The 115,343-nt window shown below is 38.1% G+C and carries 111 protein-coding genes and 1 pseudogene (2 of these 112 cut by a window edge); 80 read left to right on the top strand and 32 right to left on the bottom strand.

What is annotated here, in order from left to right:
* Window positions 1-92: the beginning of a hypothetical protein gene (locus tag QA612_RS07960; protein WP_278283259.1), read on the bottom strand. It extends 166 nt beyond the left edge of the window; 92 of the gene's 258 nt are visible here — the first part of the coding sequence; it begins with the start codon at window positions 90-92; its stop codon lies off the left edge, out of view.
* A gap of 748 nt (window positions 93-840) precedes the next feature.
* Between QA612_RS07960 and QA612_RS07955 the strand changes: the two genes are divergently transcribed.
* From QA612_RS07955 to QA612_RS07925, 7 genes are all read left to right on the top strand, one after another.
* Window positions 841-966 carry a hypothetical protein gene (locus tag QA612_RS07955; RefSeq protein WP_278283258.1) on the top strand — a complete coding sequence of 42 codons (126 nt, stop codon included), beginning with the start codon at window positions 841-843 and terminating at the stop codon, window positions 964-966.
* Between the two features lie 427 nt (window positions 967-1,393).
* On the top strand, window positions 1,394-1,750 hold the full coding sequence (locus QA612_RS07950; RefSeq protein ID WP_278283257.1) for a hypothetical protein: 357 nt from the start codon (window positions 1,394-1,396) through the stop codon (window positions 1,748-1,750).
* 248 nt (window positions 1,751-1,998) lie between these two features.
* Complete coding sequence (locus QA612_RS07945; RefSeq protein ID WP_278283256.1) at window positions 1,999-2,346, top strand: hypothetical protein; 348 nt, start codon at window positions 1,999-2,001, stop codon at window positions 2,344-2,346.
* 96 nt (window positions 2,347-2,442) lie between these two features.
* Window positions 2,443-2,799: a hypothetical protein gene (locus QA612_RS07940; RefSeq protein WP_278283255.1), complete on the top strand. Its 357-nt coding sequence runs from the start codon at window positions 2,443-2,445 to the stop codon at window positions 2,797-2,799.
* Between the two features lie 382 nt (window positions 2,800-3,181).
* On the top strand, window positions 3,182-3,424 hold the full coding sequence (locus tag QA612_RS07935; protein WP_278283254.1) for a hypothetical protein: 243 nt from the start codon (window positions 3,182-3,184) through the stop codon (window positions 3,422-3,424).
* 650 nt (window positions 3,425-4,074) lie between these two features.
* Window positions 4,075-4,938 carry a hypothetical protein gene (locus QA612_RS07930; protein WP_278283253.1) on the top strand — a complete coding sequence of 288 codons (864 nt, stop codon included), beginning with the start codon at window positions 4,075-4,077 and terminating at the stop codon, window positions 4,936-4,938.
* Window positions 4,939-5,479: 541 nt separating this feature from the next.
* Window positions 5,480-5,815, top strand: a complete 336-nt coding sequence (locus QA612_RS07925; protein WP_278283252.1) for a hypothetical protein — start codon at window positions 5,480-5,482, stop codon at window positions 5,813-5,815.
* Between the two features lie 304 nt (window positions 5,816-6,119).
* Here QA612_RS07925 and QA612_RS07920 read toward each other — a convergent pair whose 3' ends face one another.
* From QA612_RS07920 to QA612_RS07910, 3 genes are all read right to left on the bottom strand, one after another.
* Window positions 6,120-7,508, bottom strand: coding sequence for a YjiH family protein (locus QA612_RS07920; protein WP_481804421.1), 1,389 nt, complete (start codon window positions 7,506-7,508; stop codon window positions 6,120-6,122).
* A 236-nt stretch (window positions 7,509-7,744) separates the two neighbouring features.
* Window positions 7,745-9,103 carry an alanine/glycine:cation symporter family protein gene (locus QA612_RS07915; protein ID WP_278283251.1) on the bottom strand — a complete coding sequence of 453 codons (1,359 nt, stop codon included), beginning with the start codon at window positions 9,101-9,103 and terminating at the stop codon, window positions 7,745-7,747.
* Window positions 9,104-9,339: 236 nt separating this feature from the next.
* Window positions 9,340-10,572, bottom strand: coding sequence for an aminopeptidase (locus QA612_RS07910; RefSeq protein WP_278283250.1), 1,233 nt, complete (start codon window positions 10,570-10,572; stop codon window positions 9,340-9,342).
* A 600-nt stretch (window positions 10,573-11,172) separates the two neighbouring features.
* Here QA612_RS07910 and QA612_RS07905 point away from each other — a divergent pair.
* Both QA612_RS07905 and QA612_RS07900 read left to right on the top strand, forming a co-directional pair.
* Entirely contained in the window at window positions 11,173-13,014 is a 1,842-nt protein-coding gene (locus tag QA612_RS07905; RefSeq protein WP_278283249.1) for an LTA synthase family protein, read from the top strand.
* A gap of 280 nt (window positions 13,015-13,294) precedes the next feature.
* On the top strand, window positions 13,295-13,813 hold the full coding sequence (locus QA612_RS07900; RefSeq protein ID WP_278283248.1) for a hypothetical protein: 519 nt from the start codon (window positions 13,295-13,297) through the stop codon (window positions 13,811-13,813).
* 425 nt (window positions 13,814-14,238) lie between these two features.
* On the opposite strand, the gene bshB2 is transcribed toward QA612_RS07900, so the two are convergent.
* The 3 genes from bshB2 to QA612_RS07885 all read right to left on the bottom strand — a co-directional run bounded on the left by bshB2 (window position 14,239) and on the right by QA612_RS07885 (window position 16,310).
* Window positions 14,239-14,913: a bacillithiol biosynthesis deacetylase BshB2 gene (gene bshB2, locus QA612_RS07895; RefSeq protein WP_278283247.1), complete on the bottom strand. Its 675-nt coding sequence runs from the start codon at window positions 14,911-14,913 to the stop codon at window positions 14,239-14,241.
* 69 nt (window positions 14,914-14,982) lie between these two features.
* Window positions 14,983-15,333: a YojF family protein gene (locus tag QA612_RS07890; protein WP_278283246.1), complete on the bottom strand. Its 351-nt coding sequence runs from the start codon at window positions 15,331-15,333 to the stop codon at window positions 14,983-14,985.
* 35 nt (window positions 15,334-15,368) lie between these two features.
* Window positions 15,369-16,310 (bottom strand): ATP-grasp domain-containing protein, encoded by a 942-nt coding sequence (locus tag QA612_RS07885; protein ID WP_278283245.1) that lies wholly within the window; start codon window positions 16,308-16,310, stop codon window positions 15,369-15,371.
* 289 nt (window positions 16,311-16,599) lie between these two features.
* On the opposite strand from QA612_RS07885, the gene QA612_RS07880 reads away from it, so the two are divergent.
* Window positions 16,600-18,606 carry a methyl-accepting chemotaxis protein gene (locus QA612_RS07880; RefSeq protein ID WP_278283244.1) on the top strand — a complete coding sequence of 669 codons (2,007 nt, stop codon included), beginning with the start codon at window positions 16,600-16,602 and terminating at the stop codon, window positions 18,604-18,606.
* A gap of 127 nt (window positions 18,607-18,733) precedes the next feature.
* Here QA612_RS07880 and QA612_RS07875 read toward each other — a convergent pair whose 3' ends face one another.
* A complete protein-coding gene (locus tag QA612_RS07875) occupies window positions 18,734-19,111 on the bottom strand; it encodes a response regulator (RefSeq protein WP_278283243.1) in 378 nt (125 codons plus the stop codon).
* A 367-nt stretch (window positions 19,112-19,478) separates the two neighbouring features.
* On the opposite strand from QA612_RS07875, the gene QA612_RS07870 reads away from it, so the two are divergent.
* The 10 genes from QA612_RS07870 (at window position 19,479) to QA612_RS07825 (ending at window position 27,968) form a co-directional block, all read left to right on the top strand.
* A complete protein-coding gene (locus tag QA612_RS07870; RefSeq protein WP_278283242.1) occupies window positions 19,479-20,174 on the top strand; it encodes a DNA alkylation repair protein in 696 nt (231 codons plus the stop codon).
* Window positions 20,171-20,860: a uracil-DNA glycosylase gene (locus tag QA612_RS07865; protein WP_481804420.1), complete on the top strand. Its 690-nt coding sequence runs from the start codon at window positions 20,171-20,173 to the stop codon at window positions 20,858-20,860. Before QA612_RS07870 ends, QA612_RS07865 begins: the two co-directional genes overlap by 4 nt.
* A 51-nt stretch (window positions 20,861-20,911) precedes the next feature.
* Complete coding sequence (locus QA612_RS07860; protein WP_278283241.1) at window positions 20,912-21,790, top strand: NAD(P)-dependent oxidoreductase; 879 nt, start codon at window positions 20,912-20,914, stop codon at window positions 21,788-21,790.
* 94 nt (window positions 21,791-21,884) lie between these two features.
* Window positions 21,885-22,490: a hypothetical protein gene (locus QA612_RS07855; RefSeq protein ID WP_278283240.1), complete on the top strand. Its 606-nt coding sequence runs from the start codon at window positions 21,885-21,887 to the stop codon at window positions 22,488-22,490.
* A gap of 48 nt (window positions 22,491-22,538) precedes the next feature.
* On the top strand, window positions 22,539-22,706 hold the full coding sequence (locus QA612_RS07850) for an ATP-binding protein (protein WP_278283239.1): 168 nt from the start codon (window positions 22,539-22,541) through the stop codon (window positions 22,704-22,706).
* Window positions 22,707-22,802: 96 nt separating this feature from the next.
* Window positions 22,803-23,507 carry an NAD(P)H-binding protein gene (locus QA612_RS07845; RefSeq protein WP_278283238.1) on the top strand — a complete coding sequence of 235 codons (705 nt, stop codon included), beginning with the start codon at window positions 22,803-22,805 and terminating at the stop codon, window positions 23,505-23,507.
* Window positions 23,494-25,266: a M3 family oligoendopeptidase gene (locus QA612_RS07840; RefSeq protein ID WP_278283237.1), complete on the top strand. Its 1,773-nt coding sequence runs from the start codon at window positions 23,494-23,496 to the stop codon at window positions 25,264-25,266. The genes QA612_RS07845 and QA612_RS07840 overlap by 14 nt, the downstream gene beginning before the upstream one ends.
* A gap of 315 nt (window positions 25,267-25,581) precedes the next feature.
* Entirely contained in the window at window positions 25,582-25,899 is a 318-nt protein-coding gene (locus QA612_RS07835) for a YwdI family protein (protein WP_278283236.1), read from the top strand.
* Window positions 25,900-26,177: 278 nt separating this feature from the next.
* The gene (locus QA612_RS07830; protein WP_278283235.1) at window positions 26,178-27,452 is read left to right on the top strand and encodes an ammonium transporter; all 1,275 of its coding nucleotides are present in this window, start codon (window positions 26,178-26,180) and stop codon (window positions 27,450-27,452) included.
* 147 nt (window positions 27,453-27,599) lie between these two features.
* Window positions 27,600-27,968 (top strand): MerR family transcriptional regulator, encoded by a 369-nt coding sequence (locus tag QA612_RS07825; protein WP_278283234.1) that lies wholly within the window; start codon window positions 27,600-27,602, stop codon window positions 27,966-27,968.
* A 36-nt stretch (window positions 27,969-28,004) separates the two neighbouring features.
* Here QA612_RS07825 and QA612_RS07820 read toward each other — a convergent pair whose 3' ends face one another.
* Entirely contained in the window at window positions 28,005-28,625 is a 621-nt protein-coding gene (locus QA612_RS07820) for a GNAT family N-acetyltransferase (protein WP_278283233.1), read from the bottom strand.
* Between the two features lie 287 nt (window positions 28,626-28,912).
* On the opposite strand from QA612_RS07820, the gene QA612_RS07815 reads away from it, so the two are divergent.
* Both QA612_RS07815 and QA612_RS07810 read left to right on the top strand, forming a co-directional pair.
* The gene (locus QA612_RS07815) at window positions 28,913-29,227 is read left to right on the top strand and encodes a hypothetical protein (RefSeq protein ID WP_278283232.1); all 315 of its coding nucleotides are present in this window, start codon (window positions 28,913-28,915) and stop codon (window positions 29,225-29,227) included.
* A 377-nt stretch (window positions 29,228-29,604) separates the two neighbouring features.
* Window positions 29,605-29,976 (top strand): DUF423 domain-containing protein, encoded by a 372-nt coding sequence (locus tag QA612_RS07810; RefSeq protein WP_278283231.1) that lies wholly within the window; start codon window positions 29,605-29,607, stop codon window positions 29,974-29,976.
* Between the two features lie 232 nt (window positions 29,977-30,208).
* Here QA612_RS07810 and gerQ read toward each other — a convergent pair whose 3' ends face one another.
* From gerQ to QA612_RS07785, 5 genes are all read right to left on the bottom strand, one after another.
* The gene (gerQ, locus tag QA612_RS07805; protein WP_278283230.1) at window positions 30,209-30,664 is read right to left on the bottom strand and encodes a spore coat protein GerQ; all 456 of its coding nucleotides are present in this window, start codon (window positions 30,662-30,664) and stop codon (window positions 30,209-30,211) included.
* Between the two features lie 80 nt (window positions 30,665-30,744).
* Window positions 30,745-31,176, bottom strand: coding sequence for a cell wall hydrolase (locus QA612_RS07800; protein ID WP_278283229.1), 432 nt, complete (start codon window positions 31,174-31,176; stop codon window positions 30,745-30,747).
* A 278-nt stretch (window positions 31,177-31,454) separates the two neighbouring features.
* Window positions 31,455-32,198, bottom strand: coding sequence for a hydrogen peroxide-dependent heme synthase (hemQ, locus tag QA612_RS07795; RefSeq protein ID WP_278283228.1), 744 nt, complete (start codon window positions 32,196-32,198; stop codon window positions 31,455-31,457).
* Between the two features lie 769 nt (window positions 32,199-32,967).
* Window positions 32,968-33,714 (bottom strand): enoyl-CoA hydratase/isomerase family protein, encoded by a 747-nt coding sequence (locus QA612_RS07790; protein WP_278283227.1) that lies wholly within the window; start codon window positions 33,712-33,714, stop codon window positions 32,968-32,970.
* A gap of 14 nt (window positions 33,715-33,728) precedes the next feature.
* On the bottom strand, window positions 33,729-35,663 hold the full coding sequence (locus tag QA612_RS07785; RefSeq protein ID WP_278283226.1) for an oxidoreductase: 1,935 nt from the start codon (window positions 35,661-35,663) through the stop codon (window positions 33,729-33,731).
* A gap of 371 nt (window positions 35,664-36,034) precedes the next feature.
* Between QA612_RS07785 and pta the strand changes: the two genes are divergently transcribed.
* Complete coding sequence (gene pta / locus QA612_RS07780) at window positions 36,035-37,012, top strand: phosphate acetyltransferase (protein ID WP_278283225.1); 978 nt, start codon at window positions 36,035-36,037, stop codon at window positions 37,010-37,012.
* A 61-nt stretch (window positions 37,013-37,073) separates the two neighbouring features.
* Here pta and QA612_RS07775 read toward each other — a convergent pair whose 3' ends face one another.
* Entirely contained in the window at window positions 37,074-38,348 is a 1,275-nt protein-coding gene (locus QA612_RS07775; protein WP_278283224.1) for an SseB family protein, read from the bottom strand.
* Between the two features lie 265 nt (window positions 38,349-38,613).
* Window positions 38,614-39,981 carry a type I glutamate--ammonia ligase gene (gene glnA / locus QA612_RS07770; protein ID WP_278283223.1) on the bottom strand — a complete coding sequence of 456 codons (1,368 nt, stop codon included), beginning with the start codon at window positions 39,979-39,981 and terminating at the stop codon, window positions 38,614-38,616.
* Window positions 39,982-40,434: 453 nt separating this feature from the next.
* On the opposite strand from glnA, the gene QA612_RS07765 reads away from it, so the two are divergent.
* The 8 genes from QA612_RS07765 to QA612_RS07730 all read left to right on the top strand — a co-directional run bounded on the left by QA612_RS07765 (window position 40,435) and on the right by QA612_RS07730 (window position 44,985).
* Window positions 40,435-40,947: an RNA polymerase sigma factor gene (locus tag QA612_RS07765; RefSeq protein ID WP_278283222.1), complete on the top strand. Its 513-nt coding sequence runs from the start codon at window positions 40,435-40,437 to the stop codon at window positions 40,945-40,947.
* Window positions 40,940-41,479: an RDD family protein gene (locus QA612_RS07760; RefSeq protein WP_278283221.1), complete on the top strand. Its 540-nt coding sequence runs from the start codon at window positions 40,940-40,942 to the stop codon at window positions 41,477-41,479. The genes QA612_RS07765 and QA612_RS07760 overlap by 8 nt, the downstream gene beginning before the upstream one ends.
* Before the next feature lie 136 nt (window positions 41,480-41,615).
* Entirely contained in the window at window positions 41,616-42,032 is a 417-nt protein-coding gene (locus tag QA612_RS07755) for an SRPBCC family protein (protein WP_278283220.1), read from the top strand.
* Window positions 42,033-42,304: 272 nt separating this feature from the next.
* Window positions 42,305-42,613, top strand: a complete 309-nt coding sequence (locus QA612_RS07750; RefSeq protein ID WP_278283219.1) for a DUF4190 domain-containing protein — start codon at window positions 42,305-42,307, stop codon at window positions 42,611-42,613.
* Window positions 42,614-43,096: 483 nt separating this feature from the next.
* On the top strand, window positions 43,097-43,279 hold the full coding sequence (locus tag QA612_RS07745; protein ID WP_013490502.1) for a hypothetical protein: 183 nt from the start codon (window positions 43,097-43,099) through the stop codon (window positions 43,277-43,279).
* A complete protein-coding gene (locus QA612_RS07740) occupies window positions 43,267-43,557 on the top strand; it encodes a type II toxin-antitoxin system RelE/ParE family toxin (protein ID WP_278283218.1) in 291 nt (96 codons plus the stop codon). The genes QA612_RS07745 and QA612_RS07740 overlap by 13 nt, the downstream gene beginning before the upstream one ends.
* Before the next feature lie 527 nt (window positions 43,558-44,084).
* Complete coding sequence (locus QA612_RS07735; protein ID WP_278283217.1) at window positions 44,085-44,255, top strand: hypothetical protein; 171 nt, start codon at window positions 44,085-44,087, stop codon at window positions 44,253-44,255.
* Window positions 44,256-44,466: 211 nt separating this feature from the next.
* Window positions 44,467-44,985 (top strand): hypothetical protein, encoded by a 519-nt coding sequence (locus tag QA612_RS07730; protein ID WP_278283216.1) that lies wholly within the window; start codon window positions 44,467-44,469, stop codon window positions 44,983-44,985.
* 215 nt (window positions 44,986-45,200) lie between these two features.
* Here the strand turns inward: QA612_RS07730 and QA612_RS07725 are convergent, their stop codons facing one another.
* Window positions 45,201-46,037, bottom strand: a complete 837-nt coding sequence (locus tag QA612_RS07725; RefSeq protein ID WP_278283215.1) for a lipoate--protein ligase family protein — start codon at window positions 46,035-46,037, stop codon at window positions 45,201-45,203.
* Between the two features lie 250 nt (window positions 46,038-46,287).
* Between QA612_RS07725 and QA612_RS07720 the strand changes: the two genes are divergently transcribed.
* The 3 genes from QA612_RS07720 to QA612_RS07710 all read left to right on the top strand — a co-directional run bounded on the left by QA612_RS07720 (window position 46,288) and on the right by QA612_RS07710 (window position 48,628).
* Window positions 46,288-46,509: a YuzB family protein gene (locus QA612_RS07720; protein ID WP_278283214.1), complete on the top strand. Its 222-nt coding sequence runs from the start codon at window positions 46,288-46,290 to the stop codon at window positions 46,507-46,509.
* 301 nt (window positions 46,510-46,810) lie between these two features.
* Window positions 46,811-48,115 carry an HD domain-containing protein gene (locus QA612_RS07715; protein WP_278283213.1) on the top strand — a complete coding sequence of 435 codons (1,305 nt, stop codon included), beginning with the start codon at window positions 46,811-46,813 and terminating at the stop codon, window positions 48,113-48,115.
* Window positions 48,116-48,118: 3 nt separating this feature from the next.
* Window positions 48,119-48,628 carry a YwgA family protein gene (locus tag QA612_RS07710; protein WP_278283212.1) on the top strand — a complete coding sequence of 170 codons (510 nt, stop codon included), beginning with the start codon at window positions 48,119-48,121 and terminating at the stop codon, window positions 48,626-48,628.
* A 129-nt stretch (window positions 48,629-48,757) separates the two neighbouring features.
* Here QA612_RS07710 and QA612_RS07705 read toward each other — a convergent pair whose 3' ends face one another.
* Window positions 48,758-48,943 carry a 2-hydroxymuconate tautomerase gene (locus QA612_RS07705; RefSeq protein ID WP_278283211.1) on the bottom strand — a complete coding sequence of 62 codons (186 nt, stop codon included), beginning with the start codon at window positions 48,941-48,943 and terminating at the stop codon, window positions 48,758-48,760.
* 204 nt (window positions 48,944-49,147) lie between these two features.
* Between QA612_RS07705 and QA612_RS07700 the strand changes: the two genes are divergently transcribed.
* Together QA612_RS07700 and QA612_RS22485 are read left to right on the top strand one after the other, a co-directional pair.
* The gene (locus QA612_RS07700; protein WP_278283210.1) at window positions 49,148-49,675 is read left to right on the top strand and encodes a YwhD family protein; all 528 of its coding nucleotides are present in this window, start codon (window positions 49,148-49,150) and stop codon (window positions 49,673-49,675) included.
* 561 nt (window positions 49,676-50,236) lie between these two features.
* Window positions 50,237-50,716, top strand: coding sequence for a CBO0543 family protein (locus tag QA612_RS22485; protein WP_347568862.1), 480 nt, complete (start codon window positions 50,237-50,239; stop codon window positions 50,714-50,716).
* A gap of 85 nt (window positions 50,717-50,801) precedes the next feature.
* On the opposite strand, the gene QA612_RS07695 is transcribed toward QA612_RS22485, so the two are convergent.
* On the bottom strand, window positions 50,802-52,892 hold the full coding sequence (locus QA612_RS07695; protein ID WP_278283209.1) for a transglycosylase domain-containing protein: 2,091 nt from the start codon (window positions 52,890-52,892) through the stop codon (window positions 50,802-50,804).
* A 249-nt stretch (window positions 52,893-53,141) separates the two neighbouring features.
* On the opposite strand from QA612_RS07695, the gene speE reads away from it, so the two are divergent.
* The 5 genes from speE to QA612_RS07670 all read left to right on the top strand — a co-directional run bounded on the left by speE (window position 53,142) and on the right by QA612_RS07670 (window position 58,345).
* A complete protein-coding gene (speE, locus tag QA612_RS07690; protein WP_278283208.1) occupies window positions 53,142-53,972 on the top strand; it encodes a spermidine synthase in 831 nt (276 codons plus the stop codon).
* A 24-nt stretch (window positions 53,973-53,996) separates the two neighbouring features.
* Complete coding sequence (locus QA612_RS07685) at window positions 53,997-54,584, top strand: hypothetical protein (protein WP_278283207.1); 588 nt, start codon at window positions 53,997-53,999, stop codon at window positions 54,582-54,584.
* Window positions 54,585-55,296: 712 nt separating this feature from the next.
* Entirely contained in the window at window positions 55,297-55,743 is a 447-nt protein-coding gene (locus QA612_RS07680; RefSeq protein WP_278283206.1) for a YwiB family protein, read from the top strand.
* Entirely contained in the window at window positions 55,744-57,414 is a 1,671-nt protein-coding gene (gene argS, locus QA612_RS07675; protein ID WP_278283205.1) for an arginine--tRNA ligase, read from the top strand.
* 133 nt (window positions 57,415-57,547) lie between these two features.
* Complete coding sequence (locus QA612_RS07670; protein WP_278283204.1) at window positions 57,548-58,345, top strand: alpha/beta fold hydrolase; 798 nt, start codon at window positions 57,548-57,550, stop codon at window positions 58,343-58,345.
* Window positions 58,346-58,459: 114 nt separating this feature from the next.
* Here the strand turns inward: QA612_RS07670 and QA612_RS07665 are convergent, their stop codons facing one another.
* Both QA612_RS07665 and QA612_RS07660 read right to left on the bottom strand, forming a co-directional pair.
* A complete protein-coding gene (locus tag QA612_RS07665) occupies window positions 58,460-60,400 on the bottom strand; it encodes a heavy metal translocating P-type ATPase (protein ID WP_278283203.1) in 1,941 nt (646 codons plus the stop codon).
* Window positions 60,401-60,756: 356 nt separating this feature from the next.
* Complete coding sequence (locus QA612_RS07660; protein WP_278283202.1) at window positions 60,757-61,044, bottom strand: hypothetical protein; 288 nt, start codon at window positions 61,042-61,044, stop codon at window positions 60,757-60,759.
* A 454-nt stretch (window positions 61,045-61,498) separates the two neighbouring features.
* Here QA612_RS07660 and QA612_RS07655 point away from each other — a divergent pair, with 454 nt between their 5' ends.
* The 3 genes and pseudogenes from QA612_RS07655 (at window position 61,499) to QA612_RS07645 (ending at window position 63,022) form a co-directional block, all read left to right on the top strand.
* Entirely contained in the window at window positions 61,499-62,332 is an 834-nt protein-coding gene (locus QA612_RS07655; protein WP_278283201.1) for a nitrilase-related carbon-nitrogen hydrolase, read from the top strand.
* 178 nt (window positions 62,333-62,510) lie between these two features.
* Window positions 62,511-62,756: pseudogene (locus QA612_RS07650) on the top strand (peptide ABC transporter ATP-binding protein); the annotation flags it as partial.
* Between the two features lie 44 nt (window positions 62,757-62,800).
* A complete protein-coding gene (locus QA612_RS07645; RefSeq protein ID WP_278283200.1) occupies window positions 62,801-63,022 on the top strand; it encodes a hypothetical protein in 222 nt (73 codons plus the stop codon).
* Between the two features lie 273 nt (window positions 63,023-63,295).
* Here QA612_RS07645 and cls read toward each other — a convergent pair whose 3' ends face one another.
* Complete coding sequence (cls, locus tag QA612_RS07640) at window positions 63,296-64,498, bottom strand: cardiolipin synthase (protein ID WP_278283199.1); 1,203 nt, start codon at window positions 64,496-64,498, stop codon at window positions 63,296-63,298.
* Between the two features lie 380 nt (window positions 64,499-64,878).
* Between cls and QA612_RS07635 the strand changes: the two genes are divergently transcribed.
* The 6 genes from QA612_RS07635 (at window position 64,879) to QA612_RS07610 (ending at window position 71,590) form a co-directional block, all read left to right on the top strand.
* Window positions 64,879-66,966 (top strand): (Fe-S)-binding protein, encoded by a 2,088-nt coding sequence (locus tag QA612_RS07635; RefSeq protein WP_278283198.1) that lies wholly within the window; start codon window positions 64,879-64,881, stop codon window positions 66,964-66,966.
* A 789-nt stretch (window positions 66,967-67,755) separates the two neighbouring features.
* Window positions 67,756-68,934: an acetyl-CoA C-acetyltransferase gene (locus tag QA612_RS07630; RefSeq protein ID WP_278283197.1), complete on the top strand. Its 1,179-nt coding sequence runs from the start codon at window positions 67,756-67,758 to the stop codon at window positions 68,932-68,934.
* Between the two features lie 91 nt (window positions 68,935-69,025).
* The gene (locus QA612_RS07625) at window positions 69,026-69,880 is read left to right on the top strand and encodes a 3-hydroxybutyryl-CoA dehydrogenase (protein ID WP_278283196.1); all 855 of its coding nucleotides are present in this window, start codon (window positions 69,026-69,028) and stop codon (window positions 69,878-69,880) included.
* A 115-nt stretch (window positions 69,881-69,995) separates the two neighbouring features.
* Window positions 69,996-70,142 (top strand): hypothetical protein, encoded by a 147-nt coding sequence (locus QA612_RS07620; RefSeq protein WP_278283195.1) that lies wholly within the window; start codon window positions 69,996-69,998, stop codon window positions 70,140-70,142.
* 9 nt (window positions 70,143-70,151) lie between these two features.
* A complete protein-coding gene (locus QA612_RS07615; protein ID WP_278283194.1) occupies window positions 70,152-70,433 on the top strand; it encodes a hypothetical protein in 282 nt (93 codons plus the stop codon).
* Window positions 70,418-71,590, top strand: a complete 1,173-nt coding sequence (locus tag QA612_RS07610; protein WP_278283193.1) for an acyl-CoA dehydrogenase — start codon at window positions 70,418-70,420, stop codon at window positions 71,588-71,590. The genes QA612_RS07615 and QA612_RS07610 overlap by 16 nt, the downstream gene beginning before the upstream one ends.
* 114 nt (window positions 71,591-71,704) lie before the next feature.
* Here the strand turns inward: QA612_RS07610 and QA612_RS07605 are convergent, their stop codons facing one another.
* On the bottom strand, window positions 71,705-72,319 hold the full coding sequence (locus QA612_RS07605; protein WP_278283192.1) for a hypothetical protein: 615 nt from the start codon (window positions 72,317-72,319) through the stop codon (window positions 71,705-71,707).
* 155 nt (window positions 72,320-72,474) lie between these two features.
* Between QA612_RS07605 and QA612_RS07600 the strand changes: the two genes are divergently transcribed.
* From QA612_RS07600 to QA612_RS07570, 7 genes are all read left to right on the top strand, one after another.
* Window positions 72,475-73,623 carry an acyl-CoA dehydrogenase gene (locus QA612_RS07600; protein WP_278283191.1) on the top strand — a complete coding sequence of 383 codons (1,149 nt, stop codon included), beginning with the start codon at window positions 72,475-72,477 and terminating at the stop codon, window positions 73,621-73,623.
* A 101-nt stretch (window positions 73,624-73,724) separates the two neighbouring features.
* Complete coding sequence (meaB, locus tag QA612_RS07595) at window positions 73,725-74,732, top strand: methylmalonyl Co-A mutase-associated GTPase MeaB (RefSeq protein ID WP_278283190.1); 1,008 nt, start codon at window positions 73,725-73,727, stop codon at window positions 74,730-74,732.
* Between the two features lies 1 nt (window position 74,733).
* On the top strand, window positions 74,734-75,402 hold the full coding sequence (locus tag QA612_RS07590) for a TetR/AcrR family transcriptional regulator (RefSeq protein WP_278283189.1): 669 nt from the start codon (window positions 74,734-74,736) through the stop codon (window positions 75,400-75,402).
* Window positions 75,389-78,658, top strand: a complete 3,270-nt coding sequence (gene icmF / locus QA612_RS07585) for a fused isobutyryl-CoA mutase/GTPase IcmF (RefSeq protein WP_278283188.1) — start codon at window positions 75,389-75,391, stop codon at window positions 78,656-78,658. Before QA612_RS07590 ends, icmF begins: the two co-directional genes overlap by 14 nt.
* Before the next feature lie 1,170 nt (window positions 78,659-79,828).
* Window positions 79,829-80,350: a DNA-directed RNA polymerase subunit delta gene (gene rpoE, locus QA612_RS07580; RefSeq protein WP_278283187.1), complete on the top strand. Its 522-nt coding sequence runs from the start codon at window positions 79,829-79,831 to the stop codon at window positions 80,348-80,350.
* A gap of 344 nt (window positions 80,351-80,694) precedes the next feature.
* Entirely contained in the window at window positions 80,695-82,299 is a 1,605-nt protein-coding gene (locus QA612_RS07575) for a CTP synthase (RefSeq protein ID WP_278283186.1), read from the top strand.
* Window positions 82,300-82,591: 292 nt separating this feature from the next.
* A complete protein-coding gene (locus tag QA612_RS07570; RefSeq protein WP_278283185.1) occupies window positions 82,592-83,377 on the top strand; it encodes an alpha/beta fold hydrolase in 786 nt (261 codons plus the stop codon).
* 271 nt (window positions 83,378-83,648) lie between these two features.
* Here QA612_RS07570 and QA612_RS07565 read toward each other — a convergent pair whose 3' ends face one another.
* Window positions 83,649-84,212, bottom strand: a complete 564-nt coding sequence (locus QA612_RS07565) for a DUF2529 family protein (protein ID WP_278283184.1) — start codon at window positions 84,210-84,212, stop codon at window positions 83,649-83,651.
* Window positions 84,213-84,475: 263 nt separating this feature from the next.
* On the opposite strand from QA612_RS07565, the gene QA612_RS07560 reads away from it, so the two are divergent.
* The 10 genes from QA612_RS07560 (at window position 84,476) to QA612_RS07515 (ending at window position 95,938) form a co-directional block, all read left to right on the top strand.
* Window positions 84,476-84,988 (top strand): RNA polymerase sigma factor, encoded by a 513-nt coding sequence (locus tag QA612_RS07560; protein ID WP_278283183.1) that lies wholly within the window; start codon window positions 84,476-84,478, stop codon window positions 84,986-84,988.
* Window positions 84,972-86,432, top strand: a complete 1,461-nt coding sequence (locus QA612_RS07555) for a DUF4367 domain-containing protein (RefSeq protein WP_278283182.1) — start codon at window positions 84,972-84,974, stop codon at window positions 86,430-86,432. Before QA612_RS07560 ends, QA612_RS07555 begins: the two co-directional genes overlap by 17 nt.
* Before the next feature lie 343 nt (window positions 86,433-86,775).
* Window positions 86,776-87,144 carry a response regulator gene (locus tag QA612_RS07550; protein ID WP_278283181.1) on the top strand — a complete coding sequence of 123 codons (369 nt, stop codon included), beginning with the start codon at window positions 86,776-86,778 and terminating at the stop codon, window positions 87,142-87,144.
* Between the two features lie 276 nt (window positions 87,145-87,420).
* Window positions 87,421-88,284, top strand: coding sequence for a class II fructose-1,6-bisphosphate aldolase (gene fba / locus QA612_RS07545; RefSeq protein WP_278283180.1), 864 nt, complete (start codon window positions 87,421-87,423; stop codon window positions 88,282-88,284).
* Window positions 88,285-89,022: 738 nt separating this feature from the next.
* Entirely contained in the window at window positions 89,023-89,673 is a 651-nt protein-coding gene (fsa, locus tag QA612_RS07540) for a fructose-6-phosphate aldolase (RefSeq protein WP_278283179.1), read from the top strand.
* A gap of 687 nt (window positions 89,674-90,360) precedes the next feature.
* A complete protein-coding gene (locus QA612_RS07535; protein ID WP_278283178.1) occupies window positions 90,361-91,647 on the top strand; it encodes a UDP-N-acetylglucosamine 1-carboxyvinyltransferase in 1,287 nt (428 codons plus the stop codon).
* A gap of 51 nt (window positions 91,648-91,698) precedes the next feature.
* Window positions 91,699-92,664, top strand: coding sequence for a class II fructose-bisphosphatase (gene glpX, locus QA612_RS07530; RefSeq protein WP_278283177.1), 966 nt, complete (start codon window positions 91,699-91,701; stop codon window positions 92,662-92,664).
* A gap of 683 nt (window positions 92,665-93,347) precedes the next feature.
* Window positions 93,348-94,622, top strand: a complete 1,275-nt coding sequence (gene rho, locus QA612_RS07525; RefSeq protein ID WP_278283176.1) for a transcription termination factor Rho — start codon at window positions 93,348-93,350, stop codon at window positions 94,620-94,622.
* Between the two features lie 728 nt (window positions 94,623-95,350).
* Window positions 95,351-95,599, top strand: coding sequence for a type B 50S ribosomal protein L31 (locus QA612_RS07520; protein WP_278283175.1), 249 nt, complete (start codon window positions 95,351-95,353; stop codon window positions 95,597-95,599).
* Window positions 95,600-95,722: 123 nt separating this feature from the next.
* A complete protein-coding gene (locus QA612_RS07515) occupies window positions 95,723-95,938 on the top strand; it encodes a hypothetical protein (RefSeq protein WP_278283174.1) in 216 nt (71 codons plus the stop codon).
* A gap of 96 nt (window positions 95,939-96,034) precedes the next feature.
* Here the strand turns inward: QA612_RS07515 and QA612_RS07510 are convergent, their stop codons facing one another.
* Both QA612_RS07510 and QA612_RS07505 read right to left on the bottom strand, forming a co-directional pair.
* Window positions 96,035-96,433 (bottom strand): hypothetical protein, encoded by a 399-nt coding sequence (locus QA612_RS07510; protein ID WP_278283173.1) that lies wholly within the window; start codon window positions 96,431-96,433, stop codon window positions 96,035-96,037.
* Window positions 96,434-96,498: 65 nt separating this feature from the next.
* Complete coding sequence (locus tag QA612_RS07505; RefSeq protein ID WP_278283172.1) at window positions 96,499-96,978, bottom strand: nuclease-related domain-containing protein; 480 nt, start codon at window positions 96,976-96,978, stop codon at window positions 96,499-96,501.
* Between the two features lie 649 nt (window positions 96,979-97,627).
* On the opposite strand from QA612_RS07505, the gene QA612_RS07500 reads away from it, so the two are divergent.
* Together QA612_RS07500 and QA612_RS07495 are read left to right on the top strand one after the other, a co-directional pair.
* Window positions 97,628-98,254 (top strand): thymidine kinase, encoded by a 627-nt coding sequence (locus QA612_RS07500; RefSeq protein WP_278283171.1) that lies wholly within the window; start codon window positions 97,628-97,630, stop codon window positions 98,252-98,254.
* A gap of 343 nt (window positions 98,255-98,597) precedes the next feature.
* Window positions 98,598-99,110, top strand: a complete 513-nt coding sequence (locus QA612_RS07495) for a hypothetical protein (RefSeq protein WP_278283170.1) — start codon at window positions 98,598-98,600, stop codon at window positions 99,108-99,110.
* Window positions 99,111-99,201: 91 nt separating this feature from the next.
* Here the strand turns inward: QA612_RS07495 and QA612_RS07490 are convergent, their stop codons facing one another.
* Window positions 99,202-100,530, bottom strand: coding sequence for an FAD-dependent oxidoreductase (locus tag QA612_RS07490; RefSeq protein WP_278283169.1), 1,329 nt, complete (start codon window positions 100,528-100,530; stop codon window positions 99,202-99,204).
* Window positions 100,531-100,826: 296 nt separating this feature from the next.
* On the opposite strand from QA612_RS07490, the gene prfA reads away from it, so the two are divergent.
* Window positions 100,827-101,897 (top strand): peptide chain release factor 1, encoded by a 1,071-nt coding sequence (gene prfA, locus QA612_RS07485; protein WP_278283168.1) that lies wholly within the window; start codon window positions 100,827-100,829, stop codon window positions 101,895-101,897.
* Between the two features lie 50 nt (window positions 101,898-101,947).
* Entirely contained in the window at window positions 101,948-102,841 is an 894-nt protein-coding gene (gene prmC, locus QA612_RS07480; RefSeq protein ID WP_278283167.1) for a peptide chain release factor N(5)-glutamine methyltransferase, read from the top strand.
* A 242-nt stretch (window positions 102,842-103,083) separates the two neighbouring features.
* Here the strand turns inward: prmC and QA612_RS07475 are convergent, their stop codons facing one another.
* Window positions 103,084-103,626, bottom strand: coding sequence for a hypothetical protein (locus QA612_RS07475; RefSeq protein ID WP_278283166.1), 543 nt, complete (start codon window positions 103,624-103,626; stop codon window positions 103,084-103,086).
* Between the two features lie 649 nt (window positions 103,627-104,275).
* On the opposite strand from QA612_RS07475, the gene spoIIR reads away from it, so the two are divergent.
* The 3 genes from spoIIR (at window position 104,276) to QA612_RS07460 (ending at window position 107,156) form a co-directional block, all read left to right on the top strand.
* Complete coding sequence (gene spoIIR / locus QA612_RS07470) at window positions 104,276-104,974, top strand: stage II sporulation protein R (protein ID WP_278283165.1); 699 nt, start codon at window positions 104,276-104,278, stop codon at window positions 104,972-104,974.
* Between the two features lie 182 nt (window positions 104,975-105,156).
* Entirely contained in the window at window positions 105,157-105,594 is a 438-nt protein-coding gene (locus QA612_RS07465) for a GNAT family N-acetyltransferase (protein WP_278283164.1), read from the top strand.
* 503 nt (window positions 105,595-106,097) lie between these two features.
* On the top strand, window positions 106,098-107,156 hold the full coding sequence (locus QA612_RS07460; RefSeq protein ID WP_278283163.1) for an L-threonylcarbamoyladenylate synthase: 1,059 nt from the start codon (window positions 106,098-106,100) through the stop codon (window positions 107,154-107,156).
* Between the two features lie 48 nt (window positions 107,157-107,204).
* Here QA612_RS07460 and QA612_RS07455 read toward each other — a convergent pair whose 3' ends face one another.
* Window positions 107,205-107,771, bottom strand: a complete 567-nt coding sequence (locus tag QA612_RS07455) for a hypothetical protein (RefSeq protein WP_278283162.1) — start codon at window positions 107,769-107,771, stop codon at window positions 107,205-107,207.
* Window positions 107,772-107,906: 135 nt separating this feature from the next.
* Complete coding sequence (locus QA612_RS07450) at window positions 107,907-108,323, bottom strand: hypothetical protein (protein WP_278283161.1); 417 nt, start codon at window positions 108,321-108,323, stop codon at window positions 107,907-107,909.
* Between the two features lie 502 nt (window positions 108,324-108,825).
* On the opposite strand from QA612_RS07450, the gene QA612_RS07445 reads away from it, so the two are divergent.
* The 6 genes from QA612_RS07445 to QA612_RS07420 all read left to right on the top strand — a co-directional run bounded on the left by QA612_RS07445 (window position 108,826) and on the right by QA612_RS07420 (window position 114,518).
* Entirely contained in the window at window positions 108,826-109,374 is a 549-nt protein-coding gene (locus QA612_RS07445) for a manganese efflux pump MntP (RefSeq protein ID WP_347568861.1), read from the top strand.
* A gap of 349 nt (window positions 109,375-109,723) precedes the next feature.
* Complete coding sequence (locus QA612_RS07440) at window positions 109,724-110,383, top strand: low molecular weight protein arginine phosphatase (protein WP_278283160.1); 660 nt, start codon at window positions 109,724-109,726, stop codon at window positions 110,381-110,383.
* A gap of 35 nt (window positions 110,384-110,418) precedes the next feature.
* Window positions 110,419-111,717, top strand: coding sequence for a methyl-accepting chemotaxis protein (locus QA612_RS07435; protein ID WP_278283158.1), 1,299 nt, complete (start codon window positions 110,419-110,421; stop codon window positions 111,715-111,717).
* A 273-nt stretch (window positions 111,718-111,990) separates the two neighbouring features.
* Entirely contained in the window at window positions 111,991-112,443 is a 453-nt protein-coding gene (rpiB, locus tag QA612_RS07430; RefSeq protein WP_278283157.1) for a ribose 5-phosphate isomerase B, read from the top strand.
* Between the two features lie 152 nt (window positions 112,444-112,595).
* A complete protein-coding gene (locus QA612_RS07425; RefSeq protein ID WP_278283324.1) occupies window positions 112,596-113,150 on the top strand; it encodes a TIGR01440 family protein in 555 nt (184 codons plus the stop codon).
* A gap of 165 nt (window positions 113,151-113,315) precedes the next feature.
* Window positions 113,316-114,518 carry a serine hydroxymethyltransferase gene (locus tag QA612_RS07420; protein ID WP_481804425.1) on the top strand — a complete coding sequence of 401 codons (1,203 nt, stop codon included), beginning with the start codon at window positions 113,316-113,318 and terminating at the stop codon, window positions 114,516-114,518.
* A gap of 106 nt (window positions 114,519-114,624) precedes the next feature.
* Here QA612_RS07420 and QA612_RS07415 read toward each other — a convergent pair whose 3' ends face one another.
* A complete protein-coding gene (locus QA612_RS07415; RefSeq protein ID WP_278283155.1) occupies window positions 114,625-115,149 on the bottom strand; it encodes a hypothetical protein in 525 nt (174 codons plus the stop codon).
* Window positions 115,106-115,343, bottom strand: partial view of a hypothetical protein gene (locus QA612_RS07410; RefSeq protein WP_278283154.1) — the 3' portion only. Its footprint extends 44 nt past the window's final position; the window shows 238 of its 282 coding nt (coding positions 45-282); its start codon lies beyond the right edge, outside the window; it ends in the stop codon at window positions 115,106-115,108. The genes QA612_RS07415 and QA612_RS07410 overlap by 44 nt, the downstream gene beginning before the upstream one ends.

The following is a 115,343-nucleotide window of genomic DNA, read 5'->3' as shown; positions in this document are numbered from 1 at the left end:
GGAATAGCTAATAAAATGAAGGTAATTACCCATTTACCTACGGACATGTGTTCAGAGCTTGCACTACTTCCACCAACATCAACGGCCTCCATACTGTTCACCCCCAGTTTACGTTTCTTCAATTGCTACAACACAATTAAGAAATAAAGTAAAATTAATTGCAGCTAATCTAACTTATTTTTCTTTCCTCCATTATATACATTATAAAAGGGTAAATTTTATAACCCAAAAGTATAATTTTTCACCGAATGGAATGTATAGAACCAAAAATACTTAGACGGACAACTAACACAACAAGTTAAAACCCGAATTCATGATCGAATTCTTATGCAAGTGTTGTTCTGATCTAATGAACAGAGTTTATCAATCATAACCACCAGTAGCTTCAGGGAGTGATCGGTACTCCTCTTTTGTAAAAATAATTTCTAATATGATAAATTCCATTGTGTCTTCCCATCTATTGAGAGCTCTTGTCAAGCAAGATGTACCCCACTTGCATATGAATCAATATATTCAACAATTCCTCTAACATGTTCTTTATTTACCCAGCTAGTACCATTCCAGAATTAAAATAAATAGGTATTTTTTATTGTTTTGGAATGTTATTTCATATAAAAATTAGAAGGTTGATTAGCTAATAAACTCACGTATTGAGTGATCTGACTCTAAACAAATTTTGAATTTTTGGGAACAATTTCTTATCCTTAAACGTCATAAAGACAAACAACTTATAAATCTACAAGATTTGTTGAATTATAACGACATTCTAGTATCTATTAGAGGAAGGTGTGATTATACTTTTTTGCTATAGAAAAATGTGTTGGAAAAGGGGAGAGAAGGATGAAATGGAAGATGAGTTTTATCATTTTGTCATTGTTTTTTATAACAGGATGTACAACTGGCGAGTCAGATGATCCAGAAATCATCATTTATGGGGAAGTAGTAGAAACTTTTACCTACGAATGAGAATCTATTACTATTGAAGGTGATTTTAAAGATACACACATTGATGGCAGCTTATTAGTTGTTGGAGTATCTGATGCTGAAATATTTAATAAGGATGGAGAAATTATTGAACTAGAAGATTTACATGTAGGAAACCAGGTAGAAGTATTGTTACCCAATACGGACCTAAATGATTCGGATCCACAAGGCACAAGAGGGGATAGAGTAAGAATAATTGATTAGATGTCTTAGTTATGGGGACAAGTTGAGTTGAGTTTTTCCTCATGTACTACATCATTCAACTCCTTGTATTTTATTATTAAGAAGTTCTAGTGATCATTAAGCTTCCTATATAATTGTAGAATTGAATAAATGGGGGTGAAAATTTGTTATACAAGGTAACCTCAAGAGTTACTCTGTGATTTCTTGTTTTAGGGAGGGAAATAATATGAACAAAATAATATTTTTATTACTATCATTATTGTTAATCACAGCTTGTGGCTCAAATGTAATTCAGCAAAATGAAGAAGGTACAATTTTAACTGGAAAAGTTGTAGACACTTTCAATTATGAGTATGAAAGTATGACCATTGAAGGTAAATATAGAGATATAGGAGTTTCTGGTGGTAAAGTGAATGTTGGTATTCGTCTTGCTAAATTAATAAATAAAGATGAAGAAACGATAGAATTTCAAGATATTAGTGAAGGTGATAGGGTAGAAGTATTGTTAATCAATACAGATATGGATGATACAGATCCTCCAACATTAAGTAATAGTGCTAGAAGAGTAAAAATTATGGATTAACCATTGAGGGACATTTCCCATCTCTACGTACCTACAAAGTCATCACACGAAAATTCTGTAAGTGAGGCTTCTTTTCCGTCTACTTTACTATAGCCTTATGCAACTAGATCCGTGTGCAATTTAATACGCAATGCCACCTATCTCTTTTCCTATAATGTGTACATTGAATTCACTTACACCTTGTCTCAAACATGGTATTGATAGAATAGTATATTAGCCATTAATTAGATTAAAAGGGGGAAAGAAGGATGAAATGGAAGATGAGTTTTATCATTTTGTTATTGTTTTTTATAACAGGGTGTACAACTAGCGAGTCAGATGATCCAGAAATCATTATTTATGGGGAAGTTGTAGAAACTTTTCCCTACGAACAAGAAGCTATTACTATCGAAGGTGATTTTGAAAATACACACATTGATGGCAGCTTATTATTTGTTGGAGTATCTGATGCTGAAATAATTAATAAGGATGGAGAAATCATTGAACTGGAAGATTTACATGTAGGATACCAGGTAGAAGTATTGTTACCCAATACGGACCTAAATGATTCGGATCCACAAAGCACAAGGGGTGATAGAGTAAGAATAATAGATTGAGGCTGTTAAGTATTAGATAAGATAATAGAGCTACATGATGGGGATTTTTAGTATAATGCTTAATCATTTAGTTGATTCAAAAGAGGTGTGTTAATTATGAAAATGAAAATTATTTTACTCTTATTAACATCATCTATTTTTATTGTTGGTTGTGCTGCAAATGAAATGATAGAAAATAGCGAAGGAGGTTATACAATATATGGAGAAGTAACAGATACTTTCACTTATGAACAAGAATATCTAACTATTGAAGGTGATTTTACACATATAGGTGTTAATAATCATATACTGATTCTTTCAGTATATAATGCTGAAATGGTCAATGAGAGTGGAGAAACGATTAAACTTGACGATGTAAATGTAGGTAATAGAGTAGAGGCTTTTACACAAGTAATCAATCTAGATGAAGCAGGATCTATACTAGTAGTTGAAAGAGTAATAATAATGGATTAACCTCATAATAGCGATGAAATAGAAAACACGACTTACGAGTATAACCTTTGTAAGTCGTGTTTTTTTGATTAACTTTGACCTTGGTCCTGAGTCCCTCTTGTCCCATAAATTATATAGCACCAAACGATTAAATCCTATATCTATGATATAATTAATGTTGATAGACTTAGGTTATGTTAAAGGATAGTGTTGAATTATTAAAGTTTTGATTTTTGCGGATGATGCGAGACTCCCTTTGGGGAAAGCAAAAGCTGAAGATCCCCTCTGAAGTGTACGTTGCTTTCGAGGTAGCTGAAGTATTTCCCAAGGTAAGTGAGCATCGAGGAGCAAAAATTAACAATGAAGAAATATACGTACTAGATTTAAAATAAGAGGTGATTAAATGGATAATGAACAGTTGCTTAAAATCATCCTAGAAAGATTTGATAATGTTGATCTTCAGTTTAAAGAAGTGTTAAATAGGCTTGATCGAATAGAGAAAAGTCAACAGGAAGATGTTAAAGGCACTCTTAATTTAATATCTAAGAAAGTTGACGGTATTATATATGATGTTGAATTTTTAAGCGCAAAAACAGGAAAGCATGATACAAAAATAAATAGCCTTGAAAAAAGAATCCAGTCTTAACAAATAAATAAGACTGGATTCTTAAATCCTCTTTCTTGATTTAAAAAGACTTATGTTTTATAAAATAGGTATTTATAATAAGGTTTTGATATCCTATTCATCTAATAGATTGGTAATCTATCCTCGGTCAATTTCCTCATCCATCAATTTAAAATCATTGACATCATAGTTTGATGATGAATCGGTCATTTCGTTTTATTAAAAACCGGATAGAAGTATTGTTACCCAATACTGACCTAGTGGAGAAACGATAAGACTTGAACGACTAATAATAATGGATTAACCTTATATTAACAATGAAGTAGAAAACACGACTTACGAATATTAACCTTCGCAAGTCGTGTTTTATTATGATTAACTTTGACCGTGGGACAGGTCTTGTCCCTTCTTACCTTATTGAGTGATCTGACTCTAAACAAATTTTGAATTTTTGGGAACAATTTCTTATCCTTAAACGTCATAAAGACAAACAGCTTATGAATCTACAAGTTTTGTTGCATTATAACGAAATCTAGTATCTATTAAAGGAAGGAGAGATTTCTGTGTGGTGATATTTTTATTGTAGAAAGATTAGAGTGGTGGAAAGAGGATAAGAATTAAACAAATTAAATTTACCTGCGGAGGAGATAAAAATAAAAAAAGGTTTTATTTTGTCTATTTCTATTATATGTTTTTTAATGATAGGCAGTATTTTTTATTTTCAAGAAAATGTAATTGCTTTTAATAATAATAACAATGAGCAAGAAGTATATGATATTGTAAAGGAATTTCATGTAGCAAATGACTTAAGTGAAGAAGGTATAAAAAACTACTTGGAGAGTAGTGAAATAGTTGATGAAATAGTTGAAGAATTGAAGGCAATTGATAAAAATGGAGAATTATTTGGAGGTGTGTATTTTGATAATGATGGAAAATTAAATATTGGTATTGTTAAAAATCATAGCTCTATAAATACTTTCACTGAGAAAGCTAAGGATTTGATTCCTTCGGGAAAAGAAGAATATATTAAATTTTTTGATGTTAAGTACTCGAAACAAGAATTAGTTGATATCAGTGAAAAGTTATTCAATTATCCAGAAATATTAAAAGAAGAAGGTGTTCACTTACAAGGAGGATATGTAAGCAGAAGATACAATAGATATTTTATTGAAGTTAAAAATACTAATGAGGATGTAAAAGAAACAATTAAATCCGTTTTTATGGATCACCCGGCGATTGTAATTCAGTTAGGTGTTGAAACAAGTGATGATTCTAGACTAAGTGCATATGACCCAATTATAGGGGGAGTGGTAATCAATAGAACTGGTATGTCTGCGCGATCTTCTGTAGGGTTTGCTGCTGTTGATAATAATGGAAGATACGGTTGGGTTACACATGCACATGGAGAAAATTCTTTTTTTAACCAATTAGGCAGTTATGTTCAACAAGGTAATTCAGTTAACGCAGGTATAATAACAAGACAATCCCCTAATATAGATGCATCTTTTGTTCAATCCGAAACAACAGACAAGTAGTTGGGAGAGCTTATGGAGGAGTTAGTATAAATGGTTCCAGGATAAACCAGTACGAAGGTGATTATGTAACAAAGCATGGTTATAAAACAGGTAGCACAAACGGTAGGATAGTTGCTGTTAATACACAAAAAAACCACACTAAATGTCATGGTACTATCATTATAAATCGTGCAACATATGATCGCGAAAAGGGTGACAGTGGAGGAACTATCACCGACAGATACACGGGAAGTGGGTATGTAAGAGTCCGAGGTGTCCACCAAGGAACTAATCAAAATCAAGCAGCTTTTACTCCGTACCACCTCATTCAGAGTGAGCTCAACCTTAGTTCAGTTTTATACTATAATGAACCACGTAGAAATTGATGTTTAAATTGTAAAAATTCTCAAATAGTACTTTCTAGTAGATTTCTATATAGAAAGAATTTCAACCATAAAGTGTAAAAATGATCATAGTCATTTGTAGGATAAACATGGTATTGATAGAATAGTATATTAGCCATTAATTAGATTAAAAGGGGGAAAGAAGGATTAAATGGAAGATGAGTTTTATCATTTTGTTATTGTTTTTTATAACAGGGTGTACAACTAGCGAGTCAGATGATCCAGAAATCATTATTTATGGGGAAGTTGTAGAAACTTTAGGTTCCGGAAGACCAAATATTACTATCAAAGGTAATTTTGAAGATACACACGTTTCTGGCAGCTTATTAGTTGTTGGAGTATCTGATGCTGAAATAATTAATAAGGATGGAGAAATCATTGAACTTGAAGATTTACATGTAGGAAACCAGGTAGAAGTATTGTTACCCAATACCGACCTTGATGATACCGATCCACAAGGCACAAGGGGGGATAGAGTAAGAATAATAGATTGAGGCTGTTAAGTATTAGATAAGATAATAGAGCTACATGATGGGGATTTTTAGTATAATGCTTAATCATTTAGTAGATTGAAAAGAGGCGCGTTAATTATGTAGATGTAGGTAATAGAGTAGAAGCTTTTACACAAGTAATCAATCTAGATGAAGCAGGATCTATACTAGTAGTTGAAAGAGTAACAATAATGAATTAACCTCATAATAGTGATGAAATAGAAAACACGACTTACGAGAATTAACCTTTGTAAGTCGTGTTTTTATTGATTAAATTTTGGGACAAGGTCCCTGTCCCTCCTGTCCCTTAAAAAATAATGTGCGCCAATAATGTAATGATTGGTAAAGTAATTAATGTTCTCAATAAGAAAATGGCTACTAAGTCTCTGAAACGTACTGGAATTTTGGACCCTAGTAATACGCCCCCTACCTCTGACAAGTAAATAAGCTGAGTTACAGATACACAGGCAATGATAAATCGTGTCATTTCACTTTCGATTCCACCTGCAAAAATGGCAGGTAATAGCATATCAGCAAAACCAACAACTAATGTTTCAGCTGCAGCGGCTGCCTCAGGTACTTGAAGAAGTTGTAAAACTGGAACGAAAGGCGCCCCTAACCAAGTGAATACAGGTGTGAATTCCGCAATAATAACCCCGATTGTTCCGATGGCCATGACAACTGGCACAACACCAAGCCACATATCTAATACGTTTTTAAAACCATTTTGGAAAAATAACCCTACACTTGCGTTTTTATCTGCACGTTTCTTCGCCATCTTTAAACCCCAACTGAATGCATTAAAGCCAGAAGGGATTGTCTCATCTAGCTGACCCTCTTGTCCGTTTGAATACGTAGTGGACTTTCTAGACAACGGTGGAATACGTGGCATAATAATTGCTGCAACAAAACCAGCGATAAAGATCGTCATATAAAATTGGAAGAACATGTCCCCTAGTTCAACGTACTCTAGTACAACAAGAGAAAAGGTAATAGAAACGATAGAGAATGTTGTTCCGATGACAGCTGCTTCTCGCTTAGAGTAGAAGCCTTCTTCATATTGTTTATTCGTTAAAACAACCCCTAGCGTTCCATCTCCTAACCAAGATGTTAAAGCATCGACAGAAGAACGTCCTGGTAGCTTAAATAGTGGACGCATGACCTTTGTTAATAAGGCACCTACAAACTCCAATAAACCAAAGCTTAAAAGTAAAGGCAAAAACAATCCAGCAAATAAAAAGATCGTAAAGAGAATTGGTAATAAATCATATAGTAATAGTCCGCCTGTATATTCGTCATGAACCCATTCAGGTCCAATTTGGAAAAACGTCATAACGACTAATAGCAATGCAACGATTCTCACAATAAACCAAAATACTGAAATGTCAAACAGACTTTTAAAAAACGGACTTTTAGCCATTGCTCTTGGTTTAATCCATTTTTGAATAATGACCCCTAATACACTTATTGCAATAACGATTACCATGATTGCAGGAAGTGCATCCCCTAACACACCGCCGAGCCAGTCAGCTAACATAGAAACAGGAATCGTTATACCCCCATCCTCACCAGCAGGGAGTGGAGTCATAAACAATCCTATACCAATTAATGAAGGTATAAGAAACTTCCATATAGAAAAACGAGATTCCGTTCCATTTTCACTTTTATTTGTATTATTCTTACTCAAATTACTCACCTCGTAGATTAATAAATATTCAATAAAATTTATTTTAATAGAATAATTTTAATTATGCAAGAGTTATTTTTATAATTATGCATATATATGTTTATTTATAATAAAAAAGGTCTGAAAATTGTGTTTTATCCATCAACTTATTCACATAATATTCACAATAATAAAAAGGCTGCTGCAAATAAACTGCAACAACCTTCAAATTTTTCTGAAATTTCTTATAATAATATATTTTTAAGCTATGAAGCTTTGTTCTGTTCCTTTTCTTCTCTCGCTACCTTCAAGAAACGATGGGTCTCTGCTACAACAATACCAGAAAGACCAAGGAGTCCGATTAAGTTTGGTACTGCCATCAATGCATTCATGGCATCTGCAAAGTGCCAAATAATTGCATTTGAACCTAGTGCACCAACAAAAACCAATAAAACAAATAGTATTCTATAGTATTTCGTGCTTTCCTCTTTAAACAAGTAATTAAAGCACTTTTCCCCGTAATAGGACCAGCCTAAAATAGTAGAGAAGGCGAAGAAGGTAAGCCCTATTGTAACGATGGTTGATCCAGCCCCACCTAAGAAGAACTCAAAGGATTGGGCAGTTAAGGCTGCGCCATCTAAACCGTCAAAGTAAATTCCCGCCATGACAATAGAGATACCTGTAATGGAACATACGATAATCGTATCAATAAAAACCTGTGTCATGGAAACGAGAGCTTGTCGCCCAGGATAATCGGTTCTAGCGGCCGCTGCGGCAATTGGAGCAGACCCGAGACCAGCTTCGTTTGAGAAAACACCACGGGCAACCCCGTATCGAATAGCTGCCCCAATTCCACCACCTATAACAGCAGCAGGTGAAAATGCTTCTGAGAAAATCGTAGTTACAGCTGCCGGTACTAGGTCAAAATTCATAATAATAATGGTAAGTCCTGCAAGAACATAGAAAAGGGCCATAAATGGTACAACATATGCTGTTACTTTACCAATACTTTTTATTCCACCGATTATGACGAGACCAGCTAAAATGGTTAATACAAGACCAGTAACAAATGGTGGAATACTAAAAGCATTGTTTAATGCAGAAGATACTTCATTTGATTGCACCACATTCCCTATTCCAAATGCAGCGATAGCACCAAAGATTGCGAAAAGTACTGCAAGCCACTTAAGCTTTAAGCCCTTTTCAATGTAATACATTGGACCACCAGAAAATTCTCCTTTCTTATTTTGAACGCGATATTTAACCGCAAGAATGGCTTCCGCATATTTTGTAGCCATTCCAAATAATGCAGAAATCCACATCCAAAATACAGCCCCCGGTCCCCCAAGAACGACTGCGGTAGCAACCCCAGCAATATTCCCTGTACCAATTGTTGCTGCTAGTGCCGTTGTTAATGCTTGGAAGTGAGAAATATCCCCAGGTGATTTCTTGTCCTGAGCCTTCCGACTAAAGGCAAGCTTTAATGCATAAGGTAGAGTACGAAATTGTAAAAATGCAAGGCGTACCGTCAAGAAGATACCTGTCCCAACAATCAAAATAAGCATCGGAGGTCCCCACACGACTCCATTAATCACATCAAGCCAATGTTCAATCCTTTCCGCCATACAATCACCCCTTGTACATTTGATGATCTAGTATATTTCGTTCACCAGAAAAAAAGTAATATTTTTTGAAAAAACTGAAAATTTATTATTGAAATAAGAAAACCTAGCAAGTGGTTTGCATCCACTATGCTAGGTTTAATCGTTATATAATATCAAATTGTACGAAAACATTAGCTGGAAAATGTTTGAAGAATGTGTGTGGTTCTCAACTAGCTTTCGTAATTTTAACAAATTTTTTAAACAGCCCATTCACCATTACGGAAAATTGCTTCAGTAGAACCATCTTCCTTCAAACCATCAATATTCATGTCGGCAGATCCAATCATGAAATCTACGTGGGTAATGCTCGTATTTAAACCAGCAGCAGCAAGCTCTTCCTTCGTCATTGTTGCTCCAGTTTCGATACATGTAGAATAAGCGCTTCCTAATGCAATATGATTGGATGCATTCTCGTCGTATAACGTGTTATAAAACAAAATTCCGGATTGAGAAATAGGGGAACTATGTGGTACAAGAGCAACCTCACCTAAGAACCTTGCTCCTTCATCCGTGTCTAATAGATGCTTGAGTGTATCTTCTCCAACTTCTGCTTTAAAATCAACGACTTTACCGTTTTCAAATGTTAACGAAAAGCCATCTATCGTATTCCCACCATAATTCAAAGGCTTTGTATTAGTAACAGTCCCGTTAACCCCATCCTTCTTCGGTGCAGTAAACACTTCCTCTGTTGGCATGTTGGCAACGAAATGGACGCCATTCTGAGTTGGGCCACCTCCACCAATCCAAATGTGCCCTTCAGGAAGGTCGATCTTAAGATCAGTACCAGGAGCTTTAAATTGTAGTTGTGTATATTTTTTCTCGTTCAAAAATTTGGCTTTGTTTTGAAGATTTTGATCATGCTCTTTCCAAGCGGCTACAGGATCAGCTGTATTTACACGAGTCGCTTCAAACATTGCTTCCCAAAGCTTCGCCTCTTGCTCTTCTTCTGGCGCATTAGGAAATACTTTTGCAGCCCAAGCTTTAGATGGTGCAGAAATAACAAGCCAGCTTATTTTATCCGATTGTATGTAACTTCTAAATGTATCCATCGCTTGACCGCTAGCTTTATTTGCAGCTGCGATTTTTTCAGGATCAACGCCTTTTAAGAGCTCTGGATCTGTGGATTTGATCGTCATAAAAGCGGCGCCTTCTTCTGCCAGCTTTTCATATCCTTCTGCTTTCCATTGAGGAAATTCCGTAAAAGCTTCAAATGGTGCCATGTCATACTTCATGCGTAATAGATCATCATCATTCCATTCAACATGCACATTTTTTGCCCCAACTTCATATGCTTTTTTAGCCACTAAACGAGTAAAATCAGCAGAAGAAATAGGTGAATTAATGACAAGTGTTTGTCCCTTTTGAATATTAACACCAATCTTTACCGCTAATTCTGCATATTTTTCTAACTTTTCTTCAAATGATTTCATTTACATACCCCTTTTCAATAAGTCATACAGTCATTCGCTTTAATTGTATCAGCTTCAATAGTATTTTCAAATTTTTCATGAATTATGAACAATATTTACCATTCTAGAAGTCCGTGCAGGTGAAGATTTGCACCATTGAGAATGAAACTGTTCTCTCAATGCTAGCACTTCTCATGATTTTGCGGCTTTGCGGTCTTTAATGAGTCTGCAAAAGGGAAAAAAGAAGGTTTGCAGTAGTATAGAAGCCCTCCAATAAGCCTGCAAATCGGAAAAGCAAGTTTGCGGTAATATAGAATGCAGCCAAGCTGAACCGTTCCTATTTTCAGAGTAGACTTCCCATCCCCATACAATTAAAACTTCACACAACGCGTAATGAAATTAAGCATTTATGTTTATAGATCTAAGATTTTGTACCACGTATTTCGAAGGTTGAATACCATATAAAAAAAGTTAGGCTTAAAAAGTTTGAAAAACGGGTAATAAATATTAAGTCTCTTAAATAATGTAAATGTGAAACTATTTTGGAGTGTATCACGTCTATATAGTATGTACAGTTGTGAGCACATGCTTTTATAAAAGATAGAAAGGGATGCAGTTCAGATGAAAAAGTTTGTCAAAAACCATAGTTTTATGCTGTTTTGCTTAGTATTGTTATGGTTAAAGACATTTATCGTTTCTAGCTATACGTTTAATATCAATATTAATCAATATACAGAAGCCATTATTTTTGCCTTTAACCCCTTAGCATTTTTACTTATTATCTTCTTTCTCGGTTTGGTTTTTAGACCATCCATTCAAAAAAAGTACTTCTTAGTGATCACCATATTACTAGCTACCGTTCTTTATTCCAATACAGTTTATTATCGGGAATTTAGTGACATCATAACCCTACCAATGCTTGTAATGAGTGCAAATATGGGTGATTTGAGTACTAGTATTTTTGAACTTATTCAATGGTATGATATTTTTTACTTTTTAGATGTAATCATTATCGGATTTTTATCGTTTAAAAAGAATATTGGACTCTCTGTAACACAGGTGTCATTACGTAAGTCAAAAAGCAAATATGCTGTTATTGGAATTGCTGCAATAACGATTTTTTTAATGATGCAAGTAGACAATTCTGAAACGAGGGCACATTCCTTTAACAGAGACCACATTGTTCAAAAAATTGGTTTATATAACTTTTATATTTACGATGTTTTTATCCATACGACTACAAGAAGTCAGACGGTTTTTGCTGATAAAGACGACTGGAACCGTATTAATGAGCATCTTGAAAAATATGAAACTCCTACAAACGAAGAATTTTTTGGCGTGGCAAAAGACATGAATGTCATATCTGTTTCTCTAGAATCATTTGAAAACTTTTTCATAGGTGAAACTGTGAATGGAGAAGAGATTACACCGTTTTTAAATGAATTCATAAAAGAAAGCTTTTATTTTGATAACTTTTATTATCAAACGGGGCAAGGGAAAACATCCGATGCAGAATTTTTAATCAATAATTCTCTTTATCCTTTAGGGAGAGGTGCAGTTTTCCATACCCATGATAATAATGAATATGAAGCATTACCTGAAATACTTTCTAACGAGGGATATTACACTGCATCCTTTCATGCGAATGATGGAACTTTTTACAATCGAATAGAAATGTATGAGACCCTTGGTTATGACCATTATTATGATATTGATGCGTATGAAATTACGGATGAAAACTCTGTTGGCTGGGGATTGAAGGATATTGATTTTGTGGAGCAAACGATGAATTATTTAACGACGATTCCACAGCCATTCTATAGTACTTTGTTAACTTTAACAAACCACTTTCCTTATGAATTAGATGAAGAGGATCATTTTATTGAACCTTATGACTCTGAAAGTGAGATTCTTAATAAATTTTTCCCAACGGTTCGTTACACAGATGAATCAATGCGAATAATGGTGGAACAGTTAAAGGAAAAAGGGTTATATGAAAATACGATCATCGTCATGTATGGTGATCATTATGGGCTTACGGATACCCATTATGATGCCCTTGGAGAGTTTTTAGGAAAAGAGATAGGTACCGTAGACAAAGTAAAACTTGAACAGGTCCCTCTCATTATTCACATCCCAGGGATGGAAGGGGAAACCATAAACACGGTGTCAGGTCAAATAGACGTAATGCCAACACTGTTAAACCTACTAGGTATTCCTGAAAAAGAGGATCAAGTAATGTTCGGAAGCGATTTGTTTTCTGAGGAACGAGATGATTTCGTCGTATTGCGAAACGGAACGGTCATAACTGATAAGTATATATTTCATAATGATGAATGCTTCGATTCTGAAACAGGTAATATAGTAAATTTGGAAAACTGTAATAGCTTAAGGGACCGTGCAGAATGGGAGCTTTTCTATTCTGATAAAATTATTTACGGGGATTTATTTCGCTTTCGCTAAGGTTTATGGATTCTAAATGATTTCTAAACATTAAGTTTACATCCTCAAAAGCTACTGTTTATAAACAGGCAGTAGCTTTATTTTTCATAGATTAAACACCCGATTGTCTAAAACTTGTGAATAAGTCTTACCCCCATGGAATATAATGAATTATTTAAGAAAATTCATATATTTTTTTTATTACTGACATAATTCTCCTACATTTGCATTTTGATTTATGTAAACTACCCTTATATACTTTTTTAGCCTTATGAAATAATAACAAAAAGGAGGTGAGAAAATGGTGAATCGTACGATGCCGATTACAGATAAATATTTCCGTTATGTTGTTACATGGGTGTTGTTTGGAGGTTTAGGAACATTCTTGTTTTGGCAATGGAATTGGGTTTACGCCTCCATTTGCTTAGTAGTTGCCTTCTTAGTGACGTTTGGAGTAGACATTTTATTTCTGTTTATTGTAAAACAAAAAGTAAAAGCAATAGTCAATGAAAAACCCAAGCTTATTGTAGATGCTGTTCGAATTCGAATGGAAAAGAGAGGGTATTTAGTAATTACAAATGGCTTTGTCCTTTTTGTACCTATTTTTAGAAAGATTAAAACAGTGATTGAAGCGGATCAGATTGTTCGCTTCGAGGTCGAACGTGTATTAGTAGAAATTACTGCGCGTTTTCCAAACCAATATCGAACATTTTCCTATAACGTCCTATCGACAAAAAAGGTATCACAAGCTTTGCAAGATTTAACTGGTGAAACCTTTCCATATAAATATGAAAAGTTGGAAAATAAAAGTCTTTCATAGGTGCATCTAAGTTATATATCCAATTTAAATACAATCAGGAAGGATCATTATTCATAATGGATACGAGCTATAACGTATTAAGATTATAAAAGCGACTCAATCGTCTAATTAACGAATGAGCTCGCTTTTATAATTTAGGATGCATAGTATGGGTGCATTGAAACTTAAACTAACTGCAAAAGTTGAAGTCCTGCAGATGAACGCAGGCAACTTTAAACCGGGTACAAGTAGACCGAGTAAAAAAAACGGTTCAACCCGCGAGCATGAGGTAGTATGAATTAGTTTGAACTCAGATAAAAAAGAACCCGGTTCATTTAAACCAGGTTCAACTAAGTTCTACTTGCATGAACTCTACCATACTAAGTTTGAATTTAGCTTTTTTCCAGTGTCAGGTTTTCGACATCCGACATCCAACTTCCAATTTCTTAAGGCCTATCGTTATGAATGGGATAGGTCCAAAATCTTTCAACTGTAAGCCTCGCTACGGCTGCCTCATCCTTTTTTAAGAAAGCTTCCTTTAAAGCGTCAATCATGCCTGCTGTTTGAGATTCGTGTGCTTCCATAACTTGTAGCTTATTTGAAGAATAGTTTGCTACGTCATTAATGACATCTGGAGGTCCAATAACATCCTCACAATCTTTTGAAAAAGCTAATGCATGGACGGTAGGCCTTTCCGAACTAGGTAGTTTTTGAATAGCCTGGATGACTGCTGCCCCTGTAGCATCATGATCAGGGTGTACAGAATAACCAGGATAAAAGGTAATGACTAATGATGGATTTACTTCTTTAATTACTTGAAGAATTCGATCGATCAGAACTTTTTGGTCTGTAAATTCTACTGTCTTATCTCTCATACCGAAATGTCTCAAATCAGTTATACCTAATAGCTTACAGGCTTCGTCTAACTCCTTTTTTCGAATCTCAGGAAGTGTTTCCCGACTAGCTATGAGAGGTCTACCCATATTTCGTCCCATTTCACCTAACGTTAAACAGATGTATGTAACTGGGGTTGAATTTGTCGTGTGTGACAAGATGGTTCCAGCTACACCAAAAGCTTCATCATCTGGATGGGGAAATACTACAAGTACATGTCGTTCCATTTAATCACTCCTTAATCTAGAACTCCGTTTATAAGTGAATATATCTTTTAATTAAAAAAAATCGAGTAGTTATTTTGGAAATGGCTGTTCACTTAATTGGAGAGCTATTGCTAACTTTCCATCTTGATCATGACCAGCAAATAATACTCTATCTAGCGTATCTATTTCCCAATCTGTCAACCCTTCTGCGTAAAGCCACCCTAATTCCGTCTCTAGCCCAATACGGTATGGACCCTTTCCCTTTATACTTCCATGTAAAAAAGTAAGCTGGACGTTTCGGATAAAAGCACCTGCAGAAAAAAAGGATGCGTTCTTATGGGTAGCGTAAGCGCCATTCGTTGTCTCCAAATGTACATATAATTTCTTCCCACTTAAACTTGTAATCGTTTCTTGAACTTTTAACGGATCAATCGGTTTCAAATGTTTTTCCCTCCTATCCAAATTCTAATTCCCAATTATAGTGATTGCCATTCTGCTTTTAATGCTCTTGCTACTTCTTTCATTCCAAAAAATTTATTTAGTCTTTCTTCAGCCTGCGAGTTATAATTTGTATTCGTATTAACATCGTAAGTATATACTCTTCCTTGCTCATCAGTAATGTTTTCTATACCGGCAAAATAAATGCCTTCTGATGCCAAAAATCTTTCATACTTTTCAATAATAGGATCACGGTAGTTTTCGATAATTTCAAATTTAGGCTTTTGTACAAGAGGATCCGATCCGTCGGTAGGACAAAATTGATCCCCAATGTTACACGCTTCCGCAGGGCATAACTCAAAGCCTTCCGATGTATCTACTTTCACAGCATAAAGGAACTTACCTCCAACAAACTCACAGCGAGTAATCGTTTGAGAAGGGGAAGAAATGTATTGCTGTAACAGCATAACACCGTCAACAGAAGGCTCCAATTGGCCACGCTTAAGCCAGTCTTCAAGACTATTTTTAGAATCGAATTTATGTACACCTAATCCCTTCCCAGCCCGATTATGCTTCGTAATAAATGGGGAAGGAAAATTTTCTGCTGCTTGAAGGAGCTTCTTTTCCCCAACAGCTGCTGTTGTTTTTGGTGTTAAAACATCAAAACGTTTTAATGCTTCATACTGTGCAACCTTACTCAACTCAAGCTTAAGGGCATTACTTCCGTTTAAAACTATTCTGCCGTATCCTTCAAGCCAAGCTAAAACAGCATGGGTAAGCTCTGGAGCATACCGATGTCCTCGGCTATGGGAGGAAGCACTCATTCGATTATAGAAAACACCTTCTGGAGGCTCCTCATCTAAAGGCACAACTCCTTCATGTAAATGCCAATCTTCAAAAGGGACATTTTCCTCTTCCAATGCTTTTAATAAAGGCTTCGTCCATTCATCATTCTCGTGTATAATGTATATTTTTTTCACAACTAATCCATCCTTCGGTAATTCGTTGAAATTAAAGTGTAAAAACAACCTAAGATTATTGTAGCAGTTTCAAAAGGATGTGCAAAAAGCTTTGCAATATATTAGTACAAAAACAATTTATATATATAAATTCTCTCTTAATGAAATAATAGGAACATTTTATATATCGACAATAAACGACAAAATAATCTTGTGAATTCCACTTTAGTAATTCATAATGAATAATTGGTGCAAAAAAGGTGATTGATATCATAATAAGTGAATTATAAATTTGAAGGGTGGAAATTAGGTGTTTCAATCGATTAGAGGAAAATTAATTAGTTTTACTTGTATTTTTATCATTTTAATGATGATTACAACATCATTTGTGATCTTTAGTCAACTAAGCTCGAATATTGAAAGCTCAGTTGAAGAAAATGCTCTAGCAACTGGAACTGAAGTAGAAAGATATATAGATACGTACTTACGTAAATATTACAATACAGTTGTTCTAATGGGAGAGGATCAAAATTTACGTGAGTTTATATATTTGGAAAATGAAGATAGCGTTGAAGCAAGACGTATTTGGGATAGTATCGCTAATTCACATAAAATATTTATGGAAATGGAATCTGTTGCTCAGCTCATGTATGTAGGGACAGAAGCAGGAAATTTACACTCTACTCCATTAGTAGACTTACCTGATGGTTTTGATCCAAGAGAGAGGCCTTGGTATCAAGAAGCTGTGTCTGAAACAGGTGAAGTAATTTGGACGGAACCTTATTTAGATGTTAGTACTGGTGAACAAATGATTACCGTTGCTAAAGCAATAACGACTGCAAACAATAACAATGTTTTAGGAGTAATGGCTATAGATATATTACTAGATGATCTAACGGCTTTACTGGCAGAAATAGAAGTAGGGTATGACGGTGAGTTAGCATTATTAACAAATAACGGAGTAGTTATTGCACATACAATTAATGAAATGATAGGTGAAGATCTTTCTAACCAATCGTACATAGAAGATCTATATGAAAGTCAAGCAGGTAGAATAGATTTAGCAGGGCAATCAGAAACGATCTATTTCGATACAGTGAGAGGTATCGATTGGAAGGTAATGACTGTTTATAATGACAAAGATCTATTTGCTGAATTAAATACTACTCGTAATCTGTTTTTTATCGTATCAGCAGTTGTGATTATCATCGCAATCATTGGTTCTTCGATTATGAGTCATTTATTAACAAAGCCAATACGACAATTAAATAGCCAATTAAAAAGAATGGCATCAGGAGATTTCACAGAAAAAGCTGCCGATAAAGGAAAAGACGAGATTAGTATGTTAGCTAAGTCGGTAAATGAAATGAGTGATCAGTTAAAAGGGCTTATCGGATCAATTAAATCGTCAGTAACAGATTGTAAAACAATGGCTGAGGAGTTAACGGCTGTATCAGAGGAAACGGTAGCTACAAGTGACGAAATCCTAACAGCAATAAATGAAGTGGCATCAGGAGCAACAAATCAAGCAGAAGATATAGAAGAATCTAATCAACAAATGATGAATTTTTCAGTAAAGGTAACAAATGCTTCTGATAAAACGAAAGAAATGAATGGTACATCCATCATAATAAAAGACTCAACAGAATTAGGTATACAGCAAATGCAAATTTTAACAGAACGTACTAGAGAAACAAATAACGTGTTTAATCATGTAAGTGAAACAATTGAGGGATTATCCAATAGAGTTAAAGAAATTAATCAAGTTATAAATTTGATATCTGAATTTGCAGATCAAACAAATTTATTAGCGTTAAATGCTAGTATTGAAGCAGCAAGAGCTGGAGAGCATGGCCGAGGGTTTGCTATAGTAGCTGATGAAGTTCGTAAACTAGCTGAACAATCAATGAATGCAACAGTAAAAATACGTAATACCATTGTAGAAGTAGAAGAGGAAACGGAAAGAGTGGTTCAGACAATGGGTGAAGCCAACACGATGAGTAAACAGCAACAAATAGCTGTTAATGATGCTCAGGAATCATTTGATTCTATTGTTTCTAATATAGAGACAATGATGATAGCAATTAACCAAGTGAGCACAAATCTTTTAGAAATGGATGATCAAAAAGGAGTCATTGTTCATTCCATTGGAAATGTAGCTAGTGTTGCAGAGCAATCAGCAGCAACAACAGAACAGGTTGCAGCATCTGCTACTGAACAGTCAAAGGCAATAGAAGCTGTTGGTAAATCAGCAGAACAATTAAATATGTTAAGCACGGACTTAAGCGAAAGAGTAGAACGATTTAAACTTAAATAAATTACAATATACAATCACACAATGGTAAAAAAACAAGGGAGTCTACTACCTTCTAGGTAGTAGACTCCCTTGTTTATAATTTAAATAGCAATATGTATGATCCAAGTAAGTAATTCCAAATAAATTTTTATAGAATTGTACTCTTTATGTTCAACGTTTTTTCAATAGTTTCTATTATTCTTGATTCATCAAAAGGCTTTAAGATAAAGTCAGCAGCACCATATTGTATGGCATCGATTACTTTCGTTTGCTGACCAACAGCTGAGCACATAATTACTTTTGCCTCAGGATCTATTTTCTTAATTTCTATTAATGCATCAATACCACTCATTTCAGGCATTGTTATGTCCATAGTTACTAGATCAGGACGATGCTTTTCGTAAAGCTTAACTGCCTCTATTCCATTAACAGCTTCCGCAACAACCTCAAAGCCAGCATTAGTTATTATATTTCTTAAAGTCATTCTCATAAAAGCAGCATCGTCTGTTATGATTACTTTAGTCATTACGAATTACTCCTTTCAATTATTCCTACTATTTTCCTATTCTTTTTTAAAATATAGTACTTTTGGAATAAGGTGTCAATTATATTTTTTATAACACTAAAAACTATGAAAGACTTTCAGTGTTATAAATTCATTGAAAATTCTTAATAAAATTCTTTGTTTTTCCTGTAAATCTTTCAATATACTTATTTATAAGGTCTACCCTGAAAGTAAGTGATAGTTCAGGAGTGGAATGCGAATACTCTAGTGGAAAGAAGCCACTGTGAAGCGTGAACAGATGTCGGACTTATGCCAGTGATGAAAGCGCCTACCTACAACTGATGAACATCATTTGAAAACATTTTAATGACACGAGGAGGTAAAATGTATGTACGAGAATGAATTAACAAATATTTTCTCTAATGGACGAAATAAGGAACACCAAGGCCCAATGGAAAAGTATATGAAAAATAAATTTCCTTTTTTAGGGATTAAGACACCTGAACGGAAACTATTATTAAAGGAATTTTATACAAAGACGAAAATATTGGAGAAAAAAGAGCTTCCTGAAAAATTTTTGAGGGAAGTTTGGTCTTGGCCAGAAAGGGAATACCAATATGCAGTTATTAGCATGCTTCTTGCAAAGCCTCAATGGCTAAAGGCTGAACACGTTCCATGGCTAGAGGAGCTTATCACAACAAAATCGTGGTGGGATACGATTGATACGATTGCAAGTAATGTTGTAGGTCCGTTATTTTTACGATCGCCACATTTAATAGAAACCTATATTGATCAATGGAAAGTAGCAGAAAACTTTTGGTTGAAACGAACAGCTATTTTATTTCAGTTGAAGTATAAGGAGAAAACTAATGAAGAACTGCTTTTTCATATAATCCAATTAAATCGAGAGGATAACGAATTTTTTATACGAAAAGCTATTGGCTGGGCATTAAGAGAATATTCCAAAACAGCACCTGAAAAAGTGGAAGCATTTATTCAACAGGAACCCCTATCTAATTTAAGTGTGCGAGAAGGAATGAAGCATCTTCAGAGAGTTCGAAAGAATAGTGAGGGGAAATCATGAATAATGTAAAAAATGATTGGTCAACTTTGTTACAGGATGAATGTCATAAACCTTACTATAAGGAGTTATGGGCGTTTTTAGAGAAGGAATATAAAGAAAAAACAGTGTATCCTAATAAGGATGAAATCTTTCATGCATTACATACAACATCATATGAAAAAACGAAAGCAGTAATTTTAGGACAAGATCCATACCATGGGCCTAATCAAGCACATGGACTTAGTTTTTCTGTTCAACCAGGGGTTCAAATTCCTCGTTCTTTATACAATATTTATAAAGAGCTAAAGGACGATTTAGGCTATGAAATTCCAAAGCATGGACATCTACAAAAATGGACAGATGAAGGTGTCCTTCTTTTGAACACAGTGCTAACAGTTCAAGCCCATGAAGCAGATTCCCATCAAGGTAAGGGGTGGGAACTCTTTACAGATAAAATCATTCGAAAGCTTAATGAACGGGAAAAGCCAGTGGTTTTCATCCTCTGGGGACGGAAATCACAAGCAAAGCTGAATTTAATTACAAATTCTCATCATTATATAATACAATCACCTCATCCAAGTCCTTTATCTGCAAGGAGAGGTTTCTTTGGTAGTAAACCATTTTCTAAAACGAATGAATTTTTACGGAGCATTGGGGTTAGTGAAATAGACTGGGAGATTCCCATTCAAATAGAAAAAGGAAAATAAATATTTTACTAGAAGTATAAAAGTATAGACGTAAGAAAGGTGGAGTACAAAGTGAAAAATAGTTTAGTTGTAGGTTTTATAGGAACAGGTGTAATGGGGAAAAGCATGGCTAAACATATAATGAATGGTGGCTATAAGCTTAATGTATATAACCGAACGAAGGAAAAAGCGAAGGAGCTCCTAGAACAAGGGGCTAGCTGGTACGATACAGTAGGGGGGCTTGCAACAAACTCCGATGTTATCATCACCATTGTTGGTTATCCCTCTGATGTTGAACAAGTGTATCTAGGGGAAGATGGTATCCTTCAAAAGGCTAAACCAGGTTCATTTGTAATTGATATGACAACGTCAACACCATTATTAGCACAAAAAATTAGTAAAGCTGCAAAGGAAAAAGGAATCGAAGCGTTGGATGCTCCTGTTTCTGGTGGAGATATTGGTGCTAAAGAAGGAAAGCTATCCATCATGGTTGGGGGAGACGAAAAAGCTTTCGAAAGTGTACTTCCAATCTTCTCACTTATGGGAGAAAATATTCAGCTACAAGGACCAGCAGGATCTGGACAATATACAAAAATGACGAATCAAATTGTCATTGCTGGTACAATGATGGGCGTTTCGGAAGCGATGGTATATGCAAAGAAAGCAGGACTTGATCAAAAGAAGGTCCTTCAAAGTATTGAAACTGGTGCTGCAGGGAGTTTTTCTTTAAGTAAATTGGCTCCACGTATGATTGACGGTGATTTTGACCCAGGCTTTTACATTAAACACTTTATAAAGGATATGAAGATTGCCATTGAATCAGCTGAGGAAATGGGGCTAAACACTCCAGGACTTAAACTGGCAAAACAGCTGTATGAGGAGCTTTCTAATCAAGAAGAAGGAAATGAAAACTTAGGTACGCAAGCTTTGTACAAATATTATCTTAACTAAAGTTAAACACCTAGCTTGGAAAAGGCTCCAAGCTAGGTGTTATTATTTGTTCACTTAAAGTATGGCGAAAATATGGACATGGCGCGATTATGCCATGAAGCGGCGCGATTATGCCATGAAGCGGCGCGATTATGCCATGAAGTGGCGCGATTATGCCATGAAGCGGCGCGATTATGCCATGAAGCGGCGCGATTATGCCATGAAGTGGCGCGATTATGCCGTGAAGCGGCGCGATTATGCCATGAAGTGGCGCGATTATGCCATGAAGCGGCGCGATTATGCCATGAAGTGGCGCGATTATGCCATGAAGTGGCGCGATTATGCCATGAAGCGGCGCGATTATGCCATGAAGCGGCGCGATTATGCCATGAAGTGGCACGATTATGCCATGAAGTGGCGTGATTATGCCATGAAGTGGCACGATTATGCCATGAAGTGGCGTGATTATGCCGTGAAGTGGCGCGATTATGCCATGGTGTGGCGCGATTATGCCATGGTGTGGCACGATTATGCCATGAAGTGGCGCGATTCCACCGTGAAGCGGCGCGATTGCACCGAAAAGCGACGCGATTGCATCAGAAGTCGGCGAAAACCCATCGAAAAGTGGTGCAATTCCAACATGAGCCGGGTGTTTTTGCAGATGACTAAGAGAAAAATTAAAAAATTCACAAAAATTGACGTAAATATTAAATATTTGTAGAAAAGTATTTAATATAATGAGAATTAGATTCTGAGTCTGAAGGATCAATTGGCTACCCCGTTCTTTACATTGAAAGATTCAGGAACAGGTTTAGGTCTTCAAATAAGTTACACAATCATTGAAGAGATGAAAGGGTATATTGATGTTTCCTCCAGGCTTGGAGACGGGACCATATTTTCAATTTATTTACCTGTAAAAGAAAAAAGACGAAGATAAAAGATAAAGCAAGTCGTTAGCCGATTTCTTTCTTTTTATCTTCCATTCATGATACATTGTTAGTAATTCTAGTTTATTAAAACTGAGGTGAATAGGTTGAAAAAAGCTTTAGTTGCTGGTGCTACAGGGTTGATAGGAAAACATCTCATCCAAGAGTTAATGGAAAGTGAAAAATATGATGAAATTAGAATTATATCAAGGCGTAAATCGAAATTTGATCAAGAAAAATTGGTAAATGAATACACCATCGATTTTGACAAACTAGAAAAACATAAGGATTTACTTCAGGGGATTGATGATGTCTTTGTTTGCTTAGGAACGACAATGAAAAAGGCAAAATCAAAGAAACGATTTATGAAAGTAGATTATACATACCCTATCGTACTTGCAAAGCTTTCAAAGGAAGTGGGAGTAAAACGATTTCTTATTGTAACTGCCATTCAATCAGATCGTGATTCACGCTTTTTTTACAGCCGTGTAAAAGGAAAAACAGAAGAAGCTTTAGTGTTAATGGACCTTCCAACTCTTCATGTTTTTCGACCGTCACTATTATTGGGGAAAAGAGAAGAACTTCGTTTTGGAGAAAAAGTTTCAGAGCTTATAGGAAAACCTCTTTCCGTCCTTTTCGTAGGGCCCTTTGAAAAATATAAGCCTATAAAAGGGACCTATGTAGCAAAAGCAATGTGTGCTGTTGCCCAAGAGGAAAGTAAAGGTGTTCATATTTATGAATCAGATCAAATAAGACATTTAGGGAAAATACTTTCAAACAGCAATAGGAGGCCTCAAGATGGAAAAGTATAAACAAGTGTGGGATTTAGATGTTATTTTTAAAGGGGGAAGTAGTTCTCCAGAATTTAAAGAATTCCTAGATAATATGGAAATTGAACTAAAAAATTTCCAGAAGGAATTAGATAAGGAAGAAACGACTGTAAAAGGATGCGCTAACAATATTCTTCGTGCACAGGAGCTAGGGAAAAAAGTGAGAGAAGCAGGTGCCTTTGTTGGCTGTTTAAACGCACAGGACGTAACCGATGAAGGGGCTAGGCTCTTAACTGGTCGAACGAAGCAGCTTTATTCTTACTACTCCTCTATCTTAACTTCCATCGATGAACAACTGTTAGGATTAGACGATGATCAATGGTTGGAGTTTGCAAAAATCGAGGAAATGGAGCCCATTTTATTTAATTTAAATGAAAGACGTCAAAACGCCAAAGATAAGCTCCCTAGTGACAAAGAGAAGCTCATTGAAGCCTTATCTGTTGATGGTTATCATGCATGGGGAGATTTTTACGATACGATCGTTGGAAGAATGGAAGTGGAAGTAGAATTAGATGGGGAGAAAAAATCATATTCCGTAGGTCAAGCATCTAATCTAATGAACGACAAAAATCGTACCGTACGACAACATGTATTCGAACAATACGAAAAGGCATGGGAGAAGGAAAGGGACCTTTTTGCAAATACGTTAAATCACCTAGCAGGTTTTCGTCTTCAAACATACGAAGCTCGTGGCTGGGAAGAGGTACTGAAAGAGCCCTTAAAAATTAATCGTATGAAGCAGGAAACACTTGATGTTATGTGGGATACGATTACAAAAAATAAGCCAACATTCCTCAAATATCTTGATCGAAAGGCGAAACTACTGGGTCAGGAAAAACTAGACTTTGTGGATGTAAGTGCACCAATTTCAGAAAACGTAGAGGAAGTAAGTTTTGATCATGCTGCAGAACTAATTTGTGATCAATTCCGTTCCTTTAGTCCAAAGATGGCTGATTTCGCCAAAATGACTTTTGAAAATCAATGGATTGAGGCAGAAAGTCGTCCTGGAAAACGACCAGGTGGATTTTGCACAAGTTTTCCAATCAGCGAGCAGTCCAGAATTTTTATGACATATGATGGGTCTGCATCTAATGTAGCAACACTTGCCCATGAGCTAGGGCATGCTTATCATCAATATGTAATGAACGACTTACCCCAAATGTCACAGCGTTATGCAATGAATGTGGCAGAAACGGCTTCTACATTTGCAGAAATGATTGTAGCAGATGCAACAGTTAAACAGGCAGAAACGAAGGAAGCAAAGATTCAGTTACTTGATGATAAATTAAATCGCAGTATTGCTTTCTTTATGAATATTCATTCTCGGTTCCTATTTGAAACAAGCTTCTATGAAGAACGAAAGAAAGGCTTAGTAAGTGGGAATAGATTAAATGAACTGATGGTTAATGCTCAAAAAGAAGCATACTGTGATGCACTTGGGGAATATTCGCCACATTTTTGGGCTTCAAAGCTACATTTTCACATTACAGGTGTACCATTTTATAACTTCCCTTATACCTTTGGCTACTTGTTTAGTATGGGAATCTATGCACAAGCGGTAGAAGCGGGTGAAGATTTTGAGGATCGCTATATTGCACTATTACGAGATACGGGACGCATGGAAGTAGAGCAACTAGCAAAGGTTCATCTTAACGTTGATTTAACAAAACCAGAGTTTTGGCAAAAAGCAATTGATCTAGTAAAAGAGGATTTGGATACCTTCTTAGAACTTACAGAATAATGATGGCCCACCCTGAAAATAGAAACGGTTCAGCAGTGAAGGGTGACGACTCCAGTGGGATCAGCACGATCCGAAAATCCCCTAAAAGCTTACTGTGTAAGTTTTAGGAAGTTGAGGCCGTGCCCCAAGGTAAAGAAGACACTGTGAAGTATGAACAGATGTCGCACTTATGTCTGTGGTGAAAGCGCCTGCCTGAAACGGATGAACTTCCTGATGAGTATTTTCATCCCCCATGGTGCAATTGTTTTCTTTCATGGGTGGGTGGTTTACCCGAAAGCCAAAGCATAGCTAGATTACTTTTAGGAGTGAACGAATGTGGATATACCAGCTAAAGTTGTCGTCAAGAAAATGGAGGATGAACTAAGGAAGCTAAAGGCATCATTAGAAGAACAGCCCAATTCTACGGTATATCGTGAACAAGCTGTTGCAATAAAGACATATTGTGATTTGCTACTAGCTTCTGAAGAGGCTCCTAAACCATTGACTGCACCAAAAGTGCAACATGCTACAATAAAAGATGTAAAAACAAGTAGCTCTACCGAACAGAAAGTCACAAATAGAGATGGTAATGAACGTTCCTCTATTTATGATGGTAGTGATGAACCAGAAAGTGACAGCTTATTAGATTTTTAATGAAATTCTGTAAAAAATATATCATGGATTTTTTGAAACCATCATCAGGCATTTTCTTTCCGTCTTGATGATGGTTTTTTATGCTTTTTTCTACATTCTATAGACCCCTTTTATAACAGCATTGTAAGCGTTTATATAGGGTGAACCTTACAAAACGCTATTCAAATACCTTGTCAGATAACCTGACAGTTTTGTTGTTTCAGAAAATTTCAAAAGTATAATTGGACTTAACAAAGGATGTTAACAACATTCACACATTAAAAAAGGAGAGGTGCAAGATGGATCCAATTTACTTAATGAATAATGTCTTTATAATTGTTTGTTTTACTTTAGTACTACTGATGCAAGGTGGATTTATATTACTGGAGGCAGGATCCACTAGAATGAAAAATGCCGGTCACATTGCCGGTAAAACGATCTTTACAGTTGGGGTAGCATCTATTGTGTTCTGGGCTGTAGGGTATGGATTTATTTATGGAGAAGGAAACGCATTTATAGGCTTATCCGATTTCTTCTACGGTGACTTTACTTCTGAAGTAGATGGGTTAGCAGGCTCTACGGATTTCATGTTCCAATTAGCTTTCGCAGCCATTGCCTTAACAATCGCCTTCGGTGGTTTTGCTGAAAGGGCGAAACTTACTGCTTATGTTGTTTTCGCTATCGCATTCTCAGCAATCGTCTATCCAGTTGTTGCTCACTGGATTTGGGGAGATGGATGGTTAGCGGACCTTGGAAAACAAGACTTTGCAGGTTCAACCGTTGTTCATTTAACTGGTGCTATGGCAGCATTAGCAGCAACGATAATTTTAAAACCACGTATTGGGAAATACAACAAAGATGGTTCACCAAACGACTTAGCTGGACATAACCAAGTATATACAGCATTAGGTGTTCTAGTCCTTTGGGTAGGTTGGTTTGGATTTAACGCAGGTAGTACATTAGGTGTAGATGGTGCCTTCTTCGGTTATGTAGCACTTAACACACAATTAGCAGCAGCAGCAGGTGCCATTGCAGCCATGTTTATCGTATGGGCTTTATCTGGAAAAGCAGACATTCCAACAACATTAAACGGTGCTTTAGCAGGTTTAGTTGCAATCACAGCATCTTGTGCCTTCGTTGCACCTTGGGCAGCAGTAGTAATCGGTGTGATTGGTGGATTAATCGTATATGCAAGCATGAAATTCTTTGAGAAAATGCAAATCGATGACCCAATATTCGCTTTATCTGTTCACGGTACTGCAGGTGTTTGGGGAACCATTTCCACAGGTTTCTTTGCAACACCAGAATTAGCAGCAATGAACGGTGGAGAAGCTGGTCTATTCTATGGTGGTGGATTTACTCAGTTAGGTGTTCAAATTGTAGGGGTTGTATCTTCAGGTTTATTCGCTTTCGTATTATCATTTATTATCTTAAAGGTAATGGTAACAATCATGGGTGGTATCCGAGTATCTGAGGAAGAAGAGCTAATTGGGCTTGACATGGCAGAGCACGGAAGCTACGGTTACCCAGAGAATATGCCAGAGCAAGATAAAGGTAAAGCAACAGGTGCTTAATAAAAAGTATTTGTGATAGCAACCTAAAATATCAAAGTGAGTGGAGTTCACCTCCTACTCACTTTGATTTACTAAAATAAGTAGCTTGCTTTTCTCTTTGTTTAAAAACACGAAATAAACAATCTTATGTGAAGGGGGCAGGGAATCGTGATTAACAAAATTCCTCGACATCTAGCAATTTTTCCAATCAGCTTTGTGAAAGAAATGACTAATTTAACAGCACGTCAAATTCGATATTACGAGGAAAATGGTTTAATTCACCCTGTAAGGAACAAAGCGAATCAACGTGTTTTTTCACTAAATGATTTAGATCGATTATTAGAGATAAAATCTTTTATTGATAAAAAAGTAAACATAGCTGGAATCAAGGCCATATTCTCTTCAAAAGAAGAAAGAGAAAACATTATTGTAAGTGATAAAGCTATTAACTCTTTTTCTAAAGAAGAGTTAGAAGAAATTTTAAAGGCAATACAAAGCAAAGTAGACACTCTTGAAGAAGATGAAAAGTCATCATGATATTAATAACAGAAACGTATCTCTAGAAATAAAAATTTATAAGTTGGGGTTTTTCCACTCCACAATAACACCGTAGTCTAAAGACTCTTCATCGTCCAAATAATTTGGCATAATTTGAATTGGCTCTAGTCCTTGGCGAAGCATAAATGTTAATACTAGATCCTTCAATTCACCATTTCTTACTTTGTCCACATAGTTATCCACAGTTAAATCCTTCGCATATTCATAATAATTTGGAATTCGACATCCGGCAACATAACGCTTTAGTCCAAGATCAACAACTAGTTTTTTTCTAGCAGCATAAAGTGCCTGAGCAACTCCTTGACCACGAAAGAATGGACGGACGCACAAATCAATACCGTATAAAGTATCTCCCGTAGGTTCATGACTATTTCTTATATAACCGTTATCAGCAATCTTCTCCCATGTATGTGGTGACCCATCGAACGATACAATTAACGAGGTGGCGGATCCTACTGGTTCATTGTTTAGTTCAGCAAGCATTGCACCTTGAGGAAAGGTCTTAATATGTGCCTGAATTTGCTCTTTGTTCCACCATAACTCTTTCGGAAATGGTGGAGGAAAAGCTTCTTTTTGTATTGTTAGTAGCTTGTCAAAATCATCAATGGAATACGTCCGTACATTTATTTTATCCACAGTTAATGCACACTCCTTATAAATTGGTTGCTATGATAAAAACTTATCATGGCTTTTTGAAGTAGAGTAGAAAATTTTAGTAATGAAGATGATTTCGACGAAGTGAAAAATTTTACGGGTGTAGTAAAAGTCCGACTATGTAATCGCCTGTGCATAAAGGCATAGAGCTAGCTTACTTTTTCTTTTGTTTAGATTATAAGTAGTTACGTTTACATAATCAATTAATTCGACATTTATGGATACATTTCGTGAAAACTGGAGAAAATGTGGATAAGGAGGGATTGTAAATGGATATTTTTAATTATGGAAATAAATTTGGAATTAACTTTAGAATGTTATCAGATGACCCAATAGACGCAGATGCCAATACAAAATTAAGTCACGATAGTTATGATGTTTTTGTTAATAATGATTATGTAGGTAAACATATGCTCGTTTCCCAAAATGAAGACATTTCAAATGTTTCTGATTTTCTACACCAACAAGGTTTTCATAATGTGAATTTAGAGGTGAGAGGAGATCATATTGTTGTTGCATCTGATTCACCTGAGGATGCAAACAAAATGCATAGAGCACTTGAAGTATTTTTACAAAATCGTTAGTAGTGTGTGAATTTTTGTAAATATAACGAAGCGGAACATTTGGTGCTTTTAGAAAGTCTGTGATATCCTTTGTTCAAAGATAAGAAAACTTTCACTCTACGTAAGGTGTCTAGGAGACAGGACGTCGATGATTTAACCTTTGCCCACAGGACGTGGGCCTTCTTAGGTTAAATTGAAGCGCCATCACCTCGAGTCAAATAACCTGTCCGCATAAAAAGTATAAAGCACTTTTTAACGGCCAGAACATTTGCATATCGGAGGGAGACAGGATGTCGATATTACGCCGTTGCCTACAGGACGTAGGCTGTACTTAGGCGGAATTGGGGCACCTTGCGCTTTTCTTAGAATACATAATGATGGGCAAAGGAGCTAATAAAATGAAATTGTTTTTAATGCTTGGAAGTATAAGTGGATTTTTGTTTGTTGCTTTAGGTGCTTTTGGTGCCCATGCACTTAAGTCGAAACTAGAAGCAACAGGCTATTTAGAAACATTTCAGACAGCAGTACAATACCACATGATTCATACACTAGCATTAATTGGTGTAGCCATACTTACCCAATACCTTGGAGCTACAGGCTTATTAACAGGTGCAGGATGGGCATTTTTTATTGGGATCATTATTTTCTCAGGTAGCTTGTACGTGCTAAGCTTGACAGGCATATCAATCTTAGGTGCCATCACTCCAATAGGAGGAGTTGCTTTCTTAACGGGCTGGGTGTTAATTTTTCTAGCTGCATGGCAAGGATAAGCAGTTTGATTCATCACGGTAGGGTGTAGAGCAATTTGTGATTTTGAAGTGGGGCAATTAATGTAGGGCTGGCTCATAGGCAACACAAAAAGGCTCATAAATGCCCAAACTGGCTCATAGGCCACCCAAACAAGCTCACAGCTCACAAAACCATGTCAGTGAAAAAGCCTACTATGCATAAACTACATAGTAGGCTTTACTATTTATAAAAATTAAAGTTTTACAGTACAATTTATCTTGGTGGATATGTTTCTAAATCAGGCTGAGCAGCACCAGGCCAATCGTAATCATATTTTAATTCTTCATCAAAGGTAACGTAATCTAAGTTAACCATTAATAGCAAGTATCGTTTTCCTGTTTGTGGATCACTAATGATGATGTGATCTCTACCAGCTGCCTCTACTACCCCTTTAAAAACCTTTGCATTCCAGCGATCGTTGTATTCATAAGTCATATAGAATGTTCCAATTTTCCCTCTGTTTAAACGTAATATGTTCTCAATAAAGGATTGCTCTATAGGGAGCTGCCCTGGTGCTTGTGAACCCGGAGCAGGAGATGGCTGTGGTTGAGCAAATCCTGGTGTTGGTGTAGCCCCTTGTGGATATCCGGTTCCCGGGGAACTTCCTGGATAGCCAGTAGCTCCTCCATAGCCATAAGGTGAATAAGGATAACCTGATTGTGAGTACATCGAATCACTCCTTGTATATTACTTGATTAGGTTGAAAATAAATCGAAAATGTAATTAAGGTAGATGGATATATTCAAATGTTAAAAAGTAGAGTAAACGGACTGACATTCACTAGCTAACGGTGTATAAAAACAATGAAGCTTATATCGACCTGAATTCCATTGACCCCACCATTGAGCTGGACAAGAGCCTTCAGGACGGAAAAACCATAAGGCAAAATCAGCAGGATGATGACGTTCCCCTTGAATTAGTTTTCTTGCTAAACGCTTATCACGTTCTCTTGCATGCTGATAAAAGTAACTTTTTTGTACTGCTTCAAATCCACCTGGAGATTGATAAACCATTCTTTCAACATCGTTAATGTCTTCAAAATCAAGACAATCGGCCCGAACGCGGTTCACCATGACGTTACCGGCCTTCAGCATTCCTAGTTCTCCTTCACCTTCAGCCTCGGCCCTCATTAACCGAGCTAACAATTGAATGTCTTTATCACGTGCTTTTATAACACCCAATTAAACACCCCCTTTAAAGTTAATTGAAAAAGAATGGATTGTTTTTTGAGTTTAAACGTTGACAGATATTGCCTACATAAATGACATAAGTATATTTGCTGCAATCACTATTTTATGTGTATGTATACATACAGGAGCCTATGACAATTGATAAATAAAAGTATGGAAGAAAAACATAGTAAAAAACAGGTTGATCCTTTTAATAAGATCAACCTGTTCGAGCTTCCGTTTTATTTATGGGTCCTATCCCTTCAATGAAGGGTTCCGTGTGTACTACACTACACGTATAAAAATGATTTAACCTTTGAATCATCTAAGAGAGTTCCAACAAAGAAGGAGCCGAATTCTCCAAAACGAGCGCTAACTTCATCAAAGCGCATTTGGTAAACAAGCTTTTTAAATTGAAGAACATCGTGAGCAAATAAAGTAACGCCCCATTCCCAGTCATCAAAGCCAACAGATCCAGTGATGATTTGACGAACCTTACCTGCGTATTCCCGTCCGATCATCCCATGACTTCGCATCATGGTTCTACGTTCTTCCATAGAAAGCATGTACCAGTTATCATTACCTTCACGACGCTTGTCCATCGGGTAAAAACATAGGTAATGCCATTTTGGCAAAATTGGTTTTAAGCGTGCCTGGATTTCAGGGTCTGTTTCAGGATCCTTATCAGCAGGCAAGTAATTACTTAATTCTACTACTGATACGTAGGAATGAGCAGGAATAGTAAATTCAGCGAAACGAGTTTTATTAAATTCATTTTCAAGCTCATTTAATTCATCCATTGTTGGGCGTAATAGCATAATCATAAAGTCAGCTTTCTGTCCAACGATCGTATAAAGGGCATGGCTCCCTTCAAATTTTTCTTGAGTAGTATTCCACTTTTCAAGTAACCCAAGAAATTCACCCATGATTGTTTCTCGTTCTTCTGAGTCTAGTTGCTTCCAAGCTGCCCAATTCATCGACCGAAAGTCGTGGAGACAAAACCAGCCCTCTAAAGTTTTTGCTGCTTCACTCATTGATACGTCACTCCATTCATTTAAATGTTTCACTCATTTTATAAGATGATTGTTACATGTGATAAATTTCGTCTATCTTTTTTCATTATACTTGTTCAAAATTCAAAAACCAAACACCGTGCCTACATAGTGAATATCGTCACCTCTTGGCTACTGCATTTCATGAATTTGTTTCTTTGCGGTCGTCTATAATGCTTCTTGGGCTTTGCATTTCATGATTTTCCAACTTTCCGGGCTTCTATAATGCTGTTTGAGTGCCGCATTTGGATTTTTCACTGCTTTCCGGGCTTCTAGAACGTTTCTTGCCTACCGCAGTCTTGCAGTATGGGGGATGAAAATGTTTTTTCTAAAGTATACTACCTTCCCCCAATTCCAATATCATGCTGTTTGTGGAAGAATAATGGCTTGATTTATCCTGCATTTGTGATTTTTCACCGTTTGCGGGAAGAATAATGGCTTGATTTATCCTGCATTTGTGATTTTTCACCGTTTACGGGAAGAATAATGGCTTGATTCATCCTGCATTTGTGATTTACTATCATTTGCGGGAAGAATAATGGCTTGATTTATCCTGAATTTGTGATTTTTCACCGTTTGCGGGAAGAATAATGGCTTGATTCATCCTGCATTTGTGTTTTTCCACCATTTGCGGGAAGAATAGTGTCTTGATTCATCCTGCATTTGTGTTTTTCATTGTTTTCCGGGCTTCTAAAACGTTTCTTATTTTCAGGGTAGGCCTGAAAATACAGCATCCGTTTTCCAATAATGACTAGTGGCCTTTAATGAACGTTCTAATAGCTTGTTGGTGATGAGGTGATTTCCCAGACTCTCGTTGTCCAAGCACTTCCATATGGAGAACATCCTCTAACGATTGCTGAAACCCAGTTTTCATATTTTTTTTCATTAAGCTATAGGCAGGTTGAGATACATTTTTTAACGACTCAATAAAGGATGTAGGGTCACCCAGCTGATTAATTAGTCCTATCCGAAGGGCTTCCTCAGCAGTTATGGAAGAACCTAATGATAGTTCTAAGGCTTTCCCTAGACCAACTAGGCGTGGTAAAAAATATGATGCTCCAGCATCAGGTATTAATCCTATTTTTAAAAAACTGAGGGCTAGCTTCGCATCAGGATCACCTACGCGAAAATCACAAGCTAATGCAAGGCTTAACCCAGCCCCAACTGCTGTACCATTAAGATAGGCAACTGTTGGTTTTTCCATACGATCTATAAGTAGGATCAAAGGGTTATATGTTTGTTCTAAATACGTGCCATGATCAAAGCTACTCATTTGATCAAGGGGAATACTTTTCAAATCTGCACCACTAGAAAAGCTTCCATCCTTTCCAGTTAACACAATCACCTTCACTTGATCATCTTGTTCGGCAGCATGAAAAGCAGCATACAGCTCCTCATGCATGTGAAGATTTATTGCATTCTTCACTTGGGGCCGATTCATTGTTATCGTTGCTACCTCATTTGACACAGTGTACGATACCGTTTTATTACTATACATTAATTAGCTCCTTCCTATAATTCTCTCCCAACAATCGTGCCATCATATATAGCCTTTTTTGCATCTAATCCTAAAGCGTGTCGTGCTCCTCCAATGATATGGACTTTCTTTCCTATGTCTTTAAATTTTTCTGCAAGTGCTTCATTTGTTAGTTGACCAGCAGCTATGACAATCGTATCGCCTTTTATGGATTTTTCTTCACCATGATGAGTATAAAAAATCTTTTTACCATTCTCGATTTTGTTATAAGACTCGATACCCCCAGTCATTTTCACCTTTTTCTGTCGAAGCTCTAATAACGTTGTCCAACGAGTGGTCTTACCGATCCCCCTCCCAAAGGCTTTCCCACGCTGTAGCATCGTGATCGTTTCACACTCTCTTTCCTTTAAAAACAATGCTAGGTCACAGGCGATGCCCCCACCGCCAACAATGATGACATTTTTACCAACTTTCCTTGGGTTTTCAAAGGCTTGACGATAAGTGAGAATAGATGAAGAGTGAATTCCATCGATGTCAGGTATTCTTGGGACGATACCTGTTCCGATAATAATCACATCTGCATCTTGAACTAGAGGATCATCAGCACCAGATATAACCTTATTTAATAGAACCACTACGTGTAACCGGTTTAACTGAACCTTGTAATATCGAATCGTTTCATGAAATTCCCCTTTTCCAGGAATGTTCTTTGCGTAATTCAGTTGTCCTCCTAATTCAGATTGTCCGTCCACAAGGGTGACAGAGTGACCGCGTTCAGCTGCAACACGACTAGCCTCTAATCCAGCTGGACCAGCCCCAATCACTAGCACCTTTTTTTGTACCATTGTTTGTGTAAGAATTAATTCCGTTTCTCGACCAGCCTCTGGATTAACTAGGCAAGTTGCAGGTAAACCCTCAAATACATGGTCGAGGCAAGCTTGGTTACAAGCAATGCATGTATTTATTTCATTGACACGATTCTCACGGTATTTAGTTAGAATTTCTGGATCAGCTAAGAAGGGTCTAGCCATAGAAATGAGGTCAACGGTTCCCTTCTGTAACAGTTTATTAGCTTCAATTGGATCGTTAATACGATTGCTTGCTATGACAGGTATCGTTACTTCCGCCTTGATTTTTTCAGCTACATACACAAAATTCATTCTTGGAACTTTCATAGAAATAGTAGGAGTACGTGATTCATGCCAGCCAATGCCAATATTCAAAGCATCAGCACCTGCTTTTTCTAATTCCTTAGCCCACCGAAGCGTTTCAGCTTCCGGAGTGCTGCCATCAATTAAATCTAATCCCGACATACGAAATAGAATTGGGAAATCCTTTCCTACTGCTTGACGAACTGCCTTTGTAACGCGTAAGGATAAGGCAATCCTTTTTTCAAAGCATCCACCCCAAGGATCTGTCCGCTTGTTTGTGACAGGGGAGGTAAATTGATTAATAAGATAACCTTCCGATCCCATAATTTCTACGGCATCAAAACCAGCTTCTTTAGCTCTTCTAGCACCTTGGGCAAAATCAACAATTGTACGAAAAATATCCTCCTGTGTCATTTCAACAGGCTTGTCAGGGTTAATAGGGGATTGGATAGAGGAGGGGGCAACAGGGTCTACACCAGTTAACGCTTTATAGGCATAACGGCCAGCATGGAATAGTTGTAAGGCTATGGCACCACCTGCATCATGAATCTCTTTCGTCAATGGCTTCCACCGATCAACATCCGATTCCTTATAGATAGTCATGAAATCTAAACCACCACTACCTTCTTTATTAACAGCAGCACCACCAGTAACGATAAGACCTACATGATTTTTTGCTCTTCGTTTATAGAATTCTGTTAATTTATTCGTTCCATCTTCAAGACCTTCTAAGCCTACGTGCATGGACCCCATGATTACTCTAGTTCTCAACGTTAAACTATTTATGTTGAACGGTTGGAATAATGTATCACTAGCCATCTTTCTCCCCCTTTTATTGAAGATGATAAATAGTAATGATGAAAGTTATTTTTATTTTTGAAAAATAGAAGTGTGATCTTGTGATGAATGGGTAATAGAAACTATTAAGTGGATAATTAATGTAGTATATGAAGTTAAGTTTAACGAAAATGACTGACTATTCATTCATTATACTAAAAAGGCTGTTTTTTAAGCAATAATGAATTTAAATCTTACCGATATGGTTATACATCAAATGTTTGTGAAATTGTTATCATTCTGAAAATTTAAACTTTATGATTTTGACTATGATAGCATTTATTTTTTGTACTAGAAGGAGTATCCTTAGAGGTAGAAAATTCTTTGAGGAAATTATTAGGAGGGGTTTTAAAGTGTCAAATATGTTTACAGCCATCGCAGATAAGGTGAAACAAGGATATCCATCTATTGTTTTTCCAGAAGGTACGGATGAACGTATATTAGAAGCAACAGTAAGGTTAAAAAAGGAAGGGGTTTTAAATCCAATCCTTGTAGGTAACGTTGATGAGATTAAGGGATTAGCTAATACATTAAATCTAGATGTCTCAGCTTTAGATATTTTTGATCCTGAAACATATCCTGAGTTTGACGAGCTTGTTGTATCCTTTGTTGAACGACGTAAAGGAAAAGCAACAAAGGAGCAAGCGGAGAAAATTCTTAAGACACCAAACTATTTTGGTACAATGCTAGTTCATACTGGGAAAGCAGCAGGTCTTGTTAGTGGAGCTGCTCACTCTACTGGAGATACTGTTCGTCCTGCTCTTCAAATCATTAAGACAAAAGAAGGCGTGAAGAAAACATCAGGTGTATTCGTTATGGTAAAAGGTGACCAACGTTACATTTTTGGTGATTGCGCTATTAATATTGCACCAGATAGCAATGACTTAGCTGAAATTGCAATTGAAGCTGCGAAAACTGCACAAGTTTTTGATATTGATCCAAAGGTAGCAATGTTAAGTTTCTCAACAAAAGGGTCTGCAGTGAGTCCTGAAACAGAAAAAGTTGTAGAGGCAACAAAGCTAGCACAAGAAAGAGCACCAGAATTGGTCCTTGATGGGGAGTTCCAATTTGATGCTGCCTTTGTTCCATCTGTAGCACAAAAGAAAGCACCAGATTCTCCATTAAAAGGGGAAGCAAACGTATTTGTTTTTCCAAGTCTAGAAGCAGGAAACATTGGCTACAAGATTGCTCAACGTTTAGGTGAGTTCGAAGCAATTGGACCAATCCTTCAAGGGTTAAATAAACCAGTTAACGATTTATCACGTGGTTGTAACGCGGAAGATGTGTACAAGCTTGCTTTAATTACAGCAATGCAAGGTTTAACGGAATAGTTAAGTTAATGGTGATAATAAAAGCTCGTTTCTCAAAGTACTGAGATCGAGCTTTTTGTAATTATTTCATTTTAAAAATCTGGAGCCAAGCACCATGATCAGCTGATGTGTCGTTATATGTGACAATGATTTGGTTATTTTCCACTGTTACTCTATTCGCCCAAGAGGGATCGAGTACTACCTTATCAATTTCCTCTACGTTGTTTCCTTCTCCAAGTTTAAATAAGGAAACGTACGTATGATTATAATTTTCATGTCGTTCATGAAGATGCCATTCATGTACTTCATCCACTGTTGTATAGACAGAAACGAAATGCTCCTCATCTACTTGGTCGGAAGCGATATAATGAGTAACTCCTTCACTTTTGTCAAAGCCTGCTAGTGCTTGAATACCAACGCTTTTACTCTCATTCAGGTCCACCACGTTTACAACTAGTTCTCCAATTAAACCAGTATTTGGACGATTGGAGTATCTAGCTGGTCGTAAGTATTTCACCAGGAGTATATCGTCTTTATATAATGCAACATCTGTCATCCGTGGAGGCTCTCTATGATTAATCTTATCAATTTGGTTAGTAGATAGTAATTCATTTTTATTTAGGTCTAATGTAACTAAATGAAGTTGCCCTGTTGCTGCAACAGGAAGATACATAATACCGTCATCCGCAGCGTATCCATACGTTCGAATTCCTCCTGTGTGGAAGGGAATATCGTCAAGTCTTTCTGATGAGTAGTTGTTTAAATCGATTTCAAACCATCTAATTCTAGCTTGATTTGCGCGATCGGGTATAAAGACATTTAATGTATGGTTATTTTCGTTTACGGTTGAAATGGGGTTAAGTACACCTGATGACCCATCAGAAAAAGAAAGTAGTTCCTGAAACTCCTGAGATTGTATATCAAACTCATCTACGTAAACCTTTCTGTTGTTTTCATCTGTTCTATCCACATATTGTACATATAACTTTTCATCAGCAGGATGCTTTGTAATACTAAACATACCTATAATCTTGTCTCTAACATGTTCTAGTTCTACCATTTCACTTTCATCTGTCTGTAAATTGCGTACATAAATAAACAGACCGCTACCATTTCCAGTAGCAGGATCGATATATTTAGAATAGACATGATAGGCAATATCATATTTTACAACCATGGAACGAGAAGCGGTAAAGTCTTCTTCGACTTGCTCCTTAAGAACCTCTTCTAATGTATCTGGTGAAAAAGCTTCCAAACTTTTTTCATAATTCACTTCATTATAATCTTGATTTTGGCAGCCGATAATGAAAAGTGATAGGAAGGCTACTACGAATAACTTCCAGGTATTCAAGTGCATCATTAATTCCTCCTTTTTGTACATAATTTGAAAGCGCATTCAAGGAAGTTCATCTAGAGATCTATAAAACGTTGATAGTGTGGCGAATTGTGGATAGTATCTTTTCTCTATCATATACAAGGTTCGTCGGATTTTAAATAAAGAATTGGTAAACAATCGTAAAAACGTAAAAAGGAAGACGCGTAACGTTCATCGTTACGTGTCTTCATATAGAGTGACGAAATATTCATAATTAGCTAAGATGTGTAACATTAATACTCATCTATTAGAACTTTGTGTGGTATTTTTCTAACTCCCAACCATGAACGGTTGTACGGAAGCTGTCTAATTCCTCCTTCTTTGCTTCTACATATTCATCGAATACGTGGTCACCAAAAGTTTTTCTACCAATTTCCCCTTCTTCAAACTCACCTACAGCAAACTCTAAGCTTGTTGGTAAATTATCAATTTCCTTAAGGAATAACTCTTCTGCTGTCATACTGAAAATATCTTCATCAAATGAATCCGGTGCTTCTAATTCTTTTTCCACACCATCTAAACCTGCTGAAGCAATGATTGCAAATGCTAGATAAGGATTAGCAGATGGGTCTGGACAACGGATTTCAACACGTGTTCCTGGTCCACGCATAGCTGGAATTCGAATGAGTGCAGAACGATTGGATGCAGACCATGCAATATAACATGGAGCTTCATAGCCAGGTACTAAACGCTTATAGGAGTTTACTAGTGGGTTAGTAACTGCTACGAAATGTTTAACATTAGAAAGTAAACCAGCGATAAAGCTATATGCTGTTGCGGAAAGCCCATTTTTATCCCCTGTATCATAAAAGGCATTTTCTTTTTTGTTTAAATCATAGAGAGAGATGTTTGTATGCATTCCGTTTCCATTCTCACCAGCAATTGGTTTTGGCATAAACGTAGCGTGCAAACCGAATTTTTTCGCTACCGTTTTAACAACCCACTTGTACGTTACAGCATTATCGGCAGTTGTTAAAATATCATCATATTTGAAATTAATTTCGTGCTGACCTCGTGCTACCTCATGGTGAGATGCTTCAATAGTGAAGCCCATTGCCTTTAATGCACGATAAATTTCTAATCGAACTTTCTCTCCGTTATCGTGTGGAGATGGTTCAAAATAACCTGCGAAATCTTGCGTTTCCTGTGTAGGACGACCAGTTTCATCTGTTTCAAATAAGAAGAACTCTAGCTCAGGACCAACATTGATGGCATATCCCTTGTCAGCTGCTCTTTCAACGGTTCTTTTAAGTACGTTTCTAGGATCGCCTTCAAAGTCCGTTCCGTCTGGATTTTTAACACTGCATATGAAACGAGCTTCTGAGTACCCTTCTTCCACTGACCAAGGTAAAACCGCAAAGCTGCTTAAGTCAGGCTGTAAATATAAATCTGATTTGTTGATTGGTGAAAAACCTTTTATAGAAGATCCATCAAACATGATTTTACCTTCTACAACTGATTCTAATTGTTCCGATGTTACCGTTACGTGTTTAAGAATTCCTTCAATGTCTACGAATTGTAAGTGTAGAAGCTCCACGTTCTTTTGTTTTATTACTTCTTCAATTGCTGCAACACTCGTTGCGTTTTCTACCGTATTATTCGTCACTATTGCCATAATAAACACATCCCTTTTCGTGTAATGATAGTTAACATCACTTGTTATGTTTTAAATAGTAAAACATTTCTGAATTCATGTAATGAAATTCGTTAGAAAATCTGACACACTAATTTTTTGTGATAAAACCACGGGAATCCAAAACATTTGATATGATAAGGATGGAAGCGTTTTCCGGGGGAAAAGAAAAAATTATAAATTTAGAAGAGAAAATCGTTTTTCTTTATCAAATAAATGAATTTCATAAGTAAAGAATGATTGTTGAAAATGTCGAACATAATTTTTCGATTGGAGTGGAAGGCGTTACTATAACGACGAGCATATGCTTAAGCTGTTACAACGTTTAATAGTGAATTATAAAGTTGATTCAAATTAAAAAAATAGATTTATTTTGAAAGAAATAAATAGAAATTTCGTCTATAACTATAAGAGTAATAATCGAAGGAGGGGGACATGGAAAAGAATAAAATAATAACGGAGTGGTTCCGATTATACAGTGATGATGTTTATCGTTATTTCCTGTTCCAAACGAACTGGAAAAATGCAGAGGACCTCGTACAAGAGGTTTTTATAAAAGCATTACATTCTTATGATGTATTTAAAGAAGATGCTTCCCCAAAAACATGGCTACTAAGAATAGCGAGAAATATAGCTATAGATGAACATAGAAAGACCAAAAGAAAAAAGCAGCTCTTAACGATACCCTTTGATTCAAAATTTGAACCGAAAATACATAGTACTCCAGATGAAATCCTTCAATTAAATGAAGAGAAAAAAGAGTTATATGAAGGTATTCTTTCTCTCAAGCCTAAATATCGAGATGTATTGATTTTAAGGGGAGTACAAGAATTATCTGTAAAGGAAACCGCTGATGTACTCAAGTGGAAGGAGGATAGGGTTCATCTAACCTATCATCGGGCAAAAAAGAAGCTAAAGGAGAATTTAGGGGGGGAATTACATGAATAAGGATAATGTTGACGATAGGCTCAGGTCCTTTCATAAACCTGAAATGGACTCCGAAAAAAAAGAGAACATCGAAAACTATTTAAAACTAAAGAAGCTATCTAGATCGCCAGCAAGTATAGCTATGCGATTTTGGGCATACATCATTGACATATCAATTTTAATTGGCTCAGGTCTAATATTTGATCATATATTTACGGACAATTCTATTGTAGATATTCATACTAGTTCAGCACTTTTGCCTACATATCTAATGATTGTAGGAAACTTATATTTCGCCGTTTTACACACCTTTTGGCATGGATATACGATAGGGAAAAGAATTGTAGGAATACGTGTTGCAAATATGGATAAAACGAAGTTAAAGTTTTTCTGGATGCTTCTAAGGTCAATTATTCTCGAAATACCATTTTTAATGATCATAAGTGCCTATATTGCTTCGAAAAGAGAAGATATACGTGGAATTCACGATCTTGCAGTTTCTACCTATGTAACGAATAATACACCAGAAGAAGATGGGTTAAAAAATGAATGACTATTTTCGTAGAATGATGGACATTAACACGTAACAAAGGTATAAATTAAGGGTACAAAACGTATGGGGTTAGCATTACTTTTTATACTAAATATGATATAAATTATATATTAGTTATTAATGAAGGAGATGTAGTATGGAGAATTTAACAGATATTAAACATACAGTAACATTAGAAGCTCCAATACAAAAGGTGTGGGATACGGTTTCAACTGCAGAAGGTATTGGATCATGGTTCATGCCAAACGATATTAAGCCAGTAGTAGGACACGAGTTTCATTTGCAATCGCCATTTGGTCCATCACCATGCAAAGTGTTGGAGGTTACTGAAGAAAAGGAGCTTTCTTTTTCATGGGATACAGATGGATGGGTAGTTACATTTGAATTACAGGACTTAGGGGAAAAAACAGCGTTTACTCTCGTTCACGGTGGTTGGAAATCAGCTGATACCGTTTTACCTAAAGCAAACGCAAAAGCCTCTGAAGTTCGAGACAGAATGGATCACGGCTGGATTGATATCATCACAGAACTAAAAAAGTCTGTAGAAGCCTAGTGACTATTAATAGCTAATCAATGCTAATATTAAAGTAAGTTTTATTCTAAAACCGCAAAAGGTGATTAACTATAAGACAGAGAAGAGACTCCGTTCTATATGAATGGAGTCTTTTCTTTTTTATATTCCTGCAAAACACTTTACATGTTTTTGGTAATTAATGATACACTTTATTTAGATTATTTTGGTGACGGATTTATATATGTTAGTCATTCAAATAGTTTAGAGTTAGCATAAATGATGATGTAATTAGAAAAGAATGAGGTGAACTAATGACTCAGGAAATGAGTGATTCAAACCGAATAAACCATAATAATGGTATAACAAATACGAAAGCAACCATTTCACTTATTCTAGGAATCTTATCAATCTTGTTTGTGATTTTATGGTTTGTAGGAATTATTCTTGCGATTATAGGGCTTGTACTTGGAGTAATTGCGTTACAGGAAATTAAACAGACTAATCAACCAGGAAAAAAACTAGCAGTAGGTGGGATCATATGTAGTATTGCTGGTATTGTACTACCGTTCTTTTTTGTAGTGTTAGCTTATTGGGTTTTTATGACACCTACAGTTTATTAACAAATAGCATCTGCAGATAAGTAGTTACGTTTAGAGGGAGAGAACTAAAAAACATACAGTAATAACGAGACCCTTTCACATAGTGAATTTGTCTCGTTTTTCACACTAAAAAAGCATATAAATGAGTCATGTTTGCTCCGTTCATATTCTGCTCATTTCGGAAGGTTAATGGAAAATTTTGTGTTGTAATTTAATAGCAAAGACTTTGATTGTGAATAAATACACTTAAACGATCGGGGAGTTTTGGTACTTAGCCGTAATTAGTATAAAAGAAATTCCTAAATTTCCGTAAGTAAATAGTAGAAGTAAGACAACATTGTGAAACAATGTACTTACGCTAACGAGGGAGGGCGATAGCAGAACAAGGTTTTGCTGCTATTATTTTTGTATAGATGGAATTTTGGTATTTATACACAACTTCTTGTTTGGTGATAATTGCTTCTAATTGGTTTATAATGATTATATTGGAAAGGAGAGATTGCTATGAGCACTAAAGAGGAAGTAATAAAATTAATAAAAGATTTACCAGAAAATGTGACTCTTGAGGATATAATCAAGGAACTTTATGTTAGAAAGAAAATCGAAAAAGGAATACAAGAACTCAATAATGGAAAAGTCGTTTCCCATAATGAAGTTAAGGAGAAATTAGGGAAATGGTTGAATTAGTTTGGGCGAAATCTGCAGTTAAAGACCTAGAAGGGATATGTAATTATATAGCTCAAGACTCGGAGGAATATGCCAATATTTTTGCTAGTAGAGTTATTGACACAATCGAAACAATTGCAATATTTCCTTCATCTGGTAGGGTAGTTCCTGAATTAAACAATGATATGATAAGAGAGATGGTTTTAACCAATTATAGAATTATATATAGAATCAACAATGAAAAAATGGAGATAGTTCGCATTATTCACAACGCTAAACAATTAAAAAAGTTAGAGTAAAATACATCATGGCTTGTATGACGCTATGATGTATTTTTTTAATCAGATTGTGAAGTAATATACTTACACTAACGGGAAAGCGTTAGTTGAAGATGGAATAATTACAAAATAATCCTAAAGAACCGACTACTCTTGTGTAGTTGGTTTTTTTACATGTATCTTTATTGGTTGCATTATTTCCACCTGATTCAACACCATTTTAGATAGGTTAATAGCAGCTACTTTAGCATACCAAATAATTATTGAATAATGAGAATTAGTCTGTTGTTTTTTTTGTACGATAGTTCGGGGGCCAATTAGAGACTAAATTAAGGGAAATCCTTGTTATATCGTTAAAAATCACTAGTCCAATTAGCTATCTATTGGGACTAGTAATGACGGTTCTATTTGTATCTTTCTCCTCACGAACGAACTACTTATCTTTAGTGAATGGGTCTCTTTTTTTATTCTAAACCTCCAACTCCCTTTACACAAATAATGGGTTATTATGGTTAATTATGGTATTATTTGAAAAGGAGGGGATTATTATGCACAATGAAATAATATTAATAGTTGTTCTTTTGTTTATGTTAGCTGGTATTCTTGGTACTGTTTTACTAATTGTCTTTTATTTCAAAAGCAGTTATAGAAAAAAAGATATAAAAATCTTAGAACTACAGAAAGAAATTGAGGAACTAAAAAGGAAAGAAACAAAATAAAATAGTATTCAAAATTTAAAACAATAATTTAATAAATCTAGTTGATGAGTTCGAGGTAATAGATAAAAAAATTAACGATTTTATTTCTAGTCTTTGGGAGGAATATGAAGATGATATAGAAATCCTATTATAGAAAGTGATAGTTGATTTAACTGTTGCAATGGCGAAACAGGTATAGATTTTCAAGTACTAGTGCTAAGGGGGGATATCTTTGAAGATTAATAAAGTAGTCATTCTATCTATATTACTAATTGCATCACTTGCTGTTAACTATTTTCTATATAAAGAGAATAGTAGTTTTAAAGCTGGGCATGGTGCGGAGTATCAATTAGCAGTACGTTCAGCCATTCATGAGTTAGATGAGGATTCTTTTAACATTATTGTTGAGGAATTAAAAACGGGAAATCAACGGCCATATGAAAGATGGAAAAAGGATATAGGCTTTATAAACTCAAACTTACGAAAATCAGGTAATATCCACTTTAATCTATTGGGAGACCAACTTAACCACATTTCATATCAAGTGGGAGAGCTGACTGATGGAAACAATGATCTTGAAAAGGAAGAAGAGTTGATTAGGGAACAAGTTTTGTTTTTTTACGGAGTACTTAGCGAAGTGGAAGAGGATTTAGAGGAAGACCTGATGAGATGGTATAGAGAAATCTCAAATGACAATTCAAACACCTCAAAGTATGTGGAGGAGCAACTTAAAACAGTGATTAATTATTAAGTTATTTCATAGTTACAGAATTTTTCGAACGAGAAATCCCATCTCCTATAGAAGTGGGTGGTTGTTTAAGAAAATGTATTTTATTCTGCCATACCACGGAACTACTTAAGATGAATATGGCAGGATGGCACTGCTGCTCATAGGACTTAAAATTTCTTTAAGTGTAATTGAACTTAGATGAGAAAAATCAACAATGAAGACCAACAGCGCAATTTTTAAGAAATAATAAATTTTTCATTTCGCTTAACCATTTTTGCTAAATTATCCTCGTATAGCATCCAATCCTCATCAGAAAGGGCATACGTATCTAAATGGTCACTTCTTGAAGCTAAAGTATTAAGAAGAGAATGGACCAATCCTTGAACCGTGAACTCCGTTGTGCTTATTTCATTCAAAGAAGCCATTCTTTCAGGTACAATTCGAGGGTACACGAACTTTGTTTCAGCCCCTTGAATGGCACTATCATAAAAGTATTTGATAAGCCGTGCTCGATCTGCTCCACTGTCCTTTACAGCTAAGTAGATTTGAACAGCAACCCCACCACGAATACGACGTTGTGAAATGCCAGCAAACTTTTTCCCATTTACACTTAAATCATATCGACCAGGACAATAGGATTCCTTAATTTCCCCGTCAACTACCTGTGAACCAAGCTTACCTAATAGTAATCGAGTTAAGTAAACCATTAACTCATAACCACGATCAATGGACAACCCTTTATTATCCTGAAATATAAGGGAGATATTTAAGACATGTTCATCTAAAACGACAGCAAGACCGCCAGAATTACGAACAATCACATCGTAGCTAGATCGATTTAAAAATGATATACCATCCTCTATATGGGGCAAACGATGGTCCTGTATTCCTAAGACGACAGTTTTGCTATGAACCCAAGTACGGGCAATTCCCCAGTCTGGTTCAGAGCTAATTCTTCGACATAACGTATCATCTATAGCAAATGATTGCATGGGATTCATTCCTAAACCAGTTACAGATTGATCGAGTATGAACCAGTTTTTTCGGAATAATGGTGAATGTTCATCCTTCATTGTGAAGCTCCTTTATATAAAACAATTAATTATTATTTTTTCCTCAAATAATAGTGAAATGTGATTTCAAAATAGTAATATTAATGATTATAGTACTTAAGTTTCTACTATTAGCTATACGAGTATACCATACATGAAAGAAAATTGGACAACCTTACCGTTGCATTATATACTACAGACGTTGTAAAATACTCGTTAGTGAAAACTTTCAAACCGCCTTAACAACGAGGCTTAGAAGGATGTGGTAGAGATGGCAAATAAATTTCAAATATGTGATGAATGCCAGGCCACAAATATTAAAACATTAGTCCCAGCATTAAAGAAGCTAGATCCAGATGCAAAAATATATATTGGATGTCAGTCATACTGCGGACCTGGTCGAAAAAAGGCATTTGCTTTTGTAAACGATCGTCCATTATCAGCACCTGATGAAAAGCAGCTTCTTGAAAAAGTACAAAAGAAAATGAAATAATGTGGCCATATAGATGAAGGTGAGTAAAGTAATGATACTACTTAAAAACCGAATAAACAGAAAGCTACTTCTTAACTTCATGTAGGAGTAGCTTTTTATTTTTGCCCCTGAAAAAGCATTTAAATTTAAAGTCATATGAGTAGTTTAAAAAGACCTTCATATAATAGAAGAAACAAACATTTTTTGTCAAAAGATGTCTTTTTTTCTCCTGATTATTTAGTATAATAAAAACAAAGACAATACATGTTTACCTGTTAAAAACAGAAATCTAAAATTCCTTCATGAATGAAAGGAGTCCCCTATGACTCGGCGATTCGGAACCCTAGAAGAGGAAAAAGTATTTAAAGACCCAGTCCATCGATACATACATGTACGTGATGAATTAATATGGGAGCTCATTGGAACAAAGGAGTTTCAACGACTTCGACGAATCCGTCAGCTTGGAACAACCTTTCTTACTTTTCATGGAGCTGAACACACTAGATTTAACCATTCCCTAGGTGTATATGAAATTATGCGTCGAATGGTTGAAAATATGGAGGAAAGGGAAAATTGGGATCCAGAGGAAAGGTTAGTATGCCTTTCAGCAGCACTCCTTCATGATATTGGTCATGGTCCCTTTTCTCATTCCTTTGAAAAGGTTTTTCACACAGACCATGAAGAATGGACTCGTGAGATCATTTTAGGTGATACGGAGATAAAGAATGTACTGTTGGTAATGGGGGAAGATTTTCCAAAAAAAGTGGCTGATGTCATTGCAAAAACGTATGAAAACAAGCTAGTAGTTAGTCTCATTTCAAGTCAAATTGACGCAGATCGTATGGATTATTTACTTCGAGATGCCTTTTATACAGGAGTGAGCTACGGACAATTTGATATGGAACGGATTTTGAGAGTGATGCGACCTAAGGAAGACCAAGCAGTATTTAAGCACAGCGGCATGCACGCAGTGGAAGACTACATTATGAGTCGCTATCAAATGTATTGGCAAGTTTATTTTCACCCAGTAACGAGAAGTGCAGAAGTTATATTAAGTAAAATTTTGCATCGAGCAAAGCACCTTTATAGTAATAAATATAAGTTTAAAGACAAACCAAAACACTTTTATTCATTGTTCTCCGGAAAAATTACCCTTGAAGACTACTTAAAGCTAGATGAATCTGTCATCCTGTACTATTTTCAAGAATGGCAGAATGAGGATGATCCCATCTTAAAGGATTTATGTGAACGATTCATGAGTCGACGTTTATTCAAATATGTAGAATGTGATCCAAGTATTCAGATGAAGGTATGGCCAGAGCTAATTGAACTATTTATAAAAATTGGACTAGATCCTAACTATTATCTCGTTATTGATTCTTCATCAGATCTGCCTTACGATTTTTACCGACCAGGGGAAGAGGAAGAACGCTTACCGATTCACCTCCTCATGCCAAATGGAGATCTACGTGAATTGTCTAGAGAATCTGACGTGGTGGAAGCAATCTCTGGTAAAAAAAGAACAGACCATAAGCTATATTTTGCGAAAGATATATTAGAGGATCAATCAACATTTCCGAAAGAGAAACAACGTATTTTATCATTACTCATTGCACAGGAGGGGTAACCATTGCTACAGGAGCATTGCAAGCTATTAGCTGTATTAAAGCAAACAGGGGAAGTCGTAGGTAGAAAGAAGTTACAAAAGCTCATTTATATAGCAAAAAAATTAGAGTTTCCTTTTTTTGAGAAATATCAATTTCATATATATGGACCGTATTCAGAGGAATTAAACTTAAGAATGGAAGAAATGTGTCACTTAACATTTGTGGAAGAAGTAAAAGAAAAAAAGGCTGGCTATTATCAATATCGTTACACACTGTCTCAAAAGGGCAGTGAATTCCTTAATCTATCAAACTATGAATTACCCAATACGAAAGAATTATTAAATGACATAAACGATCAATCTTCAAAGTTTCTTGAACTAGTGTCCACTGTATTGTACTTTGAAGATTTAACGAGGAATGAAGTAGAGGAAAAGGTTTTTACCTTGAAAGCAAAGCAAAATTATACAAAGGAAGACGTATCAGAAGCATACCGCTATATTGAAAAACTTAGAAGTGCACTTATCACACAATAAATCTGCTTAAAATTAATTGAATCACTATATAACATTCGAAAAGAAAGACGGACAAAAATAAAATTGTCAGTCTTTCTTTTTGAATGCACATCTTTATTTGGTGTAGTGTCCTATGATTATTTCGTGTTCTTAAACGTCGCTGATTCGTTTACCTGCTACACCATAATGGCTAGGAGACATTTCTTCAATAATAACAGCTACCTTTTCCTTTGGAGCATTCGTTGTTTCAGAAACTGCAGCCGTTACTTTTTCAACTAATGCTTTTTTTTGCTCATCGGAACGACCTTCTAGTAATTTAACTGTGACAATTGGCATAAAGTTAAGTCCACCTTTCATAATATCAATTATAATTGTTCATACATAATAACACCTTTTACATTTATATTATTCCACAAGTTTCACCTTTTTCCTGCAAAAATTAATGAAAGAGGCAGAACGTAGTTTCCAATATGTGCATCGTAAAAAAGAAATGTGATAAACTGAGAAGAAGTGAAGTTGAATGAAAGAGAGGGATAGATAGTGGACTTATTTGATAAGAAAAAGGATGAGAAAAAGCGAGGACAAGGCTTTAATATTTTGAGCTCCGATTCTACAGACGGTCATGGAGGATACGGTGCTGGTGTTTTAAATTTAAATAATGTTTCTCCCGTATTTGTTGATGTGGAAGCAGGGGAAGCGTATGTAGATATGGGTGCTTTACACGCTAGGAGTGCGGTGGAAAAAGGAATCAAATTTCTTCATAACAAAGAGGAAGTTCCAAATGGAAGACCGTACTGGCTCGTTTGGGTAACAGTAGATCAGAAAAATGGAGGACCAGCTTATACAGGCGTTGGTGCATGTGAAATGACGGTAGATCGTGAAATTCGTCGGGGATATAAAAACTTCCCGGAGCATGTGAACAATATGGATAGATCATTAAAAGGAAGAATTCTTGTTTCTCAAATGGATGATCGTTCAAAAGAAATTCTTACGGATTATTTAAAGAACTTTGATGAGGATATGTGGAATCGTTCTGATGATCAATTAAAAGAAGATTTGTCCGTCTAATGTACCTTTATAAGTGGTGAGTTATTTCTTACTACATGGCTAAAGGGGTTTGGAATTTTGAACTATTTGTGAACGAATTGTGAACAACGCGTTAACACCTTGCAAATAGTTTTTTCCCGTCGTAAACTAAATTTGACTCATAAAAAAGGAATACTAAGACAAAAAGAATGCGGAGGAGAACTATTTCCTTCGCGTTCTTTTTTTATTGTTTAGGAAATTTTATAATTTCCTAGTATGGATAACTTGTCAAAACAGCGGCAAGCTCCAGGTGCCATCTGCTTCTCGATAAACTCGTGCGCAAAGGTGCGAATCGGTATAGTGAAAGTAGAAGATTCGCAAAAGACCGCAAGCTTGCCTATAGAATTGGAAAACTCATACAGTGGAGAAATTTGCTCATAGAACAACATATTAGGATCATAGAAAGTCTAAAAATGCTCATTGAACCTATATGTAAGCTCAAAGACGAGATTCTTCCTCTCCGACTTCCTTCTTTTCCAGTATAGAAAACCTGTTTTTGTCCACTATAACAAATAGAATAAAAGTGGAAGTGAGGGAGACATCGTGCGGTTAGTAAGATATAAAAAGGAAAAGAAAATTTTAGCCTTATCATGGATTGTTACATGTATATTACTCCTAGTCTTTATTCCACGGAAAAAAATAAGAGAAGCACACCTTTCATTTCTTTTTAAACAGATTATTACGTGGATATTTGGTCTTATTGTCGTTGAAAAAGGACTAATAAAATATCCCGTACGGATTTTTAAAAAGGCAAATAAGGCAAGCTTCACATTTGAATACTTTGTCTATCCCGCCTTGTGTGCTATTTTTAATGTCAATTATCCAGAAAAACGCAACAGTTTTATAAAATGCTTGTATTACTTATTTCACACAGGTCTTATTGTTGTGTTTGAAATTTATGCAGTGAAGTATACAAATCTTATTAAGTATCCAAAATGGCGTTGGTACTGGAGCTTTATAACAATTTGGGTCACGTACTATGTATCACGTTTATATTATCGATGGTATTTTCAAAAAGCGTAAAACGAAAAAGCTTGGGTACAGCCGCATGAACCCAAGCTTTCATAATTTGTAGATGAGATCTTCCACCTGGTAAATGCAAATTCCTTTAGTTAATCCAATCAAGGAAACGATCTAACCATTTTTCTCGTTTTTCCTCTTCCTTTTTCTGATGTTTGTCAAAAACTCTATCCTCTTCTTTTTCATCATCTTCTATATGCACCGTACAATATTCCGTTGGTTCTGTTCCAGCATAAAAATATGTGGGACGGCTCACAGGACAATCCTCTGTTGCCAGTAGACCAGTGATTGGGTTAATTTCTATTTCTACCACGTTATCTGTTTTTTCAAAAGGAAGCTTCATTTCATCTTGTAAGGCCTCTTGCATAAACCTTGCCCAAATAGCCTTAGGGTGATTAGCATCTCCAGGTTCTAGGTCTTTTCCTCTGTCGTATCCTACCCAAACACCTGTAATAAGCTGAGGTGTGTAGCCAATCATCCAACTATTCTTCTCATTTGATCCACTTTTTCCAGCAATTGGTCGATCGAAATATTGCGATATACTATCTCCTGTAACATACGCATAACTAGGATCACTCATTTCCGGTTCAAACATTCCCTGCATCATATTGTTCATAACAGAAATGAGGTCAGGATTAAAACGTTTCTCTTGAGTAGGCTCAGCTTCGTACAATATATTCCCATCACGATCCACTACTTTTTCTACAAAGTGAGGCTTAACTCGATAACCTCCATTTGCAAAAGCATTATAGCTATTTGTCATTTCCAAAATGCCAACATCGCTAGCACCAAGTGCTAAGGAGGGAAGGAGTTCTAGCTCACTTTCAATACCAAATCGATGTGCAGTGTGTTTTAATGTTTCAAACCCTAATAAAAAATGTGTTTTTACAGCAAAAATATTATCTGAAACTGCTAATGCATGAAGCATCGTAATGTAATCATCAGCATAACGATGATTGAAGTTACCAGGATCGTACTCTCCTCTTCCTTCATCAAATAGAAAAATTGTTTCCTCACTTTTTAGCATAGAATTTGGTCTTAAACCATTTTCCAATGCAGCGTAATATAAAAATGGCTTAAAGGTTGAACCAGGATGCCTTTTAGCTTGTGTGGCACGATTAAACTCACTTTCTTCATAATCTCTTCCACCAATTAGGGCTCGTACTTTTCCATTTTGTGGATCTTGTGCAACAAGAGCAGTCTGTAGCTCTCCTTCCTCACCTAGCTTTTCGCTGACCCACTTTTCAGCCATTTTTTGTAAGTCACTATCTAAAGTTGTATGTATTTCTAAGCCACCTGATTCTAGGAGTGCAGGGTCTAAACTAAAGTCATTTGTCAACCACTTCATTACTTCGTCCTGAAAATAAGGAGCAATTTTTTTCGCTTTAATATCATCATTTGTAGGGAAGGTTAAAGGTTCTGACGCAAGACTTTCCATTTGTGACTGTGAAATAAAGCCTGACTCTGCCATAGAGTAGAGTACTATCTCTTGCCTTTCTTTTGCTCGATCTTCATTGATAAAGGGAGAATAAATACTTGGTCCTTTAGGAATTCCAGCTAGTAAAGCAGCTTCTGCTATTGTTAAATCCTCAGCGTTTTTTTGGAAATAAAGGTTTGCAGCAGCCTCAATTCCATATGCGCCGTGTCCATAATAAATAGTATTTAAATACCCTTCTAAAATCTCATTTTTGGGATAGTGAAGCTCAAGACGTAGCGCATAAAATGCTTCATTCCATTTCCTTGACCATGTTTTATCATGGCTTAAGTATAAATTTCGTGCATATTGCTGAGTTATCGTACTAGCTCCTTGAGCCATTGAGCTTGTTCTCAAATTAGTTACTACGGCACCACCGATCCTAAAAAAATCAAAGCCGTAATGATCATAAAAGCGCCGATCCTCAATAGCTAATGTGGCTTCAATAATAGCGTCACCCATATGCTCCAAAGGAATCCAGTGCCGATTTTGACCGTAATGCATCTCTCCAATGACATCATCGTTGGAGGAATAAATGACGGTGGTCTCTGGCACAGATAATGTAGGAGCCTCCATTTGGTAAGCGTATGTCACTACTGCTGCAGCTACACCTAGACCAAGGGCAATGAAGAGTATGGAATATTGAAATAGTCTTCTCCAAAGACGTTTTTTCTTTCTGTACTGCGTTCTAGTTAAAACTTCCACTACTTTTCACCCTCTCAATTCCCGGGATTTATTACCACAGTTTTCCACAAATAGTAGGGCTATATACTATGGGGAGTGAAAAGATTTTTGTAGAAAAATGAATGGGTATACCTATCCATGTTACTGGGGATAAAATAGCTATATTTTGATGAAGATAAAGTGTAGTGAATAGTGGCAATCATTGAGAAAAAAATAAATGGGTGTTTGTAATTTATGGACATAGTGAATGTATAAAATGAGGTGACAATTATGGAATCATGGTTTACAGAAAAGCAAACGAAGGACTTTGGTATAACAATGCGATTAAAGCAAACGTATGTTAGTGAAAAAACAGATTTTCAAGATCTAGAAATGGTGGAGACAGCGGAATTTGGGAATATGTTAATCCTAGATGGAATGGTAATGACCACAGAAAAGGATGAGTTTGTCTATCACGAAATGGTAGCCCACATTCCTCTTTTTACTCATCCTAATCCGAAGCAAGTACTTGTTGTGGGAGGGGGCGACGGTGGAGTTATAAGAGAAATATTAAAGCATCCTGAAGTAGAAAAAGCTACACTCGTCGATATTGATGGGAAGGTTATTGATTACTCCAAACAATACTTACCTACAATTGCTGGTAAACTTGATGATGTTCGTGTAGAAGTAAAAGTGGATGATGGCTTTATGCATATTGCTCAGTGTGAAAATAAGTATGATGTCATTATGGTAGACTCTACGGAACCGGTTGGACCAGCTGTAAACCTATTCACGAAAGGTTTTTATGAAGGTATTTCAAAGGCATTAAAGGAAGATGGTATATTTGTAGCACAAACGGATAATCCATGGTTCCACCAAGAGGTTATTAAAAATGCCTTCAAGGATGTGAAAGAGACCTTTCCAATTACTCGTTTATATACTGCCAACATACCAACCTATCCAAGCGGGTTATGGACCTTTACGCTAGGGTCAAAAAAATATGACCCTCTACAAGTCTCGGACGAACGTTTTCACGAGATTGATACGAAGTATTTTACGAAAGAAATTCATAAAGCGGCATTTGTATTACCGAGATTCGTAAAGGATTTAACAGAAGCTTAATAGGGAAGGAAGGAAGGAGCTCCGTTGCTGCAAAGGGAGAAAAAGAGATTTGCAGGAACAGAGGAAGTGTCCAGCGTTGCTGCAAAAGGAGAAAAAGAGGTTTGCGGGAACAGAGGAAGTGTCCAGCGTTGCTGCAAAGGGAGAAAAAGAGGTTTGCGGGAACGGAGGAAGAATCCAGCGTTGCTGCAAAGGGTAAAAAAGAGGTTTGCAGGCACAAAGGAAGTGTCCAGCGTTGCTGCAAAGGGAGAAAAAGAGATTTGCAGGCACAGAGGAAGTGTCCAGCGTTGCTGCAAAGGGAGAAAAAGAGATTTGCAGGAACGGAGGAAGAATCCAGCGTTGCTACAAAGGGTAAAAAAGAGGTTTGCGGGAACGGAGGAAGAATCCAGCGTTGCTACAAAGGGTAAAAAAGAGATTTGCAGGCACAGAGGAAGAATCCAGCGTTGCTACAAAGGGAGAAAAAGAGGTTTGCGGGAACGGAGGAAGTGTCCAGCGTTGCTGCAAAGGGAGAAAAAGAGGTTTGCGGGAACAGAGGAAAAGTCCAGCGTTGCTGCAAAGGGTAAAAAAGAGGTTTGCAGGCACAGAGGAAGAATCCAGCGTTGCTGCAAAGGGTAAAAAGAGATTTGCGGGAACAGAGGAATAGGGCAGACTCCCCATGGAAGTGAACATTTGCACCGTGAGGGATGAAAATGTTCTTTTTAAGGTATACTAATCTTCCCCCATTTCCAATCTCATACAGTTTGCGGTAAGATAGGAGGTTTCTATCATCCTGCATTTTTGTTGTTCCATCGTTTGCGGGAACAATAGCGACTTCATCCTTACTGCATTTTTGTTTTTCCGCCGTTTGCGGTAAGAATAGCGACTTCATTCTTACCGTATTTTTATTTTTCCACCATTTGCGGGAACAATAGCAAGTCTTCTTTTGCATTTTCAGAGTAGACATACCTCTCTATATGTTTTATTCTTCCCTAGTTATATTGAACCAGCTTCAACTGAACCAACATCGAATTTCCCCTGGTTCAATCTCACCTTCAGCCACGATCATGCTCAGGGAATGAACCAGATACTTTTGTGCCATCTTCAATTTTCCCTGATTCGATCTCACGCTAAAACTCCCTCATGCTCCGTTATTGTAATCTAAAATATGCTTCTGTTTTCAGGTTACACCGCCCATGCAAGCAAGTTTAAATTATGAAATAAAAAAAATTATAGAAGTAAAAAAAGAAGAAAATTAGGAAAAGCTTGAAGAAGATAGGCATTTTTAGATATAATACATAAGTTATTATAATGACCGACAATGCATTACATAATTTGGGGTGATTTAACAATGGCTTCAACAAAGGGCAAGCCCATTCAGATAAAGATGAAAACAACAATTAGGGATGGGTCACAAAAAGATACGACAGAGTTGAATGCGAAGGGTCACATATTCCATAAGGGATCTGCTATGTTTTTACGATTCCAAGAGCCTCTCCAAGAAGGGCAAAATAAGACGACAATGCAAACCATGAAAATTCAAAAAAATGAACTAATCGTGTTACGAAAAGGTGCTGTAACAATGAATCAACGATTTGTTTCAGGTATAAGTACAGAGGGGACATATCAGAGTCCGTTCGGCATAATGACAATGGAGACAAAGACGAAAGAAATTGTATTCAATTGGGATAACGAGAAGCACCAAGGTTCACTAAAGCTTCGATATTCTTTACGATTACAAGGTTCAAAAGCAGGGAATTACGAAATGCAGGTGAAATTTAAGGAGGTAGAAAGATAAATGAACCAAGTGGAAAAATTAAAGGAACAATTGAAAAATGAGATTATTGCTGCAGTTAAAAGTGCCGGCTTAGCTAATGATGAAAATATGCCATCTGTTGTTATCGAATCACCAAAGGAGAAGGAACATGGGGATTACGCAACAAATATGGCGATGCAATTAGCTAGAATCGCTAAAAAGGCACCACGAATGATTGCAGATGATATTGTAAACCATTTTAATAAAGAAAAAGCAAGTGTTAATAAGGTTGAAATTGCAGGGCCTGGTTTTATTAATTTCTTTATGAAACAAGACTACTTATCTGACGTAATTGCAACTGTCCTTGATAAAGGAGATGCATATGGTAATACGGATTTCGGAAAAGGAACGAAAATTCAAGTGGAGTTTGTTTCTGCGAATCCTACAGGAACCCTTCATCTCGGACATGCAAGAGGGGCAGCGGTAGGAGATTCACTATGTAATATTTTAGAAAAAGCAGGCTATGAGGTTGCGAGAGAATACTATATAAATGATGCAGGGAATCAGATTGATAACTTATCGCGTTCTATTGAAGCTCGTTACTTTCAAGCTCTAGGACAGCAAATGGACATGCCGGAGGACGGTTATCATGGACAAGACATTATCGGATTCGCTAATGAAATTGTAGAAACTTTCGGGGAAAGATTTAAAGATACACCTGAAAAAGAACGGTTAGCTTTCTTTCGTGAGTACGGACTAAAGCGTGAACTAGACAAGTTACAGGAGGATCTTGCTGATTTTCGAGTAAACTTTGATAATTGGTACTCCGAAACATCCTTATATACAACTGGAAAAGTGAAAGATATTCTTGGTGAATTAGACAATCGTGGAGAAACATATGAGGAGGATGGTGCTGTATGGTTCCGTTCCACAGTGTATGGTGACGACAAGGATCGTGTTCTTGTAAAAAGTGATGGCTCTTATACGTATTTAACACCAGATATTTCGTACCATAAAGATAAGTTTGCCAGAGGTTTTGACGAATTAATTAATATTTGGGGAGCAGATCATCACGGCTATATTCCTCGAATGAAAGCTGCCATTCAAGCATTAGGCTACAATAAAGAACAGCTCGACGTGCAGATTATCCAAATGGTAAACCTTTTTGAAAATGGAGAAAAGGTGAAAATGAGTAAACGTACAGGTAAAGCGGTAACGATGCGTGATCTAATGGAAGAGGTAGGCATTGATGCTACACGTTATTTCTTCGCAATGCGTGCAGCAGACACTCATTTAGATTTTGACATGGATTTGGCTAAATCACAGTCAACAGAAAACCCAGTTTACTATGTACAATATGCCCATGCACGCATTTGCAGTATGCTTAGACAAGCCGCTGATCTTGGGTACATGGCAGAATCAAATGCAAACTTCAGTCGCTTAACCTCTGAAAAAGAACTTGAATTGATGAAAAAAGTTGGCGAGTATCCTGAAGCGGTAACAGATGCAGCAAAAAAAAGAGCGCCACATCGTATGGCGAACTATGTATATGACCTTGCACAAAGCCTTCACAGTTTTTACAACGCGGAGAAAGTAATCAACGAAGATGATGCAGAATTAACGAAAGCTCGACTAGCTTTAATGGAAGCGGTGCGCAGTACTTTGGCAAATGCACTGAAGCTAGTTGGTGTTGTTGCTCCTGAAAAGATGTAATGATAGAAATGATGTACTACGCCGCATCCTGATACTGGGATGCGGTGTTTTTAAGTTTGAGTTTTGCATGATTCCACTAAAATTCACACAAAATAGCACTAGTTAGATAAAAATTCAGCTGTGGGTGATAAACGTGCCAATTACTAAAGATGAAACCAAAGCTCCGATATATTATGAAGTAGCAGGGAATGGTCCACCTATTGTGTTTATTCATCCTCCAGGAATGGGACATGTAACGTTTCGCGGAGAGAAGGATGGCTTACAATCTCAATTTACAGTTATCACTGTGGATTTGAGGGGGAATGGCCGAAGTGGGACGGATGATAGGGAATTATCCATGTATATTGTTGCAGAGGATGTAGTGCGTGTCCTAGATGAGTGTGGAATCCAGCAAGCGTATATTTGTGGTTATTCTAATGGGGGTTCAGTTGTTCAAGAGCTTGCCATTTCCTTCCCCGATCGTATAAAGGGAATCGTATTAATTGGTGGATTTCCTGAGGTGAACAGCTTTTTACTACGAAACGAATTTAAATTAGGTATTTGGGCGACGGATAAAAAACTAATGACACTAATTGCAAATGTATTAGCTTTTGCTCATGAAAAAAAGCCAGAAAAGAGAAAGGATCTTTCTGACTATGTAAAACAAGTTTCTCCTGAATTTTTAGAGGAGTATTATCGAATGGGGCTAAAATATAAAGCAACTGATCGCCTTAAAGGGATACATTGCCCTGTTCTCCTTATTTATGGGCAGCGGGATGATTATGTTCATCATTATCGTCACTTATTTCAACAATATATTGCAGGAGATGTATCCATGATCCTTGTCGGTAACACTGCACATCAAGTACCAACAAAAAAGGTTCACGCTTTAAACCATATCTTGAAGGATTTTATGAGAAAGGCAGAAAATCAATATAGCTATGTAGAATGAATCCGTAGAAAAAGTCGCTGTTAAATTGAAAAAACCGGGCAAAACTTTCCTCTGCTCGGTTTTTTCACCTTTTGCAAAAATTTAATTATGTTTTTATCTATTCCATCCTTTATTCTACGCCTTCAACAGACGTAATCCGTTTAAAATAACGAGAATGGTACTACCTTCGTGACCGATTACGCCTAGTGGAAGTGTTAAGCTTTGGGCGAAGTTAGCGGCTATAAGTATGACAATAATTGAAATGGAGAATATCAAATTTTGTTTAATAATTCGATTCATACGCTTAGAAAGCTCCAATGAAAACCTGATTTTATTTAATTCACTTTTCATAAGAACGAGATCGGCTGTATCGATAGCAATGTCTGTACCTGAGCCCATTGCAACTCCAATATGACTCTTCGCTAGGGCAGGAGCATCGTTTACTCCGTCTCCAACCATTATCACTGAATCATACTTCTTTCTTAAGCGATCTACTTCATGTACCTTTTGCTCAGGGAGACATTCTGCAATCCAATCGTCAACCCCTGCTTCTTTTGCAATAGATGCAGCTGTCGCCTCGTGATCTCCAGTAATCATGACTGTTTTTATTCCCATATCATGAAGAGCTTTCAATGTTTCCTTTGCGTCCGATCGAACCTGATCTTTTACTGCAAAAGAAGCTACTACCTCTTCATCTTTCGAAACATAGACAACCGTTTTTCCTTCCTTTTGCCAGATTTTTTCTCGTTGGCACCATTCGTCGGTTAATGGACCTGTGTTTGTTCGCTTCATTAGCGCCCAATTACCAATAGCCCAACGACAGTGATCAATCGTTGCTTCAACTCCGTAGCCAGTAACATCGTGAATAGTCTCCACTATAGGAAGCTTTTTATCAGCCTTAGATTGTGAAAACTGAACTAAAGCTTTGGCTAGAGGATGATTCGACTGCTGTTCTATTGCCGTAACTACGCTGTAGACGTAGCTTTCGTCAGCCTCTTCTTGTAAAAAAACGTCAGTAACTTCTGGTACACCAGTTGTGATTGTTCCTGTTTTATCGAAAGCTATCACATCAGACTTTGAGAGCTGCTCTAAAAATACACCGCCCTTCATAAGTATGCCGTTTCGTGCACCAGTTGAAATGGCTGATAATAATGCAGGCATAACGGAAGCGACCACAGCGCATGGAGATGCTACAACGAGAAGGACCATTGCTCGGTAAAATGTATCTTGAAAGTTCCAGCCGAAAATTGTATAAGGTACGATAAGCATAAGAGCTACAAATGTTAGGACGATAATAACATAAGGTCCTTCTACTTTTTCAATCCACTGTTGTGTAGGAGGACGTTCAGATTTTGCTTGCTTAACTAACTGAATCATTTTTTGGAAAAGAGAATCAACATTCCTTTTTGTCACTTCAACTGTCATGGACCCTTTGCCATTCATCGTTCCATTGAAAATGAGACTACCTTTCGTTTTTTCAACAGGTAGAGGTTCTCCGGTTAATGTTGATTCGTCCACAGTAGTTTCTCCAGTTAACACTGTTCCATCAACAGGTATTCGTTCCCCAGGCTTTACTATAACCTTGTTTCCAATTTCTATTTCGTCCACAGATACTGATAGCATATTGCCGTTTTCATCTATTACGGTAGCTTTATCTGGAGCCATTTCAATAAGATTGGATAAGTCTTTCTCGCTTTTTTGCCACGTGTAAGTTTCCATTGCTCCACTAAGGGAGAAGATGAAAATGAGGATAGCTCCCTCACCCCAATAACCGATTGATGCAGCACCTATTGCAGCAAGCATCATAAGAATTTCGACGTTTAATGATCGATCGTTAATGAGATCGAGAATCCCCTCTTTTGCTTTGAAGTAACCTCCAATGACGTATGACATAGCATACAGTATTATGGCTGCGGTTGATAGTTGCTGCTGGTCGAGAATATAGCCGATAAGTAGGAAACCTCCACCTAGCAATGAAAAAAAGAGCTGACGATGCATAGAAATACTATTTGTTGCCCGGTGACAGCAATCAATGATGAAGGAAGATGGTCGGACGTTGTTCGTTTGAGTTTCCATTTGGAAACACCCCCTCGTTTAATTGAGAAATAGAATCATCTTCATTACCCTTAAAAAAGCAGAAATGCTGACGCCTAATTGGCGTCAGCAATAAATCTTGTAGTCTACTATATTCGTTTTTTACCTTTGTAAATAGTCTATGCGTGATAGGTACCTATTTGTTACAAAGTTTTATGAAGGTTTTAAAAAATTTTTTTCGTTACATTTATTATAGCATATTCCATTATCTTTTTCTAAAAATAAACTCTTATAATAATCATAATAATTACAAATAAATATTTATTATTATTAAAAAGGGGGTGGACAGTCATGGAAGTGAAGATTTGTACTTTGGAGGATGAAACAGCAATAACATCTTATGATTTTGTAGCTTTTGCAGTCGTCAATGAGCCTGCAAAAGGGAAAAGAAGGTTTGCAGGAATATAGAAGCCGCCAATGAACCTGCAAAAGGGAAAAAGATGTTTGCAGGCGTATAGAAGGTCGCCAATAAGCCTGCAAAAGGAAAAAGGAGATTTGCAGGCATATAGAGAGCCGCCAATGAGCCTGCAAAAGTGAAAAGGAGATTTGCAGGCATATAGAGAGCCGCCAATGAGCCTGTAAATCAACAATGCACAGGATCTCGATCGTTTAGCCGTCTTCTTCACTATCACATATCATGAATTTTTAGAATTGCCAGTTGTAGTGTCCGCTTTATTATCTACCTATTTATATTGTTGCTCTGTAGCTTCATCCGTCGAGACAATGGGTAGTGGTTTTAATCCAATTTGAATGAGTGGAATCCCACGAGACTCCAGTGGGAACAGCAACAGGTGAAGACCGCGCGACCCCGCACTTCGGCACAGTGTGAGAAGTGTGAGACTGAGGCGTTGTCCGCGGTAAAGAAGACACTGTGATTGCGAACGAAAGTGAAACAGAGCAGATGTTGCACTTATACCCTTGTGGTGAAAGCGAAGTGGGAAGGAATGAATGATTAACCTGACCTTTATTTGCTAAGTTTCATAACAGCTATTTTAGTGTAAAGTTTGTATAAAATATATTGCCAAATGACTTCTTCTCCCGTATAAATAATAGTAATTAATCTTGGTGGGGGTGAAGGGAATGGTTAAGGTAGCGGGAATACAGATGCGATCGCATAAAGGTAAAGTTGAGGAGAATCGTGAGAAAGCTGTCCATTTTGCTAGAAAAGCTGCTTCGCAAGGTGCAAAGCTCATTTGTTTACCGGAGTTATGGGTGACAGGTTATGGGATGGATACAGATCGTTTCATGCAGTTAAGTGAAACAGTGGACGGACCAACAGTATCACTATTCCGGCAATTAGCGATGGAACTTAACGTTGTCTTCATTGTTCCTTTTCCTGAACGAGCAGAAAATAAGTTTGAATTAGGAAGGGAAAGTATTTTTATTTCTGCAGCAGTTATTGATGCTGACGGTACTATTTGTGGAGTATATCGAAAATCAATGCTTTGGGGAACAGAAAGAAGTACTTTTTCTCCTGGATTAAAGCATTATTCCGTTTTTAATACGGAAGTAGGTAGAGTAGGAGTATTAATTTGTTACGATATTGAGTTTCCTGAAACAGCAAGATTATTGGCGTTAGACGGTGCTGATTTAATTGTGGCCCCATCCGTTTGGAGCTTCCATGCAGAATCGAGATGGGATATACAGCTACCAGCGCGAGCATTAGATAACTCTTTGTATGTACTTGGAGTGAATGCTGTTGGTGAAGGCGCTTGTGGAAAAAGCAAATTTATCTCTCCGAATGGAGCAGTGTTAATGGAGGCTCCTACAACGGAGGAGAGAATAATATACGGTAATGTGGATAAAAGAGAGCTTTTACAAGTACGACAAGAGATTCCTTATATGAAGGATTACCCAGAGGACTTCATTCCAATTGGGAAGAAGGAAGAAAACGAACAGATTAAAGGAGCTTAGTGTAAATTTTTGATAAAAAGTTTTAACAAATGGGCTGTTTTTCATACCCCAAGGAGCAAATTTTAGCTTGAGAAGAGGAGATATCCATGCTCAAGCTTTTTTTGATGAATTATAAAATGCGGATATAGCGTCACATTTAAAAGCCTTTTATACAAAATGAATGTAAGAAAATACAACATTTGACGAACCAACCTCTGCATTAGATCCTGAGCTAGTTGGAGACGTATTAGCCGTTATGAAGAACCTAGCTAAGGAAGGGATGACTATGGTAGTCGTAACTCATGAAATGGGCTTTGCAAGAGAAATGGGAGATCGAGTTATCTTTATGGATGAAGGTGTCATTATGGAAGAAGGAAATCCAAGTGAAATCTTCGATAACCCACAAAATCCAAGAACACAGTCGTTCTTAAGTAAAGTTTTGTAAAAAATATTTCTTGGTAGACCAACCAACAAGGAGAAACTTGTACCATGGGGGATGAAAATACTCTTTCAATGCTAACACTACTAATGGTTTTGTTGCTTTGCAGGCGTCTAGAAAGCTTCTTGGATCCCGCATTTGTGATTTTTACTGCTTTGCGGGCGTCTAGGGGCTTCATTCTTACCGCATTTATGTTTTTCCATCGTTTGCGGGAAGAAAAATGGCTGCATTCATCCCGCATTTATGTTTTTCCGTCATTTGCAGGCTTATAGGCGGTCTTCTATGTTACCGCAAACTTGCTTATTCCGATTTGCAGGCTTATAGGCGACCTTCAATGTTACCGCAAACTTGCTTATTCCGATTTGCAAGCTTATAGGCGATCTTCTATATTCCTGCAAACCTTCTTTTCTCCATATGCGGGAATAATAGCGAGTCTTCTTTCTTATTTTCAGAGTAGACTTCCGAAAAAGGTGAAAAAGAAGAGTTTCGCTACGGGAAAGGAGTCCTCTGAGCATCTCGCATCAAATAGTGTTACCCATAACCATTTATAAGATTGGTGAAATGGCAGAAGCAAACTTTTCCTTTGTTTTTTCAAATAGTGTTCGCTTTTCAATATGATCCAATGTAATTTTTTCACTGCTTTCATAAAAGTCTTTTTCGATCTCTTCTTTAACGTCCCGTATCCATTCGTCATTGTGAATGATACAATTCACCTCATAATTTAAGTGAAAACTCCGCTTATCGAAATTTGCTGTTCCAATGTCTACAATATTTGCATCAATAATGATCGCTTTTGAATGATAAAACCCTTCGTAAAACTGACGTACCTCCACGCCTCCTTCAATGAGTGGCTGTAAATATGGGTATGCAGCATCTTTTACAAGGGGATGATCAGGATATTTTGGAATGAGTATTTGGACATAGACTCCTTTTTTGGCAAGAGAAATTAATTCATCTACCATTTCTTTTCCTGGAATAAAGTATGGTGTACCAATTAAGACGGATTTTTTCGCTTTGCTAAGAAGAGACATCATCTTTTCTTTTATGTGACTGCCATTGGTGGGAGCAATTTGCACATCTAGCTTTCCCTTCATCAATGGTGGAAAATAGTTGTCATTCAACAAGACGGACTCCCCTTTTGCTTTATTCCAATCCATTAGAAATTGTTTTTGTAAATCTCCTACTGCTTCGCCAATTAAATAAAGGTGATAATCTCGCCAACGCCCCATCTTTGGATCTCGGCCTAAATATTCATCGCCAACATTATAGCCACCAATGTAAGCTGTTTTTCCGTCGATAACCGTAATCTTTCGATGGTTTCTTTGATTAAGACTATAAAACAAAAAAGGAAAGGAAGGAACGTGGATACGCTTAAAAATAATGCCTGCTTCCTTCAGTTCCTTTCTCGCTTTCTTAGAAATTTTTGATCCTATCCAGTCAACCATAAGCCGAACAGTCACACCTTCACGTGATTTTTTCTTTAAATTGTCAATCATTTTTGTACCGATGCTGTCATCTCGAAAAATATAAAATTGCATATGAATATGGTCCGTTGCTTTTTCTATTTCCTTGAACATATGGTCAAACAATTTATCGCCATGGGAAAAAAAGTGTGCGTCACTTTTACGTATTGGCGGCTCTTCATAACTTTTAACTAATTTATTATGTTGCTTTTTTCCTAGTGTAAGATCGATCATAATCCAGGCTACTAATACTAATAAAATCATGACTAAAATACTCCAGAACACCGAATTCCTCCTTCAAGATGAATGAAAACACCATTTATAAATATATATGTAAAAAACATGTTGCATTATCCTTCATAACTAAAAAGATGTCCTACAAAAGGGCTTTAAAACGCAGATACGTATTAAGTATTCCCAATTTTACCGGAATCAATCTAATAAATATGTCCCAATTGATGAATGAACGAAGGATTATATTCTCCTCTCTGTGAAAAAAAACTTTTATGAATGAATACTCATTCATAAAAGGATGTGCTATAATCATAACTAAATGAGGATGTTTTCTGAAAATAGAATATATTCATACAAAGGGGTAGTTGCTTCTTTCACACTTGATTTTGTAGGTGGCACTTTTGTTTTTACGAATGAAAGGGGGATGTTTTATGGAGCTAATTATGTTGAATTGGATCTTTTTTGTGCTTGTAACGGGTTATGGTGTTTATTTATTCGGATCCCTTGTGAGGTCTCGGCTAGCGTATATTAAGCTTGGGGAGAGGGCTAATTTTATTTTGTCTGTGAAGGAACGTTGGAAGGCTATTGTAACGATGGTGTTTGGTCAGAAGAAGCTGTTGAAGGATAAGAAGAGTGGGATTATTCATGTGATGCTTTTTTATGGGTTTCTTCTTGTTCAGTTTAGTGCTATTGATGTGATTTGGAAGGGGCTTGTTCCTGGTTCTCATTTGCCGTTTGGGCCTGTGTATCCATATTTTACGTTTTTCCAGGAGCTTGTGGTTGTGATGATTTTGGTTGCGGTTATATGGGCGTTTCATCGTAGGTATGTGGAGAAGCTTGTTCGATTGAAGCGTAATTTTAAGGCTGGTCTAGTACTTATATTCATTGGTGGGCTTATGGTGTCGAAGTTGTTTGCGAAGGGTATGGAGATGATTTGGCTTGGTAAGGAAACGACGGTGGCGGAGCCTATTGCGTCTGGAATTGCAACCGTTTTCAGTGGGATTAGTCCGACGGTGGCAGCTGCTGGCTTTTTCGTTTTTTGGTGGCTACATTTGTTGTTTTTACTTGTATTCCTCGTTTATATTCCTCAATCGAAGCATGCCCATTTAATTGCTGGTCCGGCTAATGTTTGGCTTGGGCCAACTCATAAAAAGGGGCAGCTTGAGGCGATCAATTTTGAGAATGAGGATGCGGAGAAGTTTGGGAAAAATGTGATTGAGGATTTTGACCAAAAGCAGCTGGTGGATTTGTATGCTTGTGTGGAGTGTGGTCGGTGTACGAATGTGTGTCCAGCTACAGGAACGGGGAAGCTCTTGTCGCCGATGGATTTGATTGTAAAAATGCGGGATCATTTAACGGAAAAGGGGGCTGCTGTAACGTCTCAAAAGCCGTGGTTACCTGCTTTTGCTTTTAATCATACGAAGGGAAATCAATTAGCTGCTGCTTCTGCAGGGGCTGGTGTTGCTGGAGATGAGGCGGCTGCTACGGCAGAGTATGATGTGAATCTCATTGGCGATGTGATTACGGAGGAGGAGCTTTGGGCATGTACTACTTGCCGTAATTGTGAGGATCAATGTCCAGTCATGAATGAGCATGTAGATAAAATTATTGATATGCGTCGTTATCTTGTCTTAACGGAAGGGAAGATGGATTCGGAGGCGCAGCGTGCTATAACGAATATTGAAAGGCAAGGTAATCCGTGGGGGATTAATCGAAAGGAACGGGAAAATTGGCGTGATGGTCGCGATGATATTGACGTTCCTACGGTGAAGGAAATGAAAAAGCGTGGAGAAGAGTTTGATTACTTATTCTTTGTTGGTTCTATGGGATCCTTTGATAAGCGTAGTCAAAAAATTGTTCAGTCCTTTGCGAAGGTGATGAATGAGGCTGGCGTGAAGTTTGCCATTCTTGGAAACAAGGAAAAGAATTCTGGTGACACTCCGCGACGTATTGGGAATGAGTTTTTATTTCAGGAGCTGGCAACGGCAAACATTCAGGAGTTTGAGAAAAATAATGTGAAAAAAATTGTTACGATGGATCCTCATGCGTATAACACGTTTAAAAATGAGTATCCGGATTTTGGATTAGAGGCAGAGGTGTATCACCATACGGAGCTAATTTTTGAATGGATTCGTGATGGACGTTTGAAGCCTACGAAGGAAGTAAAGGAAACAATCGTGTATCATGATTCCTGTTATTTAGGTCGTTACAATGATGTGTACGATGCTCCACGGGAGATTTTAAAGGCTATTCCAGGGGTTGAATTAGTGGAAATGGAACGGAATCGTGAAAATGGCATGTGCTGTGGTGCTGGTGGTGGCATGATGTGGATGGAAGAGGATACTGGTGTTCGGGTGAATGAGGCGCGAACGGAGCAAGCGTTAGCTGTCTCCCCATCTGTCATTGGAAGTGGCTGTCCTTACTGTTTAACGATGTTAAGTGATGGGACGAAAACGAAGGAAGTGGAGGAAGATGTTAAAACGTTAGATATTGTAGAGATTGTAGAAAAATCTCTCTGATACTCCCACGACTAAAGCCAGTGGGGTTCTAATATACTGACAGGCTTTTCAAGAGTGCCCTTATCTCTCAAAAGAGAGAGTTTCCACTCAAGCACTAACCTGTTTCTCTTAGAACATCAATGGACGTATAGCGTATAGCTAGGCACTTCGTCAAGCCAGCCTAAAAGACCTCTTGTGTGCTTATCGTTCCGTGTCGGTCGTATCAAACCGATATTTTAAGGACGAACGTTGAAGATTTTACGTGGCAAACGTTATTTATCGCTTCTTGCCACAACTCCATATCTTCAGTTTTCAAAGAACATTTGTACTACTTGTAGAATAGCACAGGCGTTCGTATTATTCAATAATTTAGGCTAAAGCCTACCGAAAATTCATCCCATCTCTAAAGAGGGGCTACGCCCTGCATGGGCTTTCTTTTCGGAAATCTGTAAAAGGTTGTAATAGTAGGAGGATTCTGAATATTCTCATAGAAGTAGTGTGTATAGAGAGGATACGTCTAAAGGTGAAGGGTGGCGTAACAAAGGAAGCTTCACTATTGTCCATTGTCTGAAGAGTATTGTTTAGTGATGGGTGTATTGCGTTCAGGTACCAGAAGCACATAAGCATGAATGTGCAGGTACCTGAATAGGTATGTATATAGATGGTAGTTTGGTAGTTAGAAAGATAGTGTTGAGCTGAAAAAAGGGTTCTAAAATGTAAGCGCTTTATTTTATGTGTAATCTGAATGAACGTTCGATCAGTTTTCTTTGTTTGGTTTCTTTTATAAATGAATCGAAGGAGGACAAGGGGATGGGAAAAACGATCATTGTAAGTGGAGCACGAACACCTATAGGAAAGCTTGGAGGAGGGTTATCTCAATTTTCTGCACCGCAGCTTGGGGGACTGGCGATTAAAGAAGCATTGAATCGAGCAAGCCTAACCGGGGAAGATGTGGAGCATGTGATCATGGGGACGGTATTACAAGGAGGACAGGGACAGCTTCCATCACGACAAGCGATGCATGCTGCTGGTATTCCTTGGGATACAGAGACGGAAACGATAAATAAGGTATGTGCCTCTGGTATGCGAAGTGTCACATTAGGAGATCTCCTTATCCGAAGTGGGGAATATAAAACAGTTGTTGCAGGTGGAATGGAATCCATGAGTCAGGCGCCATTTTTTGTGAAGGGTGCTAGGTTTGGTTTTAAAATGGGAGAACAAAAATTTCATGACATGATGATTCACGATGGTCTTACTTGTACGTTCACGGGTGTTCATATGGGGACGTATGGCAATCACGTGGCAAAGGAGCATCAGCTAAGTCGTGAGGCGCAAGATCAGTGGTCGTATCAAAGTCATCAAAGAGCAACGGCTGCTATGAAGGAAGGGAAGCTGGCAGAAGAAATTGTTCCTGTTGAGGTTCCGCAACGAAAAGGTGATCCGATTGTAGTGAAAGAAGATGAATCTCCTCGTGCAGATACCACAGTGGAAAAGCTAGGGAAACTGAAGCCAGTTTTTGGAGCAGATGGAACAATCACTGCTGGAAATGCGCCGGGGGTCAATGATGGTGCTGCGGCTCTTGTTTTAATGGAGGAGGAAATGGCATCGAAAACAGGGCGGGATGTATTGGCAACCATTATAGGTCATGCCCAAGTGGCGGTGGAGCCAGAGAACTTTCCGAAAACTCCGGGATTAGTCATTAATAAGCTTTTGAAAAAAACAGGGAAGTCCTTATATGATATAGATTTATTTGAAGTGAATGAGGCTTTTGCAGCAGTATCTCTTGTTAGTGGAGAAATTGCTCGTTTGGATCAGTCCAAGCTAAATGTGAATGGCGGGGCTGTTGCCCTTGGTCATCCAATTGGTGCTAGTGGAACGAGAATTATCCTGACACTTGCATACGAATTGAAGCGTCGTGGTGGTGGCGTCGGTATTGCTGCCATTTGTAGTGGTGGGGGCCAAGGGGATGCAGTAATGATTGAAGTGTAGCTGTATTTGTTTCGATAGTTAGGTTTGGTTGTCTTTGAATGTGTGGCTGTTTTTTCTACGTATGTGTGGTGTGTGGACAGAGGGAGGCGTAATGGAAATGAAAAAAATAATGGTTATTGGAGCTGGACAAATGGGCTCAGGAATTGCTCAAGTGTGTGCTGCTCATGGGTATGAGGTCATTCTTCATGATTTGAAGGTGGAGTTTGTGGAACGGGGAATTGCAGGTATTAAGAAACGTCTTCATAGACAAGTGGAAAAGGGGCGACTTTCTGAACCTGAGGTGCAAGTGATTTTAGGAAGGATAGAGGTATCTGATCAGCTTTCGTATGCAGAGAATGCTGATATCGTCATTGAGGCTGCCATCGAAAACATGGAAACGAAGAAAAATTTGTTCGGACAACTAGACGAGCTTGCTCCTCCACGAACCATTTTTGCAACCAACACGTCCTCTCTTCCTATAACTGAAATTGCTGCAGAAACTGCCCGGCCAGACAAGGTCATTGGCATGCACTTTATGAATCCAGTCCCAGTTATGAAGCTTGTAGAAATTATTCGGGGGCTAGCTACATCAGATGAAGTGTTCAAGACTGTGAATAAGTTAGCTGAATCATTAGGAAAAACAACGGTGGAGGTAAATGATTTCCCTGGATTTGTGTCCAACAGAATTCTAATGCCGATGATAAATGAAGCTATTTATTCCGTCTATGAAGGAGTAGCTACACCATCAGATGTGGATAAGGTAATGACATTAGGGATGAATCATCCTATGGGTCCACTGACGCTAGCTGACTTTATTGGACTTGATACATGTCTATCTATTATGGAAACGCTACATGCAGGCTTCGGAGATGATAAATATCGCCCATGCCCGTTGCTGCGGAAGTACGTAACAGCTGGATGGCTTGGGAAAAAAACAGGGCGAGGCTTTTACCATTATGACAAATAGAAAATTGACTGTGGGGATGAAAATTACTCTTATATTACTATCACTTCTTATGTATTTGTAAATATTTAGACGTCTAGTAGGGCTCTATTATACTGCAAATAGGATAAAGGTAGATTTGCAGGCACAGAGGAAGAGTCCAGCGTTCCTACAAAGAGTGAAAAAGAGATTTGCAGGAACGGAGGAAGGGTCCAGCGTTGCTGCAAAGAGTAAAAAAGAGAATTGCAGGAACGGAGGAAAGATCCCCCGTTCCCGCAAAGAGTAAAAAAGAGAATTGCAGGAACAGAGGAAGAGTCCAGCGTTGCTGCAAAGAGAGAAAAAGAGGTTTGCGGTAACAGAGGAAGTGCCCAGCGTTGCTGCAAATAGGATAAAAGTAGCTATGCGGGAAGAAAGAACCCCAAAATGTTGCTGCAAAGAGAGAAAAAGAGATTTGCAGGAACGGAGGAAGTGCCCAGCGTTGCTGCAAAGAGTAAAAAAGAGAATTGCAGGAACGGAAGAAGCAACATTACAGGATAGACGCCAAAAAGGGGAGGTGTCAGTATGGAGTTCAAATTAAATGTGGAACAAGTGATGCTCCGCAACATGGTTCGGCAGTTTGCAAAGGATAGGGTTGCAAAGCAAGTGACAATAATGGAGAAAGAAGACGTATTTCCAAAGGAGCTTGTGAAGGAAATGGGAGAGCTTGGTTTAATGGGGATTCCTATTCCTGAAGCTTACGGTGGAGCAGAAATGGATTATTTGTCGTACGTCATCGCAATTCAGGAGATATCTCGAGTTAGTGCGACAGTAGGAGTCATTCTATCTGTACACACTTCTGTTGGAACAAATCCGATTCTCTATTTTGGGACAGAGGAACAGAAAAACCGTTTCATTCCAAAGCTTGCATCGGGGGAGTTTTTGGGGGCTTTCGCCTTAACAGAGCCCAGTGCTGGAAGTGATGCAGCAAATCTAAAGACTACCGCTGTAAAACAAAGGGATCATTATAAGCTGAACGGGACTAAAGTTTTTATAACAAATGGTGGCGTGGCAGACACCTACATTGTTTTTGCAAAAACAAGTTCTCGTAGCTCAACGGAAGAGCTAACTCCATCAAGGGATGGAGCCAACGATGTAACAGCTTTTATAGTAGAAAAGAACACCCCTGGCTTACGTTACGGTGCTATTGAGAAAAAAATGGGGTTAAAAGGTTCTAATACAATGTCCATTTCCTTTGATGATGCCGTTGTTCCTGTTGAAAATCGATTAGGAAATGAGGGGGAAGGCTTCAAAATTGCTTTAGCAAATTTAAATGCAGGTCGGATCGGTATTGCTGCACAAGCCTTAGGAATTGCGGAAGGAGCCTTAGAGGCGGCAACTCAATACGGAAAGGATCGAAAGCAGTTTGGTGTGGCCATTGGCAAGCAGCAAGGTATTTCATTTAAGTTAGCGGACATGGCAACAAAGGTGGAGGCAGCAAAACTACTAACCTATCGAGCTGCAATGCTGAGAGAACAAGGATTGCCATGCATAAAGGAAGCGTCGATGGCAAAAATGTTTGCTTCCAACACAGCGATGGAAGTAGCAGTAGAAGCGGTGCAGGTTTTTGGTGGCTACGGCTATACGAAGGAATACCCTGTAGAACGATTTTTCCGAGATGCCAAAGTAACACAAATCTATGAAGGAACCAACGAAATCCAGCACATTGTAATAAGTAAGGAGTTGTTAAGAGGATAGACGGTCCATGCAAGTGGAGATTTTGCACCATGGGGAAAAAATATTCTAACTAAGAGGAGTTCATCCGTTGCTGGCAGGCGCTTTCCGTGGGGCACGGCCTCAACTTCCTAGCACTTACTCGGTAAGTGCTAGGGGATTTTCGACTCGCGCTGATTCCACTAAGTCGTCGCCTTCCACTCCTGAACCATCTATTTTCAGTAGACGAAAGTAAGAGTCGGCCATTGTTCCTGCAAATGGAAAAAAGAGGTTTGCAGGCGTATAGAAGCGAGCCAATGAGCCTGCAAATGGCAAAAAGAGGTTTGCAGGCCGATAGAAGGTCGCCAATGAGCCTGCAAAAGGAAAAAGGAGATTTGCAGGCGTATAGAAGGTGGCCAATGAGCCTGCAAAAGTGAAAAAGAGGATTGCAGGCATATAGAAGGTGGCCAATGAGCCTGCAAAAGTGAAAAAGAGGATTGCAGGCATATAGAAGGTGGCCAATGAGCCTGCAAAAGTGAAAAGGAGATTTGCAGGCGTATAGAAGCGAGCCAATGAACCTGCAAAAGTGAAAAGGAGATTTGCAGGCGTATAGAAGGTGGCCAATGAGCCTGCAAAAGTGAAAAAGAGGATTGCAGGCGTATAGAGTCGGCCATTGTTCCTGCAATAGGAAAAACAGCATTTACAGTAACATAGGAAGAAAAAAGCAAATTTGCAGGCACGTAGAAGGTGGCCAATGAGCCTGTAAATCAACATTGCGCAGGATCTCGATCGTTAAACCGTCTTCTTCACTATCACATATCATGAATATTTAGAATTGCCAGTTGTATGTAGTGCACACTTTATTATCTACCTACAAAAGAATTGATGCTCGAAAAATAGAAACATGGAGGAATGGGAGGGAGTAGACAATGCATTTTCAATTATCTGATGAACAAGAAATGATCCGAAAAATGGTTCGTGATTTTGCTGAGAATGAAGTAGAACCAACAGCAGCTGAACGAGATGAATGGGAGAGATTTGATAGAGAGATATTTAACCAAATGGCAGAGCTAGGCTTAACAGGGATTCCTTGGCCTGAAAAATATGGTGGCATTGGTGGCGACTATTTAAGTTATGTCATTGCAGTGGAAGAATTATCACGAGTATGTGCCTCAACAGGAGTCACCTTATCCGCACATATTTCTTTAGCTGGATGGCCTATTTACACATACGGAACGGAGGAGCAAAAGGAGAGGTTTTTAAAGCCAATGGCAGAAGGGACAAAGCTAGGAGCTTATGGTTTAACAGAGTCTGGTTCTGGTAGTGATGCGGCGAATATGAGAACAACAGCAGTAAAAGATGGGGATGACTATATTTTAAATGGGTCAAAAATTTTCATTACCAACGCAGGGGAGGCAGACATATATGTAGTTTTTGCCTTAACAGACCCTGACACTGAAAAAAAACATAAGGGATGCTCCGCATTTATTGTAGAGAAAGGAACAGAAGGCTTTTCAATGGGAAAAAAAGAGAGCAAACTGGGCATTCGTTCCTCTCCTACATTGGAGATAATCTTTGATCAATGTCGTGTGCCAAAGGAAAATCTTCTTGGTAACGAAGGGGACGGATTTAAGATCGCAATGAAAACCCTTGATGGAGGTCGGAACGGCATTGCTGCTCAGGCAGTAGGGATTGCGCAAGGGGCATTAGATGCTTCCGTTCGTTATGCAAAAGAAAGAAAGCAATTCGGTAAAGCTATCGGAGCTCAACAAGGAATAGCCTTTAAGCTAGCAGATATGGCAACAAAGGTGGAAGCCAGTAGACTACTAACCTATCAAGCTGCTTGGCGTGAAAGTAAGGGCTTTTCATATGGAAAGGAATCCGCTATGTCTAAGCTGTTCGCAGGGGATTCGGCAATGGAGGTAACGACGGAAGCGGTGCAGGTTTTTGGTGGCTACGGCTATACAAAGGAATACCCTGTTGAACGGTATATGCGAGACGCAAAAATTACCCAAATTTACGAAGGGACAAACGAGATTCAACGATTAGTTATATCAAAAATGCTGTTACAGGATTGACAGTTTTTTCCTACTAATGAAAACAACAACGTCGCCCCATGATGCGGCAACACCATCCCCCATGATGCGACCGATCATTAAATACGATTAGGAGGTGAGATATGGTGGAAGAACGAGAGATTAATAATTTAGTAGAGAACATCATTAAGGGTAATCACCGAGCTATCGCAAAGGCAATTACATTAATGGAAGATCGGGCACCAGAGCACCGTCACCTCCTGTCTCGCCTCTACGGACATATGCAACAACAAACAACACATAAAGTTAACAACAACTCACAAATCATCGGTGTAACAGGTTCCCCAGGTGCTGGTAAAAGCACCATTGTGAATGGGCTTGTGCAGAAGTGGCGCAGCAAAGGGAAAAAGGTTGCCATTATTGCAGTAGATCCAACTAGCCCTTTTTCGGGAGGAGCTCTTCTTGGAGATAGAGTAAGAATGCGAGATCACGAAGAGGATGACCATGTTTTTATCCGAAGCATGGGCACAAGAGGTAGCTTGGGGGGGCTGTCGGATGCGTGCCAGGATGTTGTCCGCGTAATCCAAGCAGCTGGATTTCACTACATTGTCGTTGAGACTGTAGGGGTTGGCCAAGCGGAACTAGATATTATGAAGACAGCTGATACGATCGCACTCGTTTTATATCCTTCTGGAGGAGACATTATTCAGGCTTTTAAAGCAGGGATTATGGAGATTGCTGATCTATTTATCATTAATAAGGCAGATTTACCAGGTGTCCCTCAGCTGAAGGGAGAGCTTGAAGACTTGCTTCATATTACGGATCGGGAGGAAAAGTGGAAGCCGCCGATCCTTCAAACCATTTCCACGGAAAAACACGGACTTGTTGAGGTTGCAGAGGCCATAGAAAAACATGGAAACTACCTAATTGATTCAGGATTAATCTCCGAACGACGTATCAGTCAGAAGGAGCAAGAAATTCTACGAAGACTGAAAGAACGGTTTTCCCATGAGATTGCTCCTATTCTGAAGGAAACGCTTCAGATGGCAGCAGACTCCGAAAAAATAATGGAGCAGGATCCGTATGATACTGCTGAAAAAATATACGAAAAATGGCGTCAAGAAATGAACAAAAAGAAAGGAGGAGGGTAAGGTGAAGAAGAAGGAGGTTCCTTCCATAGTTAAGGATCAACAGCTTGTGAAAAAAAGACGGCAGCAAATTGTAAACTCCGCTGTTCAGCTTTTCAATAAAAAGGGGTATCACGGCACCACAACGCGAGAGCTTGCAAAGGTTTCGGGCTTTAGTATTGGAACACTCTATGAATATATTGGATCGAAGGAAGACATTTTGTACCTCGTATGTGATGCAGTGTATGACGAGGTGATGGAAAAACTGGACAGCCTCATGGATAAAAATCTTGAAGGAAAGGAACGCCTCGAACAAATCATTCATTCCTACCTTCGGGTAATGGACGATATGCAGGACGAAGTGCTCGTCATGTATCAGGAATCGAAATCCTTGTCGAAAGAGGCGTTAAACTACGTCCTTCAGAAGGAACGAAGGATGAAGGCAATTTTCGAAAAAAATATTAGAGATTGTTTGGAAAAAAACAGTATTAAACTCGCTGACGAAGAAGTTTCCCTTTCCTGTCACAACATCCTCATTGCGGGGCATATGTGGACATTTCGGAGGTGGGCTATACAGAAGGAATACGATATTGACACCTATTGTAAATGGCAAATAAAGCAATTGTTTCACGGTTTTACAAACGTAGACATGCAGATCGCGGAGTCAGGGAGGGAAACGTATGAAAAACTATAAACCGAAGCATCCAGTCCGCTTTGTAACAGCGTCAAGCTTGTTCGATGGGCATGATGCTTCTATTAATATTATGAGACGAATGCTACAAGCTTCTGGAGCAGAGGTCATACATCTGGGGCATAATCGATCAGTAGATGAGATAGTCCAGGCAGCTATTCAAGAGGACGTTCAAGGGATAGCGGTGTCTTCCTATCAGGGGGGGCATGTGGAGTACTTTAAATATTTGTATGACCTTCTTCAGGAACGTGGTGCCTCCCATGTGCAAATGTTTGGCGGTGGTGGAGGTGTCATTATTCCTGCTGAAATAAAGGAACTTCAGGAATATGGTATTCGTCGTATTTATTCTCCGGAGGATGGGCGTCAGCAGGGGCTCCAGGGAATGATCGATGAAATGATGGAGATCTGTGACTTCCCGTTAGATGACTTGTCTCATGTGAAGGAGGAGGCTGTTTTAAATGGTGAGATGGGGGCTGTTGCCCGGTTGATTAGTGTTGGTGAGAATAGTGGTCTTGATGCCAAGGGTATTTCTCAGGAGCTTTTTGCTTTAGTTGATAGGGATGACAGGGCTTCTGTTTTTCCAAACAAAAAGAGGGCTCCAGTTGTTGGGATTACTGGGACTGGTGGTGCTGGGAAGAGTTCGTTGACGGATGAGTTGGTGCGGCGGTTTCTTCGGGTGTTTCCTGATCGGCGTTTGGGGATTTTGTCGGTGGATCCGACAAAGAAGAAGACGGGTGGTGCGCTTCTTGGTGATCGGATTCGGATGAATGCTATTCATTCTTCTTGTGTGTTTATGCGGTCGATGGCGACGCGTGATAGTGGGCGGGAGTTGTCGAGGGGGATTGGTGAGGCTCTTCGTGTGATGGGGGCTGCTCCTTTTGATTTGGTTATTGTGGAGACGAGTGGGATTGGTCAGGGGGATGCGGCGATTACGGATGTGGCGGATGTGTCGTTGTATGTGATGACGAGTGAGTTTGGTGCGCCGTCGCAGCTGGAGAAGATTGATATGATTGATTTTGCGGATTTGGTTGCTATTAATAAGTTTGATCGGAAGGGGTCGGAGGATGCTCTTCGGGAGGTTCGGAAGCAGTATCAGCGTGGGCATATGTTCTTTGATCGGTTGCCTGAGGAGATGCCGGTGTTTGGGACGATTGCTAGTCAGTTTAATGATCCGGGGACGAATCGGTTGTTTTATGAGTTGATGGGTGTGTTGGGCGCTAAGTTTGGTGATTGGTGGAAGACGGATTTTGGGGCTGATGATACGGTTACGTTGAAGAAGGTGATTATTCCTCCTGAGCAGATTCATTATTTGCGGGAGATTGGTCAAACGGTTCGGGGGTATCATGGGGAGACGGTGATGGAGGTACAGCGGGCGCGGCGGTTGTATCAGGTTGAAGGGACCATTGCGGCATTAGAGGAACAGAAGGTGGATGTGGTAGATGTTGGTCAGCTGCAGGAGCTAGAGACTGCTTTTCGTGAGGGGTTATTGGAGGAGTCTCGGGAGGTGTTGGCTGGCTGGGAGAAAAAGAAGGCTGCTTATCGTCAGGATCGGTTTGTGACGAAGGTTCGTGATAAGGAGATTGTGACGGAGCTTAAGACGGTGAGCTTGTCTGGTTTGGAGATTCCCAAGGTTGCGCTGCCGAAGTTTGAAGACTATGGGGAGATTTTGCGGTGGGTACGAAGTGAGAATGTCCCTGGGGAGTTTCCTTATACGGCGGGGGTGTTTCCTTTTAAGCGTAAGGGGGAGGATCCGAAGCGGCAGTTTGCTGGAGAGGGTAGTCCTAGTCGTACGAATCGTCGGTTTCATTATTTGTCGAAGGACGATGAGGCGAAGCGGTTGAGCACGGCGTTCGATTCGGTCACGTTGTACGGGGAGGATCCTGATTATCGTCCGGATATTTATGGGAAGGTTGGAGAAAGTGGTGTAAGTATTTGTACGTTGGATAATATGAAGGAGCTTTACGAGGGTTTTGATTTGTGTGCTCCTACTACGTCTGTGTCGATGACGATTAATGGTCCTGCTCCGATTATTTTAGCGATGTTTATGAATACGGCTATTGTTCAGCAGGTGGATGCTTTCACGATGCAAAATGGTCGTGAGCCGAATGAGGTGGAACGGGAGCAGCTGAAGGCTTATACGTTGTCTACTGTTCGGGGGACGGTGCAGGCGGATATTTTGAAGGAGGATCAGGGGCAGAATACGTGTGTGTTTTCTACAGAGTTTGCGTTGCGGATGATGGGGGATATTCAGCAATATTTTATTGATCATAAGGTTCGTAATTACTATTCTGTTTCGATTAGTGGCTATCATATTGCAGAGGCTGGAGCTAATCCTATTAGTCAGCTTGCCTTTACGTTAGCAAATGGGTTTACGTATGTGGAGTACTATTTGAGTCGTGGAATGGATATTGATGAGTTTGCGCCTAATTTGTCCTTTTTCTTTAGTAATGGGTTGGATCCGGAGTACACGGTGATTGGTCGAGTGGCCCGTCGTATTTGGGCTGTGGCGATGCGGGAAAAATATGGTGCTAATGAACGGAGTCAGAAGCTGAAGTATCATATTCAGACGTCAGGTCGGTCGTTGCATGCTATGGAAGTAGACTTCAACGATATTCGGACGACGCTGCAAGCATTGCTTGCGTTATACGATAATTGTAATTCGTTGCATACGAATGCGTACGATGAAGCGGTGACAACGCCTACGGAAGAGAGTGTTCGCCGTGCGATGGCGATTCAGCTTATTATTACGAAGGAAATGGGTCTTGCGAAAAATGAAAATCCCTTTCAAGGTTCTTTTATTGTGGAGGAGCTTACTGATTTGGTGGAGGAAGCAGTGTTGCAGGAACTAGAACGGATGAACGATCGTGGTGGGGTTCTAGGTGCTATGGAGACACAATATCAGCGTGGAAAAATTCAGGAGGAGTCTCTGTTATATGAGACGTTGAAGCATAATGGGGACTTGCCGATCATCGGGGTGAATACGTATTTGAATCCGAAGAAGGATTCGGAGGATGAGGAGTTTGATATGGAATTAGCCCGTGCTACGAAAGAGGAAAAAGAGGGACAAATCAAACATGTGAATGACTTTAAAGATAGGCATAGGGAAGCTGGTGAAGCTGCATTGGAGAGGCTACGGCAGGTTGCTTTAAATGGAGGTAACTTGTTTGATGAATTGATGGAAACGGTTAAAGTAGCTAGTCTTGGACAAATTACCGGGGCTCTGTATGAGGTTGGGGGACAGTATCGACGGAATCTGTAGTTTGGGTTTGGTAGCAGGGTGGTGTGGGTGGCGCTGTGTGGTGGTTGTGTTGTGATTTGTTGAGATGTGGTGATGTGGTGTTGTGGTGTTGTGGGATTTACAGTTGTGGTTCTGTCGTATAAGCTAGCTTTTCGATTACCGCAAATCGTGATTTTTGAGGTTAGCGGTTGTTTAGCTGAAAAAAGAAGTGCTAATGTTCGATATAGATATTCTCCATTTTCATGACAGGCTACCAGCTGATCCTGCAAAAGGAGGAAGAGATGCATAACGACAAGAAGGGCATAGCGATAAGAAGGGCATAGCGATAAGAAAGGGGCACCAGTGACCCCGCAAATAGAGAAAAGAAGTCTTGCAGGAACAGAGGATTGGGCCCGTGACCCTGCAAATGGTGAAAAGAAGTTTTGCAGGAACAGGGGATTGGGCCCGTGAGCCTGCAAAAGGTGAAAAAGAGTTTTGCAGGAACAGGGGAATCGTCCCGTGACCCCGCAAATAGAGAAAAGGAGTTTTGCAGGAACAGAGGATTGGGCCCGTGACCCTGCAAATGGTGAAAAGAAGTTTTGCAGGAACAGAGGATTGGGCCCGTGACCCTGCAAAAGGTGAAAAGGAGTTTTGCAGGAACAGAGGAGCCATCCAATGAACCTTCAAATCATAACAAAATGGAGAGTAACGATCGTCTAGCAGTTAGTTGTCTTCAATTAGCACATATCATAATTTTGAAGAATTGCCAGTCGTATTGCACACTTTTTTTGCTACATCTGCAATGTTTTGTTCTGAAGTTTCATTTATTAACGTTCACACTTTGCACCATTACTGTATAGAAGTGAAGGGTCTTCTTTTATTGCTGTTCCTGCTTGAGTTACTGCCTTTCACTCCAAAAACAAATCTTATTTCAGCGCAGAAGGTAAAAATAACAAGAAATATTGGAATGTACTGGCATAATTATAGGAGATGTGTTTATAATGAAAGGTATGTATTTCAATGATAGATTGACATCTTTGTATGAATTCCATATAGTGTTTTTACAGAATGAAAGAGGTAGAATAATCTTGCAATGTAGCTGATACACTACAAGGCTAGTGTTTCATATGTGCATTCGTTCATAGCTGGCTTTTTGCAAAGGATTTGGACAGCCTCTTAATAGAAACTTTTCCCCGAAAGGATGTGCTAGTTGTGAGCATCAAACAATACACGGAGTTGCAATTAAAAGAAACATCTATGATTGAACTTGCTTATGACCTTTTATTGGAGACTAATAATCCTATTAATTACCACTCTTTATTAAAGGATGTTGCAGGTAAAAAAGGGATGACAGAAGAGGCAATGAAGAACCGTATTGCTAACCTTTATGCAGAAATGTCCATGGATGGTCGTTTCGTAAATCTAGGTGACAATCAGTGGGGGCTTCGATCATGGTTCCCATTTGATAAAACAGAGGAAGAGCTTTCTCAAACCAATAAGCCACGTAAGAAAAAGCGTAAGGATGAAGATGAGGAAGAGGAAGAAATCTATCTAGAGGATGAAACGGAAGATTTTGACGAGTTTGAGGATCTAGAGGATGAGTTAGATGAGTTGGCAAATGAAGAAGACGAAGATGAGGATTTCGATGAGGAAGACGAAGATTTAGACGAAGACTTGGACGAAATTGATGAGGATGAGGAACCTGTTTCGGAAGAAGACGATGAACTCCTGTAATTGCTCTTGACTTTTGCTCAAGATATAGCTAAAATCATTTTTGGGCTTCACATTTTAGAAAAAAATAAGATCGACAAATAGAACAACAGTGCCCCCTTATTTTTTGGGGACGGCAGCTGTTGTTTTTTTATTTAGATAATCGAGAAGCTAAGTTTTTTCATAAAAAACTTCATTATTGTGGAATGATAAGAATTAAGTTGTAGCGGAGGATTATTTTTTTACGAAAGGTGTATAAGGATTAGAACGACCAATATTTACCAGGCTGGATAATCATTATGAAACATTAGTAATAGGTAAATATAGCCCAATATAAAATAAATTAATATAAAGTGAGGGTACTAAACATGGCAACAAAGTATATTTTTGTTACAGGTGGTGTCGTATCATCCTTAGGTAAAGGGATTACTGCAGCATCTTTAGGGAGACTGTTAAAAAACCGAGGTTTAAAAGTAACGATTCAAAAGTTTGATCCGTATATTAATGTGGATCCTGGAACAATGAGTCCATATCAGCACGGGGAAGTATTTGTTACGGATGATGGTGCGGAAACGGATTTAGACTTAGGACATTATGAACGTTTTATTGATATTAATTTAGGTAAATACAGTAACGTAACTACAGGGAAAGTGTATTCCTCTGTGTTGAAAAAAGAACGACGTGGTGATTACTTAGGAGGGACTGTTCAAGTAATTCCTCACATTACGAACGAAATTAAGGAACGAGTTTACCTTGCAGCTAAAAATGGTCACCCAGATGTTGTCATTACGGAAATTGGTGGAACAGTAGGGGATATTGAAAGCTTGCCATTCCTTGAAGCTATAAGACAAATTAAAAGTGATGTTGGAGCTCAGAATGTCATGTACATACACTGTACACTCATTCCATATTTAGCTGCAGCTGGAGAAATGAAATCGAAGCCAACACAGCATAGTGTAAAGGAGCTTCGTAGTCTTGGTATTCAACCAAACGTTATTGTAGTTCGTACAGAACGACCTGTTCCAGAAGATATGAAGGACAAGATTGCCTTATTCTGTGACATTGAAAAGAATGCTGTCATTGAAGCGAGAGATGCAGAAACTCTTTATGAAGTACCACTTGAGCTGCAAAAACAGCACCTTGACGATTACGTATGTAAATTCCTTGGATTGAATTGTCAAACGGCAGATATGACAGAATGGAAAGAACTTGTTAAAAAAGTGAAAAACCTTTCTGGAAAAGTGAGAATCGCATTAGTAGGAAAATACGTGGCACTTCAAGATGCCTATTTGTCTGTAGCAGAAGCTTTAAAGCACGCTGGATACCATTATGATACAGATATTGAAATTGACTGGGTACATTCTGAGGATGTAACACGTGAAAATGTTGCGGAATTAATTGGTGAGGCAGACGGAATCCTAATCCCAGGTGGTTTCGGAGATCGTGGGATTGAAGGGAAAATTGCAGCTATTGAATATGCACGTGTAAACAAAGTGCCAATGTTAGGTATTTGTTTAGGAATGCAGCTAGCATCTATTGAATATGCTCGTAACGTTCTTGGTTTAGATGGAGCAAATTCCTCAGAATTAAATCCAGAAACGAAATATCCAATTATTGACTTATTACCTGAGCAAAAGGATATTGAGGACTTTGGGGGAACCCTTCGTCTTGGCCTTTATCCTTGTAAGCTACAAGAAGAAACAATGGCATTTAAAGCTTATGAAGAGCAGGTTGTTTATGAACGCCACCGTCATCGTTATGAATTTAATAATGAATACCGCGAACAAATGGAAGAGAATGGATTTATTTTTTCAGGGACAAGCCCAGATGGTCGTCTAGTGGAAATTGTAGAGATTGCGGATCACCCATACTTTGTTGCATCTCAATTCCACCCTGAATTTGTATCAAGACCAACTCGCCCACAACCGTTGTTCCGTGAATTCATTAGTGCAAGTATCGCTAACAAAAAATAATAATCACTATTTTTCATTTAAACCCGCGCTGCCGTTTATTAAAACGTCGTGCGGGTTTTTTGTAATTGTTGATAGTGAAGATTAAGTGGAGAAACTGTTTTTTTATACTTTTTACAATGGACATATAGGATGCAATCCGTGATTCTGTTATAATATCTACGTATCTGTGAAAAAAAGAAGCGATGTTTTACAAAGTTAATTTTATAGAATAAATCAGGATAAGCCTCTCGAAGATCATCTTTTAACTAAAGCGCGTAAAAAGATAATAAATCTAAAGTGAGGAGTAGGGTTTGTGTTACATTTTAAACAATATGTTGTTAATGCTAATCAGCCTTGGGTAACTCTCATACATGGTGCTGGAGGAAACTCCAACACATGGTTTAAGCAAGTAAAGGAGTATAAAAAACATTTTAACGTTTTATTAATAGATTTAAGAGGTCATGGTAAATCGGATCAGATGATTTGGAAAAAAGGAGATACATTTGTTCAAGTAGCTGATGATGTGATTAAAGTCCTTGATCATTTAAAAATAAAATCAGCACATTTTATTGGTATGTCTCTAGGTACAATTATCGTCCAAACAATCGCCCAAAAGCATCCAAAACGAATTACTTCTATGATTCTCGGTGGGGCAGTAATTAAAATGAACGTTAGGACAAAAATTTTAATATCTTTAGGGAATTTGTGTAAGCACATTATTCCATATATGTGGCTATATCGTTTCTTCGCATGGGTAATTATGCCGAAGAGCAATCATTTAGAGTCCAGGAATGTGTTTGTTAGCCAGGCGAAAAAAATGTGTCAAAAGCAGTTTATTCGATGGTTTACATTAACAAGGGCAATCAACCCTTATTTAAGAAGGTTGCAAAACAATTTTTATAATATCCCTACCTTATTTGTAATGGGAGAAGAAGACTATTTATTTTTGCCCTCAGTGGAGGAACTAGTCAAACAAAACGAAAACTTAACCCTTCAACGAATCGAAAATTCAGGACACGTTTGCAATATTGAACAACCCCAGGAATTTAATCAAATCACGATAGAATTTATGCAGAAATCACTACCGGAAACGGCTTAACATAACTAATGATAATAGACTGGCGTTGGCCCGCACAGGTCTATGCTATAAAACGGAATATAAAAGAAGAGGATGACGGTTATGCGTCGTCCTCTTTTTTTTGTAACGTTTAGAAGGCGGAATGCTCATAGAACGGCGGAACCTGCTCATAGGAAGGTAGAACCTGCTCATAGGAAACAAACTTGCTCATAGAAAGCCAAAACCTGCTCATAGAACACCCAAACCTGCTCATAGACCGCCCCAACCCGATCATACTAGTGCAATGTCGTTACTAGTTTTCCTCTTCGAAGTATCCATGCTCTTCTAAAAATTCCATTGTGGTTAAGTACAATAAGTAATAAATATGGAGCCCTACTAATAGGTGTGGATGTCCAAGAAACTGGCCCGATTCAGTAGGTACTAATCCTCTTTTCACACCTGTTGAGAAAAATAGGTCACATTTTTCACCCCAGGAGGTGTCATTATTACTTTCGGCTGGAGAAGTAGCGGCCAAATTCCTCTCAGAACTAACACCGATCACGTTGCAAGGGACTTCCTTAGCTGTTGACACTACATGATCTGCCCACTGGCTATGTGGATCGGGAGAAAAAACAATCACGGTGTCTAGTTGTTGGGTAGAATGTCCTCCTATTGTTCCTTCCATTATATTAGGAAAGGAATCCTCTCCTTCCACAGCTTGATGAATAATGCCTTTCATTTCTTTTTCCCCGAAAATCCAAACTTTTCCTTCGCTTATAATACTTTGAGCAATCATACGTGCAGCATCTTCAAGCTCATCCTCTATGTCTGTGAAACGGTTCAACAGGCCCTGCACTTGCGTTTGAAATATCTTCATTATCTATACCCCTCTTACTAATGATATGGTAAAAATGTCAATTTACTGTTCGAAATAATTGTTTTGTGAATGAATTCCATAATTGAATAGTTGTTGAAAAGACGAACGTTATAATTGATTTCAGCAAGCTAGCTTAACAATGTCTATTACTTATACTACTATTTTAGTTGTATCTAAAACAATTCAAACTATTTTTTCATGAAAATCGTTACCATTTTTAATTGTGTACGTCTAAGAGGGTAAGGAAGGGGGAGACAGACAAAGTGAATGATTTTGAGGATCTTTATTTTCAATATAGTGATCGGATTTATTCTTACATTTTATTCATGGTTGGCGATAAGGAAATTGCGGAAGATCTCACACAAGAGACGTTCGTGAAGATGTATCGCAATCGAGATCAGTTCGATGGGAAATCTCAATTTTCTACTTGGGTCATACGAATTGCCAGGAATTGTACCATCGATTATTTACGAAAACAACGGCCTATTTATTTATGGCCTTTTGAAAAAATAGGCACGATTACTTCAGCAGAAACAGTGGAGATGAATGTTGGAAAAAATGAGACGGTACAGGAGCTATATGATCACATTTCATCCATGAAACGATCTTATAAAGAAGTCATTGTTTTACGGAAAATTCAAGAGCTGTCAGTAAAAGAAACAGCCTCCATTTTAGGTTGGTCAGAGGGAAAAGTAAAAATGATGACGCACCGAGCAATGGAAAAGCTGCGTTTGGAAATGAAGGAGGAGGTGGAAGCAGATGAATCGTTTAGATGAACAACTGAAGGAATTAAAGACGTTAAACCGGGATGAAGGGGAAAAAATGAAGTCGTATCGTCAGGCGAAAGGGAGGCTAAAAGAAAATGAACCCATTATAGCATCTTCTTTAGGAAGGAGAATCGGTATACCCGTTGTGGTTCTTTCCGTTCTTTTTATCGGCTTTCTCCTCACGTATGAATGGATCGGTGAAAATTTCGTGCCAGCTGGTCCAGATAATGAACAGGACGACGAAGAGATGGATTTGTTCATTGATGGAACAATTGAAAAAGTGTATATCACTCATGGAGGACCCCTTGGCGTTTTACAAGATATAGAGGAAGAGACAAACTATGTTGTGTTGGAAGACGAAGAAAAATTACAGGAGTTGAAAGAAAGGCTTAATGATCCAATGGTAATTACTGAGGAGGTAGACCCTCTTGGATTTGGACTGGAAGTGAAGCTCTTTCTAGATAATGGAGAGTCTATTGGATTAAGGTCAAATCTCGATGATTCCATTTATCACCTTCAAGATGAAGTAGTTTATCAGTACGAATGGGACCAACCTCAAAATATAATGGTTGAATTAATGCACTATTTTATCGATTCACAAGCTATGGACACCGATGATTCAGATCCAGAGCCGGAGGACGATAATTGGAAAAGGTACGACACCATTGAGGAGGCGTTGGAGGATTTTCCTTTTAATATTTCTACTCCTGGAGAGAATCCAATTGATAGTTTTACAATTAGAGAAATTTTTGTTATCAGTTTTGAGGAATTGACTAGTCTTTCGATCAGCTATAGAGGAGGAGAAACTTCGATACCAATTGTAAATTTTATGGCGTCCGTGGGAGAAGTACCAGAAGATATGGTGGATAGGACGGATGGTCATGAAGATAATCCCCCTGAAGAAATAATTGACCATAATGGTACAGAGCTTAACTTATTCAAAGAAAAGGAAACGATCATATTAGCTTGGCGGGATAATGAGGTAACCTATTCAATTTCATCTAGTGAGTTAAACCGTGATGATTTATTGAGATTAGTCGATGCCACATACGGAGACGAATCCTTTTACAATAGCTATGGCACGGTTGCAGAAGCTGAGGCAGATTTTCCATACGAGGTAGTGACACCAGGAGATACTCCGCAGTGGTTTATTCCTGATAGAATTCATAGCTACAATGATGGTGAAGAAAGTAGACTTTTTGTTACTTATAGAAGTCCGAGATATGAAGGAGTTCTGACGTTTATTGCACAGAACGATGTAGATGAGGAATATGATGAACGTGGTGGTATGGTTGATTTAATTGATCACCAGGGGATGGAATTCAAAATATTTTCTAGAGACGATGAAATTCAATTGTCTTGGGAAGATGATATGTTTTACTCGTTATCTGCTGGGAATATAGAAAGGGATGACCTGCTGAGGATTGTTGATGCAATGTACGGATTTGATTGAGGTGGTGCCCTCGGTTTTTGCCGAGGGCACTTTGCTGTTTGTCAAACAATAGTGCTTCTGTTAACCCAAAGGGGTGTTGGTAGTTGTATTTTGTGTCTTAGAGTAGTGTTTTAAACAAGGGGATGTAAAATTTTTTTTAGTTATTTTGCGACAAATTTTGCTGTTTAAGTGGATTGATTAGTAGTTCTTTTGGACTATTTGAGGGGCTGGTGTAACATATATTGACACGGTGTTGATTATTATTTTTATTGGGAGGAAAGAAGGATTATTTACAATTAAGGCGAATTACTTTTTAATATAGGATATAAAAGGTAATTGATGAAATTTTAGGGGAGGCTTTGAGTTGGAGAAAAAACTATTAATTGTTGACGATCAATTCGGGATACGAGTTCTTCTGAATGAAGTATTTGAGAAGGATGGTTATAAAACATTACAGGCTTCCAATGGTAAGCAGGCGTTGAAGATTGTTGAGGAAGATGAGCCTGATTTAATTTTATTGGATATGAAGATTCCTGGTATGGATGGGCTAGAGATATTAAGGGAAATTAAAAAGATGGGTGCGAAGGCTGAAGTAATTATGATGACCGCATATGGGGAGCTGGAAATGATTAATGAGGCTATGCAATTAGGGGCACTTACTCATTTTGCAAAGCCATTTGATATTGATGAAGTCCGTGATGAAGTGAAAAATTATTTGGGGCAGAAGAATTAAGGGTCCTAAAATCGTTAGTTTTAACACTATTCTTTTCGTTCATTATGAAAGGAATTTTATTTTCTCTATGTTATACTATAGTTAAGTCAACCGGGTGAATGGTTATGGCTATGACCCAATTGGTTCATGGCTTTTTTCACGTAACAACGAAGTTAAAATCAATAAGGATAATCTGGCTTTAGTAAGTAAATATTACTAATATTGTTGATTAATTTATATGGTCATTCATTTTGGTGGACTATTTTAACGTATGAACGTCAAAGGAGGAATTTAATAATGCCTTTAGTATCGATGAAAGAAATGCTTGAAGAAGCAAAAGCAGAAGGGTATGCGGTTGGTCAATTTAATATTAATAATCTTGAATTTGCTCAGGCAATATTGCAAGCGGCTGAGGAAGAGAAGTCTCCAGTCATTCTTGGTGTTTCTGAGGGTGCTACTCGCTACATGGGTGGTTTCTTTACAGTAGTAAACATTGTGGAAGGGTTAATGGCTGATTATAATGTTACGGTACCTGTAGCTATTCACTTAGACCATGGTTCTAGTTTTGAAAAGTGTGTAGAAGCGATGTACGCAGGGTTTACTTCTGTAATGATTGACGGTTCTCATTATCCTTTAGAGGAAAATATTGCTCTTACGAAACGAGTGGTAGATGTTGCTCATACGTTAGGTGTGTCTGTAGAGGCGGAGCTTGGTCGTATTGGTGGCCAGGAGGATGATCTCGTTGTTGAGGATGCAGAAGCAGCATACGCTATTCCTTCAGAATGTGATCAGTTAGTTCGAGAGACAAATGTAGATTGCTTTGCACCTGCATTAGGCTCTGTTCACGGTCCTTACAAAGGAGAGCCAAATTTAGGCTTTGATCGTATGGAGGAGGTTGGAAAGCTTACTGGTGTACCACTTGTTCTTCATGGTGGAACAGGTATTCCAACACATGATATTCAGAAAGCTATTTCTCTTGGTACAGCGAAAATTAACGTGAACACAGAGAGTCAAATTTCTTCAGCGAAGCGTGTTCGTGAAGTTCTTGCTGACAACCCAGAAATGTATGATCCGCGTAAATACTTAGGACCTGCTCGTGAAGCCATTAAGGAAACAGTTGTTGCAAAAATGCGAGAATTCGGTTCATCAAATAAAGCATAGTGTACGATTGTGAAATATGATTGATTTGCCTTTCTTCGTTCTTTTGATGAGGTTAAGATGATTTGAAGTGAGTTGACAACAGTCTTTTATCCCATTTGATGTTGTCAGTCTCATTTCACGTCATAATCTGTCAAAATCTTTCGAAAACCGTAAGCGGTAACAAGATACTATTGAGCATTCTTTTGATTTCCTATCTATATATACATGATTTAAGAGTTTGTCATCAGCCAGTGCAAACTCTTAATCTCTATTTTAAGGAGTACCCTGAAAATAGGTATTGGTTCAGGAGTGGAGGGTGACGACTCCAGTGACGAGCATATGCTTCACGAATAAACTTCGAGTTGTCTCGACGCATATAACAACAGAGCAACACTTGCAGAGGCGGAGACAGGCCCATGTACTTTAGCATTATACTAAATGTATAGTGTGGAGGCTGAGACGTTGCCGGCGGTAAAGAAGACACTGTGAAGTATGAACAGATGTCGCACTTATGCCTATGGTGAAAGCGTTCACCAGTAACGGATGAACCTCCAGATGAGTATTTTCATCCCCCATGGTGCAAGTTTAACTTGCATGAGAGGTCTACCCTGAAAAGATACATACATATTTTATTGATGAACTGTCACTAATATATGTTCCAATAGCGAGAATTGCGGGTATAAGTAAATCACCGCAGCCGAACTAACTATGAAGAACGTACAAAATAATTTTTATTAAATCTAAGGATGAGGTGATCTAATGAAGTTTTTTATTGATACTGCAAATATAGAGGAAATTAAGGAAGCCTACGATTTAGGAATTTTAGCTGGAGTAACGACAAATCCGTCCCTTGTAGCAAAGGAAGGGGTAGATTTCCATGATCGACTAAAAGAGATTACATCTGTTGTTACGGAGGGGTCTGTAAGTGCTGAGGTTATTGCATTAGACGCTAAAGGAATGATAGAAGAAGGAAAAGAATTAGCAGCTATTGCTCCAAACATTACGATAAAGGTTCCCATGACTTTAGAGGGACTAAAAGCAGTTAAAACATTTTCCGAATTAAATATTAAAACAAATGTCACCTTAATTTTCTCCGCAAATCAAGCATTATTAGCTGCACGAGCTGGAGCAACATACGTATCACCGTTCTTAGGAAGACTAGACGATATAGGTCATGATGGCCTAGAATTGATTTCAAAAATCGCAGAAATTTTTGATCTGCATGGAATTTCCTCTGAAATCATTGCTGCATCCATCCGTCACCCGCAGCATGTAACGGAATCAGCTTTAAGAGGGGCTCATATTGCAACGATTCCTTTAAAGGTTATTCAGCAGCTTGTAAAGCACCCTTTAACAGACGCAGGGATAGATAAGTTTTTATCCGACTGGGAAAATGCTAATAAGAAATAGTCAATTTCATAGTTTTTCCTCACAAAAATGAGTACGAATGACACGATTAAAATCAGATTATAACATGATAAATTTGGACAGGTTCTAGTATGTCCTATATCCTGTCCTAATTTTGTTCATTTAATAAAGTGACGTCTTTGTATGGAGAGCTGTTGAATTCTGTTAGGCATTGGGAGGGTTATGTGAAACTCCCACTTCCTATAGTAGATTCCATTCAACTGCTCCTTCTTCCTTTCGTCCATCATTTTATTTTACCTCAACCAATTTGAACTAATTTCTCTGGAAAAATAGGATCTATTTCTTTAACTATATGGAAACTTCTCTCTTTTTTTATGTCTAAAATAATTTTTCTCCGTATAAAATGGTAGATAGAGACAGAATATGATACCATTTCAGTATGGGAAAAATAAATAAATAATAAAATTACATAAAGCAGTGGTAGCATCGTCGTGTAGAAGTTCAAAGGTTACTTGTGAACGCTTTTACCACAGGTACAAGTTTGATATCCTTCATTGTTCAAAGTGTTTACTTTGCACCACAATACAAATTTTTTTTAATCAAGCCAAGTTAAATAGAATCGATTGTTATGATAAAGAAAATTTGAAATAAACATAGTACTAATAAAACAATCACATGCTTTATATAGTAAAAAATGTCAATCATAGAATGACAGAAGGGAAGCTGGTTATGGAAAAACTATTGATCGAAGGGGGCCACCCTCTTGAGGGAAAGGTTCAAATAAGTGGAGCTAAAAACAGCGCAGTGGCACTCATTCCTGCTGCAATTTTAGCAGATTCTCCAGTGACGATCGATAATCTCCCAAATATTTCAGATGTAGAAACGTTAGCTGAGTTATTAGAGGAAATTGGTGGTAAAACGGAGCTTGATAGAGATACTTTGGTCATTCATCCTGAAAATATGTTCGCGATGCCTCTTCCAAATGGTAGAGTGAAGAAGCTTCGTGCTTCTTATTACATGATGGGGGCAATGTTAGGAAAGTTCAAGAAAGCTGTCATTGGACTACCTGGGGGCTGTAATCTTGGCCCAAGACCGATTGATCAGCATATTAAAGGATTTGAAGCATTAGGAGCTAAAGTGACAAACGAACATGGTGCTATTTATCTTCAGGCAGACGAGCTAATCGGAAGTCGTATTTATTTAGATGTAGTTAGTGTAGGAGCAACAATTAACATAATGCTTGCAGCAGTACTAGCTAAAGGGAAAACCACTATTGAGAATGCAGCAAAGGAACCAGAAATTATTGATGTGGCAACTCTCCTTTCTAGCATGGGTGCAAATATTAAAGGTGCAGGAACAAATGTCATCCGTATTAATGGGGTAGAATCACTCCACGGTTGTAGACATTCTATTATTCCTGATCGAATCGAAGCAGGAACATTTATGATCCTAGCTGCAGCTATGGGGAAATCCATTACAGTTGATAATGTTATATCAGATCATGTGGAATCCTTAAGTGCAAAACTAAGAGAAATGGGCGTTATGATTGAAGAGAAAGATGATCAAATTTTTATTAGTGGGTCAAATAATTTAAAACCTGTTGATGTGAAAACACTAGTTTATCCTGGTTTTCCAACGGACCTACAGCAACCCTTTACCAGTTTATTAACAAAGGCAGAAGGTTCTAGTATTATCACAGATACAATATATAACGCTAGATTCAAGCACATAGATGAACTCCGTAGAATGGGTGCAAACATTAAAGTTGAAGGACGATCTGCATTAATAAATGGTGGTTCCACCCTACAAGGAGCAAAGGTACGGGCAAGTGATCTACGTGCGGGAGCAGCTTTAGTCGTAGCTGGTTTAATGGGCAATGGCGTTACGGAAATTACTGGAGTAGAGCATATTGATCGAGGGTACGGTGGACTAGAAGAAAAATTAAAGAGCTTAGGTGCAAAGGTTTGGCGTGAAAACATCACAGGAAAAGAACTGGAAGAAATTCAGAATTCCTAAAACTAGCGTTAAGTCATACAAAAAAATAAAAAAGAGTCGAGGGGAAGCAATATGGAAAGAAGTTTGTCAATGGAATTAGTGAGAGTAACGGAGGCAGCAGCACTTGCATCTGCTAGATGGATGGGAAGAGGAAACAAAGAAGCTGCTGATCAAGCAGCAACAGAGGCTATGCGTGATGTTTTTGATACGATCCCAATGAAAGGGAGAGTGGTTATTGGAGAAGGCGAAATGGACGAAGCACCAATGCTATATATTGGTGAAAGACTAGGTAATGGCTACGGTCCACGAGTAGATGTAGCAGTAGACCCACTTGAGGGAACAAATATTGTTGCCAATGGAGAGTGGAATGCACTTGCCGTAATTGCCATTGCAGATAATGGAAATCTCCTTCACGCACCAGACATGTACATGGACAAAATTGCTGTCGGTCCAGAGTCAGTTGGGAAAATTGATATTGAAGCACCAGTAGCAGACAACCTTAGAGCTGTCGCTAATGCTAAAAACAAGGATATGGAAGATCTAGTAGTAGCTATTTTAAACCGTGAACGTCATCAACAATATATTGAGGATATTCGTAAAGCTGGTGCAAGAATTAAGCTAATGAGAGACGGTGATGTAGCTGCAGCAATTAACACAGCATTTGAGGATACAGGTGTAGATATGCTTATCGGTTCAGGAGGAGCCCCTGAAGGAGTTTTAGCAGCTGTAGCATTAAAATGTTTAGGTGGGGAGCTCCAAGGGAAACTATTACCAAGTAATGACGAAGAATTAGCTAGATGCAAAAAAATGGGTATTGAAGATGTGAATCGTGTATTAAGGATGGAAGACCTTGTTAGAGGTGACGATGCAATTTTTGCAGCAACTGGTGTTACGGATGGCGAGCTTCTAAGAGGAGTTCAATATAAAGGGTCTAGAGGAACGACTCAATCAGTTGTAATGCGTGCAAAATCTGGTACAGTTCGTTTCATTGACGGGAAACATATGTTAACGAAAAAACCAGATCTAGTTATTCGCTGAGGAAGGTTCCCCCTCCTCAGCTTCCCCTTACCTCATTGATACTTCCGTAAAATAACTATCACACTTGAAAAAGGAAAAATTATGTTTTTATATAATTTGATATGTAGAAAAGTAATCTCACGGGGAGATACTAGTCTAGAGAAGCTTGTTTTCGTTTTGGTAATCAATTATAATAATCTTCACGATTATGTAAATGAAAGGGACTTTAGTCTAACAATGAAGCATGAGGAACGGTGATTTTTAGTTTTATGAAAAGTTTTGTGTTGTGAAAAGGACGTTGAACTTTGCTAAAGGATTTAAGTGTATGAAGCTACGAATTTTTGCTACAATTAGTTAGTGGGGCATTCCCCGAGAATGATTAGAGAATGATTAAGTAAAATGCAAAGTTTTTCTAAAAATAGTAAATGGTTGTTTTATTTACTTTAAACCTCCAGTATACTTCTACTACTTCAATTCTAAACCCATTAATTCAAGTAATCTTTAATGTTATTCAATGAGTGGAAAACGATATAGTCGCTTCCCTTGAATTAAGTTATTCGAATAATAATAAATGTATTGAGTATTGCAGTTGTTATTATGAAACCAATGGTTTGTTACAATTTTTGTTTTCAGGTTTCAGTAACGTATTCAAATACATAACCAATAAAACAGTAAATAAATAAAAAAAAGGTGTGATGATACGCATGGGCGTAACGTTGAAAGAACTAGAGCAGATGAAGCTCAAAGAATTATATGAAGTGGCGAAGGAAGTAAAAGTTTCCTACTATAGCCAATTAACAAAGAAAGAATTGATTTTTGCTATTCTAAAAAAGCAAGCAGAAAAAGAAGAGTTAATGTTTATGGAAGGGATCTTAGAGGTTGTTCCAAATGAAGGTTTCGGTTTCCTACGTTCAAACACGTATAAGCCAAGCTCCCAAGACATTTATATATCGGCATCCCAAATTCGTCGTTTCGAGCTGCGAAACGGAGATACTGTAAGTGGTAAGGTAAGAAAGCCGAAGGAAAATGAACGATATTATGGATTACTACAAGTAGCGGCTGTAAATGGACAAGACCCTGAGCTTGCTAGAGAACGACCGCACTTCCCACAGCTAACACCACTATACCCAGACAATAAAATGACATTAGAATATGACCCTAAAAAAGTAGCGTCACGTGTCATTGATATGGTAGCTCCAATCGGTTTTGGTCAGCGTGGATTAATCGTAGCCCCACCAAAAGCTGGTAAAACTTTACTTTTACAAGAAGTGGCAAATAGCATTGCAGAAAACCACCCTGACATTGAACTTATGGTTTTATTAATCGACGAACGACCAGAGGAAGTAACAGACATGGAACGTTCCATTAAAGGAGAGGTTGTTAGCTCCACCTTTGATGAGGTTCCAGAAAACCACATTAAGGTTGCTGAGCTAGTTCTTGATCGTGCTATGCGTCTTGTTGAAGCGAAGAAAGATGTAGTCATTTTAATGGATTCCATCACTCGACTAGCTCGTGCCTATAACCTAGTCATTCCTCCAAGCGGCCGTACGTTATCAGGTGGTATTGATCCAGCGAGTTTCCACCGTCCAAAACGTTTCTTCGGTGCTGCTCGTAATATTGAAGAAGGTGGTAGCTTAACGATTTTAGCCACTGCCCTCGTGGAAACAGGTTCTCGTATGGACGACGTTATTTACGAGGAGTTCAAAGGAACTGGAAATATGGAGATCCATTTAGATCGTAAGCTTGCGGAACGTCGTATTTTCCCTGCAATCGATATTCGTCGATCTAGTACTCGCCGCGAAGAGCTATTAATACCGAAAGAGCAAATTGAAAACCTTTGGGCAATTCGTCGTACGATGAACGATCAACCAGAATTTCTTGAACGCTTCCTGAAAAAAGTACGTGACACGAAAACAAACATAGAATTTTTTGATTCCTTCGAAAAGGAAAAAGCAGGCAAACCAAAGGTGAGAAACTAACATCTCACAACCGAATTTTCCGTTACTAGCTAGATGGTGATTGGGAAATGCTAGACTAGTGGATTTTAGAGTCAAGCTGGCAAGCTCTTTTTGATTAATGATTTAAAGCATTTTTTTTAGCTATCAAATTCTATTAGTGGCGATTGTAGAGTTTTGCTGGTGCGAAAATCAAGGAATATGATATGTTAATGCGTTGTATTTTTGAGGGAAAAATCATGTATTAGAATGTTTCGATTTATTTATGACTTGTTGTAAATAATCAAATATCTAAAGCAATTGCTTGTGGTGTAAAAATAAAAATTTTACGTACATCAATTTTAACGTGGTTACTTTGCAAACAAACTGAGTTGTGTTTGGAAAGTAGTGAGCAAGTGAGCTGTATATGGAAGTATAAGCAGAAGTTCCTCACTTTGAAAATTATAATAAAAGAATTTAATCTTTTATATAAATATACAAGCAGTGCATATAGCTATGGCAGAAATGATGATGGGAATTTGTTAGTATTGACATGTAGATACTGGTTAGTGGTTAGTTAAGTATGGGGTAGCTGATTTTTTACAATAATTTCTTGTTAAATACTGTGACGGAAATGTTGAAACGTAGTTGCAAAATAGCTATACACTTGATATAATTTCACAGTGTGTAAAATTGATGTAGGGAGCTTGGACGACCTCCATCAGGACTGTAACTCTGTTTCGAAAGACTCAGGGCGGAAGGAGATGAAAAGAATGAAACCAGAAATTCATCCTAAATATCAAAAGGTAGTATTTAAGGATACAAGTACAGGTTTTATGTTCTTAAGCGGATCAACTAAGTACTCCAGCGAAACAATCGAGTGGGAAGATGGAAACACGTATCCATTAATTAACGTCGAGGTATCCTCTGACTCTCACCCATTCTACACTGGACGTCAAAAGTTCGCCGATGCAGGTGGACGTGTGGACCGTTTCAGAAAAAAATACAACCTCAAGCAATAATTATTGTTGGGATAGTTGTAATTTTAGCAGTATCCAAACGGAAAAACATAACGGTGAATGCCGAAAAAGACAAGAAACCATTGGTATGGTTCTTGTCTTTTTTGAATTGGGAGGAGGGGATAGGTGCAATTAGGATGGGGAATATGGTCTATAGAAGGTGAGGTGAGGAATTCAAGGATCAAGAAGGTTTTTAGAGGCCCGGAAAGCAGGAAAAAAAGGAAGTGCGGTATTCAAGGAATGTTCAAGACCAGAGAAATTCACAAAATACTTTATTTGTCAGGTTTAAGCAAGCTTCAAATCCACAAGAAAGCAGTGGATCTAAGAAATGCGCCAAAATAGATTGATTCTAGATCATTATAAAGCAACAAATCCGTCTGATACAGTAGAAACGTCGGCTGTTTTAGCATCTACAGCCATAGAATAATCTTCAATTTTCTATATATCCTCTATATAATACGAATGCTTTGCATGTCCAAGAAGCTTAAAATTTCTAGATAAAATACGCTTTATCGTTTTCTTCGACTTCACCACGTCACACCATTCCATTATCAATGGCGTTGTCACTTTTTTCTCCGGAAAAAGTAGCTTGTACTCTTTAACAGCGCGCAAAACACTTGCATCTACTTCCTCCAACTGTCCACAAGCTTTACAACAAATCTTCTGGAACTTAGTACAACCAATTAAATGCACATGTAATGAATGGCAGGAAGCGCACGCAATACCTTTTTTTATCGTTTCAAAATTGTACTTAGGGATATTATCAAATGAAGGCCTTGATATATGCATAGACTTCAGTTTTTCTGCTAGCTGCATGTGTCTTTGATTCGGCTTCACAGTTAATTTTTTACCTAAGTCGTTCATAAACCGATTTAATTGTGTCGGGAAGATAATGGGACTGTCTATTGAAGAGTGGTAAAGAGTAAACTCCGGGTGGATAAAAATGAGGTTAGATTGAATGGGAAGATTGGAGTTGACGCCTTGCTGTTGCAGTAATTGCGTAGTAATGTTTCACTTCGTTGCATTTGATGTAGTGGATTTGTGATAGCATTATTTGTTTTACAGAAGAACCATTCACCATTTTTAATATAGTAATCTCCTTCGAAAGTCTTTATTTCGAAAACGTAAATGGTGGAGGTTGAGAGGAGAACAGAATCTAGCTGGAATTGTGTATTGTTGTGCTCAAGCAATAAATCATTTAAAACAAGACAATTCTCGTTTGGTACACTTTTGGCTAAAAGCTCATCGAATTGACATTCACCTTCAAACCCTTTTCTCATTTTCCAAAAATATTTCTTTTCTTTTTCTGTAAAGCTTACGCGATAGTTCAGTAAGTGTATTAATTTTAGTTCCTGAGACATCACACGAGATTTTACCTCCATGGCAACACCTGCTTCCTATAAAGATAATTCTATATATTTCCATTTAATAGTATGTGAAAACGCTAACATTTACAAGGAAATTTTGTGAAAACCTCAAAATTTTTTTTCATCGCATCTATCTAGCGCACCAAAACTCATCGTTTATCCGAAATCCACACGTCCATCCCAGCCCGTCCCATCCCAACCTTACTACCTCGCCTCTCAACAGCAAAAAAATATTTTTTGATGCCAAATCCTTGTCACTGTCGTGTTTCGTCGATATATGTTAAAGAAAAAGAAAAAAGTCCATTGTTCGATTCGTCCTTCATGACTATAATAGAAAGAGACAATGACGTATGGGCCCGTTCACCTTAGACTGGACGGTCCATTTATTTTTTACAGCATGCCGTATAAGCTCTATACATAACTGGGAAAAGTTTAATCGACGTGATGTGAAAAAATGTCAATATTCTTGATGCTAAAGGTGAAGATTACACACTAAATTATTATCCAAATCCATCAAAGAATCCAAAGAATCCAAAATTTCCAAACTCAACTAATATCAAATTTCCAAACACAAATTGATTTTCTAATCACCAAAAATGCGCCACCACCAATCAATACCACAAGAAAAATTAATAACTAAAGAATAAATAGGGAGAGTCGTATAATGCATTTAACTAGGAGAGAAGGCTGGCTTGAGGTCGTATGTGGAAGTATGTTTTCAGGGAAGTCCGAAGAGCTTATTCGCAGAGTCCGCCGTGCAAGTTATGGCCGCCAAAAAGTACAAGTGTTTAAACCACAAATAGACAACCGTTACAGCGAAAAAGAAGTAGTGTCTCACAATGGCAACAAAGTATATGCAATGCCCATCAATAATGCATCTGCAATCTTAGATCAATTAGAAACAGACACACAAGTAGTGGCAATCGACGAAGTACAGTTTTTTGACCATGATGTCGTTGAAGTAGTACAAGAGCTTGCGGATCAAGGAATTCGTGTTATCGTTGCAGGTTTAGATCAAGATTTCCGCGGAGAACCGTTCGGTGACGTTCCAACATTAATGGCACTAGCAGAATCCGTGACAAAGCTCCAAGCTATTTGCTTGTCCTGTGGATCACCGGCAAGTCGTACACAACGTCTTATTGACGGAAAACCAGCATCCTATAACGATCCAATCATCCTGGTAGGAGCTTCAGAATCATATGAACCTCGCTGCCGTCACTGCCATGAAGTGCCAGGGAAGCCGGGAAAAAGTAATGTGAAACAGCCAGCAACAACAGCAACAACTAGATAACTGACGAAATCATACTAAATAAAACTTCATAAAGAAGCAAAAACGCCTAGTTCGTGATTGTTACATCACATGGAACTAGGCGTTTTATTATCTCCATCCCGTCCTAATCAAAATGGAAACGATCTCAATACCTTCACAAAAAACTCAGCAAAAATTCCTCAGCCATCATTTTTTGATAACACCTAATTTAAAATTGCCGCTAACCCCGACACCACACCTCTCCCCAATACAAAAACTCCACACATCCAACCCTCCAGACTCCAATCCACCCATCCAACAAAATTCATCAGCCTGTGTATTCACAATTGCATTTTAGGAAAAGCTACCTTTAGGAGGTGTTTTCATGAAGTATACCTTAAAAAGTGCCTTAACTGGGCTAGGATTGCTTCTCCTAATAACAACAGGTTGCAACAATAACTTAGATACCCCAGAAGCTCGAGGGTTCAATACAAATACAAACACAAATACCATCACAGCAAATGATGCACCAGAAAAAGATTGGACAGAATCCCTATTCGGACCTGGTCCAGCAAACTACGGAGTAATTCGCGAGCAATACGAACCATTCGATCCAGTCACTGAATCGAACAACACAGGAAAAAGCTATCGATCACCATCCCATCCACACCAAACTATAGCCGATGACCAGGATATGATCGAAGACATCATTTATGAAATGCCCGGAGTAACACCAGGAATGGTCATCATAATGGGAGGACATGCCTGGGTAAACGTATCCTTCGAAGAAAAAATCAACGGAGAGGTTTCCGAAGAACAAGTAGCAGAAATTGAACGCCGATTATACAAAGCAAACCCGCGCTACACCTACCAAATCATGGTGAACGACTACAGCTAGTTAACAACAATAAGAATAGCAAATAAAACAACCGCTTAATAGAGAAAAACTCAAAACTCCTTCTCTATAAAAGCGGTTGTTCTTTTTCCTACTAATACCTCCGAGCCGCCTGCTGCAACGGATCCCAAACCCCATTAAAAGGAGGCGCATAGCTCAAATCCAAATTCTCCAAATCAGCAATCGTCATCCCATGATACAACGCCGTGGCAGCCACATCGATTCGCTTATCCACCCCAGTTTTTCCAACAGCCTGAACCCCAAGCAACCGATCCGTCTCCCTATGCCGCAACAACTTCAAAAAAAGCTTCTCACTCTCAGGATAATAACCAGCATGAGATCTCCCCTCAAACGTAAGGGCCTCATACGGAATCCCAAGCTCCTCAGCCTCACCCTCACTCAAACCAGTCCGCCCAATCGTCAAATCAAAAAACTTCATAATCGACGTCCCCACAACCCCCTGAAACGTCTTCACCACACCAGCAATATTACTCCCAGCAATACGCCCCTGCTTATTCGCGTGCGTCCCCAAAGGTATGTAATCATCCAACTCCTTCACCCGATGAAACTGCGTAGCACAATCACCAGCCCCATACACATTCCCCACACTCGTCTCCATATAAGCATTCACACTAATAGCCCCCGACTCATGAACATTCAACCCCGCCTTTTTGGCAAAACTAGAGTTTGGTCGAACGCCCATAGCCAAAACCACCATATCCGAACGATAGACACCGTTTTCTGTCACAACATTAGCAACTCGCGTATCTCCCTCAAACCGCTTAACTGCTTGCCCAAGGACGATCTCCACTCCATTCTTTTCTGCCTCTTCATGGATGTAGCCACTAATCTCCTCGTCATACACTGTACCAAGACGATCAGCCAAATCAATAATCCGAACCTTTCGTCCCTTTTCCACCATGTTTTCAGCCAATTCTAATCCAATATACCCACCGCCAACAATGGTGACACTTAAGACATCCTCCTTCATATCCTCTACTATTTTTTCTGCATCAGGAATGGTCTTCAACACATGAATTCCCTCTAAATCCACTCCTTCTAAAGGAGGAATAATAGGGGAAGCTCCCGTAGCAATCAAACATTTATCATAAGCAATCTCAAAAGACTCGCCAGTAGCTGTATTCGTTCCAATTACAACCTGCTTTTCTGGATCAAGCTCTTTCACCTCATGCTCAATTCGTGCATCAATCCCATATTTATCTCGAAACGTCTCTAGCTTCCGAGCAACGAGCATATCCGTTTCCTCAATCAAACCACCAACATAATAGGGAAGACCACACTGAGCATAAGAATAATGCCTGCCCTTTTCCAAAACCGTAACACTTGCCTCTTTATTGTTACGAACAATCTGCATAGCCGCACTCATGCCAGCAGCATCTCCACCAATAATCACAACCTTCATCTATATCAACCTCCTATATCTTGCGAAACGATGAATGAATACTAACTATTACCATTCCCAATTTCTCTTATATAAAAACAAAATCCTATTCATATCCATATACTTTTCAGAGTCAACATCTTATTTTTTTCAAGAAAAAGTATATTTTTTCAACAACAAGTAGAAAGTGAGAGTAGTTAAAGTTTACGAAGAAAATGGGGATACAAAAAATACTGTGGAAATTCATTTTTACAATTGGAACCACCTATACTATAATAAGACTGTTAAGCGTCAATAAATAATGAGGTGAAGTAAACGTGTTTGAACGCCTAGAAGCAGTAGAAGAACGTTACGAAAGATTAAATGAATTATTGATGGACCCTGATGTGATCAGTGATACAAATAAGCTTAGGGATTATTCCAAAGAACAGTCAGATATAGAAGAAACAGTACAAACCTTCCGTCAATATAAGGAAATTAAAAAAGAGCTAGATGATGCAAAGGCCATGCTCGAAGACGATTTGGATAATGAAATGTACGAAATGGTTAAGATGGAGATGGATGAGCTTAAGGAGCAAATCCCTCCGTTAGAAGAAAAACTAAAGGTTTTACTCCTACCAAAGGACCCGAACGACGACAAGAACGTTATCGTTGAAGTACGTGGCGCAGCAGGTGGAGACGAAGCTGCCTTATTCGCTGGTGACTTATACCGTATGTATTCACGTTATGCAGAAGCACAAGGATGGAAGCCAGAAGTAATTGAAGCTAGTGAAAACGATATCGGTGGTTTTAAAGAAATCATCTTTATGATCAACGGAAAAGGTGCCTATTCCAAAATGAAATACGAAAACGGAGCTCACCGAGTTCAACGTGTTCCATCTACGGAATCTGGCGGTCGAATTCATACGTCAACAGCAACAGTTGCTGTTTTACCAGAAGCTGAAGAAGTTGAGGTAGAAATCCACGACAAGGATATTCGTGTTGATACATTCACGTCAAGTGGACCAGGTGGGCAAAGTGTAAACACCACCATGTCCGCTGTCCGATTAACACACATTCCAACAGGAACAGTCGTATCTTGTCAGGACGAAAAGTCACAAATTAAAAACAAAGAAAAAGCCATGAAAGTATTACGTGCCCGCATTTACGATAAATTCCGTAAAGAAGCAGAAGCGGAATATGCACAAAACCGTAAGTCAGCTGTTGGTACAGGAGATCGTTCTGAACGTATACGTACGTACAATTTTCCACAAAGCCGTGTAACGGATCACCGTATTGGCTTAACCCTTCAAAAACTAGATCAAATTCTTGAAGGGAAGATTGATGAAATCATCGATGCCCTCATCGTGGAGGAACAATCACGAATGATGGAAGATGCAGGAGAGTAAATTATTTTGGCATGAGGCTGATAAAGCTTGAGAACCAGGAGAGATAACAAATGAACGGTGAAATGAAAATTTACGAAGCTCTGAAATGGGCTTCTTCTTTTTTACACAAACATCATTACGAAAAGAATATTGGGGAAATTCTCCTCATGCATCACACTGACTGGAGCAGGTCTCGCCTTCTCGCTGAGCTACAAACAACCTTACCTGAAGAGATTTGGCACACCTTCAAAAAGTCTGTAGAAAAAGCAGCCAGTGGTGTCCCCGTACAGTATATTACAGGCGCGGAATTCTTTTATGGCCGGGAATTTGTTGTGAATCCCAACGTGCTCATACCACGACCGGAAACAGAGGAGTTAATAGAGGCAGTTTTACAGAAGCTACCCTTAGTCCTAGAAAAAAATGGAGGCGGGTCGTCAAAGTCTGTAACACCAATCTCCATTGTTGATGTAGGGACAGGAAGTGGTATTATTGCTATTACTCTAAAGCTAGAATCTACAGATAGCCAAGTACAGGCAGTGGATATCTCATCTGCAGCTTTGGAGGTTGCAAAGGAAAATGCTGCAAAATTAGGAGCAGCTGTTACATTTCATGAAGGAAGTCTTCTCGAACCGTTATTCAATCGTGGAGACAAAGTGAATGTGGTTGTATCTAATCCCCCATACATTCCAGAAGGGGATCGCCATTTAATGAGAGAGAATGTGTTAGATCATGAACCACAGCTTGCCCTATTTGCTGGTGAAGATGGTCTCACTATTTATCGAGAACTCGTCAAACAAATTCCAAAGGCTTTCACATTGCCGGGGCTTATTGCCTTTGAAATTGGCCATGGACAAGGGCAATCTGTATCACAACTCATTAGAGAAGTTTACCCAAAAGCAGATGTGGACGTGAAAAACGACATAAATGGCAAAGAACGAATGGTTATCGCCTTTGTGCGCAAATAACATTTAATGTGAGAAATAGATAATAATCTTTAAAAAAGATAACATAAAGTATTTGTAGAATGGCTCAGTTTTCTGGGCTATTTTCATTTTTCATTGTTCAGTAAAGTGGGAAGTGAACATATTCACTTTAAAACCATTTAATTTATTTTTGAATCTCCTATTAGCTTAGAATAGTGAAAAAGTTAAAAGCATAGCAATTACGAATTTCTATGCTTTAATTATTATACCTTCGTGAACTAACGTTAGTTGAAAATACTGTAAATAATCTCTTCTGTACTATCTAATGCTCCTTCCTCAGTGAAGTAATCTAGTCTATACCCTATAACATATCTATTATTATTGTATGTAAACATATGGAATTGAAAAGATTCAGTTTCTAGATTTTCTTGAATAACTATCTCTACTTCATTGACTTGGACTCTTTCCCCTGAAACATGGGTGATGTCGGCATAATTTTTATCAAAAGAAAACATTAATACTACATCTGTATTGTATGGACCGTAGAGTATTTTAATATTTGAATATTCCATATGGTCAACAACATCTTCTGCTGTGTTTTTGCTATATTGTAAATCAACACTTCTCGCTTCACCATTATTACTATAAGATACGTATGCAAAAGATAAATCTAAGTCATCAAATTGAGGTAAAAAAACTTCTGTATCCATTTCTTCGTTAATCTTTTGGTTAAGATTTTTAATTTCTTCATTTTCTATATCGTTACTGCAGCCTACCACAGCAGTAATTAAAAAAATACTTACTAATAAAATAGAAAAGAACCTCATCATAATTCCCCCTCTAAGTCACAAACAAATATGCATAATTTGTATTAAAGTTATTTGTACTTATTTACGGTTCTAAATCCAAAAATGTTTCAGGAATGTTCAACTTTTATTGCTAATTTCATTACTGATATACTCTTTTTCAGAGGCAATCAAATATATTAAATAAAATTTTGATGAATAGGAACGATTGTTCAAAAATGGAAAGTAAGTAAATTATGGAGGTTAGAATTTTGAATATAATACGAATGTTAAGTTTGACCTTTGACCAATTGCTCTATAATATAGAAGATATTTTTTAAAAAATCTTGTACCATCTTATCGGCATTCCAAAATCCTCGTTAACACTAAGATACACCATTACCCATCGAAACAAGGAAAACACCGAAATCCATATGAACGAAAACACCATCGGAACAGTACACTCTTATACAATCATCATTGAGCATGGTTAAATGATCATTTATACAAAAGCCTAAATAAAAAAGTACTTTTCTCCCTAGGAACTATAAGAACATTACCCTACCCAAACCGTACCACATCAACCTTCAAACGATCTTCCTCCACCTCTATGTCATGAATTGTCGATAGTTTATAAGTTTAATAGTTTTAACTGTTGGCGAGAATGATGACTGAAGGGGCGGTGCTAAACATGAACGAAAGAATAAAAACTTACATTTTATTGGTATTATCTATACTTATTTTATCTTGGGAATCACACGTTATTCTTCCAGTTCAGGCAGATGAAGAACAAGCTATCCCGGAGGATTCCATTAGATTACGAATATTAGCAAATAGCAATACTCCAATTGATCAAACAGTAAAACGTGACATACGGGATGCGGTGAATGCCCAAATTACGTTGTGGGTACAAGAGTTAACAGAATTAACGGAAGCACGTGATATCATTGGTGAAAACATAGATGAAATAAATGAAATTGTTGCCGAAAAGCTTGATGAAGTAGGAAGCGATGAACCATTTGACGTATCATTGAAGGAAACAAATTTTCCTACAAAGCTTTACGGAAGTCGTTTATATCCAGCTGGCACGTATGAGGCTGTACAAATCACCATTGGAGATGGACAAGGAGATAACTGGTGGTGTGTGCTGTTCCCACCACTATGCTTCCTAGATTTTTCGAATGGTGATGCAGTAGATCATGAAACAAACGATCTTTCTAACGAAACCAATGGAATGGAAGAGACAGAATCTAGCAACGACAATCTGAATGCTACTAGTAACGAGAAATCGGGAGACACGGAAGGTCATAAAACAGACGAAGAGGAAGTAAAAGTATCATTCTTTATTGTTGATGTGGTCATGAGTATTTGGGACAGATTATGGAATTAATCTAGTAGATTTTTAATAAAATAGAAAGTAGTAATATCTCTCTACCTTTCTCATATAAATGATAGTACAAGCTGCAAATTCGGCAAAAGCGGTGTGTTGAGGTGTGTTTTATAAGAGCTACGCTTCACAGCTTTGGTACTAAAATATATTAATTCTCTATCATTTGAGAAAGGGTGAGAAATATGAGTTTTATCGTAAGAAAAGCAGAGGAAGAAGATGCATTACAAATCCAACATTTTATGGTGAAGACAGGAGTAAATCAACAAATACCAACAGGGGATTGGTCCTCATTTCTTATAGCAGAAAATGATAAAGGAGATTTTGTCTCGATCGTTCGCATCCAAGAAGTGACAGATAAAATAGGCTTGATCCGTTCCTTAATCGTCGATTCTGATAAAATAACCACCATGTTTATTTTAGAGTTCCTTGAAGCGATCCTTCATTATGCAGAAGATAAAGGAATAACATCATCCTACTTATTGGCTGCAAACAATGCTAGCTTTTTAAACCCATTAGGCTTTAAGAAGGTAGATGATAATAGTCTTCCTACAGAATTAACAGCGTTAAAAGACGTGGAAGATCATGTTAGGAAAGGCTTACCGATCTTTGTAAAACAATAGTGTGACAGTTTCTAACTAAAGAGGCGCCAAAAATCACCTACGATTAAGAAGTTCTCCATGGAAGTATGAATTTGCGCCATGGGGGATGAAAATACTCTTTCAATGCTACCACTTCTCATGGTTTTGCTGCTTTGCAGTCGTCTAGATAGTTGCTTGACTACCGCAATTGTTTTTTTCACTGCTTTGCGGGCTTCTAGAACGCTTCTAGAGTACCGCATTTTTTCATTTCATGCTTTCCGGTCGTCTGAATCGTTTCTATTTTCATGGTAGACACTGTGAATCCAAAAGAGCTACTTATCTGAATTATTAGTTACAAAGGGTAAATTCCCCGTAATGTTAATAAAAAGCAAATATATTAACAGTCATTCACACAGTTATCCACAAAACAGAGTGGGTTATCCACTGATATTTGTGGATAACTATTCTTTTTCCACAACCTTCTCTAAGCTATTGACATTCATCTAAGTTCAAAGCAAAATAAATAGCAGCAAGGAGGTCAATTTATGGACCAACATGGAACAAAACTACTAACTGTGGATAAAAATGTGGAAAACATAGATGAAAATCGAAATATCATGCTAGCAGCGGAACAATTATTGGAGGGAGAGGTAGTTGCTTTCCCTACAGAAACAGTGTACGGATTAGGTGGAAATGCCTTATGTAACAAGGCTATTCATAAAATTTTTCAAGCAAAAGGAAGACCGTCAGATAATCCTCTCATTGTTCACATTGGAGAACGGTCTCAGCTTGTGAAATATGTGGATAACATACCAAACTATGCTACAAAATTAATGGATGCTTTTTGGCCAGGGCCACTTACTATCGTTTTAACGCATAAAGGGAACTTATCAAAGGGTGTGACAGCGAACTTACCAACAGTAGCTATTCGTATGCCAGATCATCCTATTGCTTTAGCCCTAATACGCGTTTCGGGTATTCCTCTAGCAGCCCCAAGTGCAAATACGTCAGGTAAGCCTAGTCCGACAAAGGCAGAGCACGTTTATGAGGATTTATATGGTCGAATACCTGTCATAGTCGATGGAGGTCCAACTGGTGTTGGGGTGGAGTCGACGGTTGTTGATTGTACAGGTGAGGTTCCAGTCATTCTCCGACCTGGTGGTGTGACGAAGGAAGAGATGGAAGAGGTTGTGGGAAAAATTGAGGTAGATCCCGCTTTAATGATGGAATCTGCTGCAACACCAAAATCTCCTGGCATGAAGTATACTCACTATGCACCAACAGCACCGTTAATTTTAGTAGATGGAAGTGAACGTTTTTTTAATGAAATAGTGAAAGAAGCAATGGCGTCAGGTAAAAGAGTAGGAATGCTGATTTTTGAGGAAAACAAAGGTCGTTTCTCTCCAGTGAAAAAAGAAGTGATAATGGGTTCCAAAGAGGACTTATCCTCCGTTGCATACGCACTTTACGATTCATTACGGAGCTTTGAGGAAAAGGAAGTAGACGTTATTTTTTCACAGGTCATCCCTGAAAAAGGCCTAGGAACAGCAATTATGAATCGATTAAGAAAAGCGGCAGGGGGAAATATAGTATCTGAAGCATAGTAAAAGAGCTTAGGAACTCCTAGGCTCTTTTGCTATTTATTCATTTCCCTATCTGTAGCTTAATCTTCTTTCGGTGTACGTTTTCTCTTCTTCGTCTCCAAATCCGTATCCATCATCAATAACTGTATTTACAGGGACGTGGGGAGTTAAGGCGATTTTCCATTCCTTTTCTTCTAAGACAGTAATCACAAGAAAATAATTCATGCCATCAATGTGATATTCATTTTGCTCATGCACATCAAAATCCACCGCTACATATAAAAATTTTAGATTATCATAACCCTCAATTAAATGCCCTGGAATAAATTGTTTTCCGTAATCATTTGGTAATTCCTTTGATTTTACTAACTCAGCTTTTTTAATGTTAAAAAATCCACGTCTCCTTATTTCATTTTCTTCGTTACTTAAAAACACCTCAATATCTTTTTTTCTATCTTCAACAAACCATTTTCCTATTTCACTCCATCTTTCTTCACCAACATCCTGGAAATAATTAGAAATTGTTTTTTCTGCCAAACTTATTTCCGATTCCTTGGCATCGACACTAGTGCCATTCGTTGTAAAAATAAAAAGGGCAAGTAGAATCGCAGAGTAAAATAATGCTTTCTTAGTCATATAAAAACCACCTTTAAATAATAGTTCTTCGTAGCTTACCCAATTTTAGTTAGGAGCATCATTTAACGAGAAATTTTGCACCAAGGGGGATGAAAAATACTCATTAAGGTGGTTCATCCGTTACTGGCGAACGCTTTACGCGGGCAATGCTTTAACCTCCAGACGATACATTTTGTATACTGCTAAAGTACATTGTCCTGTCTCTGCCTCTGCAAGTGTTACCCTGATGGTTATATGCATCGAGACAACTCGAAGCTTATTCGTGAAATATATGCTCGTCGTTGGAGTCGTCGCCCTCCACTCCTGAACCGTTCTATTTTCAGGGAAGACGAAAGAAAGCGTCGGCCAATGTTCCCGCAATAGGAAAAGGAGATTTGCAGTCACATAGAAGGACGCCAATGAACCTGCAAACAGGAAAAAGAGATTTGCAGGCACATAGAAGGACGCCAATGAACCTGCAAAAGGGAAAAAGAGATTTGCAGTCACATAGAAGGACGCCAATGAACCTGCAAAAGGGAAAAAGAGATTTGCAGTCACATAGAAGGACGCCAATGAACCTGCAAAAGGGAAAAAGGAGATTCATCCGTTTCTTCCGGACGCTTTCACCACAGGCATAAGTGCGACATCTGTTCATGCTTCACAGTGTCTACTTTACCGTGGGGCACGGCCTTAACTTCCTAGCACTTACTCAGTAAATGGTAGGGGACTTTCGGTTCGTGCTGATTCCGCAAGAGTCGCTGCCTTCCAACTCGTGAACCGCCTATTTTCAGGGGAGACCTCTCATGCAAGTAATGACTTGCACCATGAAGGATGAAAAATATTCTATCTAGCCGCTTCATTCTTACCTCATTTTTGTTTTTCCATCGTTTGCGGGAAGAATATCGGCTTCATTCATCCCGCATTTTTGTTTTTCCCTGCTTACCGGGCTTCAAGAACGCTTCTTATTTTCAAGATAGACCATGAAAATCTCCTCAAATTTATTTCATTTAGTAAATTGGAAATAAAACTCCTAGGACATGCATAGAGTAGAATAGTTAGTCCAAGGGGTGATCACGTGGTAGGAGAGCTAATGGCAATTGGAGTAATGGCATTCGCCTTAAGTATGGATGCTTTTTCCCTTGCAATAGGAATGGGTGTTGTTGGCCTGCGATATAAACATATAGCAACCATAGGAATGACAGTAGGGGCTTTTCATGTTTGTATGCCTCTAATTGGCATTTTACTAGGTAAGTTGCTTTCTCAGTACATAGGAATATTTGCCTTCGTTCTAGGTGGAGCTGTCCTTATTTTTATAGGGGCACAGATGATTATATCCACATTTAAAAGCGAGAGGGAATCTGTTTTTAGTCCGGTGGGTCTTTTAGGACTTATTGTTTTTTCCTTAAGTGTAAGTATTGATAGCTTTTCTGCAGGCTTAAGCTTAGGGATGCTAGGAGCAAAAACGTGGGTTACACTAGTAGCCTTTGGCTGGATGAGTGCTCTTCTAACATGCTTTGGTTTAGTTTTAGGTAGAAAAATGGGGAACTGGTTTGGAGGCTATAGTGAATGGCTTGGAGGAACAATCCTAATCGCCTTTGGCCTAAAAATCATTTTTGCAGTATAGTCAAAAAATGGGTAAACCATGAACCGGGCTTAATTGAACCGGGTAGAACTGAACCTGGTCAAATTGAACTCGGTCTAAACGAACCGGGTACAAAAGCACCTTGTTCGAGCTCTCTCTCAAACCTCTCTCAAGCTCCTGAATCGAACCGGTTACAACTTCACCAAGTTCAGATTTATTGAAACTTCCTCTTTAATTGATTGAAAAAGTGGTGTTTAAAAATCTTCAAAGGGGAATATTTTCAAGGAGGAGCATATTTTATTAGCAATTTGGAAATTGTGGTAAAATAATATTTACAGTGTCATAATGGTAAAATTATCCGAAACAAGTAAGTTGGTGAGGAGTGTAGAAAGTGACAAATATTTTATTCGTATGTACTGGAAACACATGTCGTAGTCCATTGGCGGAAGCGATCGCAAAGCACAAAAAGTCAAATCGGAATGTAGAAGTGAAATCTGCTGGCATTCATGTAATGAATGGTATGCCGATGTCTGAAGGATCTAAAGCAGTTTTAGCAAACAAAGGCATTGAACAGGAACATCAGTCACAATTAATTAATGAAGAATTATTAGAATGGGCAGATGTAATATTAACGATGACAGAAAGCCATAAAAACGCTATTATTCAACGATTTCCAAAGAGGAACGATGAAATTTTTACACTAAAAGAATATATTTACGATGATGAAGAGACAAAGGAAAAGTTGGAGAAGATAAAACACCACATAGCACAACTCGAATTAAAAAGAGCTACATTTTTAGCTAACAATCAAGGGAAAGTGGAAGAATATAATGAAAATAAGGAAATATCAAACCAAGAGGAGTTTGAAGCTAAACTTTTAAAGGAAATACAGCCAGATCAAGAAGCAATTGATGAGCTTATGTCTCAAATACCATCTTTTGATATTATGGATCCTTACGGTGGAAACTACGAAATTTATGCTGAAACGTTAAAAGAAATAGAGGAAGCAATTGATAAGCTTTTTGAAAAACTAGACAAAGAAAATAACTAGTAGAACTTTAATTGGGGAAATGGGGAGAAGGGAATATGGAACAATCTAAAGTTACATTTGCATTTAGTTTACGGAAAAAGATGGTACTAGGTATATGCACTGTTGCGTTAATTACGTACGGGATCAGTGCATTTTTTTTGTTTTACTTAAGTGAGGTTTTGGGGACTTTACTTGGGGTAAATGAAAATATGGTGACCATCACAGTTCTTCTATTAGGGGTTATATGGTGTGGAATATTAGGGTATATTGGGGCTACATTTTTAACAAAACCGATTAACAGGCTAGAGAAAGCTGCTCGTAAAATAGCGGAAGGGGATATGACAGAGGAAATTTCAGTCCCTAAATCCGATGATGAGCTTAAAGCTTTAACATTATCTTTTAAAAAAATGGTTGAAAATCTACGTGAAATAGTTAGCGATATTCAGGAAAACTTTAATCATACTAATGAAATTGTAGAGGAAATTAGGGAAGCCTCCGGAACAGCAGCTCAACAGTCAGAAAGTATTACAAATCACATGGAGGAAATGGCAGCAGGTGCAAATGGAGCACATACCTCTACTCGTAAAATAGCGGAAGCATTAGAGAATGTCACCAAAATAGCGGCCGATGTTGAAGACCATGCATTTAGCTCGAACCAATTATCTAATGAAATGGTACAAGTCCTTGATGAGAGTAAGGAGGTCGTTCATTCCTTAGTGGATGGCATTCAAATATTAGCTAATAATAATCAATCATCGTTAAAGAGTGTTCAGCGATTAGATGTCCATGCAAATAAGGTGGAGGAAATTCTGACTGTCGTTGGTGACATGGCAAATCAAACAAATCTATTGGCTCTTAACGCATCTATCGAAGCAGCAAGAGCAGGTGAACAAGGAAAAGGTTTTGCAGTTGTGGCTGAAGAAGTACGGAAGCTTGCGGACGAAAGTAGCCAAGCTGTCAATGGAATTGCAGAACTAGTAACGAATATTCAAAAGGAAGTTAACGAAGTTGTTCGTCAAATCACCGAGCAAGTTGATGGGGCAAATAAAGAAGCGGAAAAAGGCACCAGAACAAAGATTGCAATAGCTGAAATGTCAAAATCAGTGAATGGTGTAGCTTTAGCGATAACGGAAATATTGCAGTTGGTGAAAGAGCAAATAAAAGAAATTGAAACGACAGCACAACAATCGGAGGACATTGTTGGTATTGCAAATAATACTGCTGCAGGTGCACAAGAAGTACTTTCCTCAACAGAGGAACAGTCTGCATTTATGGAAGAAATTGCATCATCTACGGAAGTTTTATCGGAGCAAGCAAATAAACTAAGAAAAACGATCAATCAATTCACAGTTTAAAGCATTTTCCGAATGATAATTCGAGGCAGGAGTCACCGCCTTCCCTTTCCACTGCTGAACTGTTCCTATTTTAAGGGTAGACCGTAATTAAATAAAATTATAGAATAAGCTATGAAAGAAAATGGATTACATAGTTAAAAATAAGGAATGGTAAAGTATAACAAAAGTTTTGAATCAGCATGTATAATGAAATAACCTCACATTGTAAGGGGTTAAAGTGTAAGTTTTAGAAAGATAGTGGGTAATAAGCAGATTTTTAGGAGGAATAAAGAAATGAAAGTAGCGATTGGATCAGATCATGGAGGATTCCATTTAAAAGAAGAAATCATTTCACTTTTGAAGGAATTGAATATTGATTATAAAGATGTAGGCTGTGACTGTGATGACTCAGTAGATTACAGTGATTATGGCTTACCTGTTGCTGAAATGGTTGCTAATGGTGAAGTAGACCGAGGTATATTAATTTGTGGGACAGGAATAGGCATGTCTATTGCAGCGAACAAAGTAAAAGGAGTTCGTTGCGCACTCGTACATGACTTATTTTCGGCAAAAGCAACAAGAGAACATAATGACACTAATGTTTTAGCTATGGGAGCAAGAGTAATTGGTCCGGGACTTGCAACAGAAATTGCCCGTGTATGGCTATCTACAGATTTTGAAGGTGGACGTCACGGAAGACGAATCAGTAAAATTAGTGAATATGAAACAAGAGTTACAGGAGGATGAGCTTTTTAGCTCCATCCTTCCTTTTTTAAAGGAAAGCGAAGTGGGATGTAACGAATGAATAGAAATTCTCTATATTAGGATCAGCTATTTTCACGGTAGCCTAATTAATTGATGACAAACAACGGGGAGGACTCCAGTTGAATTTTCAAGACATGGAAAAAGCACTGCATGAAGCACTCGACGATTTACAAAAAGCAGCAAAGCTAGAAAAAGGAAAGCTTCTTATTGTGGGAACGAGTACAAGTGAAGTGATAGGAGAACATATAGGTAGTGCAGGTTCAAAGGAAGTGGCAGAATCGATCTGGAAGGTCCTTCGTGAATTTCAACAGAAGACAAACGTTTCGTTAGCGTTCCAATGCTGTGAGCATTTAAACCGAGCTATTGTAGTGGAAAAAGAATGGAGTCAAACTCACCGTATTGACGTTGTATCTGCTATTCCAATTCCAGGTGCAGGTGGATCAATGGCAGCTTTAGCATATGAAAAACTAACTTCCCCTGTCGTCGTAGAAGAAATTCAAGCGGATGCTGGTATTGATATTGGAGATACACTAATTGGTATGCATTTAAAAAAAGTAGCAGTCCCAATCCGAAGTAAGGTGAAAAGTATAGGTGAGGCCCACTTATCAATGGCCATAACGCGACCAAAACTAATAGGTGGGGAAAGAGCAGTGTATCAAACGTCACAAAATGAACAAAATTGTCATTAATGATTGAAAAATTAGTTATTTTGAGGGAAGATAGAACAATGAAGAAAATCCGATCCTATAAATGAATAGGTGAGGTAATTATAAGGAGTGAATGAACAGGTGACAACAACAAATGGGCAATTACTAGGACAAGTTCAAAAGCAAGACGTTGATGTTTTTAAAGCAATGGAGGCAGAACTTAAGCGTCAACAAACAAACATTGAATTAATCGCTTCAGAAAACTTTGTATCAAGAGCAGTAATGGAAGCGCAGGGATCTGTGTTAACAAACAAATATGCAGAAGGCTATCCAAACAAACGATACTATGGTGGTTGTGAACACGTAGATGTCGTTGAAGATATTGCTAGAGATCGTGCAAAAGAACTTTTTGGTGCTGAGTATGTAAATGTACAACCTCATTCTGGCGCTCAAGCAAACATGGGAGTTTATTTTACAATCCTTGAGCATGGCGATAATGTTTTAGGAATGAACCTTTCCCATGGTGGACACCTCACTCACGGTAGCCCAGTAAACTTTAGTGGAAAGCAATACAACTTTGTTGACTACGGTGTTGACGAAAAAACAGGTTACATTAATTATGAAGACGTTCGTGCAAAGGCAGTAGAGCATAAGCCAAAGCTAATCGTTGCAGGTGCCAGTGCATACCCGAGAGAAATCGATTTTTCTAAGTTCCGTGAAATTGCTGACGAAGTAGGAGCATATTTTATGGTAGATATGGCTCACATCGCAGGTCTTGTTGCTACTGGATTACATCCAAACCCTGTGCCATATGCTGATTTTGTAACAACTACAACACATAAAACATTACGTGGCCCTCGTGGTGGAATGATTTTATGTAAAGAAGAATTTGGTAAAAAGATTGATAAAGCGATCTTCCCAGGCCTTCAAGGTGGACCACTTATGCACGTAATCGCTGCAAAGGCTGTTGCATTAGGTGAAGCTTTAGGAGAAGACTTCAAAACATATGCACAACAAGTAAAAGATAATGCTGTTTCACTAGCGAAAGCATTGACAGAAGAAGGAATCGATCTTGTTTCAGGTGGTACAGATAATCATCTCGTATTACTAGACCTACGTAACTTAGGAATCACTGGAAAAATTGCAGAAGAAGCTCTTGATGAAGTAGCTATTACTACAAACAAAAATACCATTCCTTTCGATCCTGAAAGCCCGTTCGTAACAAGTGGACTTCGAATCGGTACAGCAGCTGCTACATCACGTGGTTTTGATGAAGAAGCAATGGCTAAAACTGGCCAAATTATCGCTTCCGTTCTAAAAGCACCAGAAAACGAGGAAGTAAAAGCACAAGCAAGAAAAGATGTGGAAGAATTAACATCCCGCTTCCCACTTTATGCAGATTTAGTGTAATGTTCTGATCATAAAAGTAGGCCTGACCATTTGTTTTGGTTAGACCTGCTTTTTGCTTTTTATGAAGATTGTTTTTTCATAATGGAGTTATATGCTTTCAATTAGGTCAAATGTGTCGGAATTGTAGACATGGCGCGATTAAGTCGAGAAGTGGCGCAATAAAGTTGTGAATCGGCGCGATTAAGTGCGGAAGTGGCGCGAAAAAGATGTGAAACGGCGCGATTAAGTCGAGAAGTGGCGCAATAAAGTTGTGAATCGGCGCGATTAAGTCGAGAAGAGGCGCAATAAAGTTGTGAATCGGCGCGATTAAGTCGAGAAGTGGCGCAATAAAGGTGTAAAACGGCGCGATTAAGTCGAGAAGAGGCGCAATAAAGGTGTAAAACGGCGCAATTAAGTCGAGAAGAGGCGCAATAAAGGTGTAAAACGGCGCAATTAAGGCAGGAAGAGGCGCAAAAAAGATGTGAAACGGCGCAATGAAGTCAGGAAGAGGCGCAATAAAGGTGTAAAACGGCGCAATTAAGGCAGGAACCAGCACAATAAGCTGTAATTTACCAAAAATATTTATTAAAGCACCTACTTGATTCAATTTAAAATACAAAAAGATGACTGATGACAGCAACAGCTGTTCCAATATATACTATATTCCTCTTTGTTTTTCCGTTATTCTTAGGTTTTAACAAAAAAGCAATCAGTAAGCCAATAGGGATTGGAATAAATCCATACCAATAAATAAATGATCCTAATAAAAAATACCCTATCATCTTTAAAATGAGCATTTCTTCCTCTTTGTTAGCGGCTGATAAATAACCATACGTTGCTACTCCA

It is taken from the genome of Evansella sp. AB-P1, from assembly GCF_029688925.1.
Lineage (GTDB): Bacteria > Bacillota > Bacilli > Bacillales > Salisediminibacteriaceae > Evansella.
This window is presented reverse-complemented; position numbering and strand designations above follow the sequence as displayed.

What these genes read in the sequence shown, in the direction of transcription:
- QA612_RS07955 (WP_278283258.1), top strand. Translation starts at nt 841, where the DNA reads ATGAAATGGAAGATGAGTTTTATCATTTTGTCATTGTTTTTTATAACA.
- QA612_RS07950 (WP_278283257.1), top strand. Translation starts at nt 1,394, where the DNA reads ATGAACAAAATAATATTTTTATTACTATCATTATTGTTAATCACAGCT.
- QA612_RS07945 (WP_278283256.1), top strand. Translation starts at nt 1,999, where the DNA reads ATGAAATGGAAGATGAGTTTTATCATTTTGTTATTGTTTTTTATAACA.
- QA612_RS07940 (WP_278283255.1), top strand. Translation starts at nt 2,443, where the DNA reads ATGAAAATGAAAATTATTTTACTCTTATTAACATCATCTATTTTTATT.
- QA612_RS07935 (WP_278283254.1), top strand. Translation starts at nt 3,182, where the DNA reads ATGGATAATGAACAGTTGCTTAAAATCATCCTAGAAAGATTTGATAAT.
- QA612_RS07925 (WP_278283252.1), top strand. Translation starts at nt 5,480, where the DNA reads ATGAGTTTTATCATTTTGTTATTGTTTTTTATAACAGGGTGTACAACT.
- QA612_RS07915 (WP_278283251.1), bottom strand. Translation starts at nt 9,103, where the DNA reads ATGGCGGAAAGGATTGAACATTGGCTTGATGTGATTAATGGAGTCGTG.
- QA612_RS07910 (WP_278283250.1), bottom strand. Translation starts at nt 10,572, where the DNA reads ATGAAATCATTTGAAGAAAAGTTAGAAAAATATGCAGAATTAGCGGTA.
- QA612_RS07905 (WP_278283249.1), top strand. Translation starts at nt 11,173, where the DNA reads ATGAAAAAGTTTGTCAAAAACCATAGTTTTATGCTGTTTTGCTTAGTA.
- QA612_RS07900 (WP_278283248.1), top strand. Translation starts at nt 13,295, where the DNA reads ATGGTGAATCGTACGATGCCGATTACAGATAAATATTTCCGTTATGTT.
- bshB2 (WP_278283247.1), bottom strand. Translation starts at nt 14,913, where the DNA reads ATGGAACGACATGTACTTGTAGTATTTCCCCATCCAGATGATGAAGCT.
- QA612_RS07875 (WP_278283243.1), bottom strand. Translation starts at nt 19,111, where the DNA reads ATGACTAAAGTAATCATAACAGACGATGCTGCTTTTATGAGAATGACT.
- QA612_RS07870 (WP_278283242.1), top strand. Translation starts at nt 19,479, where the DNA reads ATGTACGAGAATGAATTAACAAATATTTTCTCTAATGGACGAAATAAG.
- QA612_RS07865 (WP_481804420.1), top strand. Translation starts at nt 20,171, where the DNA reads ATGAATAATGTAAAAAATGATTGGTCAACTTTGTTACAGGATGAATGT.
- QA612_RS07855 (WP_278283240.1), top strand. Translation starts at nt 21,885, where the DNA reads ATGAAGCGGCGCGATTATGCCATGAAGCGGCGCGATTATGCCATGAAG.
- QA612_RS07840 (WP_278283237.1), top strand. Translation starts at nt 23,494, where the DNA reads ATGGAAAAGTATAAACAAGTGTGGGATTTAGATGTTATTTTTAAAGGG.
- QA612_RS07830 (WP_278283235.1), top strand. Translation starts at nt 26,178, where the DNA reads ATGGATCCAATTTACTTAATGAATAATGTCTTTATAATTGTTTGTTTT.
- QA612_RS07815 (WP_278283232.1), top strand. Translation starts at nt 28,913, where the DNA reads ATGGATATTTTTAATTATGGAAATAAATTTGGAATTAACTTTAGAATG.
- QA612_RS07810 (WP_278283231.1), top strand. Translation starts at nt 29,605, where the DNA reads ATGAAATTGTTTTTAATGCTTGGAAGTATAAGTGGATTTTTGTTTGTT.
- gerQ (WP_278283230.1), bottom strand. Translation starts at nt 30,664, where the DNA reads ATGTACTCACAATCAGGTTATCCTTATTCACCTTATGGCTATGGAGGA.
- hemQ (WP_278283228.1), bottom strand. Translation starts at nt 32,198, where the DNA reads ATGAGTGAAGCAGCAAAAACTTTAGAGGGCTGGTTTTGTCTCCACGAC.
- QA612_RS07790 (WP_278283227.1), bottom strand. Translation starts at nt 33,714, where the DNA reads ATGTATAGTAATAAAACGGTATCGTACACTGTGTCAAATGAGGTAGCA.
- QA612_RS07785 (WP_278283226.1), bottom strand. Translation starts at nt 35,663, where the DNA reads ATGGCTAGTGATACATTATTCCAACCGTTCAACATAAATAGTTTAACG.
- QA612_RS07775 (WP_278283224.1), bottom strand. Translation starts at nt 38,348, where the DNA reads ATGCACTTGAATACCTGGAAGTTATTCGTAGTAGCCTTCCTATCACTT.
- glnA (WP_278283223.1), bottom strand. Translation starts at nt 39,981, where the DNA reads ATGGCAATAGTGACGAATAATACGGTAGAAAACGCAACGAGTGTTGCA.
- QA612_RS07765 (WP_278283222.1), top strand. Translation starts at nt 40,435, where the DNA reads ATGGAAAAGAATAAAATAATAACGGAGTGGTTCCGATTATACAGTGAT.
- QA612_RS07760 (WP_278283221.1), top strand. Translation starts at nt 40,940, where the DNA reads ATGAATAAGGATAATGTTGACGATAGGCTCAGGTCCTTTCATAAACCT.
- QA612_RS07755 (WP_278283220.1), top strand. Translation starts at nt 41,616, where the DNA reads ATGGAGAATTTAACAGATATTAAACATACAGTAACATTAGAAGCTCCA.
- QA612_RS07750 (WP_278283219.1), top strand. Translation starts at nt 42,305, where the DNA reads ATGACTCAGGAAATGAGTGATTCAAACCGAATAAACCATAATAATGGT.
- QA612_RS07745 (WP_013490502.1), top strand. Translation starts at nt 43,097, where the DNA reads ATGAGCACTAAAGAGGAAGTAATAAAATTAATAAAAGATTTACCAGAA.
- QA612_RS07740 (WP_278283218.1), top strand. Translation starts at nt 43,267, where the DNA reads ATGGTTGAATTAGTTTGGGCGAAATCTGCAGTTAAAGACCTAGAAGGG.
- QA612_RS07735 (WP_278283217.1), top strand. Translation starts at nt 44,085, where the DNA reads ATGCACAATGAAATAATATTAATAGTTGTTCTTTTGTTTATGTTAGCT.
- QA612_RS07725 (WP_278283215.1), bottom strand. Translation starts at nt 46,037, where the DNA reads ATGAAGGATGAACATTCACCATTATTCCGAAAAAACTGGTTCATACTC.
- QA612_RS07720 (WP_278283214.1), top strand. Translation starts at nt 46,288, where the DNA reads ATGGCAAATAAATTTCAAATATGTGATGAATGCCAGGCCACAAATATT.
- QA612_RS07715 (WP_278283213.1), top strand. Translation starts at nt 46,811, where the DNA reads ATGACTCGGCGATTCGGAACCCTAGAAGAGGAAAAAGTATTTAAAGAC.
- QA612_RS07705 (WP_278283211.1), bottom strand. Translation starts at nt 48,943, where the DNA reads ATGCCAATTGTCACAGTTAAATTACTAGAAGGTCGTTCCGATGAGCAA.
- speE (WP_278283208.1), top strand. Translation starts at nt 53,142, where the DNA reads ATGGAATCATGGTTTACAGAAAAGCAAACGAAGGACTTTGGTATAACA.
- QA612_RS07680 (WP_278283206.1), top strand. Translation starts at nt 55,297, where the DNA reads ATGGCTTCAACAAAGGGCAAGCCCATTCAGATAAAGATGAAAACAACA.
- argS (WP_278283205.1), top strand. Translation starts at nt 55,744, where the DNA reads ATGAACCAAGTGGAAAAATTAAAGGAACAATTGAAAAATGAGATTATT.
- QA612_RS07665 (WP_278283203.1), bottom strand. Translation starts at nt 60,400, where the DNA reads ATGGAAACTCAAACGAACAACGTCCGACCATCTTCCTTCATCATTGAT.
- QA612_RS07655 (WP_278283201.1), top strand. Translation starts at nt 61,499, where the DNA reads ATGGTTAAGGTAGCGGGAATACAGATGCGATCGCATAAAGGTAAAGTT.
- QA612_RS07645 (WP_278283200.1), top strand. Translation starts at nt 62,801, where the DNA reads ATGGGGGATGAAAATACTCTTTCAATGCTAACACTACTAATGGTTTTG.
- QA612_RS07635 (WP_278283198.1), top strand. Translation starts at nt 64,879, where the DNA reads ATGGAGCTAATTATGTTGAATTGGATCTTTTTTGTGCTTGTAACGGGT.
- QA612_RS07630 (WP_278283197.1), top strand. Translation starts at nt 67,756, where the DNA reads ATGGGAAAAACGATCATTGTAAGTGGAGCACGAACACCTATAGGAAAG.
- QA612_RS07625 (WP_278283196.1), top strand. Translation starts at nt 69,026, where the DNA reads ATGGAAATGAAAAAAATAATGGTTATTGGAGCTGGACAAATGGGCTCA.
- QA612_RS07610 (WP_278283193.1), top strand. Translation starts at nt 70,418, where the DNA reads ATGGAGTTCAAATTAAATGTGGAACAAGTGATGCTCCGCAACATGGTT.
- QA612_RS07605 (WP_278283192.1), bottom strand. Translation starts at nt 72,319, where the DNA reads ATGTTGATTTACAGGCTCATTGGCCACCTTCTACGTGCCTGCAAATTT.
- QA612_RS07600 (WP_278283191.1), top strand. Translation starts at nt 72,475, where the DNA reads ATGCATTTTCAATTATCTGATGAACAAGAAATGATCCGAAAAATGGTT.
- meaB (WP_278283190.1), top strand. Translation starts at nt 73,725, where the DNA reads ATGGTGGAAGAACGAGAGATTAATAATTTAGTAGAGAACATCATTAAG.
- icmF (WP_278283188.1), top strand. Translation starts at nt 75,389, where the DNA reads ATGAAAAACTATAAACCGAAGCATCCAGTCCGCTTTGTAACAGCGTCA.
- QA612_RS07575 (WP_278283186.1), top strand. Translation starts at nt 80,695, where the DNA reads ATGGCAACAAAGTATATTTTTGTTACAGGTGGTGTCGTATCATCCTTA.
- QA612_RS07565 (WP_278283184.1), bottom strand. Translation starts at nt 84,212, where the DNA reads ATGAAGATATTTCAAACGCAAGTGCAGGGCCTGTTGAACCGTTTCACA.
- QA612_RS07555 (WP_278283182.1), top strand. Translation starts at nt 84,972, where the DNA reads ATGAATCGTTTAGATGAACAACTGAAGGAATTAAAGACGTTAAACCGG.
- fba (WP_278283180.1), top strand. Translation starts at nt 87,421, where the DNA reads ATGCCTTTAGTATCGATGAAAGAAATGCTTGAAGAAGCAAAAGCAGAA.
- fsa (WP_278283179.1), top strand. Translation starts at nt 89,023, where the DNA reads ATGAAGTTTTTTATTGATACTGCAAATATAGAGGAAATTAAGGAAGCC.
- QA612_RS07535 (WP_278283178.1), top strand. Translation starts at nt 90,361, where the DNA reads ATGGAAAAACTATTGATCGAAGGGGGCCACCCTCTTGAGGGAAAGGTT.
- glpX (WP_278283177.1), top strand. Translation starts at nt 91,699, where the DNA reads ATGGAAAGAAGTTTGTCAATGGAATTAGTGAGAGTAACGGAGGCAGCA.
- rho (WP_278283176.1), top strand. Translation starts at nt 93,348, where the DNA reads ATGGGCGTAACGTTGAAAGAACTAGAGCAGATGAAGCTCAAAGAATTA.
- QA612_RS07520 (WP_278283175.1), top strand. Translation starts at nt 95,351, where the DNA reads ATGAAACCAGAAATTCATCCTAAATATCAAAAGGTAGTATTTAAGGAT.
- QA612_RS07505 (WP_278283172.1), bottom strand. Translation starts at nt 96,978, where the DNA reads ATGGAGGTAAAATCTCGTGTGATGTCTCAGGAACTAAAATTAATACAC.
- QA612_RS07500 (WP_278283171.1), top strand. Translation starts at nt 97,628, where the DNA reads ATGCATTTAACTAGGAGAGAAGGCTGGCTTGAGGTCGTATGTGGAAGT.
- QA612_RS07495 (WP_278283170.1), top strand. Translation starts at nt 98,598, where the DNA reads ATGAAGTATACCTTAAAAAGTGCCTTAACTGGGCTAGGATTGCTTCTC.
- QA612_RS07490 (WP_278283169.1), bottom strand. Translation starts at nt 100,530, where the DNA reads ATGAAGGTTGTGATTATTGGTGGAGATGCTGCTGGCATGAGTGCGGCT.
- prmC (WP_278283167.1), top strand. Translation starts at nt 101,948, where the DNA reads ATGAACGGTGAAATGAAAATTTACGAAGCTCTGAAATGGGCTTCTTCT.
- QA612_RS07475 (WP_278283166.1), bottom strand. Translation starts at nt 103,626, where the DNA reads ATGAGGTTCTTTTCTATTTTATTAGTAAGTATTTTTTTAATTACTGCT.
- spoIIR (WP_278283165.1), top strand. Translation starts at nt 104,276, where the DNA reads ATGAACGAAAGAATAAAAACTTACATTTTATTGGTATTATCTATACTT.
- QA612_RS07465 (WP_278283164.1), top strand. Translation starts at nt 105,157, where the DNA reads ATGAGTTTTATCGTAAGAAAAGCAGAGGAAGAAGATGCATTACAAATC.
- QA612_RS07460 (WP_278283163.1), top strand. Translation starts at nt 106,098, where the DNA reads ATGGACCAACATGGAACAAAACTACTAACTGTGGATAAAAATGTGGAA.
- QA612_RS07455 (WP_278283162.1), bottom strand. Translation starts at nt 107,771, where the DNA reads ATGACTAAGAAAGCATTATTTTACTCTGCGATTCTACTTGCCCTTTTT.
- QA612_RS07435 (WP_278283158.1), top strand. Translation starts at nt 110,419, where the DNA reads ATGGAACAATCTAAAGTTACATTTGCATTTAGTTTACGGAAAAAGATG.
- rpiB (WP_278283157.1), top strand. Translation starts at nt 111,991, where the DNA reads ATGAAAGTAGCGATTGGATCAGATCATGGAGGATTCCATTTAAAAGAA.
- QA612_RS07425 (WP_278283324.1), top strand. Translation starts at nt 112,596, where the DNA reads ATGGAAAAAGCACTGCATGAAGCACTCGACGATTTACAAAAAGCAGCA.
- QA612_RS07420 (WP_481804425.1), top strand. Translation starts at nt 113,316, where the DNA reads ATGGAGGCAGAACTTAAGCGTCAACAAACAAACATTGAATTAATCGCT.